This is a genomic window from Pseudomonas sp. TH43 (genome assembly GCF_016650635.1).
Lineage (GTDB): Bacteria > Pseudomonadota > Gammaproteobacteria > Pseudomonadales > Pseudomonadaceae > Aquipseudomonas.
In genome coordinates this window covers 339,396-454,738 of record NZ_JAEKFI010000004.1, presented here as the reverse complement: position 1 = coordinate 454,738, position 115,343 = coordinate 339,396, and the positions used below count along the sequence as shown (strand labels likewise).

Genomic DNA, 115,343 nt, shown 5'->3' with positions numbered 1-115,343 from the left:
AACCCTGAGTGGGTACCGTACCTGTACGTTGCCATGTTCGGTGCGGTGATGATTGCTGCCGGTATCGCCTGCCAACTGATTCAGCTGTACGTCAGTGTGCGTGACCGCAACAAGCCAGAGAACATCTGCGATCACGGTGACCCGTGGAATGCACACACTCTGGAATGGTCGACCTCGTCGCCACCTCCGTTCTACAACTTCGCTGTGCTGCCTAAGGCTGACTGCATCGACCCGTTCACCGAAGCCAAGGAAAACGGTACTGCGTACCAGCAACCGGCCAAGTACGAGCCGATCCACATGCCGAACAACACTGCCACTGGCGTAGTGATGGGCGCGCTGTTGACCGTCTTCGGTTTCGCCATGATCTGGCACATCTGGTGGCTGGCCATCGCGAGCCTGGTAGGCACTGTCGTCTACTTCGTGATCCACGCTGCACGTGATGACCAGGGCTATATGGTTCCGGTTGAAACGATCGAACGTATCGAAGCCGAGCAGCACAAGCGTCTGGTCGCGGCAGGGAAAATCCCGGCCAACGCCACCCGTGTTGAAACCTCGTTGGAACAGGCTTAAACCATGTCGAATTTAGTGACCAATGCTGGACACGCCCATGGTGAACATGGGCACGATGACCATCACCACGATTCGGGCGAGATGACCGTATACGGTTTCTGGCTCTACCTGATGACCGACTGCATTCTGTTTGCGTCGATCTTCGCGGTATACGCGGTACTGGTAAACAACGTCGCCGGTGGCCCTGCGGGCCACGACATCTTCGAACTGCCATACGTGCTGGGCGAAACCGCTCTGCTGTTGTTCAGTTCGATCACCTACGGCTTCGCCATGCTGGCGTTGTACAAAGGCAAGAAGCAGCAGGTTCTGGGCTGGTTGTTCATGACCTTCCTGCTGGGCGCAGGCTTTATCGCCATGGAGATCAACGAGTTCCACCTGCTGATCTCCGAGGGCTTCGGTCCTAGCCGTTCGGGCTTCCTGTCCGCGTTCTTCACCCTGGTCGGTACCCACGGTCTGCACGTATCTGCGGGTCTGATCTGGATGGGCATCATGATGTACCAGGTCAACAAGCACGGCCTGACGGCGACCAACAAGACCCGTCTGAGCTGCCTGAGCCTGTTCTGGCACTTCCTGGACGTGGTGTGGATCTGCGTATTCACCGTTGTTTACCTGATGGGGACCCTGTAATGGCTAACGCACACTCCCATGACAGCCACGACGCCAGCCACGGCAGCGTCAAGTCCTACGCGATCGGCTTCATCCTTTCGGTGATCCTGACCGCTATTCCGTTTGCACTGGTGATGTACCCGTCGTTGCCGAAATCGATCACGCTGATGATCGTTCTGGCTTTCGCCGTGATCCAGGTGGTTGTCCACCTGGTGTACTTCCTGCACCTGGACCGTTCGGCTGCGCAACGTAACAATGTGATCGCCTTCGTGTTCGCCGCGATTGTGATCGTGCTGCTGGTTGGCCTGTCGTTGTGGATCATGTTCAGCATCCACACGTACATGATGGCGAAGTGAGGTAGACCCGATGTCGCTCAAGCACTTTATCCAAATCACCAAACCGGGGATCATTTTCGGTAACGTGCTTTCTGTGGCAGGCGGGTTCTTCCTGGCCTCGAAAGGGCATGTCGATCTGGCGGTGTTTCTGGCAGCCATGATCGGCACGTCCCTGGTTGTCGCCTCCGGTTGCGTGTTCAACAACTGCATCGACCGCGACATCGACCTGAAGATGGAACGCACTAAAAACCGCGTGCTGGTGCAGGGCTTGATCTCCCTGAAACTGGCCCTGGTTTACGCGACCATCCTTGGTGTTCTCGGCGTTGCATTGTTGTACAAGGTGGCCAACCCGTTGGCTGCCCTGTTCGCGGTAATCGGCTTTGTTATCTACGTCGGCTTCTACAGCCTGTACCTCAAGCGCAAGTCGGTTCACGGCACGCTGGTGGGCAGTCTGTCCGGCGCCATGCCGCCAGTGATCGGTTACGTTGCTGTAACCAATAGCTTCGACATGGCCGCGCTGACGTTGCTGGTGATGTTCAGCCTGTGGCAGATGCCGCATTCCTACGCCATCGCGATCTTCCGCTTCAACGATTATCTGGCCGCATCGATTCCGGTGCTGCCAGTGAAGCGCGGGATTCAAGTGGCCAAGAAGCACATTCTGCTCTACATCCTGGCGTTCCTCGTGGCGACCTTGATGCTGACCTTCAGCGGCTACGCCGGCATGAGCTACCTCGCTGTAGCCGCGGCCATGGGCATGTACTGGTTGTACATGGCCTGGACCGGCTACAAAGCGGTGGATGACACCGTCTGGGCACGTAAGCTGTTCGTGTTCTCGATCTTCACCATCACCGCGTTGAGCGTCATGATGTCCCTGGACTTCAAGGTGCCGGCGGAGTTGCTGCTGACGTACGCGCCGTAAGGCTCAAAGGCTTGAAGAAAAACCCCGCACATTGAGAGATGTGCGGGGTTTTTTGTTGCTCGTCATAAATTCCCCTCACCCCAACCCTCTCCCGAGGGAGAGGGAGTCGACCGAGTTATCACGAGGCCTCTATTGACCTGAAACATCTTGGCGGTTATGGATTCGCTGAAGCGCTTTCAGGTCGGTGTAACTCGTCAATATTCCGCGATCAGTCCCCTCTACCTCTGGGAGAGGGTTAGGGTGAGGGGAAGGGTTGCGACTAAGGTTCAAAACCCCTAGATTTGGATCCAACCAATTCAGTGACAGCGCCAAGCCTTTTACAGGTGCTCAACTGTTCTTCACGCATCGATAAAGAGGCTGGGCGAAATGACTGAGAGGATGACCTGCGACGAACGCTTCATTGCCCTGGCCCAGGATCTGAACTATGACATCTATGGTGAGAACACGGCCGGCGGCAATTACGCGCCGCTGATCCGTCATCACGATGAGTTGTACATCAGCGGCATGGTGCCGCGTACTCACGGCAAGATTCAGTATCCCGGACGCGTCGGACTGGAGCTGACCCTGAGGGATGCCCAGGCCGCCGCGAGCATCAGTGCGATGCGTTGTCTGGCGCTGATCGTCGATGCAGTCGGTTCTCTGGACAAGATCAAGGCGTTGCTGCGGGTCACCGTGTATGTGAAGTCGACGCCGGACTTTGTTGACCTGAGTGAAGTGGCCAACGGCGCATCGGACGTGTTCAGCCATGTGCTCGGCGATGCTGGCCGGCACACGCGTACCACCGTCGGTGTGTATCAGTTACCGAAGAATGCGGCGATTGAAGTCGACATGATTGCGGCATTGCACTCCGACGCATAACCCCCAGGCCGGAAAGCAAAAAGCCCCGCCTGAATCTCAGTGCGGGGCTTTTTCGTCAGCGCTGAAAATTACTGCGCAGCGATGCTGTACCCATCAAACGCGGTCTGTTTTTGCAGGGCGGTGATGATGTTCTTGCGGTTAACGGCTTGCTCGGAGCCCTCGTTATCAACGAAGACTTCGCTTTCCAGTTCCGCTTCTTCGCCTTCACCGACGAAGGTAAAACCGAGGAATTCCAGCGCTTCACGGTCAACGCTCAGGCGCGAGCGCGGCGTGCGCATTGGCAGAGTTACGCTGATGCCGTCTTTACTGATGATGAAGATTTCGACTTCTTTCTTCTTGGCTGTTTTGCTCTTGCCGCCACTCGGGTTGCTGATCGCCTGATGAGTCTGGTTCAGCACTTTGAGAGCCAGGCCGTAAACGATTTCCTGGAACGCCGGATCGTCCTTGAAGCTGGACAGGATGCGGCCGATCGAGAACTTGCTGCTGAGGTCTTCAAGAGCGGCGAGATCGGCGGCTTCGGCGTCTTTCAGAGACTTGAGTTCGCCCATCAGCTCGTAGGCCTTGTCGTCATCGAAGCTGTCGTGAGCCTGACGGATTGCGGTGCGCAGTTCGCGGATCTGGTCGCTCTCGCGGGTCGACTGGAACGCGTCCAGGACCATCTCGCTGATGATTTTGGCTTGTGGCAGGTGTTGTGAAAGATTGATGGAGTTTTCGTATTCCGCTTTGGACGATTCGGTGACTACGGATTCAGCGGTGTTGAAATCGGACATTGAAATTTCACTACTTTTTAACTTGAGTGGAGATGAGCAAGCCCGTGGGCTTTTTCAGGCCGACTAATTTAGGGGAGCGCGGCGGCGTTGTCACGGAGCAACGGGCCGGCGGTCTCAACTATTTCCCCGGGGTGTTCAGATTCATCGAGCGCACCACCCATTGTTCGGCCGTTTGCTGATCTGTCGGCAGCGAGAAGCGGAACGTCGCACCGCGACCGCTGATGTCCAGCAACTGAATCTCGCGCCCGTGCAGTTGCAGAATGCGGTGCACAATGCGCAGCCCCAGGCCGCCGTCGCGTCGCGCGCCACCGATATTGAAGGGCCGCAGGAACAGACCTTCGCGCAACTCGGCAGCAATGCCCGGCCCGGTGTCACTGACCGTCACATCGACCAGACTGCCATGGGGTTTCAGATCCAGTTCGATTTCGCCGCCCTGGGGCGTATGGCGCAAAGCGTTATCAACGAGATTGGTCAGCACCCGTTCGATCAGCCCGAGGTCGGCGCAGACCGTTGGCAGGTTGGGTACGAAATGCGCCTTGAGTTCCACTTGTCGTGCTTCGGCCGTAAGTTCGAATTTCTGAAAGATGTCCTGCACCAGATCAATCAGGGAGAACCGCTCCAGCACCGGTTGCACAAAACCGTGCTCGAGGCGCACCAGCTCCAGCAGTGATTGCGCGAGGCCACCGACCTTGCGGCTTTGATCGAGAGCGATGCCCAGATAACGGCGGCGTTCCTCTGGGGACAGCGTGGCGTCTTTGAGTGACAGGGTTTCCAGATAACCGTGCAGCGAAGCCAAAGGCGTGCGCAGGTCGTGGGAAATATTCGCCACCAGTTCGCGGCGTTCCTGATCCTGACGGGTCAAGGAGCGCCACTGTTCGCCGAGGCGGTTCTGCATCTGCCGGAAAGCCGCGTCGAGGACCGCAATTTCATCCGGGTCAGCTGATTTCTCCACCGGTGCCGGTACGGGTTGCGGCGCGCCATCGATATCAAAACGGCTGACCGTTTCGGTCAGTCGCCGCAGCGGCCGCGTAATCAGATTGAACGCCGTAAGACCGGCAATCAGGCACAGCAACGCCACCAGCCCGATTGACAGCAGCGCGGTGTTAAGCGCCGCGCTGGTCGCCCCACGCTCGGCGAAACGGTCATGTTCTTCGCTGAGCAACACCACGTACAGATAACCGGCCGGTTTACCGTTGACCCGCAACGGCGCGGCGCTGAAAACCTTACGCCCGTCAATGCTGCGCGGGTCATCGCCGAGGATCGGCAGAGGCTGATCGTTGAGCAGTTGGCGGATCGGCGCCAGATCGACCTGCTGCCGACGAATCCGGCCCTCGGGAGCGGCATTGCCGACGATCCGCCCCTCGGTGTCGAGCAGATACACCTCGACACTCGGGTTGACCAGCATCAACTGACTGAACAGTTCGCGCACGGCACCCGGCATCAGGCCATTGCTGTCCATCAGCACCGTGTCGTGGGCGATGTGTTGCGCCAGATCCCTCGACAGCCCCTGCACCACCTCCAGTTCATGCATCTGACTGGAACGCACTTGCAGCCATGCCGAGGTGCCGCAGCACACCAGCAGCAACACGGCGAAAACGATGGACAGGCGCTGCGTCAGGGTCAATTTCATGGATGTTCTGCACCGAATTTATAGCCGCGGCCCCACACCGTGAGGATACGCGAGGGCTGGGCCGGATCTTTTTCGATCTTTGCCCGCAGGCGATTGATGTGGGTGTTCACCGTATGTTCGTAGCCCTCATGGCTGTAGCCCCAGACGGCGTTGAGCAGGTCCATCCGCGAGAAGACTTTGCCCGGTTGGCGCGCGAAGAAGTACAGCAGATCGAACTCCCGTGGCGTGAGATCGAGGCGCTGCCCGTCGAGACTGACATCGCGGGTGATCGGGTCGATGCTCAGGCCATCGAGGCTGAGGCTGCCGGCGTCCATCTTCAGATTGCGCGCCATCGCATCGACGCGGCGCAACAAGGCTTTGACCCGGGCCACCAGTTCGAGCATCGAAAACGGTTTGGCGAGGTAATCATCGGCGCCCAGTTCAAGGCCAAGAATGCGGTGCAATTCGCTGGAGCGGGCACTGGTGATGATGATCGGTGTGTAGCGGGCCATGGCCCGGGCGCGGCGGCAGATTTCCAGACCGTCGACCCCCGGCAGCATCAGGTCGAGGATCAATGCATCCCAATGACCTTGCTGCAGCAGGCGCATGCCTTCGTCGCCGTCGGCGCTGTGTGTCACCTCAAATTGTTCATCCCGCAGATGCAGGCAAATGAGGTCGGCGATGTGCAGGTCGTCCTCGACCACGAGAACGCGTTTGGTCTGTTCCATGAAACTCAATCCTTCGGCGCGATAGGCGCATTGTGCGGGTTTTCCTCCGGGCGAGTTATCACGAATTCGTTAACTTCCCGTGAGGATTTGGCGATCAAACCAAGCCTAGGCTGTGTTCCATGAAGGGCATCTGGAATTTTTGGAGACGGCCATGTTTTCACGGCGGCAGATTCTGTTAGCGGGCGGCGGGCTAGGGGTTGCAGCCCTGGTGGCGGGTGTATTGCCAAAATTGTCGACCAGCACCGCACTGGTCAGTGAAGCGCGAGCAGACGAGGCGTTCGAAGTGACTCACAGCGACAGTCAATGGCACTCGCTCCTGACCGACGAGCAGTACCAGATCCTGCGCGAAGAGGGCACTGAGCGGGCCTACACCAGCCCGCTCAACAACGAACATCGCACCGGCACCTTTGCCTGTGCCGGGTGTGATCTGGCGCTGTTTTCATCCGCGACCAAATTTGACAGCCGCACCGGTTGGCCGAGTTTCTGGGCACCGCTGGAACAGGCAGTGGCCACGCGCAAGGACCGCTCGTTCGGCATGTCTCGCGACGAGGTCCACTGTCGCCGCTGCGGCGGCCATCTGGGACATGTTTTCGATGATGGGCCCAAGCCTACCGGCCTGCGTTACTGCATGAACGGCCTGGCAATGACCTTCAAAGCCGTGGCGGCTTGAGTCATGACCCGTTCGCGATCTTCACTTCAAACAGGACGAATTTATGTGGCTCTTGGTTCTCGCTTATCTCGGTGGCGTGCTGACGATTGTCAGCCCGTGCATCCTGCCGGTTCTGCCTTTTGTCTTCGCTCGCACCGGGCAGCCGTTTATCAAGAGTGGCTTGCCGCTGCTGGCGGGGATGGCGGTGACCTTTGCGCTCGTCGCCTCGTTGGCGGCGGTGGGCGGCGGTTGGGTGGTGCAAGTCAATCAGTACGGGCGCTGGCTCGCGTTGCTGTTCGTTGCACTGTTCGGGCTGACCTTGCTGCTGCCGCGCGTGGCAGAACGGCTGACCCGGCCGCTGGTGTCGGCGGGCAGTCGTTTGTCGGAAGCCGCCGGGCAGGACAATCGCCCGCGGCCCGGCGCTTCGTTTCTGATCGGCGTCGCCACGGGCCTGCTCTGGGCTCCGTGTGCCGGGCCGATTCTGGGGTTGATTCTGACCGGCGCAGCACTGCAAGGGGCAAGCATCGCCACCACGCTGTTGTTGCTCGCTTACGCGGCGGGCGCCGCTACATCGCTGGCGGCGGCATTGCTGCTGGGCGGTAAGGTCTTTGCGCTGATGAAGCGTTCGATCGGCACCGGTGAGTGGATTCGTCGTGGCCTCGGCGCATTGATGTTGGCCGGTGTCGCGGCGATTGCGCTGGGGCTTGATACCGGGGTTCTCGCACGGTTATCGACGGCGTCTACCGGTGGTCTGGAACAGTCTCTGGTCGGCAGGCTTTCGGGTAAAACCGCCAACGCGAACGGCGCGATGATGGCGCAGATTCCGCCGGCAGATGACACGGCCAACGGCAACATGATGGCCGCTGGCGGTGCAATGAAAATGGCGGCCAAAGCTGCGGGCACATTACCGGTCGAGGGTCAGTTGCCGCCGCTGGATGGCGCTGTGCAATGGCTCAACTCGCCAGCGCTTGATGCCCAAGCGTTGAAGGGCAAAGTCGTGCTGGTGGATTTCTGGACTTACTCCTGCATCAACTGCCTGCGCACGCTGCCGTACGTCAAAGCCTGGGCCGAGAAGTATCGCGATCAGGGCTTGGTGGTGATCGGCGTACACGCCCCGGAATTCGCTTTCGAGCGTGACGTCGGCAACGTCACCAAAGCCATGAAAGAGCTTGGCATCAACTACCCGGTGGCCATCGATAACGACTACAAGATCTGGCGTGCCTTCAACAACGAATATTGGCCGGCGCATTACTTTGCCGACGCTCAGGGGCGTATCCGTTACCACCATTTTGGCGAAGGGGACTACGCCGAATCGGAGCGCGTCATACAGCAATTGTTGCGTGAAGCCGGTGCGAAAAGCGTCGCGGACGGTTTGATCAATGCCGACGCCAAGGGCGTGCAACTGGCGCCGGACATGAACGAAGCGCAATCGCCGGAGACCTATGTCGGCTACCAGCGTGCGGAACATTTCGTAGCGCAAATCAACCTTGAGCCTGACAAGGTCGCGACCTACAACCCTCCCGCCAATCTCGCCCTGAATGACTGGAGCCTCGGCGGCCAATGGACCGTCGGTGCCGAGCGCGCCACTGCCAGTGCCAGTGCCAGCCGTATCGTTTATCGCTTCCATGCCCGCGATCTGCATCTGGTGCTTGGGCCGGGAGCGGACGGTAAACCGGTGCGTTTCAAAGTGTTGATCGACGGCCAGGCGCCGGGTGCGGCGCATGGTGTCGACGTCGCCCCCGACGGTAGCGGTCATGTGACCGAGCAGCGCTTGTATCAACTGGTGCGACAAACCGATGGCGTGAAGGATCGGACCTTCAGCATCGAATTTCTTGACCCGGGCGTGTCGGCCTACGCCTTTACCTTCGGCTAATCAGGAATTATTGAGATGAAAATTACATGGCGTCGTATGTTGTTGGGAGTGGCGGTGGCAGGCGTGATAGGCCAGGTTTCAGCGTTCTCCCTGGGCGGTGAAGACGCGGTGGTCATTCCACCGCCAACCCTTGATGAAGTCACTCAGGCACACAGCGAAACGGCGGTGTTCGCCGGTGGCTGCTTCTGGGGTGTGCAGGGTGTTTTCCAACACGTCAAAGGCGTGCAGAAAGCCGTTTCGGGTTACGCCGGCGGCGCGGCCAATACGGCAGAGTATGAGCGGGTCAGCGAAGGCGATACCGGCCATGCCGAGTCGGTGCAAGTCACCTTCGATCCGGCTCAGGTCAGCTACGGCAGCCTGCTGCAGATCTACTTCTCGGTGGCCCACAACCCCACTGAACTCAACCGCCAAGGGCCGGACAGCGGCACGCAATATCGCTCTGCGCTGTTCCCGGTCAACGCCGATCAGCAGAAGGTTGCGCAGGCCTACATCACGCAACTCGAGGCGGCGCATGCCTTCAATAAACCCATCGTCACGAAACTGGAAAGCTACAACGGCTTCTACCCGGCGGAGGACTATCACCAGGATTTCCTGACGGAGCACCCGAGTTATCCCTACATCGTGATCAACGACATGCCGAAGGTGGCCAGCCTGAAGCAGGTGTTTGCTCAGCGCTATCAGGAGAAGCCGGTGTTGGTGAAAAGTGGCTCCTGACTCATTGGCTGCTCAATGGCGGGCGTTGAGCCTGAAGGCTGCGCAGCAAGCGGTAATATTTCAGTGAGCGAGCGCTGATCAGACCAGTGATAAAGCCCGATGCGACGGCTTTGAACAACACCATATCCGGGGCGGCAGCCCGCTCCGGGTGCACGTCATTCTGATAGCCGAAGTAGTAATTCACGGCAAAAAAAAGCAGGAGCAGTATCAGCGCCTTCCAGGTGCCCGGCACGATCAACCCGGTTTCCGGATCATCAAGATTGACCCCTTTGTTCGGGAAAATCAGCCATGCCGACAGGGTGCCCAGTAACAAAGCAATGAGCCAGCCGCCCAGGGTCAAGCCTGGATCATCCGTCAGGTTCAATGACATCAGCGACCAGACCAATAACACCAGCGGGGTCGATAACAGCGCAAATCGGCTTTCGTGTTGCGGTTTGCGGGCCTTGAGACCGAAATACAGCAGAACCAGAAAAACGACATAAACCCACAGGGGGGTATTTTGTAGAGTGACAAGCATCGCACAGCGTCCGTGCTGGAAAGAGGAACCGGATCATAGCGGTTGCCAGGGTGGACGCCGCTTATTTTAATCGCGGCCGTTCCATTGCAATCACCGATGTCTCAAACCCCAGGCTGGCAAAAAAGGCCTCGGCACCTTCCCGTCCGGCGCGCAGTACCCAGGTGATGTCGGGGTTGTCGCCCATCACATGCTCAACCAGCTGGCGGCCAATGCCTTCGCGCCGGTACTGGCCGTCGACCACGACCATCGACAGGTAGCCGTTGGACAAACCATCGCAGATACCCCGGGCGAAGCCGACGATCCGGGCGTGGCGCAGGGCAACCGCCGTGCGTTGAGAGTTGTTGATCAGTTGCGTGAAATGTTCGCTGGATCCGGTGCGGTGCCCCCAGCCATGTTGTCCGAGGAACAGCCGTACCGACTCCACCTCGTCAGGCAACAGGTTGCGTACGGTCAGGTTGTTTTTCATCAATGGTTCGACTCCTTGTCAGCAGTTTTTCGAGATTAGTCCAGCGCTCGACGTCAGGATCTACCCCACGTCTGCATCGCGAATTCGACGAAGCGGCGCAGCTTCGGCAAGCGATAGCGATCCGGAGCGTAGAGCAAGTGCAAGGGACGGCTGGGAGGTTGGTAGTCGGCAACGACGGTCACCAGTTTGCCGTCGCGCAGATCCTGTTCCACCAGGGCATCGGGCAGCATCACGATACCCATGCCGGTGCGGGCGGCCTGATGCAAACCGGCTGAAGTATTCATCAGCATCGGCCCGCTGACGTCGACGAGAATTTCTCCGTCCGGTCCGCTGAGGCGCCAGCGTTTTTCCACGGATTGCCAATCGTCGCCAGCGGGATAGGCGAACGACAGGCAGTCGTGTTGCTGCAAGTCTTCGGGTGTCTTCGGCATACCACGGCGGGCCACATATTCCGGGGCGGCGCACACGGTCAGTGTGTAATCGATCAAGGGACGGGCGATCAGGTTCGACTCCTCGAAATGGCCCAGTCGAAACGCTACGTCGAGGCCGCTTTCCAGCAGGTCCGGACGGCTGTTGGTCAGTACCACATCCATTTTGACCTGCGGATACTGCAGGGAAAAATCGCTGAGCGCCGGTGCCAAACGTTCTACACCAAAGGTCAGTGGCGCGGTAATGCGCAACAGGCCTCGCGGTTCATCGAGTGCCTGTTCGGCCAGACGTTCTGAGTCGGCCACCAGTCCCAGTACATCCAGGCAACGCTGGTAATAAACGCTGCCGAATTCAGTCAGGCGCTGACGTCGGGTGGTGCGTTGCAGCAGTTGCACGCCAAGGCGTTGCTCCAGCGCCCTCAGATGATTACCTACCATCGTCGTCGACATATCGCACTGCAACGCGGCCGCCGTCATGCTCCCGGCTTCGACGACTTTGACGTAGACGCTCATTGACTGGAATACGTCCATTATCAAGCCCTGCTTTTAAATGATCGAAGTTTTACTGAGTTTATCCAGTTCGAGTGGCTAACCATACTGCCAACACACTGACCTGCACTGGAGCTTGAAGTCATGACCGCCGCCCTGATGAACACCTACCAACCGCTGGCCTTGAGTTTCACCAGAGGCCTGGGCACCCGACTGTGGGATCAGGCCGGTCGCGAGTATCTGGATGCGGTTGCCGGCGTGGCGGTGACCAACGTCGGCCACTCGCATCCGAAGATTGTTTCGGCGATCAGCGAGCAGGCGGGGTTGCTGCTGCATACCTCCAATCTGTACAGCATCGACTGGCAGCAACAGCTGGCAAAACGGCTGACTGAACTGTCCGGGATGGCGCGTGCGTTTTTCAACAACTCCGGTGCCGAGGCCAATGAGACGGCGCTGAAGCTGGCGCGGTTGTACGGTTGGCGCAAAGGCATTGAACAGCCGTTGGTGGTGGTAATGGCCAACGCCTTTCATGGCCGCACATTGGGTACGTTGTCGGCCAGCGATGGCCCGGCGGTACGCTTGGGTTTCAACCAATTGCCGGGTGATTTCGTCAAAGTACCATTCGGTGATCTCGCTGCGCTGGAACAGGTGCAGCGCAAACATGGCGAGCGAATTGTGGCGATTCTGGTCGAGCCGATTCAGGGCGAAAGCGGCGTGCAGTTGGCGCCGCCCGGCTATTTGAAAGCGCTTCGTGCAATGTGCGATCGCCACGCCTGGATGCTGATGCTCGATGAGATTCAGACGGGCATCGGCCGCACCGGCCATTGGTTCGCGTTCCAGCACGAAGGCATCGTTCCCGACGTCATGACCCTGGCCAAAGGACTGGGCAATGGCGTGCCGATCGGCGCGTGCCTGGCGCGGGGCAGGGCGGCGGATCTGTTCACGCCCGGCAGCCATGGCAGCACGTTCGGCGGCAATCCGCTGGCCTGTCGAGTGGGTTGCACGGTGCTGGATATCATCGAAGAACAAGGATTGCTGGAAAATGCGCGGTTGCAGGGTGAGCGTCTGTTGGCGCGGTTACGCGCAGAACTGGCGGACAACCCCAATGTGCTGGCGATTCGCGGCCAGGGCTTGATGATCGGTATCGAGCTGAAACAGCCGGTGCGTGACCTGACGCTGATCGCCGCGCGCGATCATGGATTACTGATCAACGTCACGCGTGGCAAGACGATACGGCTGCTGCCACCGCTGACGATTGATGAGCGTGAGGTGGAGATGATTGCTCGAGGTGTGGGACGGGCGGTGTCTGCGGACTGACGCGCAGCCGAAACCCCCTGTAGGAGTGAGCCTGCTCGCGATAGCGGTGTATCAGGCGTTGTACGTTTTGAATGGCCTACCGTAATCGCGAGCAGGCTCGCTCTTACATTGGAAGGGTGCGCGTCAGTCCGGATAATCCGTCAGATCCGGCGCCCGCATCCGCGTTTTCTCCGCGCCATTCGAATTGTGCTGAATGATTTCCCGCGGCTGCCCCTGCTCATTGAAAAACACCTGGCCGATTCCCGCCGAATTCCACAACCGTTCACCCGCTTCCGCGTGTTCCGGCGTGTACGGCACGATGCGCATCAGCCTGCGTTTGGTAAACCAGTTCAGCGGTGAGCGCGGCGAGTAAAGCCAGCGGTTGAGGCGGTCGAACCATTCCAGCAGGGTTTTTGGAAACTCGTTCTTGATGCCGCTGCTGGTGATCTGCCAGATCCGTGGTCCGGCCTTGCGGTGTCGGATAAGTACTTCGTAGACGAAGGAATAATGCACATCGCCGGACAGCACCACGTAATTACCCGGTGTGCGCGAGTGGCGGAAAATGTTAAGGATTACCTGTGCCGCGCCGCGATGGGCCATCCAGTTTTCCGCGTCGACCAGCAGTGGATATCCGCACCAACTGAAGACTTTCTGCACGGTTTCAATCAGCTTCACGCCGAAGATCGGCGCTGGCGAAACGATGATCGCCGACGGGTGATCGAGCAGCTCCTGTTGCAGTTCGCTCAAGGCCTCCCAGTCGAGCAGGCCGGAAGGTTGCTTGAGCGCCATTTCACTGCGCCAGCGCCGGGTGCGGGTATCGATGATCACCAACGCCGGACTCGTCGGCAGTACGAAATGCCAATGTTGAAAGCGCAGCAGGTCGTCAATCAGATCGTCTTGCAGCGGGCTGTCGAGGTATTGGTCATCGCCGCTGGTGCTCAATCCCAGAGTTTTCTCCAGCAGCCCCTTGAAGGCGTCCGGGTTATTGCCCCAGCCCTGACACAACATGTAAGCGATCAACGCGTTGCCAATGATGCGTTTGGAGAACGGATGGCCGTAGGCCGTTTCCTCCCATTGCGCGGACAGGTTCCAGTCGTCGGTGATGTCGTGATCGTCGAAAATCATCAGGCTCGGCAGATGCGCCAGTGCTCGAGCGACGTTGCCCAGGCCAGCCTTGAAACCGTCGATCCGCGTCTGTTCGAGGGCATAGCGCTGACGTCGTTCGGGCGTCAGCGCAGGGGCTTGCGGATTGATCAGTGCCCAGGCAACCGGCGACCAAACCAGCAAGTACATCGCCATGACTTCGGCCAAAGTCACCAGGTGGTTATCGGCATTACTGCTGGTGAAAATCGGCTTACGCGCACCGCCGAAAAATCGCTCGCGCAATGTCTCGTTGCCTTCCAGCGCGGGTAACAAATCCGCACGGTGGTAGTAACTGGCAGGGTGTTCGTAGAGCTTGGCGCTGTCACTGACAACGGCACCTTCGAGGTGTTCGTCGAACAGGCCCAGACGCTCGATCAAGGCATGAATCGCCCTCAGCATCGGCCCGGCAACGTCGTCGGCGTACACCTGATCGCCGCTCATCATCAACAGGGCCGGGCGTTGTTGCGGATCGGTTTCGGTTGCCAACAGTTGATCGACGCAGAGCAAACCGTCCGCCGCCGGGTGATGCGGCTTGCGGCAGGAGCCATGTAGCAGTTGATCAATCCGCGAACGCAGAACGAAGTTCGGGCACTTCGCATCGCCATACAGCAGATGTGGTGCCCACTCAGCGATCCCACTGATGCCGTCAATCAGCAGGTCATAGTCGATACGCGTGTCGCAGGGCAGGGCGCTTTGCAGGGTGACCTCAATGAGGTGAATGAATGCCCGACGGCCTACAGGAATGACCGTACATTGCTCGGCACCGAGAGGAATATCTCCTACATCGTGCAGGCGCAAAGTCAGTGACAGTTGGCGTGTACCCACCAGCCACAACACCAGTCGCGTCGGTTCCAGCCGTCGCAACAGCGGACCGGCCAAAACGGCTGGCAGCGGGATCAGGTCATCAGGTGTTGGAGGCATTCGCAGGCAAAGCTCAAGGCGCACAGGCCGGCGATGATAGCGCAGCCGGCGCCTTTAACCCTTAAGCGAGACTTAAGATTGGCTCTTCTTCAACTTCAGATCGAGCAGTCGCCATTCGGCATTTTCGCCAGCGCTGCCCGGTACTGGTTGCACTGAGCAGGTGTAGCGATAACTCACATCGTCGCCAAGCATGTTGCGGGCAGTGACGGTGTTGCTGATCGTGTAGACCTGATCCTTGAAGCGCTGGCTTTTGTTGCTGACTTGCGGAGCAATCAGCGTCGCCGCCGGGAAGCGCATGGCACTGTGAATGAACGGCGCGCACATCACCGCCGCCATCAAGGATTTATCGGCATTCGGATCTTTGCCGAGGGTTGCGCGCAGGGCAGCGAAGTCCTGGCCGAGCGCGTCTGCAACCTGCTTCTCGGATACCGTGTTGGTCAGGCGATTGCTGTAGTTTGGCAGGAGCGCGGACTCGGGTGGCGAAGGCTCATTCTGTGGTTTACCGACAACGAAGGCCGGAAAATTGTCCGGTGCAGGTGCAGGTGCAGGTGCAGGTGCAGGTGCAGGTGCCGGTGCCGGCGGCGCGACGGCGACCGGGGCCGGCGCAGGAACAGTCTCGGGCTCGGATTCAGGCATCATCGCAGCAGGCGCGACCGCTTGAGTTGCCGTTTCCTGAACCTGCTTTTTTGCAGTTTTCAGATCCGGTGCAAACAGTGACAGCGTGATCGAAAACACCACCACGCCGACAATAAACCCCGCCCCGGCACCGAGAACGTTGCCGAAAAACAGATTCCAGTTGCCGCGGTTCTTCACCACCCAGCGCCACATTAAACCCCATGTCGCCAGAAATGCGAGTAGACACAGAAACGCCATTCGATCCTTTCCTTTACCTGCAAAAATCCTGAGACAGCGCGCATTGATGAGGCGCGCTGTAGACGGACGGCAAGATAACAAAATAGTAGCGTCGCGCCACTCACTTCATCGGTGTCAAACGGTGGAGAAGAGCGATGGGGGCGGGATTTTTCTTCAACCAGAGGATGGATAGATAAGGGCGCGCGGCGCGCTGAATTACAGAATGTCCTTCAGATAACCCTTGAGCGCGAGCAGCGGCTGATCAAGCTGCTCCAGCGACTGCGCCTGGCTGAAGTCCGCCGACAGCTTGTGCAACTCACGCCCGAGCGGTTTCTCGACACCGCCCAAGGCGTCCAGCGCCAGTCCCAGGCATTCATTCACTTTTAACTGAATGGTCTCCACATCACGCCGGCGCACCAACAACTCGAAAATGTCCCGCTGGTAGTCACCCATGACCATGTCATCGCGCAGGATCGGGCTCAGGCCTTCTTCCTCGTAGGCGAGCTTGAGGGAGAAAAGGGCGACTGTTTCCAGAGAGGTTTCCATGGTGTGCCTTTAGCGATGCCCTTCAGTATGCGTGTCGAAAACGTGGATGCAGTCAGCGTGAGAGCGAGACGTGTGGGACTGTTTTCAGGAGCGCGTGATTATACGGCGAGAGATTCACAAGTGCAGCCCAAAGGCGAGGCGGGGCAAGCTGAAGCCACCCCGCACAATGACTGAACGGCCAACACGAACTTCCAGCGCGTGTATACGTTGCCGAACCGCTGAAGGGGTAAATACTGGTCGCTGCATTTTCGAATGCTGGCGCCCCTGACGACGCTCAGAAACGCCTGCATCTGCTCTGCATCGAGCTCCATATCGGTGACTCTCATTAAGTATTTTTAATGGCAACTGAAACATACTTAATTCTGCTTCACTTAAAAACCTGTCTGATCAATCATTCGTCTGGTCAACATTGCGCCATGAAAATTAATTAACCAGCCAGAGATTATAAAACTTGATCGCGGATTGAGTGCAGCGAGATCAAGTGGCGTTATGTTGCGGGCTAACCAGAATCTCCTGTTGCCAAATGGGGGGCGTAACTTGCCAACGCCAAGCACGAATATGTCTGATACGAACCAAATAAAGTTTCTGATATATGACTGCGTCTATGCACGAACGGCAGAATATCTTTGCCGCTAGTTTGAATGGGGCAAGTTCTACCTCTTGGCTTTGCTGCTGCAACATAAAGTCGTCCAGACGTACTTGAATAAAAGATCCAGATATACCTCATGCAAGATGCCTAAACCTCGCAACGTTTAGCTGTGGGAGCGGGCCGTTCCGAAGATCGCAACATAGTGAGCGTCGATAAATGCTGACTTTTTGACTTTGCGAGCCAGCATGCTCCAACAAACACTTAATTAACTCAGGGCCACTCGGCTTTTACTTTTTTAAACACAGCGAAAACTACTTCATGAATAACTTAACAATGCTTGAGCCTTCTAAGACGGAGCGATTGGAGGATGTTCTGTACGGTCCGATTCAACCTGAACTGCTACGCGAGGAAGTGTTGGCCGACTTGCTTGAAGCCAGCGCCCGTCGGCATCCTGAGCAGATTGCTCTAATCTTCGGTGAGCGCCGGCTTACTTATCGGGAACTCGACCATCAAGCCGCTCAGGTGGCATCAAAACTGATTCGGGACGGCGTTCAGCCAGGGCAGATAGTTGGTCTGTGGCTGCCGCGCGGGATCGAGTTGCTGGTGATGCAGGCAGGCATCGCCAAGGCCGGTGCGGCATGGTTGCCGCTGGATCAGGATACGCCGGTGGAACGCCTGCAAGTCTGCATGGAAGACGCCAGCGCCGTGGGTGTGGTGTGTTGCGATGAACTGGCGCCAGCACTGGCCGAAACCGGCCTGACGCTGTGGACCGCCGAAACCCTGCTGATGCCATGCAACTCGCCACAGCTGCGACGCTGCGGTGCGCTGCCAGACCACGCCGCCTACGTGATCTACACCTCGGGCTCGACCGGCAAACCCAAGGGTATCCTGATTTCCCAACGCAGCATTTGCCACTTCTTGCGCAGCGAGAACGCGATCCTCGGCATCCGCGCCAGCGACCGGATCTACCAGGGTTTTTCGGTGGCGTTCGACATGTCGTTTGAGGAAATCTGGATCGCCTATCTGGTCGGCGCCACGCTGTGGATCGGCCCCAAAGAAGCCAGCGGCGACCCGGAAGTCCTGCCGCGCCTGCTCAACGAGCAACGCATCAGCGTGCTCCATGCCGTGCCGACCCTGCTGGCGCTGTTCAGTGAAGACGTGCCGGGCTTGCGTCTGATCAACCTCGGCGGCGAAATGTGCCCCGAGTCGCTGGTCGAGCGCTGGAGCAAACCCGGACGGCAAATCTTCAACACCTACGGCCCGACTGAAGCCACCGTGTCGGCGAGCCTCGCGCGGCTGACGCCCGGCCATCCGGTGACCATCGGCACGCCCCTGCCTAACTACGGTTTGCTGGTGATTGCCAATGAGGCCGAGGTCGGTGACGGTCGAGCGCCGACCCTGCTGCCACGCGGTGAAACCGGGGAGCTGTGCATCATCGGCCCCGGTTTGGCTGATGGCTATCTGGGCCGCCCGGACCTGACTGCGGAAAAATTCCTGCACAACCCCTGGGCCAGCGGTTACCACGATGCGCGTCTCTACCGCACTGGCGACCTGGCGCGGATCGACGTCGATGGCCAAGTTCAATGCCTCGGCCGTGCGGATGATCAGGTGAAGATTCGCGGCTTCCGCGTTGAACTGGGCGAGATCGAAGCCCTGCTCGCGCAGCAACCCGGCGTCGGCACCGTTGCGGTTTTACTGCGCAACGAGGATGGCCTCGATCAACTGATCGCCTATCTGGTGTGCGACGACGCCACGCCCGACACGTTTACCTGCCAATTGCGCAAAGCCCTGCAAGCCAAACTGCCGTCGTACATGGTGCCCGGCCGCTTTGAATTGCTCGACAGCATGCCGCGCCTGACCTCCGGCAAAATCGACCGCAAAGCCCTCAAGGCACGTCCGCTCAGCACCGATACCGGCGGCGCCGACGTAGAATCCGATGCCGCGGAAAACGAGGGTGAAACCGTGTTGTTCGCCGCGCTGGCGCAGCTATTCCCGGGCCAGCCGATTCGCCGTGACGCCGACTTTTTCAGCGACCTTGGCGGCCACTCGTTCTTCGCCGCACGCCTGGCCTCGGCGTTGCGCGCCGACCCGCGTTTTGCCCACATCACCGTGCGAGACATCTACCAACAGCGGCGTATCGGCGCCATCGCCGCCGTGTTGGCGCAAACCCCGGAAGCGGCAGAAGCGCCGGTGCAATGGACCCCGTCGTCGGCCTGGCGGCGCTGGCGCTGTGGCGTGGCGCAAGCGGTGGCGCTGCCGGTGATGGTCGGCCTGCGTATGACCCAATGGCTGGCGCCATTCTTCACCTATCACTTCCTTACCGGCGCACCCGGCGATTCGATAGCGCTCGCGACCCTCGCTTCCATCGCAGTTTTCCTACTCGCCACCGTGCTGCAATTCGGCATCGCTCTGGCCGGTAAATGGTTGATCGGAGGACGCCTGAAACCCGGCACCTACCCGCTGTGGGGCCTGACGTATTTCCGCTGGTGGGCGGCCGACCGCATGGTCGAGTCGGCACCGGTTTACCTGCTGAGTGGCTCGTCGCTTTACCCGTTGTGGTTGCGTGCCCTTGGCGCCAAAGTCGGCCAGGACGTGATCATCGGCGGTGTCGGTCTTCGTGCCCCGGATCTGTTGGAAATAGGCCATGGCGTTAGCATCGGCAACGGCGTCAGCTTCGAAAACGCCCGCGTCGAGCGCGGCCAGTTGCACCTCGGGCGCATTGCCCTGCAAGGCAATGCCTGCATCGGTTCCTACGTGATCATGGAAGGCAACACCAGCGTCGGTCACTTCGGTCATCTCGAAGGTCAATCGGCACTGGCGGACGGTCACCACGTACCGGCCGGGCGTATCTGGCAAGGCTCGCCGGCCCGCGACATCGGCAGCTTCGACATTCAGGATCAGGCACCGCGCCCGGCCGTGACGGCCACGCGATTATTCGCTGAGCGCGTGTTCTTTGTCTTCGGCATCCTGTTGATCGCCACACTGTTTTTCCTTCCGGTGTTCCCGACCTTCTTCCTGCTTGACTGGTTTGACGAACAACAAATTCTGCCAGCGCTGCAAGGCGACAGCGTGTTCCTGCAACTGGCGCGTTACTTCGCCCTCGCGCTGCCGGCCAGCGCCGTGTTGATCGTCGCCACCGCACTGGCGTCCGCTGCGCTGCGCTGGATTGCTTTACCCCGGCTCAAGCCCGGCAACTACCCGGTGCACAGCAACACCTACTGCGCCAAGTGGCTGGTCAGCCATATCCAGGAGGCGAGCCTCAACGTCCTGTCCGGCATTTACGCCACGGTGTACGCGCCGTTCTGGTATCGCCTGCTGGGCGCCAAGGTCGGGCGCGACGCCGAGATATCCACCGCCCAGGGCGTGATCCCGGACATGCTGACCCTCGGTGATGAAACCTTCATCGCTGACGCCGTGATGCTCGGCGACGAGCGCATCGATGGCGGCTGGATGAGCCTGCAACCGACCGTCATCTCGAACCGCAGTTTTGTTGGTAATGGCAGCTACATCCCGGACGGCACCGTGCTGCCCGAGAACGTACTGATCGGCGTGCACTCCGCCGCGCCGGACAACGTCGCATTGTCCAACGGCGACACCTGGCTTGGCTCGCCGCCAATCAACCTGCCGGCCCGCGAGCAAGTCAGTGGCTACCCGGAATCCCTGACCTTCCGTCCTTCGCCGCTACGGCGCCTGACCCGTGGCCTGATCGAAGCATTCCGCATCGTCACCCCGCATGCGGCCGTGATCGCCGTCGGCTATACGGTCATGCTCGACCTGATGCCACTGGCCGCCGAAGAACGCTGGGGCGCGGTGCTCGGTTACCTCGGGCTGATCGGCCTGGCTTACGGCGTCGGCAACTTCCTGTTCGTGGTCGCGCTGAAATGGCTGATCATAGGCCGCTACCGCAAACGCGCCGACCCGATGTGGACGCGGTTCGTGTGGCTGTCCGAAGGCATCACCAGCCTCTACGAAGGCATGGCCGCGCCGAACTTCCTCCGCTACCTGCGCGGCACCCCGTGGCTGCCACTGGCATTCAACATGCTCGGCTGCAAAATCGCCCGCGGCGTGTACATGGACACCACCGACATCACCGAATTTGACTGCGTGACCATCGGTGCCGACAGCGAACTCAACGCCGGCGCCTGCCCGCAAACTCACCTGTTCGAAGACCGCGTGATGAAAATTGACCAGGTCGCCATCGGCGAACGCGTCTACATGGGCCCGCGCAGTTCGGTGCTGTACAGCGCCGTGGTCGGCAACGACGCGCATCTCGGCCCACTGACTCTGGTCATGAAAGGCGAACATATCCCCGCCACTAGTCGTTGGGCCGGCTGCCCCGCCGCGCCGGGTCGTGCACAAAATGCTTGAACGGTTGGCAGACGGTGTTTGGCTGATCAGTACCGGTCACCCTCCCGGTACACGACGCGAAGACGCCCGCCGGCGGATTCGTGACCATGTGCGGGAGGTGTTGGGGAAGGAACTCGGGTTGCCGGCGCAGGCGATCAGCGTGGTTAGCCAGCCAGGGTCTGCGCCTCGGTTGTTGCTGGGCAAAATGCGCGAACCGGGGTTTTCGATCAGCCATGACAACGGTATGTCGGTCGCAGCGATCAATTTGCACGGCAAGGTCGGCATTGATCTGATGCACGTTCAGGAAGTTCCAGACTGGCAAGCGGTAGCACTGGATTTTCTGGGTCCGAGAATTACTACGCTGTTGCAGCACCTACCCGAGGATCAGCGGCCGGAGGCTTTTGCTACCGCTTGGTGCCAACAGGAAGCTCGGTTGAAATGCCATGGGTACAAACTGGTTGAATGGGCTTGGGCACCAGTGATGTCGGAGCGGACGATTGAGTTAAATCTCCCTTACCCACTGGTTGGCGCAATAGCCACTGTTTAATCGAAAGCATCTTCAATATGGCTTCTCCAGTGATTTTTTGCTGAAGCAAACTCGTTCTTTGTCGAGAAGGGATACAGCGGATAAGGGGATAAGGGGACACAACGTTAAACAGACAGGCACAAAAAAACCGGCTCAAGTGGCCGGTTTCTCTGGGTCTGAGAGTCTGGTAGAGACTTTCAGATACTGCTATGTGGTGCCCCGAGGGAGACTCGAACTCCCACTCCTTTCGAAAACGGATTTTGAATCCGCCGCGTCTACCAATTCCGCCATCAGGGCTCAATGGCGGCGAAGTATAGAGATGAGATTACCGTTGGTCAATCACGTTTCATGGTCAATTTTCGATATTTCCGCTAGACTTTCGGGCCCTGCTAGACGAACCCCATCATGCGCGTTGCTGACTTTACCTTCGAACTCCCTGATTCGCTGATCGCCCGCCACCCTTTGGCCGAGCGTCGCGGCAGTCGCCTGTTGACCCTGGATGGGGTCAGCGGTGCCCTTGCACACCGTCAATTCACTGATTTGCTTGAGCATTTACGCCCGGGCGATTTGATGGTGTTCAACAATACCCGGGTGATTCCGGCGCGGCTGTTCGGGCAGAAAGCGTCCGGCGGCAAGCTGGAAATCCTCATTGAGCGAGTGCTCGATACGCATCGCGTGCTGGCCCATGTGCGTTCCAGCAAGTCGCCGAAGCCGGGTTCGAAGATCCTCATCGACGGCGGTGGCGAAGCCGAAATGCTTGCGCGTCACGATGCGTTGTTCGAGCTGGCCTTCGCTGAAGAAGTGCTGCCGCTACTCGATCGCGTCGGGCACATGCCGTTGCCTCCTTATATAGACCGTCCGGATGAAGGCTCGGATCGCGAGCGTTATCAGACCGTGTATGCCGAGCGCCTGGGCGCGGTGGCGGCGCCGACAGCGGGGCTGCATTTCGATCAGTCGCTGATAGAAGCGATTGCCGCGAAGGGCGTCGAGACTACATTCGTCACGCTGCACGTTGGCGCGGGGACGTTCCAGCCGGTGCGCGTCGAAAAGCTTGAAGATCACCACATGCACACTGAGTGGCTCGAAGTCGGCCAGGACGTGGTCGATGCGGTGGCTGCGTGCCGTGCGCGCGGCGGTCGAGTGATTGCTGTGGGCACCACCAGCGTGCGTTCGCTGGAAAGTGCCGCGCGCGATGGCGTGCTCAAGCCGTTCAGTGGCGACACCGATATCTTTATCTTCCCGGGCCGGCCGTTTCATGTGGTCGATGCCCTGGTGACCAATTTCCATTTGCCGGAATCGACGCTGTTGATGCTGGTTTCGGCATTTGCCGGTTATCCCGAAACCATGGCCGCCTACAAGGCCGCCGTCGACAACGGTTACCGCTTTTTCAGCTACGGTGATGCGATGTTCATCACCCGTAATCCCGCACCTACAGCCCCTAAAGAAACCGGCGCAGAGGAAACAGAATGAGTCGCGAATGTCGCATGTCCTTTGAGCTCCTGGCCACCGATGGCAAGGCCCGTCGTGGTCGTCTGACCTTCCCGCGTGGCACCGTCGAGACCCCGGCCTTCATGCCGGTGGGTACTTACGGCACGGTCAAGGGCATGTTGCCGCGTGACATCGTTGCCACTGGCGCAGAAATCATTCTGGGCAACACCTTCCACCTGTGGCTGCGTCCTGGCACCCAAGTGATCAAAGAGCACGGCGACCTGCACGACTTCATGCAGTGGAAAGGCCCGATCCTGACCGACTCCGGTGGTTTCCAGGTGTTCAGCCTGGGCGCGATGCGCAAGATCAAGGAGGAGGGCGTGACCTTTGCCTCCCCGGTCGACGGTGCCAAAGTGTTCATGGGCCCGGAAGAGTCGATGCAGGTGCAGCGCGATCTCGGTTCGGACATCGTGATGATCTTCGACGAATGCACGCCGTACCCGGCCGATGAAGACGTCGCTCGTATTTCCATGGAATTGTCGCTGCGCTGGGCTCAGCGCTCGAAAAATGCCCACGGTGACAACACCGCAGCATTGTTCGGCATCGTGCAGGGCGGCATGCACCAGGACTTGCGCATGCGCTCGCTGGAAGGCCTCGACAAGATCGGCTTCGATGGCCTGGCCATCGGCGGTCTGTCGGTGGGCGAACCGAAGCACGAGATGATCAAGGTGCTCGATTATCTGCCGGGCATGATGCCGGCTGACAAACCTCGTTACCTTATGGGCGTTGGCAAACCGGAAGATCTGGTTGAGGGTGTGCGCCGCGGTGTGGACATGTTCGATTGCGTGATGCCAACCCGTAATGCCCGCAACGGGCATCTGTTTATTGATACCGGCGTGCTGAAGATCCGTAACGCGTTCCATCGCCATGATGAATCGCCACTGGATCCGACCTGCGATTGCTATACCTGCCAGAACTTCTCTCGCGCTTATCTGCATCACCTGGACAAGTGCGGCGAAATGCTGGGAAGCATGCTCAATACCATCCATAACTTGCGCCATTATCAGGTGCTGATGGCTGGTTTGCGCGAGGCTATTCAACAGGGTACATTGGCCGCCTTTGTCGATGCCTTCTACGCCAAACGCGGGCTCCCCGTTCCGCCTTTGGACTGAGTTTTCTGACCCCAAGATTCAACATTTGCAACTGGAGTGCTAAATGAGCTTTTTTATCTCTAACGCCATGGCTGACGCGGCTGCACCGGCTGCTGCCGGCCCAATGGGCGGCGGCTTCGAGTGGATTTTCCTGGTCGGCTTCCTGGTCATCTTCTACCTGATGATCTGGCGTCCACAGGCCAAGCGCGCCAAAGAGCAGAAGAACCTGCTGAGCAGCCTTGCGAAGGGCGACGAAGTGGTCACCACCGGCGGCATCGCCGGCAAGATCACCAAAGTGGCCGATGACTTCGTGGTTCTGGAAGTTTCCGACACCGTGGAAATGAAGTTCCAGAAAGGCGCCATCGCTGCCACGCTGCCAAAAGGCACGCTGAAAGCGATCTAAGAGCAACAACTTCTACTCAATCGACGGGGCGCGCAAGGCGCCCCGCGTCATAACGGGCGGCGTGATGCTGAACAAATATCCTCTGTGGAAATACATTCTGATCCTGGCGGTGCTGGCGATCGGTCTGATTTATTCCGCTCCGAATCTATACCCCGATGACCCGGCTATCCAGATCAGCGGCGCCAGCACGGCACTGCAGGTCAATCAAGCCGATCTTGATCGCGTAAGTACCGCGCTCAAAGAGTCCGGGATCAACGTCAAGGCAGCCACGCTGGCGGCAAACGGCAAGGGCGGCCTGATCCGTCTGAGCAAGGCAGAAGATCAACTGCCAGCCAAGGACGTTGTGCGCAAGGCATTGGGTGATGACTACGTCGTCGCGCTGAACCTGGCACAGACCACCCCGCAATGGCTGCGCAATCTTGGCGCGCACCCGATGAAGCTGGGTCTGGACTTGTCCGGTGGTGTGCACTTCCTGCTGGAAGTGGACATGGATAAAGCCCTCGATGCACGCCTGAAAGTCTACGAAGGCGACGTCAAGAGCCTGCTGCGTAAAGAGAAGCTGCGCTATCGCAGCCTGCCGCAACTGGGCGGTGCCATTCAGCTGGGCTTCAGTGATGAAGATTCCCGCGAACAGGCCCGTGCGCTGATCCGCAAGAACTTCAACGATTTCGACATTGTTCCGGCCGACCTCAACGGTCAACCGGTGCTGCGTCTGGCGATGACCCCGGCCAAGCTGGCGGAAATCCGTGAATACTCCATCAAGCAGAACTTGACCACGGTACGTAACCGCGTCAACGAGCTGGGTGTTGCCGAACCGATCGTTCAGCGTCAAGGTGCCAACCGCATCGTGGTTGAGCTGCCGGGCGTGCAGGACACTGCCGAAGCCAAGCGTATTCTCGGCAAGACGGCCAACCTTGAGTTCCGTCTGGCTGCAGAGCCAGGTGCTTCGAAAGCCACTTCCGAAACCTTCGAGTTCCGTGAAGGCAAGCGTCCACCAGCTCAGATCGAACGTGGCCTGATCATCACCGGTGACCAGGTGACTGACGCCAAGGCTGGTTTCGGCGAGCACGGCACACCTGAAGTGAACATCCGTCTGGATGGTCATGGTGGCGAGCTGATGAGCCGCGCCACCCGTTCGAACGTCGGTCGCAGCATGGCGGTGATCTTCATCGAGCAGCGTCCGGTGACCACTTACGTCAAGCAAGTGGTTGATGGCGTCGAGAAGGACGTTGCAGTTCAAACGTTCAAAGAAGAGAAGAAGATCATCAGCCTGGCGACCATTCAGTCGCCGCTGGGTGCTCAGTTCCGTATCACTGGCCTCAACGGTCAGGGCGAATCGTCCGAGCTGGCGCTGCTGTTGCGTGCCGGTGGTCTGGCGGCACCGATGTACTTCGCTGAAGAGCGCACAATCGGCCCGAGCCTGGGTGCTGACAACATCACCAAAGGTATCGATGCGTCGCTGTGGGGCATGTTGTTCGTGTCGCTGTTCATCATCGCCATCTACCGCTTCTTCGGCATCATCGCCACCGTTGCACTGGCGGTGAACATGGTGCTGCTGCTGGCCTTGATGTCGCTGCTGGGCGCAACGCTGACCCTGCCGGGTATCGCCGGTATCGTCTTGACCATGGGTATGGCGGTCGACGCCAACGTGCTGATCTTCTCGCGGATCCGTGAAGAGATCGCCGCCGGCATGACCGTGCAGCGTGCAATCAACGAAGGCTTCGGCCGGGCATTCACCGCGATTCTCGACGCCAACCTGACCACATTGTTGGTCGGCGGCATTCTCTTTGCCATGGGCACCGGCCCGGTCAAAGGTTTCGCAGTGACCATGTCCCTCGGGATCTTTACCTCGATGTTCACGGCCATCATGGTGACCCGCGCAATGGTCAACCTGATCTTTGGCGGACGTGACTTCAAGAAGTTGTGGATTTAAGGGGCTGCCATGTTACGTACAATCAACTTCATGGGCGTTCGCAACTTCGCGTTCGGCGTCACAGTGTTTCTTACGGTGCTGGCTATTTTCAGCGTCTTCCACAAGGGCATGAACTGGGGTCTGGACTTCACCGGCGGTACGCTCATCGAGCTGACCTACGAGCGTCCGGCCGACGTCACCAAGGTGCGCGAGCAGTTGGTGAGTTCGGGTTATCACGAAGCGATCGTGCAGAGCTTCGGTGCGACTACCGATCTGCTGGTGCGGATGCCGGGTGAAGACCCGCAGTTGGGTCATCAGGTGGCCGAAGCGCTGCTGAAGGTCGGTGGCGACAACCCGGCGACGGTCAAGCGAGTCGAGTTCGTCGGCCCACAGGTCGGTGAAGAGCTGCGCGACCAGGGCGGCCTCGGCATGCTGCTGGCGCTCGGCGGCATCCTGATCTACCTGGCTTTCCGCTTTCAGTGGAAATTCGCGGTCGGCGCCATCGTTTCGCTGATCCACGACGTGATCGTGACCATCGGTATCCTGTCGTTCTTCCAGATCACCTTCGACCTGACGGTGTTGGCGGCGGTGCTGGCGATCATCGGTTACTCGCTGAACGACACCATTGTGGTATTCGACCGGGTGCGTGAGAACTTCCGGGTGCTGCGCAAGGCTTCGCTGATCGAGAACATCAATATCTCGACCACGCAAACCCTGCTGCGCACCATGGCGACGTCGATCTCCACGTTGCTGGCGATTGCGGCGCTGCTGTTCTTTGGTGGCGACAACCTGTTCGGCTTCTCCATCGCCCTGTTCATCGGTGTTCTGGCGGGTACTTACTCGTCGATCTACATCGCGAACGTGGTACTGATCTGGCTGAACCTGAGCACTGAAGACCTGATTCCACCGGCGAACACCGAGAAGGAAGTCGACGACCGTCCGTAACGGCCATCGCTTTTCCAGCTGTCTGCCAAAAAAGGCGCGAGTTGAACTCGCGCCTTTTTTTATGCTCCAAGGCTGGGAGAAGCGCGGGCGATGTCCCGCATGTGATGGTCAGGAGGTTCATGTGAACAAGTCGTTGCTGGTTGGTGCGGTATTGGGTGCTGTCGGTGTGACTGCCGGGGGTGCTGTTGCCACCTACAGCCTGGTAAAAAGCGGCCCTGAGTATGCGCAAGTGCTGGCCGTTGAGCCGGTCAAAACACAGATCAAGACTCCACGTGAAGTGTGCAAGGACGTCGCCGTGACTCGCCAGGCGCCGGTCAAGGATCAACACCAGATCCTCGGTACGGTAATCGGTGCGGTCGGCGGTGGTTTGCTCGGTAACCAGATCGGCGGCGGCACCGGCAAGAAGATTGCCACGGTCGCTGGCGCGGTCGGTGGCGGTTATGCCGGTAACAAGGTGCAGGAAGGCATGCAAAACCGTGACACCTACACCACCACCCAGACTCGCTGTAACACCGTGAATGACATCAGCGACAAAGTCGTCGGTTACGACGTGCGTTACTCGCTGGACGGCAAGGAAGGCAAAGTGCGGATGGATCGTGATCCGGGCAACCAGATTCCGGTCGACAAGGAAGGTAAATTGATTTTGTCGCAGAACGAGCCGGGCCAGTAACAGGCCGATCGTTTAGAAAAAAGCACCCTGCGGGGTGCTTTTTTGTGCCCGCAAAAAAACCGATTCCCGTGTAGGAGCTACCGAAGGCTGCGATCTATTGATCTTTGTTTTTCAAAAACCAACATCAAAAGATCGCAGCCTTCGGCAGCTCCTACAGGGAGGTTTTGTAAATTTCAGGCATAAAAAAAGCACCCCGAAGGGTGCTTTTTTCGTTTCGCGGGAAGCTTAGCGCTTCAGCGAAGCCGGCAGGTGCGGCTGGATCGCCGTCAGTACTGCCTTGAAGCATTTGGTGTTGCCGGCAACGATGTGGCCTTTTTCAAGGAAGTCGTGACCGCCGGTGAAGTCGCTCACCAGGCCGCCGGCTTCTTGAATCAGCAGGGCGCCTGCAGCCATGTCCCACTCGGACAGGCCCGACTCCCAGAATGCATCGAAACGACCGGCTGCCACGTAAGCCAGATCCAGGCTCGCCGAGCCCGCGCGGCGGATGCCGGCAGTCTGGCCAACCAGGGCGCGGAACATGCCCAGGTAGTTTTCCAGGTTGTCCATCTGGTCGTCACGGAACGGGAAGCCGGTACCCAGCAGGGCGCCGTCAAGGCTGGTGCGACCGCTGACGCGCAGGCGACGACCGTTCAGTTGAGCGCCGCGACCCCGGCTGGCGGTGAATTCTTCCTGGCGAACCGGGTCCAGAACAACAGCGTGCTCCAGGCGACCGCGGTATTTGCAGGCGATGCTGACGGCGAAGTGAGGAATGCCGCGCAGGAAGTTGGTGGTGCCGTCCAGCGGATCGATGATCCACAGGTACTCTTCGCCTTCGATGCCGGTACCGGCGTGCAGGCCGGTCTCTTCACCGCGGATCGAGTGGTTCGGGTAAGCCTTGCGCAGCGCGTCGATGATTTTCTGTTCAGCGGCGCGATCGACCTCGGATACATAATCCTTGGCGTCTTTTTCGTCGACCTTGATGGTATCCAGGCGCTCGATGGAGCGGAAGATCAGTTCACTGGCGCTGCGGGCGGCGCGCAGCGCGATATTCAGCATGGGCTGCATGGATGTGTCACCTAAGGTTGTTAAAGAAAGCCGCGCATTCTATCAGAACTTTTCTTCAGGTGAAGGACGCTGTTCGCTTTCATAGCTTAACGGTAGGCTGTTCTGTAAGATTTGCACCCCTTTCCTGTGTCCGAGAGCGCCTCCCTTGCTGCAGAACATTCGTGTCGTCCTGGTCAATACCAGCCACCCCGGCAACATCGGCGGGGCCGCGCGCGCCATGAAAAACATGGGTCTGTCGCGATTGGTGCTGGTCGAACCGCGCCTGTTTCCGCATCACGAGGCCGATGCTCGCGCCTCCGGTGCGGGTGACATCCTTGAAAATGCACAAGTCGTCGCCACTCTGGAAGACGCCTTGGTCGGCTGCAATCTGGTGCTCGGCACCAGCGCCCGTGATCGTCGTATCCCTTGGCCGCTGCTGGATCCGCGCGAGTGCGGCACCAAAGTGGTCGAAGAGGCCGGGCAGGGCGCCGAAATCGCCCTGGTGTTCGGCCGTGAAGATTCCGGCCTGACCAATGACGAGCTGCAGCGATGTCACTTTCACGTGCACATCCCCTCCGATCCTGAGTTCAGCTCGCTGAATCTCGGGGCGGCGGTGCAGGTATTGAGCTACGAAGTGCGCATGGCCTGGCTGGCCGCACAAGGTCAGCCAAGCAAGATCGAGAAAGAAGAAGTGGCCTCGGTGAAAAGCGCCGAGCTCGCGACCATGGATGAGCTGGAGCGATTCTATGAGCATCTGGAGCAGACGCTGGTCGCCATCGAATTCCTCGATCCGGAAAAACCACGGCACTTGATGGCGCGCCTGCGCCGGTTGTACGGACGCAGCTCGGTCAGCCGGGCGGAAATGAATATTTTGCGAGGCATCCTCACGGAAACCCAAAAAGCGGCCCGTGGTGAGCTTCTGAAGCGGAAGGACTGAATGATGTTTGAGCGTTTGCGTGAAGATATCCAGAGCGTATTCCATCGAGACCCGGCGGCGCGTAACGCTTTTGAAGTCCTGACCTGCTACCCCGGCATGCATGCCATCTGGATTCATCGCTTGGCGGGCATGCTCTGGCGCAACGAACTGAAATGGCTGGCACGGTTGGTGTCGAACTTCGGTCGCTGGATGACCGGGATCGAGATTCATCCGGGCGCCAAGGTTGGTCGACGTTTCTTTATCGATCATGGCATGGGCATCGTTATCGGTGAAACCGCCGAGATCGGCGATGACGTGACTATCTATCAGGGCGTGACACTGGGTGGCACCAGCTGGAACAAGGGCAAGCGCCATCCAACGCTGGGTGACGGTGTTGTCGTGGGGGCGGGCGCCAAAGTGCTCGGCCCGTTCACCGTGGGTGCGGGTGCCAAGGTCGGCTCCAATGCCGTCGTGACCAAAGAAGTGCCGCCGGGCGCGACTGTTGTGGGTATTCCGGGGCGGATCATCGTCAAGTCCGATGAGGAGCAGGACGCCAAGCGCAAGGCTATGGCCGAGAAGATCGGTTTTGATGCCTACGGCGTCAGCGAGGACATGCCTGACCCTGTGGCGCGCGCCATCGGCCAGTTGCTCGATCACCTGCAAGCGGTGGACGGTCGGCTGGAGGGGATGTGTGGCGCGCTGAAGGATCTGGGCAGTAATTACTGCGCCAAAGATCTGCCTCAGTTGCGTGAAGAGGATTTCGCCTGCGTCAAAGGCAAAGACGAGTCCAAAGCCAGCTAAACCGCAGCGCTGCCTTCGCGAGCAGGCTCGTTCCCACATTGGAATGCATATCCCTCGTGGGAGCGAGCCTGCTCGCGAAGAACGATAACGCGGTACCGCTGGCTGCATGCCGCCAGCCTTTGCTATGATGCGCGCGCTCTTTTGCGGGTAAACCCGACTAAAGCACTAGGTCTTATAGTTGACTTAAATGCTCGGGAATTGCATACTCCCGCCCATTCTGAACTCCGTGGTAACTGTCCATGCGACTGACTACAAAAGGCCGATACGCCGTGACCGCCATGCTTGACCTGGCGTTGCACGCGCAGCACGGGCCCGTGTCCCTGGCCGATATCTCCGAGCGCCAAGGCATCTCCCTGTCCTACCTCGAACAGCTTTTCGCCAAGCTGCGCCGCAGCAACCTGGTTTCCAGTGTTCGCGGTCCTGGTGGCGGCTACCAGCTGTCCCGCGACATGCAGGGCATCCAGGTCGCCCAGGTGATCGATGCGGTGAACGAATCGGTCGATGCGACCAAGTGCCAGGGCCAGGGCGATTGCCATTCCGGCGACACCTGCCTGACCCATCATCTGTGGTGCGACTTGAGCCTGCAGATTCACGAATTTCTAAGCGGTATCAGCTTGGCTGATCTTGTGACTCGCCGTGAGGTGCAAGAAGTAGCCCAGCGTCAGGACCAGCGCCGTTGCAACAGCAAGGCGCCACGCCTGGACAAGATTGAAGCGTCCGCCGTCGAATGACAGCCGAAGAGCTAGCGGCACGCCAGCCCTGATTTAGGAGATAGTCCATGAAATTGCCGATTTACCTTGATTACTCTGCAACCACACCGGTTGATCCGCGCGTTGCGCAAAAAATGAGTGAATGCCTGCTGGTCGACGGAAACTTCGGTAACCCGGCGTCCCGTTCCCACGTGTTCGGATGGAAAGCTGAAGAGTCCGTCGAAAACGCCCGTCGTCAGGTGGCCGATCTGGTCAACGCCGATCCGCGTGAAATCGTCTGGACATCCGGCGCTACCGAGTCCGACAACCTGGCAATCAAGGGTGCGGCACATTTCTACGCCTCCAAGGGCAAGCACCTGATCACCTCCAAGATCGAGCACAAGGCTGTCCTCGACACCATGCGCCAACTGGAGCGTGAAGGTTTCGAGGTGACTTACCTCGATCCTCAGACCGACGGTCTGATCACCCCGGCGATGATTGAAGCTGCACTGCGCGAAGACACCATCCTGGTCTCCGTGATGCACGTGAACAACGAAATCGGCACCGTCAACGACATCGCCGCTATCGGCGAACTGCTCCGCTCCAAGGGCATTCTGTTCCACGTCGACGCCGCTCAGTCTACTGGCAAGGTCGAGATCGACCTGCAGAAGCTGAAAGTCGACATGATGTCGTTCTCTGCACACAAAACCTACGGCCCTAAAGGCATCGGCGCGCTGTACGTCAGCCGCAAGCCGCGTGTGCGCATCGAAGCGACCATGCACGGCGGCGGTCACGAGCGTGGCATGCGTTCCGGTACCCTGGCGACCCACCAGATCGTCGGCATGGGTGAAGCGTTCCGCGTAGCCAAAGAAGACATGGCTGCTGAAAACGTCCGTATCAAAGCGTTGAGCGACCGCTTCTACAAGCAGGTCGAGCACCTCGAAGAGCTGTACGTCAACGGCAGCCTGACCGCCCGCGTTCCGCACAACCTGAACCTGAGCTTCAACTACGTTGAAGGCGAGTCGCTGATCATGGCGCTCAAGGATCTGGCGGTATCGTCCGGTTCGGCGTGCACCTCGGCGTCGCTGGAGCCTTCGTACGTACTGCGCGCCCTGGGCCGCAACGACGAACTGGCACACAGCTCGATCCGCTTCACCTTCGGCCGTTTCACCACCGAAGAAGAAATCGACTACGCCGCGCAGAAAGTCTGCGAGGCCGTTACCAAGCTGCGCGCTCTGTCGCCGCTGTGGGACATGTACAAAGACGGTGTCGACATTTCGAAAATCGAGTGGGCGGCACACTGATTTCAAGTCGCCGCGAACCGGCCCTGTAAACCAAGGTTGCAGGGCTTTAAGAGCGACTCTCTGATGAGTGAGGATTAAGAATCATGGCTTACAGCGAAAAGGTCATCGACCACTACGAAAACCCGCGCAACGTCGGCAAGATGAACGCGGAAGATCCTGATGTCGGCACCGGCATGGTCGGCGCTCCGGCATGCGGCGACGTAATGCGTCTGCAAATCAAGGTCAACGAAGCCGGCATCATCGAAGATGCCAAATTCAAGACCTACGGCTGCGGTTCGGCTATCGCTTCCAGCTCCCTCGCCACTGAGTGGATGAAGGGCAAGACCCTGGACGAAGCAGAAACCATCAAGAACACTCAGTTGGCCGAAGAATTGGCCCTGCCACCAGTGAAAATTCACTGCTCGGTACTGGCTGAAGACGCTATCAAAGCGGCTGTTCGCGATTACAAGCAGAAGAAAGGCTTGATCTGACTTTCTGGATTTGGCGACGAGTAAGGAGTCACCGATGGCTATCAGCATGACACAAGCGGCTGCTCAACACGTGCGACGCTCCCTCAACGGGCGCGGCAAAGGTGAAGGGATTCGTCTGGGTGTTCGCACCACAGGCTGTTCCGGCCTTGCCTACGTGCTGGAGTTTGTCGACGAGGTGGTTGCAGAGGATCAGGTGTTCGAAAGTCACGGCGAAAAAGTGATTATCGACCCGAAAAGCCTGGCCTACCTGGACGGCACCGAGCTCGATTTCGTCAAGGAAGGGTTGAACGAAGGCTTCAAGTTCAACAACCCCAACGTACGCGGTGAATGTGGCTGCGGCGAAAGCTTCAATATCTGAGGCTTGTCGTGGGTATTCCTTGTCATTTCGCTTTATTCGAGCTGCAACCGAGCTTCCGTCTGGATCTCGAGCAGTTGGCCACGCGCTATCGTGAGTTGGCGCGCGGCGTTCATCCTGACCGTTTTGCTGACGCTTCCGAGCGCGAGCAGCGGTCGGCGCTTGAGCAGTCTGCCCGGCTGAACGACGCCTACCAGACGCTCAAGAGCCCGCCCCAGCGTGCACGCTACCTGCTGAATATCAGCGGGCATGAAGTGCCGATGGAGGTCACGGTCCATGACCCCGAGTTTCTTTTGCAGCAGATGCAATGGCGCGAAGAGCTCGAAGACCTCCAGGACAGCGCCGATCTCGACGGTGTCGCGTTATTCAAGCGGCGCCTGAAAGTGGCCCAGGAAGAACTCAACGAAAGCTTCGCAGCCTGTTGGGATGATGCAGCGCAACGCGAACAGGCCGAACGCCTGATGCGGCGCATGCAGTTCCTCGACAAGCTCACCTACGAAGTGCGCCAGTTAGAAGAGCGCCTCGACGATTAACCCAGTGCCGCTCCGGTCGCACGCCTGATATACAGATAAGTCCTGATCACGATGGCCCTACTGCAGATCGCCGAACCCGGCCAAAGTCCTCAACCGCACCAGCGTCGTCTGGCTGTGGGGATCGACTTGGGCACTACCAATTCGCTGGTCGCTGCGTTGCGCAGTGGTCTTTCCGAGCCGCTGGCCGACGCTGACGGGCAGGTTATCCTGCCGTCCGCCGTGCGTTACCACGCCGATCGCGTCGAAGTCGGCGAATCGGCCAAGCTGGCCGCCGCCTCCGATCCTTTGAACACTGTGCTGTCGGTCAAGCGCTTGATGGGTCGTGGTCTGTCCGACGTCAAGCAATTGGGCGAGCAACTGCCATACCGCTTTGTCGGTGGCGAATCGCACATGCCGTTCATCGACACTGTGCAGGGCCCGAAGAGCCCGGTCGAGGTCTCCGCCGATATCCTCAAAGTGCTGCGTCAGCGCGCTGAAGCGACCCTCGGTGGCGAATTGGTTGGCGCGGTAATCACCGTTCCGGCGTATTTCGATGATGCTCAGCGTCAGGCCACCAAGGATGCGGCGAAGCTCGCCGGTCTGAATGTGCTGCGCTTGCTCAATGAGCCGACTGCTGCCGCTGTGGCATATGGTCTGGATCAACATGCTGAAGGCTTGGTCGCGATTTATGACCTGGGCGGCGGCACCTTCGATATTTCCATTCTGCGTCTGACTGGCGGCGTTTTCGAAGTCTTGGCTACTGGCGGCGACAGCGCGCTGGGCGGCGACGACTTCGATCACGCGATTGCCGGCTGGATCATCGAGAGCGCGGGCCTGTCCGCCGATCTCGATCCGGGCGCACAACGCAATCTGCTGCAAACCGCTTGCGCGGCCAAAGAAGCCCTGACCGACGCGGCCAGTGTTGAAGTGGCTTACGGCGACTGGAAAGCGCCGCTGACGCGTGAAGCCTTCGATGCGCTGATCGAGCCAATGGTTGCCCGCAGCCTGAAAGCCTGCCGCCGCGCCGTGCGCGATTCCGGCATTGAGCTGGACGACGTGCACGCTGTGGTCATGGTCGGTGGTTCGACCCGTGTGCCGCGTGTTCGCGAAGCTGTTGCTGAAGCCTTCGGTCGTCAGCCTTTGACCGAAATCGATCCGGATCAAGTGGTGGCCATCGGCGCTGCGATCCAGGCCGATACGCTGGCTGGCAACAAGCGCGATGGCGGCGAATTGCTGTTGCTCGACGTCATTCCGCTGTCTTTGGGGCTGGAAACCATGGGCGGCCTGATGGAGAAGGTGATTCCACGCAACACCACCATCCCCGTCGCTCGTGCACAAGATTTCACTACGTATAAAGACGGCCAGTCGGCCATGGCGATTCACGTGCTGCAAGGCGAGCGTGAATTGATCAGTGACTGCCGCTCGCTGGCACGCTTCGAATTGCGCGGCATCCCGGCGATGGTGGCGGGCGCGGCGAAAATTCGCGTGACCTTCCAGGTCGATGCCGACGGTCTGCTCAGCGTTTCCGCCCGTGAACTGGGCTCGGGCGTTGAAGCGAGCATTCAGGTCAAGCCGTCCTACGGTTTGACCGACGGCGAAATCGCCAAGATGCTGAAAGATTCGTTCCAGCACGCCAACGACGACAAGGTTGCCCGCGTTCTGCGCGAGCAGCAAGTCGATGCGCAGCGCCTGATCGAGGCGGTGCAGGGCGCTCTGGAGGTTGATGGCGAGCGTTTGCTCGACGCCGAAGAGCGCATGGTCATCGACCTGCAATTGCAGGAACTGGCCGAACTGATGAAAGGTACTGATGGTTACGCCATCGAGCAGCAGACCAAGCGTCTGTCGCAAGTGACCGATGCTTTTGCTGCCCGCCGCATGGATCTGACGGTGAAAGCCGCTCTGTCGGGGCGCAATCTGAATGAAATCGAGGATATCTGATGCCGCAGGTCATTTTTCTGCCCCACGAGAAGTTCTGCCCTGAAGGCATGGTGGTCGAGGCTGCGCCCGGCACATCGATTCTCGAACTGGCCCACGAACACCACATCGAGATGGAAAGCGCCTGTGGCGGCGTGTGTGCTTGCACCACCTGCCACTGCATCATCCGCGAGGGTTTCGACTCGATGGAAGAGGCCGACGAGCTGGAAGAAGACTTCCTCGATCGTGCCTGGGGTCTGGAGGCGCAATCGCGTCTGGCTTGCCAGGCCATCGTTGGCGAAGAAGACATCACCGTCGAAATTCCGAAATATTCGCTTAACCATGCGGCTGAAGCGCCGCACTGACTGGTAAGACTGTCATGAGCTACGGTTGGAATGATGTTCAACGTATTGCAGAAGAACTGGCCGAGGCCCATGCCGGTGTCGACCCGTATTCTGTAGGTTTTGTCCGTCTGAAAGAGATGATCCAGGATCTGCCCGAGTTTGATAGCACTTCTGGCCGTGTCGGCGAGAAGGTGCTGGAAGCGGTTCAGGAGCTTTGGGCCAAAGAATTGGACTGATCGTCTCGCAGGTTAGGCAATACCCAAGAACCCGCGTATAATTCGCGGGTTTAATTTTTCGCAAATTACCGTTTCTGGAGTTACACCATGGCTGTTCAACGTACTTTCTCCATCATCAAGCCTGACGCTGTTGCAAAAAACGTCATCGGCGAGATCACCACTCGTTTCGAAAAAGCAGGCCTGCGCGTTGTAGCTTCGAAACTGAAGCAACTGTCCAAAGCTGAAGCTGAAGGCTTCTACGCTGAGCACAGCGCTCGTGGTTTCTTCGGCGACCTGGTTGCTTTCATGATCTCCGGTCCTGTTGTTGTTCAGGTTCTGGAAGGCGAAAACGCTATCGCTCTGAACCGTGAGCTGATGGGCGCTACCAACCCTAAAGAAGCTGCTGCCGGCACCATCCGCGCTGACTTCGCTGATTCCATCGACGCCAACGCTGTTCACGGTTCGGACTCCGAAGCCGCAGCTGCTCGTGAAATCTCGTACTTCTTCGCAGCTACTGAAGTAACCACTCGCTAAGCATTGGCTTAAGAGTGAAGGTGAATCCATGACTACATCGACTGTAAAAACCAACCTGCTGGGTCTGACTCAACAGGAAATGGAAAAATTCTTCGACTCAATCGGGGAGAAGCGTTTCCGTGCCGGTCAGGTAATGAAATGGATTCACCACTTTGGTGTCGATGATTTCGACGCCATGACGAACGTCAGCAAGGCCTTGCGCGACAAGCTCAAGGTTATTGCTGAAGTCCGTGGTCCGGAAGTGGTCAGCGAGGACATCTCCACCGACGGCACCCGTAAGTGGGTGGTGCGCGTGGCGTCCGGCAGCTGCGTCGAGACCGTGTACATTCCCCAGGGCAAACGCGGCACTCTGTGCGTTTCGTCCCAGGCAGGCTGTGCCCTGGATTGCAGTTTCTGCTCCACCGGCAAGCAAGGCTTCAATAGCAACCTCACCGCCGCCGAAGTCATCGGCCAGGTGTGGATTGCCAACAAATCTTTCGGCAGCGTCCCGGCAACCGTCGACCGTGCCATCACCAACGTGGTGATGATGGGCATGGGTGAGCCGCTGCTGAACTTCGACAACGTCGTCGCCGCCATGCATCTGATGATGGATGACCTCGGCTACGGGATCTCCAAGCGCCGCGTGACCCTGTCCACTTCGGGCGTGGTGCCGATGATCGATGAGCTGGCCAAGCACATCGACGTTTCCCTGGCGTTGTCGCTGCACGCACCGAATGACGCATTGCGTAACCAATTGGTGCCGATCAACAAGAAATATCCGCTTAAGATGCTGCTCGAGTCGTGCCAGCGCTACATGTCGTCCCTGGGCGAAAAGCGTGTGCTGACCATCGAGTACACCTTGCTCAAAGACATCAACGACAAGGTTGAACACGCCGTCGAGATGGTCGAGCTGCTGAAGAACATTCCGTGCAAGATCAACCTGATTCCGTTCAACCCGTTCCCGCACTCCGGGTACGAGCGTCCGAGCAACAACGCGATCCGTCGTTTCCAGGATCAGTTGCATCAGGCCGGTTTCAACGTCACTGTCCGCACCACCCGTGGTGAAGACATCGACGCCGCATGTGGTCAATTGGTAGGGCAGGTGCTGGATCGCACCCGTCGCAGCGAACGTTACATCGCCGTGCGTGAGTTGAGCGCCGATAGCGATCTGGCACAGAACGCCGCGAACACTAACTAAGAGAGGATCTCTATGTCCCTGCGCTTTGCGCTGCTGTTGCTGTTGGCCAGCCTGTGTGCTGGTTGTGTCCTGTCGGGTGACTACAACCCGATGAAGACCAGCAAGGGCCGCGATGAAGCGCGGGCTGCCTACGTGCAGCTGGGGCTGGGGTACTTGCAGCAGGGCATGACCGAGCGGGCCAAGGTGCCGCTGAAGAAAGCGCTGGAGCTGGACAGCTCGGATCCTGACGCCAACGCTGCGCTCGGGCTGGTGTTTCAGGCCGAAATGGAGCCTGCACTGGCTGACGAGCATTTCCGCAAGGCTTTGTCCTCCCGTCCCGGCGATGCCCGCACGCTCAACAATTACGGCAGTTTTCTCTACGAAGAACAGCGTTACAAGGAAGCCTACGAGCGTTTTGAACAGGCCGCGGCCGATACCCTGTATCCTGAGCGTTCGCGTGTGTTCGAGAACCTTGGCATGACGGCGGCGAAGCTTGGTCAGCGTGATCTGGCGCAGCAGCAGCTGGAAAAAGCACTGCGTTTGAACCGTCAACAACCGCGCGCGTTGCTGGAAATGGCTGAGTTGTCCTTCGAAGACAGGCATTATGTGCCCGCACGTGACTATTACGACCGATTCAGCCTGCTGACCGAACAAAATGCACGTAGTCTATTGCTCGGCGTTCGGCTGGCAAAAGTGTTTGAAGATCGCGACAAGGCCGCCAGTTATGGCCTGCAATTAAAACGACTCTATCCCGGTACGCCGGAATATCAGCAATACCTGTCGGAGCAATGATGAAAGCGGCGCATCCCGAAGTTGTAGCAGCGAATCGCGTTAACCCCGGTGAGACCTTGCGCCAGGCCCGCGAAAGCAATGGCTGGTCGCTGGCCGAAGTGGCCCTCAAGCTCAACCTCACCGTGACTTCCCTGAGCAATCTTGAAGCCGGCGCTTTCGACAAGCTGCCGGGGCATACCTTCGCTCGCGGTTACATTCGCGCCTATGCCAAATTGCTCGGCATGGACCAGACGGTTCTGGTTCAGCAATTCGACCAGTCCACCGGCACCGATTCCCAGGGCAGCAACGTTCACGCCTTGGGTCGTATCGAAGAGCCTGTGCGGGTTTCCCATACCATTTTGCGTATTGTCAGCCTGCTGTTGCTGATCGCGGTCATCGGCGGCGGTTTCGTCTGGTGGCAGGATCAGACGTCGCTGCGGACCAAGGATCTGGCTTCTTTGGCACCTGAGCACGTTGAAGTCGAAGGCGCTGACGGTACCACTCAGATTCACCCGATTGATGAGCCTGAAGATCAGGCGGTCGCCGAAGGTCAGACCCAGGGTTCGACTGCACTGGCATTGCCTCAGTCCGAAACCAGCGCTGAATCGACCGGTGCCGAGGGCGCTGCTCCGGCCACCGAGCCAGCAGCACCTGTCGCTCCGGCAGCCACTGCGGTTGCGCCGGTTCATACGCCTGCGTCCGTGGTTGCCACACCAGCTACTCCGGCCCCGACCGTTCCGAGCACACCGGCAGCGACGGTCACGGCGCCAGTGGCACCGGCTGTTTCCGCAGCGGCTGCTGCACCGGTTGCGCCGGTCGCCGGTCAAGGTCAGGTGTCGGTGCAGTTCGTTGCCGATTGCTGGACACAAGTCAGCGACGGCAGCGGTAAAGTGTTGTTCAGTGGCCTCAAGCGCAAGGGCGACAGCCTGTCTGTTGCCGGCAAGCCACCATTTGCCGTGCGTCTGGGCTACGCCCGTGGCGCGCAGGTCAGCTACAACGGCCAACCGGTCGATGTCGCTCCGTTCACCAGTGGCGAGACTGCTCGCCTGAAGTTGGGTCAATAAGTCATGCACGGCGAATCTCCAATCAAACGTCGCGTTTCGCGCAAGATCTGGGTCGGCAACGTACCGGTGGGCGGCGATGCGCCGATCGCTGTGCAGAGCATGACCAACAGCGACACCAATGACGTTGCCGCCACTGTTGCGCAAATCAATCGTCTGGAAGCCGCTGGCGTCGACATCGTCCGCGTTTCTGTACCGGACATGGACGCCGCCGAGGCGTTTGGCAAGATCAAGCAACTGGTCAAGGTGCCTTTGGTTGCCGACATCCATTTCGACTACAAGATCGCTTTGCGCGTGGCCGAACTGGGCGTGGACTGCCTGCGCATCAACCCGGGCAACATCGGTCGTGAAGACCGCGTGCGCGCCGTGGTCGATGCTGCCCGTGACCGCGGGATCCCGATCCGCATCGGCGTCAACGCCGGCTCGCTGGAAAAAGACCTGCAAAAGAAATACGGCGAGCCGACCCCGGCCGCACTGGTCGAATCCGCTTTGCGTCACGTTGAGCATCTTGAACGCCTGAATTTTCAGGACTTCAAGGTCAGCGTGAAAGCCTCCGACGTGTTCATGGCCGTCGAAGCCTACCGCTTGCTGGCGAAAGAAATCGTCCAGCCGCTGCACCTGGGCATCACCGAAGCGGGTGGATTGCGTTCGGGCACGGTGAAATCCGCCGTGGGCCTAGGTATGCTGCTCGCCGAAGGGATTGGCGATACTATCCGCATCTCGCTGGCGGCCGACCCGGTCGAGGAAGTGAAGGTCGGTTACGACATTCTCAAGTCTTTGCATCTGCGTTCCCGTGGCATCAACTTCATCGCCTGCCCGAGCTGCTCGCGGCAGAACTTCGATGTGGTGAAAACCATGAACGAGCTGGAAGGGCGCCTTGAAGACCTGCTGGTGCCGCTGGATGTCGCGGTGATCGGTTGTGTGGTCAACGGCCCCGGCGAAGCCAAGGAAGCCCATATCGGCTTGACCGGCGGTACGCCAAACCTGATTTACATCGACGGCAAGCCGTCGCAGAAACTGACGAATGACAATCTGGTGGACGAGCTCGAAAGGCTGATCCGCCAGAAAGCGGCCGAAAAGGTCGAAGCTGACGCTGCCGTAATTGCGCGCGGCTGAGCCTGACTGAAGCGCCGAACGAATTTAAGGATTTAAAGTGAGCAAGTCTCTGCAAGCCATTCGTGGCATGAATGACATCCTGCCCGAACAGACCCCGCTGTGGCGTTATTTCGAGAGCACTGTGGCGCGTCTGCTGGATAACTACGGTTACAAGCAGATCCGTATGCCGATCGTCGAGTTCACCGAGCTGTTCAAGCGCTCGATCGGCGAAGTGACCGACATCGTCGAAAAAGAAATGTACACCTTCGAGGACCGCAACGGCGACTCCCTGACCTTGCGTCCGGAAGGCACTGCGGCGTGTGTGCGTGCTGTGCTCGAACATGGCATCACCGGCGGTGGCCAGGTCCAGAAACTCTGGTACATCGGTCCGATGTTCCGTCACGAGCGTCCGCAGAAAGGTCGTTATCGCCAGTTCCACCAGATCGGTCTGGAGGTGTTCAACCTCGACGGTCCGGACATCGATGCCGAGCTGATCATCATGACCTGGCGTCTGTGGGGCGAGCTGGGTATTCGTGATGCGGTCAAACTCGAACTGAACAGCCTGGGTACCAGCGAGTCCCGTGGTCGTTATCGTGAAGCGCTGGTCGAGTATCTCTCGGCGCACCACGACAAACTCGACGAGGACAGCCAGCGCCGTCTGAAAACCAACCCGCTGCGCGTGCTCGACACCAAAAATGCCGACACTCAAGCGGTGCTGGTCGATGCGCCGAAGATGGCTGACTACCTCGATGACGAATCCCGCGCTCACTTTGAAGGTTTGAAATCGCGCCTGGATGCCGTTGGCATTCCTTACGTGCTCAACCCGAAGCTGGTGCGTGGTCTCGACTACTACAGCAAAACCGTTTTCGAATGGGTCACCGACAAACTCGGTGCTCAGGGCACTGTCTGCGCGGGCGGTCGTTACGACGGTCTGGTCGAGCAGATGGGCGGCAAGCCGACCAGCGGTGTCGGTTTCGCCATGGGCATCGAGCGTCTGGTCCTGATGCTCGAAACCCTCGAGCAGATCCCCGAAGAGATCTCCCGTCAGGTCGACGTCTACCTCTGCGCCTTCGGTGAAGAGGCCGAACTGGCCGGTCTGGCTCTGGCTGAGCGTGTTCGTGATCAACTTCCAAACCTGCGTCTGCAAGTCAATGCCGGCGCCGGCAGTTTCAAAAGCCAGTTCAAGAAAGCCGACAAGAGCGGTGCGTTGTACGCACTGATCCTGGGTGACGACGAAATGGCCCAGCAAGTGGTAGGTTTCAAACCCCTGCGTGGCCAGGGCGAACAACAAAGCATTGCCTGGGATGCGCTCGCCGCTCACCTGGCCACCTGCGTCGTGCAGGGTTGAAGCTGTCTTAACAGCCGATTTAGCGATTAAGGAGTATTGGGGTGTCGAGTACCGAAGACGAACAGTTGGCGGATTTGAAGGACTGGTGGACACGCAACGGCAAACCTCTGGTCACCGGCGGCCTGTTGGCACTGGTTATCGTGTTCGGCTGGCAGGCTTATCACAAATACCAGAGCAACCAGTCGCAAGGCGCCTCGGTGCTCTATCAGCAACTGCTGGAAACCACGCTGACGCCTGACGGCAAGCCTGATGCGGCGCGCGTTGCGGATCTGGCCGGCAAGCTCAACAGCGAATTCGGCGGTACTGCCTACGCGCAGTACGGCAGTCTGTTCGTGGCCAAGGTTGCTGTCGATAGCGGCAAGCTGGATGACGCCGCGACCGAGCTCAAAGCCATTGTCGACAAACCGGCCAACCCGGCGCTGGGCGAAATCGCCCGTCAGCGTCTGGCGCAGGTGCTCGGCGCGCAGAACAAGGCCGATGACGCCCTGAAACTGCTCGACGGCGACGCCGACAAAGCGTTCCTGGCCACTCGCGAAGAACTCAAGGGCGACCTGCTGGTACAGCTGGGCCGCACCGATGACGCGAACAAGGCGTATCAAAAAGCCAAGGCGGCACTGTCGGATGAAGCGGCGGTCGGTGGCCTTCAAATCAAGCTCGACGACCTGGCCAAAGGGGATGCGTGACGTGATCCGTTGGAAGCATGCAGCATTGCTGGCTCTGGCCCTTCTGGCCGCGGGTTGCAGCAGCAACAGCAAAAAAGAATTGCCACCGGCCGAACTGACCGACTTCAAAGAAGAAGTGGTTCTGCACAAGCAGTGGAGTCGTTCGATCGGTGACGGTCAGGGCGAAACCTACAACATGCTGGTACCGGCAGTTGACGGTGACACCATCTACGCTGCCGACGTCACGGGCATCGTGATGGCCATGGATCGCAGCAATGGCGACGTGAAGTGGAAAAAAGATCTTGAACTGCCTGTCTCCGGCGCCGTTGGCGTAGGTTACGGTCTGGTTCTGGTTGGCACGCTGCAAGGCGAAGTCGTTGCTCTGGACACCGTCAACGGTGAAGAGAAGTGGCGTGCTCGCGTGACCAGCGAAGTCCTCGCGCCGCCGGCCAACAACGGCGACGTGGTGGTGGTGCAGACTCAGGACGATCGTCTGATCGGTCTGGATGCCTCCACCGGTAGCCAGCGCTGGGTGTATGACAGCACCCCGGCCGTTCTGACCCTGCGTGGCACCAGTGCTCCGCTGGTCACCAACCGCCTTGCGGTGGCTGGCCTGTCGACCGGTAAAGTAGTCGCTCTGGACATTTCCAACGGCGTGCCGGTTTGGGAACAACGCATTGCGATTCCACAGGGTCGTTCGGAACTGGAGCGCGTTGTCGACATCGACGGCGGTCTGCTGCTGTCCGGCGGTACGCTGTACGTTGCCAGCTATCAGGGTCGCGTAGCGGCACTCGATCTGGAAAGCGGTCGTCAACTCTGGCAGCGCGATGCGTCGAGCTATGCCGGTATTGCCCAGGGTTTTGGCAGCGTTTATGTGAGCCTGTCTTCGGGCACCGTTGAAGGCGTCGACGAACGTTCCACCACAGCCTTGTGGAGCAACGATTCGCTGGCTCGCCGTCAACTGTCGGCTCCGGAAGTGTTCTCCAGCTATGTTGCAGTGGGTGACCTGGAAGGTTATCTGCACCTGCTGAGTCAGGTTGACGGTCGTTTCGTCGGCCGTGAGCGCATCGACAGCGACGGCCTGCGTGCCCGTCCGCTGGTGGTGGGTGACACGATTTATGTATATGGCAACAGTGGCAAACTGGAAGCCCTGACCATCAAGTAACAACTATGCTTGGGGATAACACCCCAGGCAGCTTCACTTGTGGAAGTGAACCTGTTCACTCCCACAGTGTTGCCCCGAGCACCAGCCGCTGCCTCGCAGCGGCTTTTGTATTTTCTGAAATAACGAAGTGGAGAGCCGCATGGTTCCCGTAATCGCCCTGGTGGGCCGACCGAACGTCGGCAAGTCCACCTTGTTCAACCGCCTGACCAGGACTCGCGACGCCATCGTCGGCGACTTGTCCGGTCTGACCCGTGATCGCCAGTACGGTGAGGCCAAGTGGCAAGGGCGTTCCTACATTCTGGTCGACACCGGTGGTATCTCCGGTGACGAGCACGGTATGGACGAAAAAATGGCCGAGCAGTCGCTGCTGGCCATTGAAGAAGCAGATGTTGTGCTGTTCCTGGTAGATGCCAAGGCCGGTTTCACCGCCGCCGACCAGATGATCGCCGAACACCTGCGCAAACGTAACAAGTGCTCCTACGTGGTGGCCAACAAGGTCGACAATATCGACCCGGAAATGGCCCGCGCTGAATTCGCTCCGCTGGGCATGGGCCACGCGATTCCGATCGCCGGTGCTCACGGCCGTGGCATCACACAGATGCTGGAAATCGCTCTGGGTGAATTCCCGCGAGACGAAGAAGAGCCGGAAGACGGCGAAGAAGAGATCGTTGCTGAAGGCGAGGAAGCCAAGCGCATTCCTGGCCCAAGCGAAAAAGACGGGATCAAGATTGCCATCATCGGCCGTCCGAACGTCGGCAAGTCGACTCTGGTCAACCGTATGCTCGGTGAAGACCGGGTTATCGTCTATGACCAGCCGGGCACCACGCGCGACAGTATCTACATCCCGTTCGAACGGAATGAAGAGAAGTACACGCTGATCGACACCGCCGGTGTGCGCAAGCGCGGCAAGATCCACGAAGAAGTCGAAAAGTTCTCCGTGGTCAAAACCCTGCAGGCGATCAAAGACGCCAACGTGGTGATCTTCGTGATGGACGCCCGCGAAGGCGTGGTCGATCACGACCTCAACCTGCTGGGCTTCGCCATCGAGTCGGGCCGTGCGCTGGTCATCGCGATCAACAAGTGGGACGGCATGACGCCGAGCGAGCGCGACTTCGTGAAGGTCGAGCTGCAGCGTCGTCTGTTCTTCGTTGATTACGCCGACATCCACTTCATCTCGGCACTGCACGGTACTGGCGTGGGCAACCTCTACGCCTCGGTACAGAACTCGTTCAAGTCGGCGGTCACCCGCTGGCCGACCAACCGTCTGACCCAGATTCTCGAAGACGCCGTTGGCGAGCACGCGCCTCCGATGGTCAACAACCGCCGGATCAAGCTGCGTTACGCCCACTTGGGTGGTGCGAACCCGCCGATCATCGTGATCCACGGTAACCAGATCGAGAAAGTGCCGAAGTCGTATGTGCGCTATCTGGAGAACACTTACCGCCGTGTGCTGAAGCTGGTCGGTACGCCGATCCGCATCGAGTTCAAGGGCGGCGACAACCCGTTCGAAGGCAAAAAAACCACGCTGACAGACCGCCAGGTCAACAAGAAGCGTCGTTTGATGTCGCACCACAAGAAAGCCGACAAGAAGCGCCGCGACAAGAAGTGATTCTTCGCGCTTTTTGTGGCGAGGGGATTTATCCCCGTTGGGTCGCGTAGCGGCCCCAAAACCCGTGGCGAAGGTGCAGCAGGCAAACCGCATTCATAGGGTTCGCGACTGCTTCGCAGCAGAACGGGGATCAATCCCCTCGCCACAGGGTCTGGTGTTGTACAAATGAGAGAAGGGTGCCAGTGGGCGCCCTTTTTTTATGGGCGCCGTATGGGCTATTCTCGGTCTCTCCCGAGCCGTCGTCAGAGCCGGGTGTTGAGCAGGGAACCCCCGATGATCACCAGTAAGCTGCCGAATGTCGGCATCACTATTTTCACGCAGATGTCTCAGCTCGCGGCGCAGACCGGAGCCATCAACCTGTCCCAGGGTTTTCCTGATTTCGACGGCCCGCAATCGCTGCGCGACGCGGTAGGTCGGCATATTGCCAGCGGCCATAACCAATATTCGCCAATGACCGGTTTGCCGGCGCTACGTCAGCAGATTGCCGCGAAGATCGCCCGCAGCTACGGCGTCAACGTCGATGCTGTTAACGAAGTGACGGTCACGCCGGGCGCGACTCAGGCGATCTTCTGTGCGATTCAGGCGGTTATCCACAGCGGCGACGAAGTCATCGTGTTCGATCCGTGCTACGACAGCTACGAACCGGCGACGGAGTTGGCGGGCGGTCGTTGTGTGCATGTGCAGTTGAATCCGGACGACTTTTCCATCGATTTCGAGCAGCTCGCCGCGGCGCTGAGCCCGCGCACGAAAATGATCGTCATCAATACCCCGCACAACCCGAGCGGCGCACTGATCAGTCGTGCGGAACTCGATCAACTGGCAGCGCTTATCCGCGATCGTGATATTTACCTGATCAGTGACGAAGTCTACGAACACCTGGTGTTCGACGGCGTGCCCCACGTCAGCGTGCTCGCCCACGAAGAGCTGTATCAACGTGCGTTCGTGGTCAGCTCGTTCGGCAAGACCTACCACGTCACTGGCTGGAAGACCGGCTACGTCGTCGCACCACCGGCGCTGACTGCCGAGTTGCGCAAAGTCCATCAGTACGTGAGTTTCTGCGGCGTCACCCCGCTGCAATACGCTTTGGCTGATTACATGGCCGAGCATCCCGAACACGTTGAAGAGCTGCCGGGTTTCTATCAGGCCAAGCGCGATCTGTTCTGCGATCTGCTGACGCCGTCGCGATTCACCTTCAGTCGAGTCACCGGCACCTATTTCCAATTGGTCGACTACTCGCAGATTCGTCCTGACTTGAATGACGTCGAGATGGCCATGTGGATGACCCGCGAGCACGGCGTGGCGAGCATTCCCGTGTCTGTCTTCTATCAGAACCCACCCGAAGGCCAGCGCCTGGTGCGTCTGTGCTTCGCCAAACGCGAGGAAACGCTGCGAGAAGCGGCGGCAAAACTATGCGTGATTTGAGTGCGTTACCCGATCTCAACCTGGCGCTGATCCAGACCAGTCTGGCCTGGCATGACCGCCAGGCTAACTTCGAGCATTTTGAAATGCTGTTGGAGCAGGCACGCGGCGCGGATCTGATCATCCTGCCGGAGATGTTCACCACCGGTTTCTCCATGGAGTCGGAAACGCTTGCTGAGGCCGAAAACGGCCCCACCAGCAAATGGCTGCGTGTTCAGGCGGCGAAACTCAATGCGGTGATCACCGGCAGCGTGATCATCCAGGCCGCCGACGGCAGCCACCGCAATCGCTTGCTGTGGGCGCGGCCGGACGGTGAAGTGTTGCATTACGACAAGCGCCACTTGTTTCGCATGGCCGGGGAACACAATCATTACACCCCCGGCGAACGTCAGGTGCAGTTCGAGCTCAAGGGTTGGCGCATTCGTCCACTGATCTGCTACGACCTGCGCTTCCCGGTGTGGAGTCGCGATGCGCAGGACACCGATCTGTTGCTGTACACCGCCAACTGGCCCGGCGCCCGCCGTTTGCACTGGAACCGGCTGTTGCCGGCGCGCGCCATCGAAAACCTTTGCTACGTGGCGGCGGTGAATCGTGTCGGCACCGACGGCAAAGGTTTTGCCTACACAGGCGACAGCCAGGTGCTGGATTTTCAGGGTGAAACCTTGCTCGCGGCGGGGGAGGCGGACGGCGTGTTCAAGGCTGTTCTGGAGGCTGCACCGCTGGCGGCCTATCGCGAGCGTTTCCCGGCAAACCTCGACGCGGATAATTTCGAGTTCACCTGATATTGATGGGATGGCGGGCAGGCCGCTTTCGCGAGCAGGCTCGCTCCCACATTTGGAACGCGATCTCCTGTGGGAGCGAGCCTGCTCGCGAAGGGGGCTTTGAAATCGGTAAAAAACCATGAGGCAAAAAAAGGCCCCGAAGTTCGCACTTCGGGGCCTTTCGCGTTTCAGCGAACGCTTAAGCCGCTTTCGCCTCAGGCTGGCTCAACGATCGGTTCAGCGCGCTGAACAGCGCCTTGAAGCTGGCCGTGGTGATGTTTTCGTCGATGCCCACGCCGTGCACTGCACGCTCGCCGTTCACACGCAGCTCGATGTAGGCCGCCGCTTTGGCGTTGGTGCCCGCGCCGATCGCGTGTTCGTTGTAGTCCATGATTTCCACCGGAACCGGCAGACCGGCCACCAGTGCTTCCAGCGCACCGTTGCCCTTGCCGCGCCAGTGCAGGTTGGTTTCGCCCTGACCCTGGCTCGCCACTTCCACTTCGACGTTGCTGTTGCCGTTTTCTTCCTGCAGGCGATGGCTGACCAGCGCGTACGGAGTGTTGGCTTGCAGGTATTCGCTGATCAACAGCGAGTGAATCTGCTTGGCGGTCATCTCCAGGCCCAGGCGGTCGGTTTCACGCTGCACGACCTGGCTGAACTCGATCTGCATGCGACGTGGCAGGCTGATGCCGTATTCCTGCTCCAGCAAGTAAGCGATGCCGCCCTTGCCCGACTGGCTGTTGACGCGGATCACCGCCTCGTAGCTGCGGCCGATATCGGCCGGGTCGATCGGCAAGTACGGCACTTCCCAAAGAGCGTCCGGTTTCTGCTGAGAGAAGCCTTTGCGGATGGCATCCTGGTGCGAGCCGGAGAACGCGGTGTGCACCAGGTCGCCAACGTACGGGTGACGTGGGTGAACCTGAATCTGGTTGCACTCTTCGACGACTTTGCGCACGCCGTCGATGTCGGAGAAGTCCAGTTGAGGGTCGAGACCCTGGGTGTACATGTTCAGGGCAACAGTGACGAGGTCGACGTTGCCGGTCCGCTCGCCGTTGCCGAACAGGCAGCCTTCGACGCGATCGGCACCAGCCATCAGGCCCAGCTCGGTGGCAGCGACGCCAGTGCCACGGTCGTTGTGCGTGTGCAGGCTGATGATCACGCTGTCACGACGATTGATGTTGCGGCCGAACCACTCGATCTGGTCGGCGTAGATGTTCGGCGTTGCGCATTCAACGGTGGCCGGCAGGTTGAGGATCATCTTGTGCTCAGGCGTCGGGTTCCACACCTCGATTACCGCGTCACAGACTTCCTTGGCGAACTCCAGCTCAGTGGCGCTGAAGGTTTCCGGCGAGTATTCGAAGGTCCACTCGGTGTCCGGCTGCATCGCGGCGTATTTGACGAACAGCTTGGCCGCGTTGACGGCGATGGCCTTGATGCCGTCCTTGTCTTGGTTGAAGACGATGCGACGGAAAGACGGTGAGGTAGCGTTGTACAAGTGCACGATGGCTTTCTTCGCGCCGCGCAGGGATTCGAAGGTGCGCTCGATCAGGTCTTCACGGCCCTGGGTCAGCACCTGAATGGTGGTGTCGTCCGGGATGTGGCCTTCCTCGATGAGGGTACGCACGAAGTCGAAGTCGGTTTGCGAAGCAGCCGGGAACGACGCTTCGATTTCCTTCACGCCGACCTGCACCAGCGTTTTCCAGAAGCGCAGCTTCTTGACCGCGTCCATCGGCTCGATCAGCGACTGGTTGCCGTCACGCAGGTCGGAGCTGCACCAGATCGGCGCGGCGTCGATGGTTTTCGACGGCCAGGTACGATCCGGCAGGTTGATGACGGGGAACGCGCGGTATTTCGAAGACGGATCTTTGAGCATGCTCATCGGGAAATTCCTTATTGTCTGGGCCGAAAAGAGGCGGCCTGCCGGTGTGACGAATGTTCTTGGAAAAGCGTAGGACGAGGCGTAGCGATTCAGCCTGGCAGTCGTGCGCTGACGAGGCACAGGCTGCGGTGCTGGCGAAGCTGAATGAGGGTGTGAGAGGTTTTCATGCCCTCAACCCTAACCGCGAGGGGAAAGGATGGCAAGCAGTCGAAAAAAATTGAGAGGAATACTCGAAAAGCAGGTTTTTTCGCGATTTTATTGTGCCTAAGCCGGCGGATCTTTTTGATTTTTGCGTGAGCGTCGATTAGGGCGCAATTGAGGTTTGCGGGAATTCAGTGAGTATTGGTGTGTTGCGTAAGCCGCTTTCGCGAGCAGGCTCGCTCCCACAGGGGATCTGGGTTGTGAATAAGATCCAGAGTGGGAGCGAGCCTGCTCGCGAAGAGGCCGGTCGCCTCACTACATATTCAAGGCTGAAACGCACCAATGAAAATCGCCGGATCCACCCGCGCATCGTTCAGGCTGATGTTCCAGTGCATGTGCGGCCCGGTAGCCCGGCCAGTCGCCCCGACTTTGCCCACCACCGCACCACGCGCCAATTGATCGCCGACCTTTACGTCGATTTTCGACATGTGGCAGAACATGCTGATAAAGCCCTGACCATGGTCGACAAACACGGTGTTGCCGTTAAAGAAATAGTTGCCGGTAAGAATCACCTTGCCCGCTGCCGGCGTCTTGATCGGCGTGCCCGCCGGCACCGCAAAATCGAGACCCGCATGCGGATTGCGCTCTTCACCATTAAAGAAGCGACGCACACCAAACTTGCTCGACAGCGGCCCGTTCACCGGTTTGTCCAAGAGTAGATTGCTCGGCGTGTTCGGGCTGAAGCTGCGGTAAGCCTTGATCTGCTCGGCCAGTTCACCTTCGATGCGCTTAAGGTTTGACTGATCCGGATTGACCTGCTGTTTGTTCTTCAGGGTGATGCGCTGCTCCGGGTACTTCTTGCTGCCCACGGTGAACGGCAAATTGCGCCCGCCACTGCTGATCTGCTGCGCGCCAGGCTTGACCGTCAGCGGCACACCGACAATCGCCAGCCAGTTGTTCTGTTCTTTCACCACCAGTACCGGTTTGCCCTGATACGTGGCTTTCGGCGCTTGTGCAGCAGCGCCGAGGTCAACCACGGCGACGCCGCCCGGCACCGGTTTGTTCAGCAGCCGGGTGATGTAACTGTCGGCGTGGGCGTTGAAGGTCAGACACAGTAAAAACAATGAAGCCAGAAAACGCGGCATGGATCAGTCCAGTAAAGAAAGAGTGACAGGCGTCAGGTGGTTGTCCTCGACGCGCACTTGCAGTTCGCCTTCGCCGAGTCTGGCTTTCAGGCGCTGGCCAGTGTGGGTCTGCGCGGCGTTGCGAATCGCGTTGCCGCGTTCATCCAGCAGAATGCTGTAGCCACGGCCGAGCGTTGCCAGCGGGCTGACCACGTGCAGCGTCTGCATCTGACTGTGCAATTGCAGGCGACGACTTTTCAGGCCTTCGCGCATCGCGCGTGGCAGGCGTTCGGCGAGGCTGTCGAGACGTTGGCGCAACATCGCCAATTGCCGTCCCGGATGTTGCCCGGCGAGACGGGTCTCCAAGCGGATCAAGCGTTCGCGACGAGTATTGAGGCTGCGCTCGAACGCCCTGCGCATGCGCATGTCCAGATCATCCAGGCGCTGAGCCTGTTGGCGCAGACGTTCGCCGGGATGACGCAGGCGACGCGCCATGCCTTCCAGGCGCAGGCGATCACGCATCAAACGGTCGCGCATGCGCATCACCAACCGCCGATGCAGGCTTTCGACCTGACGGATCAGGTGGCTGGAATCTGGCGCGAGCAGTTCGGCGGCAGCGGAAGGCGTTGGCGCGCGCACGTCGGCAACAAAGTCGCTGATCGACACATCGGTTTCGTGGCCGACGGCGCTGACAATCGGCGTCACGCAGGCATCAACGGCGCGGGCCACGGCCTCTTCGTTAAAGCACCAGAGGTCTTCCAGCGAGCCACCGCCACGGGCAAGGATCAGTGCGTCAAAGCCACGGGCATCGGCCATTTTCAAAGCTCGAACGATCTGCGCAGTCGCTTCGCGACCCTGCACAGCGGTGGGAATCAACGTAAGTTGCACCTGCGGCGCCCGGCGGCGGAACACACTGATGATGTCGCGAATCACCGCGCCGGTTGGCGAGCTGATAATGCCGATGCGCTGCGGATGTGCCGGCAACGGCACTTTGCGTTCGGCACTGAACAGGCCTTCGGCGCTGAGTTTTTCCTTCAGCGCATCGAAAGCCAGCCGCAGTGCGCCGTCACCGGCAGGCTCCACGGTGTCGAGAATCAACTGATAGTCGCCACGGCCTTCAAACAGCGAGACCTTGCCGCGGACCTTGATCGCCAGACCGTCCTTCAGCGCCTGTCGAACGCGCGCGGCGTTCTGCCGGAACAGTGCGCAACGCACCTGCGCGCCGCTGTCCTTGAGGGTGAAGTAGATGTGGCCGGACGCTGGGCGAGCGAGGTTGGAGATTTCGCCTTCGACCCAGATGTTGCTGAACACGTCTTCGAGCAACACCCGCGCGCGGCCGTTGAGCTGGCTGACGGTCAGGACTTCACGGTCCAGGCCAAGTCTTGCAAAGGGATCTTTAATCATGGGGCGCAGTTTAAAGGCATTCTCGCCGTCATTGCACGATCCCTGTAGGAGCTGCCGAAGGCTGCGATCTTTTGATCTTGTTTTTTAGAATCAAAAGATCGCAGCCTTCGGCAGCTCCTACACGGGATTGGTGAAAGTCTGGATGAAGTGTTGGATAAGTGGTGGCGGGTTTTGACGGTAGGCGAGGGCGACGGTGCTGTGGCAGTCGGCGTCGGCCAGCGGCAGGAATCGTACGCCGGGCGGGGCGAGGTCCTGCATCGATTCCGGCAGCAGGGCGATGCCGAATCCGGCCTGAATCAACTGCAATTGCGTGGTCTTGCGCGACATCACCCGTGCCGCTTTCGGGAAAAAGCCCTGACGCATGCACAGGTCGGCGCATAAATAACTGAGGCCGCCGCGCTGTGGATGCGGGATGGAAATGAACGCCTCGTCCTTGAGTTGTGCAAGATCGACCGAGTGCGCTGATGCAAATTGATGATCGGCCGGAACCGCCAGCAGTAAGCGCTCAGTAAACAGCGGCACAATCTGAATACCTTCGCGCTGACGCAGTACGGGCAGGCGCAGCAAGCCAATATCGAGGCGCCCCTCGGCCAGATCCTCAAGCTGCGCCTCCGAAGACAGTTTGCCGATGTCCAGCGACACGCCTTGTTGCTGATCGAGGTAGCGACTGATGTCACGCAGCAGACGCCCACTGATCGGTACGGTGCTCGAATGACTCAGGCGCAATGTTCCGAGTTGGCCGTTGCCGACCTCAGTGGCCATGGCGCTGGCCTTGCTCAGCTCGTTGAGCAGATTCCTCGCGCGCGGCAAAAATGCTTCGCCCGCCGCAGTGAGTCGAGGCTGGCGCGCGGTGCGTTCGAACAGCGGGGTTTGCAGTCGCGTTTCCATGTCTTTGACCTGTCGGCTCAATGCCGATTGAGCGATGAACAGGCGCTCGGCAGCGGCACTGAAACTGCCGCACTCAGCGATTTCCACGAAGTAACGCAGTTGGCGGGTTGAAAGCACGAGGTATGCCTTTTCGAGATGGGTCGTCGGCTTTGAAGATATTAGTCGCAACCCTCGGCGCTGGCTAAAGTCATCTCAGGTCAATAAAGGATGCGTGGCGATGAGTGTGCTGGGGCTGTTGAGTGAATGGGCGTGGGGCGTCGAGGGCTGGGCGGTTATCGGCCTGGCCATCGCACTGGCCTATATCGTGTTCGGCATCGCCGGATTTGGCACGGCGCTGGTAGCGGGACCGATTCTGATTGTGTTTATGCCGTTGTCGAAAATCGTGCCGTTGCTGGTGTTGCTGGATTTCGTTGCGGCGTTCGGCAATCTGCTGCCGTCGCGCAAAGACGTGGCCAAACCCGAATTGCTGCGGCTGCTGCCGTGCATGGCGGTGGGTTGTACGTTGGGGGTGATCTTCCTGCTCAACCTCAAATCCGATCTGTTGTTGCTGCTGATGGGGCTGTTCATCAGCGCTTATGCGGTTTACAGCCTGTGGGTCAAAGCGCGGCCGGCACAATTGTCAGCGGCGTGGGCGGTGCCAATGGGCACGGTCGGCGGCTTGTTCGGGGCACTGTTCGGCAGCGGCGGCTTTTTATATGCGATCTATCTCAACAGTCGTCTGCCGAAAGAAGCGGCGCGCGCGACGCAAAGTGCGCTGATCAGTTGCAGCACGGTGGTGCGGCTGAGCCTTTTCGCCATCGCCGGTGTGTATGCCGAGCTACCCTTGTTGATGTTGGCGCTGTGCCTGTTACCGGCCATGGCGCTGGGGCTGTGGATTGGGCGGCGGTTGACCATGCGCTTGTCGCGCGAGGCGTTTGTGCGGCTGGTGACGTGGCTGGTGCTGGCGAGCGGAATTGCCCTGATCCTGCGCTATTTCAGCACTTGACCGGATTTTGTCAGGGATTAAGCTGCCGGCCGCACTGACGCCATCGCTGGCAAGCCAGCTCCCACAGGTTTTTCTGGTGTACACAATATTTGTGAGCGACCGAACACTTTGTGGGAGCTGGCTTGCCAGCGATGGCGTCGGAGAGAGCACCGCAGAACTTCCAATTGACGTCGCAGGCTGTACCCATGAATTCGCAAAGCATCATCGTGCCGAAAATTTCCACGCTGCCGGTCCACGAACCCCGGGCCCGGGCGATCGTGCGCTGGCTGGTGCGCAAGAACATCATCAAAGAAGAGCTGACGACCTGTGGCCGTACTGGCAACCGCATGGCTTACGCGATTGCCGATGGTGCGCGTGCCGTGGTGCTGCATCCACAGGCGTTGCCATTCGGTGAGCCAATCAATGGGCTAGAAATCGTCACCAAACGCTGCATCTACACCCCGGCCAAGGGCTTTCTCGAAGAAGCCGGTTGCGCCGAGTGTCGGCGGGAAGTCGGTGAAGCGCTATTCGACAGCCTCGAAGACTGGATGCCAGGGCGCACCGACAATTTCACCTGCCCCGAATGCGGGCATGAAGACGACATCAACGGTTTTCTGTATTTGCAGGAATGCGCATTCTCCAACCTTGGTTTCATCTTCAATAACTGGCTGGAGGCTGGCTTCAAGCAAAGCTTTATCGATGAGTTTGCTGATTGGCTCGATCAACCTGTCTCTTGGGTCAAGGTGGAGCTGTAGGGCCGGGGATCCCCGTACATCAGCAACATTGATATTAAGCTGAGTTTTACATTGAACAGCAGGGGGTGTCTGACTATAATGGCGCGCTTCCATTTTCCCGCTCGGGAGCCCCCGCGATGCTGCGTATCAGCCAAGAAGCTTTGACCTTCGACGACATTCTCCTAGTGCCCGGTTATTCCGAGGTGCTTCCTAACGAAGTCAGTCTGAAAACCCGCCTTACCCGTGGCATCGAGCTGAACATTCCTCTGGTTTCTGCCGCCATGGACACCGTTACTGAAGCCCGTCTGGCAATCGCCATGGCTCAGGAAGGTGGCATCGGCATTATCCACAAGAACATGACCATCGAGCAGCAAGCTGCCGAAGTTCGCAAGGTCAAGAAGTTCGAAGCCGGCGTCGTCAAGGATCCGATCACCATCGAAGCCGATGCTACCGTGCGTGATCTGTTCGAACTGACCCGCATGCACAACATTTCCGGCGTACCGGTACTGCACGATGGCGACCTGGTCGGCATCGTCACTTCCCGTGACGTGCGTTTCGAAACCCGTCTGGACGCCACCGTACGTGAAGTGATGACGCCTAAAGAGCGTCTGGTCACCGTACGCGAAGGCGCCAACAAGAACGAAGTCCGCGAACTGCTGCACAAGCACCGTCTGGAAAAAGTTCTGATCGTCGACGACAAGTTTGCCCTCAAAGGCATGATGACCGTCAAAGACATCGAAAAAGCCAAAGCTTACCCGCTGGCCAGCAAGGATGACCAAGGTCGTCTGCGCGTTGGCGCTGCTGTCGGCACCGGTAAAGACACCGGTGATCGTGTAGCTGCGTTGGTCAATGCCGGTGTGGATGTGGTGGTGGTCGACACCGCTCACGGTCACTCCAAAGGCGTGATCGACCGCGTTCGCTGGGTCAAGCAGAACTTCCCTGATGTGCAGGTGATCGGCGGCAACATCGCCACCGGCGCCGCCGCCAAGGCTCTGGCCGAAGCGGGCGCTGACGCAGTCAAGGTCGGTATCGGCCCTGGCTCGATCTGCACCACGCGTATCGTCGCCGGTGTCGGCGTTCCGCAAATCAGTGCCATCGCCAACGTTGCTGCTGCCCTTGAAGGCACCGGCGTACCGTTGATCGCCGACGGCGGCATCCGTTTCTCCGGTGACCTGTCCAAGGCCATCGTAGCCGGTGCTTCCTGCGTGATGATGGGCTCGATGTTCGCCGGTACTGAAGAAGCGCCAGGCGAAATCGAACTGTTCCAGGGCCGTTCGTACAAGGCTTATCGCGGCATGGGTTCGCTGGGCGCCATGTCCCAGGCTCAAGGTTCTTCCGATCGTTACTTCCAGGACTCCTCGGCCGGCGCCGAGAAACTCGTTCCGGAAGGCATCGAAGGCCGTGTGCCTTACAAAGGCACCCTGAGCGCGATCATTCACCAACTGATGGGCGGTCTGCGTTCCTCGATGGGTTACACCGGCAGCGCCGACATCGAAGAAATGCGCACCAAGCCTGAGTTCGTGCGGATCACCGGTGCTGGCATGGCCGAATCCCACGTTCACGACGTGCAGATCACCAAAGAAGCGCCGAACTACCGCGTAGGTTGATGCTTCAAGCAAATCGTTAAGCAACCGGGGCTGTTTTATTCAGCCCCGAGTTGTTTCTGTATCACGACTGTTTCTGAATGACTTAGACGAGACTGAATCATGGCCCTCGATATTCACGCTCACCGCATCCTGATCCTCGACTTCGGTTCGCAATACACCCAACTGATTGCCCGCCGCGTGCGCGAAATCGGTGTGTACTGCGAACTGCATCCGTTCGACATGGACGAAGATGCGATCCGCGAATTCGCTCCCAAAGGCGTCATCCTCGCCGGTGGCCCCGAGTCCGTGCACGTCGCCGACAGCCCGCGCTGCCCACAGGCAGTGTTCGATCTGGGCGTACCGGTCTTCGGTATCTGCTATGGCATGCAGACCATGGCCGAGCAACTGGGCGGCAAGGTTGAAGGTTCCGAACTGCGTGAGTTCGGTTACGCCCGCGTTGACGTGGTTGGCAAGAGCCGTCTGCTTGACGGTATCGAAGACCATATCGACGCCGATGGCCTGTTCGGCCTCGACGTGTGGATGAGCCACGGTGACAAGGTCACCAAGATGCCGGAAGACTTCCACATCCTCGCCAGCACCCCGAGCTGCCCGATCGCCGGCATGTTCAACGACGCCCGTGGCTACTACGGCGTGCAGTTCCACCCGGAAGTGACTCACACCAAGCAGGGCGGTCGCATCCTGTCGCGCTTCGTCCTCGACATCTGCGGCTGTGAAGCCCTGTGGACACCGTCGAAGATCGCTGAAGACGCCATCGCCAACATCCGCGCACAAGTCGGCACCGACAACGTGCTGCTGGGTCTGTCCGGCGGTGTTGATTCCTCGGTGGTTGCTGCGCTGCTGCACAAAGCCATTGGCGATCAACTGACTTGCGTCTTCGTCGACAACGGCCTGCTGCGTCTGCACGAAGGCGAGCAAGTGATGGCCATGTTCGCCGAGAACATGGGCGTCAAGGTGATCCGCGCCAACGCTGAAGAGCAGTTCCTGAACAACCTGGCCGGCGAAGCCGACCCAGAGAAGAAGCGCAAGATCATCGGCCGCACCTTCATCGACGTATTCGATGCCCAGTCGAACAAACTGGACAACATCAAGTACCTCGCTCAGGGCACCATCTACCCGGACGTAATCGAGTCGGCTGGCGCGAAAAGCGGCAAGGCTCACGTGATCAAGTCGCACCACAACGTGGGCGGCCTGCCGGAAGAGATGAACCTGAAACTGGTCGAGCCACTGCGCGAACTGTTCAAGGACGAAGTCCGCCGTCTGGGCCTGGAACTCGGCCTGCCGTACGACATGGTCTACCGTCACCCGTTCCCGGGCCCGGGCCTGGGCGTGCGCATCCTCGGTGAAGTGAAAAAGGAATACGCCGACCTGCTGCGTCGTGCCGACCACATCTTCATCGAAGAACTGCGCAAAGCCGACTGGTACCACAAAGTCAGCCAGGCTTTCGTAGTGTTCCAGCCAGTGAAATCGGTTGGCGTGGTAGGCGATGGCCGTCGTTACGCCTGGGTCGTTGCCCTGCGTGCCGTAGAAACCATCGACTTCATGACCGCACGTTGGGCTCACCTGCCTTACGAACTGCTGGAAACCGTCTCCGGCCGCATCATCAATGAAATCGAAGGCATTTCGCGCGTTACTTACGACGTGTCGAGCAAACCGCCTGCGACGATTGAGTGGGAGTGATCCTGCTGGTTGTTTCGTGGTGAACAAAAAAGGCGCTTAGGCGCCTTTTTTGTTGGGTGTGTCTCGTCCTGAATAAGGTTTACACCTTCTGACTTATCTTCAGGAGGAATCAATGGATACGGGAAAAAGGCGCAGCCAGCGTGATTACACGCTGGGCTTTAAATTGGCAGTCGTTGATCAGGTTGAAAAAGGCGAGTTGAGTTATAAAGAGGCTCAACGGCGCTATGGAATTCAGGGTCGGTCGACTGTGTTGGTGTGGCTACGCAAGCATGGGCGGCAGGACTGGAGCCAGGGCGCCTCTATTCGCGCCCAGAGGAGCCGACCGATGGACGAACAAAGTTTGCCGCTGACGCCTGAACAGCGAATCAAGGAGCTTGAAGAAAAGCTCGCCCTTGCCAATCAGAAGGCCCAGTTCTTCGAGGCGGTCGTTGACGTGTTGAAGAATGATTACGGTGTTTCTGTCGTAAAAAAGCGATCCGGCAAGTCCTCACCCAAGGGCAAATCCAAGGCCTGAGTATTCGCAGGGCTTGCCAGTTTCTGGGTATTTCCCCGCAGGCGTACTACAAGCGAAACCGGGCTTATGACGCGCAAATCAGCCATGCCCGAAAAGTGCTGGGGTTTGTCTTGGAAACACGCCTTCAGATGCCTCGACTGGGCACTCGCAAGTTGCATGGCCTTATGCAGTCCGAGCCGGAGCTATCGCGCACAGTCGGTCGCGACCGGCTGTTCGATATCCTGCGAGATAGTCGCCAATTGGTGCCACGCAAGCGCGCCTATCACAAGACCACTGACAGTCATCATCGCTTCCGCCGACATCCCAACCGGTTGAAACCTGGCCCCGATCAAGTGACCGCCACTGGTCCCGAACAGGTCTGGGTCGCGGACATAACGTATTTACCCACCGAGCAAAGCGTTGCGTACGTGAGCTTGGTTACAGATGCCTACTCTCGCAAGATCGTTGGTCATCACGTGCATGAAACCTTGCACGCCGAATCAGTCATTCAAGCGATGAACAAGGCTTTACGGGGCAGAAGAACCGATCAGGCGCTGGTGCATCACTCGGATCGTGGCTCGCAATATTGCTCTGACCTCTACCAGAAGCTGCATGCCAAGCATGGAATCCTGTGCTCGATGACCGATGGGTATGACTGTTATCAGAACGCCTTGGCAGAGCGGGTTAACGGAATCTTGAAGACAGAGTTTCTGCTTCACCGACCCAAGGATCTGGCTGAGGCGGTTCAAATGGTCAACGAGTCAGTAAACATCTACAACAGCAAGCGACCGCATCTATCGTTGAAATGCAAAACGCCCGATGCGGTGCATCGGGCGTTTTGAGAGCGAAATAGGTGTAAACCTATTTCAGGACTAGACAGTGTGCTATTCGATTAAGTGATGCTCAGATCCGAGTCGGCCGGGCTAGCACGGCAAGTTGAAATGATTGCTCTTCTTGCGGCAGTCAATCGTATAAGTACCCTTTTGCGCCATAACTCGCGAGGGCGCTCGTAGCGTGAGATAAGTTCGTCCTCCAGTTGGCGCAAGACTGTTTCCAAATGACGGAATTCGATGCTGCGTGCGCGAAGATGGAAAGTGACAGACCGTTTGTCTGAGTCCACAGAGTCGGAACCTGACTCCAGCTGCTTGCGCACACTATTGATCGCCTGAAGAACCTCATTGAACTCGATCTCTTGATCGATATTTGCTGCACTGCGAGTGCCAGTGGCAACGACATTCGCGATGGTTTCCTCAAGGTTGTACAGCGCATCAAGAGGAAGGGGCGAATCAACGACTTTATTGGTTAGCGCCGCCTGCGCCAGATGGCGGGTGTGCCAGTTCAAGAGAACATAGATAACGGCAGTACCCCATACTATGAGTGCGAAGAGTTGCCACCACGTATTGTTGTCTTTTGTGGGTTCGATTGTCCGCGCAATCTGATTCAATTGAGATGATAGCTGGCTCTGCGATTGAGCAATTTCGGCTTGCGCCGCAGTCAACTGCTGGCTGAATGCACTCCAGGATGGCGAAGGTTCTATGACCGGCGCTGTTTCTACGGTCACCAGATCGTTGAATGCTCTATCGATGATTGAACGCTGTACTTCTATTGGTACTGGGTTGCGGAGCAGTAAGTAAAATACACCCGCAGCCAAAACGATGGAAAGAATCAAAGCTATCCTTGCGGCGTTAGACGGGTTTGAGCGCCTCAATGCTGCACGCGTGTTCAATATAGCTATGACGATAAGACCGATGAGGATGACGATAAAAACCCACATGAGTGCTGTGCTGTGAGTTCTGAGCTCGGCATCCATAAAGCCTTTGATCCTTAATTTTATGGTCTCAGGAGCCAGCGTTTGTTGCTGTGTCTCTACAGTGTTTGCCGGTGATTTTACGGCCAGTTCGGGATCTGGTTCATGATCTACGAATGCACTTTTTGAATGTAGACCCATCGTGCCCGAAGGCGCTTTTATGTTGATGACTGGGGAGCATACGTTCGTAATGCTAAGTACATCAGGTTTCACGACGGTTGCTGATTTTGGGGCGGGCGCGGGCTTTGACTTCGTTTTCTGAGGTGGAGCAGGGCAAGTGGTTTTTTTATCGGGTGACGCGATCACATCAGTTGTGACAAATACGCCGTCGCCGCCAAACGAGTCAGTATTTGAATAGCCTTGCGCCGTCAACGGGGCAGCGGTGCTCAACTTGAAATCAAAGTCGTCAGCCGCTGATGCGGCCGCGAACAGGCACTGTGAACCAAGGATCGACAGTGCGGCGATCACAATCAATTTACTGACCTTCAAGACGTCCCTCTCTTTTCGTTCGAAGATCGCGTTAGTGACGCGATCAATATCCATGAGCCCACTGTGACTTGGTGCTGCAGCCAGTCTCGACATGCGGGCGCGCAGTCTAACCCTGTTACATTCGTTTTTCATTGGGGGAGTGGCACGATAGTGGCCCCTTCGAAGTGCCACGGTGCGATGCCAACCCTGCGACAACACTCCACTTAATCTTTCTCAGTTGCAGGTGTATCGTATTCGCCTTTTGCGGGCCAAGCGCCCGCCGCTGATACGTGAGGTAGTTGAGTTCATGTCCTTTACCCGTCGCCAAATCCTCGGTGGCCTGGCCGGTCTTGTTGTCGTTGGCGTGGGAGCGGGGGGCGCGTCGCGTTATTGGCTGGGCAAGATGGCCGATGCTGAAGCCGGTCACGACTACGAACTGATCGCCGCGCCACTGGACGTTGAGCTGGTGCCGGGGCACAAGACCGAAGCCTGGGCGTTTGGCCCATCGGCGCCGGGTACCGAATTGCGCGTGCGTCAGGGTGAATGGCTGCGGGTGCGGTTCATCAACCATCTGCCGGTGGCGACTACGATTCACTGGCACGGCATTCGTCTGCCGCTGGAAATGGATGGCGTGCCGTACGTTTCGCAACTGCCGGTGTTGCCGGGTGAATACTTTGATTACAAGTTCCGCGTGCCGGATGCCGGCAGCTATTGGTATCACCCACACGTCAGCAGCAGCGAAGAACTGGGTCGCGGGCTGGTCGGGCCGTTGATTGTCGAAGAGCGCGAGCCTACCGGTTTCGTGTACGAAAAGACGTTGAGCCTGAAGAACTGGCACATCGATGATGAAGGCAATTTCGTCGAGTTCAGCATTCCGCGTGAAGCGGCGCGTGGCGGCACGGCCGGGCGGCTGTCGACCATCAATGGTGTACCAACGCCGGTCATCGAGTTGCCGGCAGGGCAGATCACTCGGGTGCGGTTGCTCAACCTCGATAACACCCTGACCTATCGCATCAATATTCCGGGCGTCGAAGCGAAAATTTATGCGCTGGACGGCAATCCGGTCGAGCCGCGCCCGTTGGGCAAGGAATACTGGCTGGGCCCGGGCATGCGTATCTGTCTGGCGATCAAGGCTCCGGCCGCCGGTGAGGAACTGTCGCTGCGCAATGGCCCGGTGCGTCTGGGCACTCTGCGTTCGGTAGCCAATGCCGATGCGCCGACTGACTGGCCGAAAACTCTGCCCGCCAACCCAGTGGCCGAGCCTGATCTGGCGAACGCCGAGAAACTCAACTTCAATTTCGAATGGGTCGGTTCGGTGTCGGTCGATGTCGACAATGGGCGCCCGCCGAGCCTGTGGCAGATCAACGGCAAGGCCTGGGACATCACCGACAAGACGTGCGCCGATCGGCCGATCGCCAGCCTGAAACTGGGTCAGAGCTATATTTTCGAGTTGAAAAACATGACCCAGTATCAGCACCCGATTCACCTGCACGGCATGAGTTTCAAGGTGCTGTCGTCGAACCGGCACAAGATCATCCCGTATTTCACTGACACGTATCTGCTGGGCAAGAACGAGCGCGCGCAAGTGGCGCTGGTGGCGGATAACCCCGGTGTGTGGATGTTTCACTGCCACGTGATCGACCATATGGAAACCGGCCTGATGGCCGCCATCGAGGTGAAGTGATGCGCCAGATTCGCCCTGCAGCGATCATCGACCGCAGCCGTGACCGCGATTTCATGCGCGAAGCCCTGACCCTCGCAGCGCAAGGCGCGGCGTTGGGCGAAGTGCCGGTGGGCGCGGTGCTGGTGCAGAACGGTGAGATTATCGGTCGCGGCTTCAATTGCCCGATCAGTGCCAGCGACCCGAGTGCTCATGCCGAAATGGTCGCGATCCGTGCGGCGGCGCAGGCGGTGGATAACTATCGTCTGCCGGGCAGCACGCTGTACGTGACGCTGGAGCCGTGCAGCATGTGCGCCGGGCTGATCGTGCATTCACGGGTGGCGCGGGTGGTGTATGGGGCGCTGGAGCCGAAGGCGGGGATTGTGCAGAGCCAAGGGCAGTTTTTTACCCAGGGCTTTTTGAATCACCGGGTGTTGTATGAAGGTGGGGTGTTGGCCGAAGAGTGTGGCGCAGTGCTAACCGAATTCTTCCGCGCCCGCCGCACCAAATCATCTGAATAAACACAATCCCTTGTAGGAGTGAGCCTGCTCGCGATAGCGGTCTGACAGCCACCATTTATCTGACTGTCAGACCGCTATCGCGAGCAGGCTCACTCCTACAGGGTTATTCCTTTACTTCCTGGCGACGATAACGGCCCGCATCGGCGCTGGCAGGCCTTCGATGGTTTTGCTGTGGTCTTCGGGATCAAGGAAGTCGCTCAGCGACTGATACTTCATCCATTCGGTGCCGCGCTGTTCCTCGACCGTTGTCGTGCTGACATCGACGCATTTCACATCAGTGAAGCCTGCGCGACGCAGCCACAATTCCAGCGCCGGCACTGACGGCAGGAACCACACGTTACGCATCTGCGCGTATCGATCTTCCGGCACCAAGACCTGTTGCTGATCGCCTTCGATCACCAACGTCTCCAGCACCAGTTCGCCACCTTTGACCAGGCAATCCTTCAGCGCCAGCAAGTGCTCGATCGGCGAGCGACGGTGGTAGAACACGCCCATCGAAAACACGGTGTCGAAGCCTTCCAGATTCGGCGGCAGGTCTTCAAACGGGAACGGCAAGTGCCAGGCGTTCGGCTCTGACAGATAGCGCTGCACGGCCTGGAACTGGCAGAAGAACAGCCAGTTCGGATCAACACCAATCACACTGTTCGCGCCCGCGCCGAGCATGCGCCACATGTAATAGCCGTTGCCGCAACCGACATCGAGAATGCGTTTGCCCTTCAGATCCAGATGCGGGGCGACGCGCGACCATTTCCAGTCCGAGCGCCATTCGGTGTCGACGTGCACACCAAACAAATCAAACGGCCCCTTGCGCCATGGCGACAGGCCCATCAACGCCGTGCGCATCTGCGCGCGGGTTTCATCGTCGCAATCGGTATCGAGTTTCAAACCGTTGAGCAGATCAATCTCGCTCGGCTGAATCTTCGGCAAGGCGTCCAACGCACTTTGCCAGCGCTCCAGGTCGCCGTGGCCTTTCTCCATCTTTTTGTCGAGTTGCGCTTGCAGGGTGTTGGCCCATTCGGCCAGCGGTGTACCGGCCAGGCGGCGGGCGAGGGGGGACAGATCAATCATGGCAAGGCAATCAACGAGGCAAAGTTAAGACACTGGAACCACGGCACGACTTTCGAGAACCCGGCGGCCAACAGGCGTTCGCGGTGTTCTTCGAGGCTGTCGGGCTTCATGACGTTTTCGATGGCGCTGCGCTTCTGGGCAATTTCCAGTTCGCTATAGCCGTTGGCACGTTTGAAAGCGACGTGCAGATCGGTGAGCAGCGCATGCTCTTCGGCATCGTTGAAACGCAGCTTCTCCGAGAGAATCAGCGCGCCGCCCGGCAGCAGCGACTGGCGAATGCGCGAGAGCAACGCGGTGCGCTGATCCGGGGCGATAAATTGCAGAGTGAAGTTCAGCGCCACCACCGAAGCAGGCAGGAAGTCGAGGGCGAGAATGTCGCCTTCGATCACCTCGACCGGCAGCAACTCCTGGAACATCGAGTCCTGACCGTTGAGGTACTCGCGGCAGCGTTCGACCATCGCCGCCGAGTTATCCACAGCGATTACCCGGCAACCGTCAGTGCGGACATGTCGGCGTAGCGCTTGAGTCACCGCGCCGAGGGATGAACCGAGGTCGTAGAGCACGCTGTTCGGCTGTGCGAACTGCGCCGCGAGCACGCCGAGGTTTTCGACGATGGTCGGGTAACCCGGCACCGAGCGCTTGATCATGTCCGGGAACACCCGCACCACGTCCTCGTTGAAGGCGAAGTCAGGCACTTGGGCCAAAGGCTGGGCGAAAATGCGATCGGGTTCTTTGCTCACGGCGGTTCCGGCGGTGTAAATGGAAAGGCCGGCATTTTAGCCAAAAGGGCGCGGGGATGCTTGGGTTGTCCGACGTGGCGAGGGGATTTATCCCCGTTGGGCTGAGAAGCAGCCCCAAAATTGCCCGACAGGGTGTGTCAGGCAAAGTGTATGCATTGTTTTTACGACTGCTGCGCAGCCGAACGGGGATAAATCCCCTCACCACAAAGGTCAGGGTTGTTTCTGGGAGAACGCGGAGGCGGCGATGCCCCATTGGCCCAGCCAGTAGCTGAGGATGATGACGTACGGCGCGGCGTGGAATGGCGATACAAAGCGATCGATACCAATCACGCTGTCCGAGAACACAAACGCCAGCGCACCGCCCGCCGCCAGTAGCGCCGAACGCTTGGGCACATCGGTTCCGAGACGAGCGAGGGCGCGCCAGAGCATCGCGCTGATTGCCGTGCCGTAGACGATCACTGGCACCAGCAACGGTCCCAAACCACTGGAAATCAGCAGACCAAGCAACACCGCGCCAACACCGAGCGCGAGCACCAGTGGCAACACCGCCAGACGCTTGCAGTCACTCAGATAAGCCTTCAGATAAGCCAGATGCGCGACCAGAAATGCGCCGAGCCCGAATACAAAAAGATCCCCCGGCCATGCCAGCAACACATCACCCAGCAGCGAGAAAATCAGACCGAGGCTGATCCAGCGCCGATAGTCGCTGGGGGGCGCATCGTGCAGCCAGCCGAGCAACGCCAGCACCGGCAGGGGTTTGACCAGCAGACACAGCAACGCCGCATGGGTGCTGACACCGTAGAGAAAGGTCACCGCGCCCATCAGCGCCAGAATCAGCCAGCCCACGATCAGTTCACCGAAATGGCGCAGTCAAAGGTTTCCACCGGCAGCACTTCCGGGGCCCACGGCTGTTGCGAGGTCAGGCGCAGACGCCCGGTGCCGGGGGCGAACGCTTGAAAGCGCCAGGTGGAAAGTCCGGCCGCGCCGACCACACCGGCATCTTCCGGATTGCTGTAAACCTCGGGGCTGAGTGCGCGCAATACACCACCAGCCGAGTCCTGAATGGCCCAGCGATAGCCGGTGGTTGGGTTGCTTGGCAGCATGATGATGAGGTTTTGGCCGTTGGTGAGCCGCACCGGGCATTCGCTTTGTTTTTCCACGGTCACGTTCTGTTTCGGTTGGGTGGCGCAAGCGGCCAGCAACGAAAGGGCGAGGGGGACAAACAGGCGAGTGGGGGACATAAGTTCAGCAGCTCCGAGCGTTCACGACGAACGGCGAGCATAACTGAAGATGAGACAAAGTGTGACAGTCAGGGCGGGTTGGTGTCCGGGCTGACGCCATCGCGAGCAGGCTCACTCCTACAGGGGTTTGTGGTGAACACAGGATTTGTGAACACCACCTCTCACTGTAGGAGTGAGCCTGCTCGCGATAACGGTAGTCATGCCACCAAAGAACTATCAGAAGAGCACCTTCGCTACATCCGCAAACCGCTTGGCGAAGTGCACGGTAATCCCTTCCTTCAGATAATCCGGCAGTTCCTCGAAGTTACCCCGGTTCGGTTCCGGCAATATCAGCTCGAAAATCTTCTGTCTTCTTGCCGCAATCACCTTCTCGCGCACGCCGCCAATCGGCAGTACATGCCCGGTCAGCGTCAGTTCGCCGGTCATGGCCACGCCTTTCTTCGGCGGTTGATTACGCGCGAGCGAGAGCAGGGCGCTGGCCATCGTCACGCCGGCGCTTGGGCCGTCCTTCGGTGTGGCGCCTTCCGGAACGTGCAGGTGGACGAAGGCTTCGTCGAAGAACTTCGCATCGCCGCCGAATTGCTTGAGGTGCGAGCTGACGTAGCTGTAGGCGATCTCTGCCGATTCCTTCATCACATCACCCAACTGCCCGGTGAGTTTGAAACCGCGATTGAGCGTGTGAATCCGCGTCGCTTCGATCGGCAAGGTGGCGCCGCCCATGCTGGTCCAGGCCAGTCCGGTGATGACGCCGGTGCCGGACAACACTTGCTCGTTGCGAAACACCGGATGTCCCAGTGACGCTTCGAGGTCTTTCGGCCCGAGCTTGATCACCGCTTTCGGATCGTCGATCAGCTTCATCACCGCTTTACGCACCAGTTTGCCCAGTTGTTTTTCCAACTGACGCACCCCGGCTTCACGGGCGTAACCGTCGATCAAGGCCTTGAGCGCGCTGTCGTTGATGCTCAGGCTGCCCTTCGACACGCCAGCCTTCTCCAGCAGTTTCGGCCACAGGTGACGCTTGGCGATGGCGACTTTTTCTTCAGTGATGTAGCCCGACAGGCGAATCACTTCCATGCGGTCGAGCAACGGACCGGGGATCGAATCGAGGGTGTTGGCGGTGCAGACGAAGAGGACTTTCGACAAGTCCATGCGCAAGTCCAGATAGTGGTCGAGGAATTCGACGTTCTGTTCCGGGTCAAGGGTTTCCAGCAGCGCCGAGGCCGGGTCGCCCTGGTAGCTTTGGCCCATCTTGTCGATCTCGTCGAGCATGATCACCGGGTTCATCACTTCGACGTCTTTCAACGCCTGCACGAGTTTGCCCGGCTGCGCGCCGATGTAGGTGCGACGATGGCCCTTGATCTCGGCCTCGTCACGCATGCCGCCGAGGCTGAAGCGATAGAACGGCCGGCCAAGGGATTCGGCGATGGATTTGCCAACGCTGGTTTTACCCACGCCCGGTGGGCCGACCAGCAGCACGATGGAACCGCTGATTTCGCCTTTATAGGCACCGACAGCGAGGAATTCGAGGATGCGATCCTTGATGTCATCGAGGCCGGCGTGGTGTTTGTCGAGGATTTTGCGAGCGTGCTTGAGGTCGAGTTTGTCCTCGCCGTAGACGCCCCACGGCACCGAGGTTGCCCAGTCGAGATAGTTACGAGTGACCGCGTACTCCGGCGAGCCGGTCTCGAGGATCGACAGTTTGTTCATTTCTTCTTCAAGGCGCTTTTGCACCTGCGCCGGCAGGACTTTGCCTTCCAGACGCTGTTCGAACTGTTCGAGGTCGGCGCTGCGGTCGTCCTTGGTCAGGCCAAGTTCCTGCTGGATGACTTTGAGTTGCTCTTTGAGGAAGAACTCACGCTGATGCTCGCCGATCTTGCGGTTAACTTCTGCCGAGATCTCTTTTTGCAGGCGCGCGACTTCGACTTCCTTGCGCAGCATCGGCAGGACTTTTTCCATGCGCTTGAGCATCGGCACGCAGTCGAGCACTTCTTGCAGTTCGGGGCCGGTGGCCGAGGTCAGCGCGGCGGCGAAGTCGGTCAGCGGTGACGGATCGTTGGGGCTGAAGCGGTTGAGGTAGTTCTTCAGTTCTTCGCTATACAGCGGGTTGAGCGGCAGCAGTTCCTTGATCGCGTTGATCAGCGCCATGCCGTAGGCCTTGACCTCGTCGGTCGGCTCGGTCGGCTGGTGCGGGTATTCGACTTCCACCAGATACGGTGGCCGGTGGTGTTTCAGCCAAGTCTTGATACGGACGCGGCTCAGGCCTTGGGCGACGAACTGGAGTTTGCCGTTTTCGCGGCTGGCGTGATGGACTTTGACCAGCGTGCCGTATTCGGGGAGTGCGCCGGTATTGAAGTGGCGCGGGTCTTCCTGGGGCGTGTCCATGAAGAACAGGGCCAGGGAGTGGTGGTCGGATTTGCTCACCAGATCGAGGGTTTCGGCCCAGGGTTCTTCGTTGACGATGACCGGCAGGACTTGAGCCGGGAAGAACGGGCGGTTGTGGATCGGGATGATGTAGACCTTGTCCGGCAGGTTCTGGCCGGGCAGGGCGAGGCCTTTGCCTGAAGAGGTGTGTTCGATGTGTTCGGCTTCGGTGTAGTCGTCTGGGTTGTCCGGGAATTCTTGCTGGTCGCTCATGGGGCACCTGCGCAATGGAGTATGGATCTTAGATGGGGCAGGCTTTGGGTGGTTTCAATGGGAGGGGATGTTTCTGCTTGTATGTTCAGGGTTTTGACAGGGGTCACGCTTTTGACTTGGCGGCCTTTGGGCCGACCATGCTCTTGGGGTTTTGGGTGTATATCGGTTTTTTTGGTGATGGCGGATTAAGGTTTCGCCCTTACGGCGAGTCACCTTTTCCAAACGCCGAAAAGGTAACCGAAAAGGCTTTGCTCCTGCGTGCGGCCCGCTCGCTGGGGCTCGGGGTTCCTTCGCTGCGGGATTGATCCGGGGGGCATCGCCTACGGTTTGCTGCGCTGCACCTCCTCTCGATGTGTTTGGCTGCGCCAAACGGTCGCTGCGCTCCCACCCCCGGATCATTCCCTCCACTCAGCCTTCCGACGTCGCCCTTGGATCTAGATCAAGGGCTGCTGCCGAGCTAACGCTCATCCTGCGAGTGGTGCGGCTGCGCCGCGAGTTTCATGTAGGAGCTGCCGCAGGCTGCGATCTTTTGGTCTCGCTCTTGATCTTGTAGGAGCAAAGCTTGCTCGCGAAGGCGGCCTGACAGCCGACTCTTCTGCTTCAGGTGGACATCAATCCTGTGGGAGCTGGCTTGCCAGCGATGGCGGTCTTAAAGCTCACCAATTTCTAACTGGCTGTAATCAACTCCAATGTGCAATTGAGTCTGCTCGCGATCATTGCGCTGAGACGCTTGTCGGTGGGCGTTGCTATCTAAGCTATATCCCGTCGCCGTCACTGGCTTATTGGATCTAAAAACCTGTCAGATCTGTCAGGTGTTTCTCTTGCGATTCACCCGCACGATCTGCGCTCCACTTTGCAATTCAACGGAGCTGAATATGACTGATGCCAATGTTGTGACCTCAAGTACCTCGGGAGTTTTTACGGCGAAGGTTCAGGGGCAGGAGTTTATAGCGAATGAGGTCAGTGTCTTTTTTGATGGCGAGTATTGGCATTGCTACGGTGCAGAGAAAACCGCCAGTTTCGGGGATCACAGAACGATCTACATTCATGTGAAACAACTGCAACCAGACGACCTGCCCACTTTCCATAAGCTCACGTATCGCTCCCTGTTAGGCAATGTCCTGGAGCGTGCCAGTGCGGATGCAGGTACGGTTACCATTGATTTCAGCCCGACGGCTGGCCGATACCGGATGTCTTTCGATGTAAAGGCCAAAGATCTGTCAAATCTCGATATCGATATTCTGGGTGAATTTGATCTGGTTACGCAGTAACGACCCTGGTTCTACAGGGCTGCACGCGTGGGCGGCTGCGATCGAATGTCAGTCCACTCCGCACGCGCGCAGTGGAGCATCAGCCTTGTGCAGGTAGTTCCACGTTATCCAGCACGCGATTCACCGCCAGCTCTGCCAGCATGATGATTTGCTGGATCGCCAGAATCGTATGCCGCTGCGGCGTATCCACATAAGCGGCAATATCGCTGGTCATGATGCTGGCCGAGGCCAGTGATTCGCAGGCGTGGGCCAGCAGGCTCTCGTTATCCATGTCGCTGACGACCTGGAACATGGTGCTGGGTTTGTGAAAGCGCAGGGTTAAGGCGTTGGGTTTGAGATAGTGGTCGAGGGCGCGTTCGGCGGCTTCGTGGAATCTTTTTGAACCGGGGAATTCGTAGGGGGTAGTGTCGTCCGCTGCGGGCGGGTTGGGTGTTGGTTTGATCACTTTTGACTCCTTGGGAAATGTTGGAGCCATCCCTTTGGTTGCCGCGACGCAACTCGAGGGTGGCAGCTATACGCGGGTTCGCGGACCGACTCCCAAGGCACTTCGGCATACCCGTAGGTATCCCGCGCACAGCCGCCATAAAACAAACCGACAGACACTTATGTCCTGCAGTCAGCGGGCGATTATGCCTTAAGAGGTCGGGCCGCGACGCCCGTTCGCTGAATATGCAGCGACCCCCCGAGCCTATCCAGCCAATTTCCGAGGCACAACCGACGCGACTTGTCGGAAAACTCCGCGCAATTTTCAGCGTCTGTAGGACAAGCACATTTCCCACAGGCCAATGCGGATCAAACTTGTGGGAGCGAGCCTGCTCGCGAAAGCGGTGTGTCAGGCACCGTAGATGTTGAATGTGCTGACGCCTTCGCGAGCAGGCTCGCTCCCACAGGGTCCTCAGGTGTATGCAGAAATGGTGTGCACAAAAAAGGCGATGACCCTTGCGGGACATCGCCTTCTTCTTTACCGCCGCTAACGCTTATTCCGGCAGTTTGTAGGCAATCACATAGTCACCCATTTTGGTGCCCAGCGAACCGTGACCACCCACAACCAACAGGACGTATTGCTTGCCGTCCTTGCCGGTATAAGTCATCGGAGTCGCTTGGCCGCCCGCAGGCAGACGCGATTTCCACAGCTCTTTACCGCTGTTCACGTCGTAGGCGCGCAGGTACTGGTCGAGGGTGCCGCTGAGGAAGCCGACGCCGCCGGCAGTCACCATCGAGCCGCCCATGCTCGGTACGCCGAGGGTGAAGCCGATCGGGATTGGCGAGCTGTCGCGGCTGGTGCCGTTTTTGCGTTTCCACACGACTTTGCCAGTGGTCAGGTCGATACCGGCAACGTAGCCCCAGGCCGGGGCCTGGCACGGTACGCCGAGTGGCGACATGAACGGGTGCATGATCACCGCGTATGGCGCGCCGGTGTTCGGTTGCACGCCAGCGGTTTCGCTTTCGCGTTTGCTGTCGGCGGCGACTTGCTCGCGCGGCACCATTTTCGACACGAAGGCCATGTAGTTCGGGCTGGTGAACAGGATCTGACGCACCGGATCGACCGACACGCCGCCCCAGTTGAACACACCGACGTTACCCGGGTAGATCAGGCTGCCCTGTTCCGACGGCGGGGTGTATTGGCCTTCGTAACGCAGTTCCTTGAACTGGATGCGGCACAGCATCTGGTCGAACGGGCTCGCGCCCCACATGGCTTTTTCGGTCAGTTCCGGGGCCAGCAGGTTGAGGTCCGAACGGGCCTGGGTCGGTGCGGTGTGGTCGCCTTTCACGGCGCCTTGCGGAACCGGAATTTCCTTGATCGGGATGATCGGCGTACCGTCACGACGGTCGAGGACGTACAGGCTGCCCTGTTTGGTCGGGGCGATCAGCGCAGGTTTCACGCCGTCGGCGGTTTTCATGTCGAGCAGGGTTGGCTGGCTGCCAACGTCCATGTCCCACAGGTCGTGGTGAGTGAACTGGTAGTTCCAGCGCACTTTACCGGTGGCCAGGTCCAGCGCGACAACGCCGGCGCTGAATTTCTCGGCGCCAGGAGTGCGGTCAGCGCCCCACTGGTCAGGAGTCTGGTTGCCCAGAGGCAGGTAAACCATGCCGAGTTTTTCGTCGACACTGGCCAGCGACCACATGTTGGCCGAGTTACGGCTGTAGATTTCGCCCGGTGCCAAAGGCTCGGTGGCGTCTGGCTTGTCGCTGTCCCAGTTCCATACGAGGTGACCGTCGTGCACGTCGAAAGCGCGGATCACGCCCGATGGCTCGTTGGTCGATTCGTTGTCGGTAACGTGACCGCCCATGATCACCAGATCACGGGTAATCGCGGCCGGCGAGGTGGAGTAGTAGCCACCCGCGGTGAACGGGCCGATGCCTTGGGTCAGGTCAACCACACCGTTTTTGCCGAAGCCTTCGCAGATCTTGCCGGTGTCGGCGTTCAGAGCGATCAGGCGGGCATCAGCGGTGGGCAGGTACAGACGACGCGGGCAGGCCTGAGCAACGGCTTTGCCAGCTTCGGAGATAACGGCGGACGCAGCATTTTCAGTCTTGGCGTAAGCGGCTTCGTCGTAGTACGACACGCCACGGCAAGTCATGTGCGCGAAGCCTTTGAAGCCGACCGGGCTCTTGATCTGCGGGTCGAAGCGCCACAGTTCCTTGCCGGTGTCCGGGTCCAGCGCGAGCACTTTGCTGTGCGCGGTGCAGGCATAGATCATGCCGTTGGCTTTCAGCGGGGTGTTTTCGTTGGTCAGCTCAACCGGGTCATCAGCGGTCGGCAGATCGCCGGTCTGGATGCGCCAGGCTTCTTGCAGCTTGCCGACGTTGGCCGGGGTGATCTGCTTCAGCGGCGAGTAACGGTCACCGAATTCGGTGCGGCCATAGGCCTGCCAGTCGCCATCCGGCATCGCTGGTGCGGTGCTGGTGGTGTCGGCGGTGTCGCGACCCAGTTCGCCGAAGGTTTCGCCCGGGTGGGTGAACAGGCTGATCAGCGCGGTGAGGCCGGCCAGCACCACAGCCACGGTCAAGCCGCGAGTGCCCATTGGCGCCGGGCCGTCGAGCAGCAGTGGACGACGGAACCATGGCAGCAACATCACGAAGCCGAGAACGAACCACAGGGCCAGACGTGGCACCAGTTGCCACCAGTCCAGGCCGACTTCCCACAGCGCCCAAACAGTGCTGGCAAACAGCACGATGGCGTACAGGCCCAGCGCGGCGCGACGGCGCAGCAGCAACAGAATACCGGTCAGCGCAATGCCGATACCGGCCAGCAGGTAGTACAGCGAGCCGCCGAGCATGCTCAGCTTGACCCCTCCGGCCAGCATGGCCAGGCCCATCAGTAGAAGCAGAATGCCGAGCAGGCTGGGTAGCAGACGGCCCCGACTCGAAGCACTTTCGGTGCTCATAGTGTGATTCTCCGTGACGTTTATGTAGTCCCGCGCTGTAGTCACTGTAGATGACGATTGGGCGCGGGTATGGTTCAGATAAAAACTTGTCTAGCTAACGAATTTCATGTGGGAGCGAGCCTGCTCGCGAAAGCGGTGTGTCAGTCGACTTCTTTGGTGAAGTTGAAATTGCTTTCGCGAGCAGGCTCGCTCCTACATTTGATCCGTGGTGTTGTTTAGAACGAGGACTGGATCTTGATCCCGCCGATCAGCGCGTCGTCGACGTTGTTCACGCCACCGGGGTGGCGGATGTATTGCAGGTTCGGGCGCACGGTCAGCCAGTTCGTCACGTGCACGCCGTAATACAGTTCGGCGCTGTATTCGGTGTCTTGCGGCGGCAGGAACGACGGATCGTCGTAGTCGTAAACGGCGTGGGCCTGATTGCTCGCTTCGGCGTTTTTGCGGTAGGCCGGGTTGACGTGCACGCGGGCGAGGGCGAAACCGATGTCGTCTTTCGCACGAGCATCGAACGGGCCTTTGTAGGTAATGCCGGCCTGCACATAGTTGTCGATGGCGTTGGTTTTCTTGTCGTGCATCGTGCCGTTGGCGAACACGCTCAAACCGCGCGAGTTGTCGCTGGCGACGCTGGTGACTTGCTGCTGAATGCCCAGCCACACGCCGTGTTTGCTCGATGCGCTGCGGTAGGCTTCGCCGCTGAGGGCGGCCGGTTGGCCATTCTGATCTTTATAAGCATCGGTGGCCTTGGCGTTGCTGTAGTAGTAACCAGCGCGGTATTCGCCCGGCAAACCATTGAGCTTCGGCGTCCACACCAACTCGATCGGCAGGATCGCGCCCTGGGTGCCGCTGCCGCTGAGTTTGAAACCGTTGCCGCGATCGAGGTTCGACGGGTTCTGCTCATAGGCGCCGACCTGCGCGTACAGCTCTGGGGTCAGGTGATATTTGACGCGCATCGCCCATTGGCTGACCGGCCAGTTGTACCAGATGCCGCCGACCCAGTTGCCGACCTGCGAGCCGCAGAACGCCAGGTTCTGGAAGTCGCACGGGAAGCTGTTGAAGTCTTCGCCTTCGCCGAAGCGGCCGACCTTGATGTCGAGTTTCTGATCGAAGAATTTCTGCTGATACCACATCTGCGTCAGGCGCGTGGTCTGGCCACGGCCCCAGACTTCCTGGGCGGAAGTGAAGCCGCCGACGCGCGGATCGTTGATCCGGTCGTTGCTGATGTTGTTGCCGCTGCGCTTGGTGATGGTCAGTTGGAATTCTGCATCGTCCCAGCCGAGGATTTTTTGCAGGTCCAGGTGAGTGCCCAGGCCAAACTGATCGCTGTAACGCGCGGTGCGGTCGTGATCGTAGCCACCGTGCAGATTGCTGCCCATTTCGCCGGTGTAATCGAGTTTGAAGTCGTAGCCTTTTTCCGAGAGTTCGGTGCGCGTGCCGTTCCAGTCACCGAGCATCCACGGTGAGTCACTGTCGAACGCGGGCGCCGCTTGAGCGCAGGTGGCGAGGCCCAGCGCGGTGCAGCCGCCAAGGGTGCGCAGTACTGAGGTAGCGCTGTCTCGGGAGAAGGAAAAATCGGGCATGGATAAGTCTTTTTTTGGTGTTTTCGGGATGCAATTCGAGCGCTTCAATATGTCGCAGGCAGTGAAGCGTTTCATCGGAAGGGCGGCAGGATAATGATCTGTAACAAAAAGACAAAGGGCTTTTGCAGACATGCAGCATTTCGCAATCGGTAACAGTGCGGCAAACGGGCGCATTGTGGGCCGTGTGCTGGCCTGCGATCTTTCCGGGTTGGCCTACATTTGAAGGTAGGCCTTCCACCCGATCACCCCCTCGGCTAAGGTGCGCGGCTTCTGCATTTTCACTTCGCTCAAAGGCCTGGCATGAACGAACAAACCCCCGATCCGCTGCACGGCGTGACGCTTGAACAGATCCTCAACGCTTTGGTGAGCCATTACGAATGGTCGGGGCTGGCCGAGCGCATCGATATTCGCTGCTTCAAGAGCGACCCGAGCATCAAGTCGAGCCTGACGTTCCTGCGCAAAACCCCGTGGGCGCGCGAAAAGGTCGAGCGTCTGTATGTGAAGTTGATGCGCACCAAGCGACCGCTCTGAGATGGACGCCGTCTGGCGGCGACGCCTGATCACTTGCGCTGCCGTATTGGGTTGGGCGGGATTGGCTATTCAGTTGTACCTGATTTTCTTCGCGCGTTTGAGCGTCAACGCCAGTCTGTTGGGCGGGCTGGTGAGCTTTTTCAGTTACTTCACGATTTGGACGAACACGCTGGTGGCGACGGTGTTGACCTGCGCTGTAACTGATCGCGAATCCGCCGCACGCCGCTGGTTTTTAAAGCCGTGGGTGAGTAGCGGGATTGCCGTGAGTATTGTCGTGGTCGGTCTGGCCTACAGTATTTTGCTACGGCATTTGTGGCATCCGGAGGGTTGGCAGTTTGTTGCTGATGAATTGCTGCACGACGTAATGCCGCTGCTGTTTCTCGGTTATTGGTGGTTGTGCGTGCCCAAGGGCACGTTGCGCCTTTGGCATCTGCCGGTGTGGCTGATTTATCCGCTGGTGTATTTCATCTACGCCTTGCTGCGCGGGCATTTGCTGGGCGCGTATGCGTATCCGTTCATTGATGTGGCGGTGTTGGGTTATCCACAGGTGTTTATTAATGCCGGGGGGATATTGGTGGGGTTTGTGGTGATCGGGTTGCTGGTAATCGGCCTCGACCGCTGGCGTGCAACCCGATCTTCACATCAGTGAGGAACATGTGCTGGATGAGAACTTGTTGTGAATGAGAACCTGTGGTGAGGGGATTTATCCCCGTTGGGCTGCGAAGCGGCCCCAAAACATTCAATGAGTTGTGTCAGGTAATCCGCAGTATCCGCGCTCAGGGCTGCTTCGCAGCCCAACGGGGATAAATCCCCTCGCCACAAGTCATCATTGACCACAGGTGATCACCAGCCACAGGTCATCATTGACCACAGGTCATCACTGACCACAGGTCATATTGACCACAGGTCATCATTGACCACAGGTCATCAGTAACCACAGGTCATCAGTAACCATAGGTGATCACTGACCATAGGTGATCACTGACCACAGGTGACCACAGGTGATCACTGACCACAGTTCATCACTGACCACAGTTCATCACTGACCACAGGTCATCACTAACCACAGGTAATCATCAACCACAGGTGATCACCAGAAACAGCGGATTTGTGTCACTCCTCTTCAGGAGTGCCTTCAGCGCGCCAGTAGCCGACGGCTTTGATGAGTTGCTCATCCAGCCCGTGCTCATCGATCAGCACCCGGCGAATCTGCCGTGAGACTTTGGTTTCCGTCGCCACCCATACGTACAGATTGCCTTGGGGCACCTGCAACTGTTTGACGGTGGTCAGCAGGTTGTCCTTGCCGCCTTCACGCAATACCCAGATCACATTGACCTGCGCTGCGCTTTCCAGCACTTGTTGCTCGCGGCCGTTTTCCACTTCGATCACCACCAGCGCCTTGCGATTCGCCGCCAGACCTTCGAGGCGACGGGCGATGGCGGGCAGGGCGGTTTCGTCACCGATCAACAGATAGCTGTCGAAGATGTCCGGCACGATCATCGAGCCACGCGGCCCGCCGATGTGCAGGAATTGCCCCGGTTTGGCTTGCTCAGCCCAGGTCGAGGCAGGGCCATCGCCGTGCAGGACGAAATCGATGTCCAGTTCCAGTTTGTCCAGGTCGTAGCGACGCGGTGTGTAGTCGCGCATTTCGGGCATTGGTCCGTTGTCCTTGCCGGCGCCAAGTACCATCGTCTCCAGTGCCGCCGTCTGTTCGGCGTTCTGCGGGAACAGCAGTTTGACGTGATCATCCGTGCCCAGGCTGATGAAACCGGCCAGTTCCGGCCCACCGAGGGTGATGCGGCGCATGCGCGGCGTCAGGTCGACCACACGCAGCACTTCAAGCTTGCGGCGTTTGATTTCGTGCATCACGCGGTGAATGGTTTGGGTATCGACTGCAGTCATTCGGCTTTCTCCGAGGCAGGTTGAACGGCAGGGCCGTCGACGATGGCTTTGGCGGTGTCGTTGAGCAGGTCACGCACGCGCAGGATTTCTTCCGGGCTCCAGCGCCCGTGGTGCATTTGCAGGGCATGGCGCAAGTTGTGCACCGCTTCGTGGATTTCGGCGGGGCGGTCATGGCCGCGCAGCGAGCGTTTGCTGACGTCGATACGCATGCGCACGCCATCAAGCGCCACGGCCTGTTCGCCTAGCGACAAACGCCCGGCCTCGGTAACGCTGTAGCGTTTTTTGCCGCCCTCTGCGTCGCCGGCAATCAGGTCGCTTTCTTCCAGGAAGGTCAGGGTCGGGTAGATCACGCCGGGGCTTGGGCTGTACGCGCCGTCGAACATGCCTTCGATCTGGCGGATCAGGTCGTAGCCGTGGCACGGCTGTTCGGCGATCAATGCCAGCAACAGCAGTTTCAGATCGCCGGGTGCGAACACCCGTGGGCCACGGCCGCCGCGTTCGCGACCGGGACGCTTCTCGAAGCCGTCACGGCCGTCGCCATGTTCGCGGTGGGGGGAATGATGGTCTCTCATTTCTGTCTTCTCTCGTCGTGTTTAGATACAACTTAAGATATATCTTACGGATCAGGCAAGCACAAATGACCAACGGTCGTCACCGCCACCACGAGCGCGACGCGCCCGCAAGGGGGGCACCGGTTAAGCGTTTTTCGCCGCGATGGAAACAATAAAGCCCTATACAGCGTTAATTAAGTTTGGTTAATTACTCTAAAGCATCAACACTTTCCTTGTTTTATGGGCGCTGTAGTTTGTGTCTTACAGAAGTAGCGCGGCGCTTAGTTTTTAAAGTCTGTCGTGATGTAGTACGGGTCTTACAGTCAGCTTGTTATTTTTCCTGAAAGTCGCAATTTTTCTTTCAAGTTTGATAGCACTTTGGCTACGCGTTCGCCGGAAACAGCCTGCTTATTTCATGGTGGGAATAGGGGAGTATTCCTCGGCGCTGAAGGTTCACTTTCTTACATGGCTAAAGCAGGGTTTATTGACTCTTCCGATCCTGTAAGCAGCGCTGGACTTCAGCCAATTCCCACAAAGAAAATGACAGGAAGTTAATCATGCTCAAGCAACTTGCAATCGCTACTCCTCTGGTCTTGCTGACACTGAGTGCTTCGGTGGCCTTTGCGGCCGAAGAATCGCGAACTTCGATCAATATCGTCGCGGACATTCCGAGCAAGGTGTTCCACGCCCAGCCGGTCGATCCGAACTTCGGTAAAAACGAAGAAATGCGCTACGTCATTGGTGCCGGCACGCTGTCTCCGGTTCGTGGCACTTATGACATTCAACACAGCCAGGGCGCCGTCGGCGCTTATGTCGAAGGCGGGCCACAGCCACTGTTCAACGGTTCCAATACCATTGCGCTGACTTATACCTTCAACGGTAAAACCCTCACCGGCGCGTCTGAAGAAGTTGTAGGCGATACCGAATCCAACGGCGGCATGCGTGCCGACCTGGTGATCACGGCCGCCAAACCTGCCGATGGCCAGTTCGGTCTTTACACCGCCACACCGGTGGTGATGTTCGACGCGATTCCACGCGTAAAGCCATAAGGCACGTTTCACTATTGCCTGTCATGGGTGATGGGTTCGCCCGGCCGGTCGCTATCAGTTAGCGCCCGGTCGGTGTTCGGCCGGTCAAACAAAAAGAGTAATCAGTTCATGTTCCCGATGACACCCATCGCGGCAGCGCTTGCACTTTTTTTATGTGCCAACGCCTTGGCTGCGTCCACCGATGCCCGTCATACGCCGCGTAACTTGCTGGCGCAGGCGAAAGGGTTGCCGAGCGAATTCGAAGAGCACTTCTTTGATGTACCACTGGCGGTGCGTGTTGAGTTGGACCAACAGTTTCTGGGCGAGGCGATGATTGTGTTGTCACGCGATGATCGCATCACCCTGCTCGAATTTACCGAAAACATCGACAGCAACTTCAGCGCCACCGAGCGCGATGTCTGGGCCGACTATCTCGGTCGCGGTGTTGCCTTGGGCGCCTGCCAGGGCAGTTGCCCGGAGCAGATGCTCGCCGTGCACTACAACCTGGAAAATTCGCTGGTGTCGATCGTCACCGAAAATGCCGAGCGCGACAGCCAGGCCCCGCGCTATTACCTGCAACCACAAGCCGGCAGCACCGGATTGATCGTACGCAACCAACTCAATCTCAACGGTGGCCAGGATCAGGATCTCGGTGGCCGCTACGGGCTGGTCACCAGCAGCAGCCTGGGCAACTGGACGCAAAGTCTGAACGTGCAAATGGCCCGTCTGGGCGGTTCGGACGAGCAGATGTATCACGCCGTGCAAGAGCTCTACAGCCAGAAGGAACTGCAGGGCAGCTTCCTGCGGCTTGGCTATTTCATGCCCGACTCTGAAGGTCTGACTCGCCAGCCGCGTTCGTTCGGCGCCAGCCCGGACACCGCAGTGGGCGCCATGTACGGCAGTTCCGACAGCCTCGCCATCGACAACCCGAAACCCAGCGTTTATCCGCTCTATGTCACCGCTAACCGCCAAGCTTCGGTGGAGATTTATCGCAACGGCATGTTGATCAACACACAACCGGTCGATGCCGGTTTGCAAACGCTGGATACCCGACCGCTACCCGGCGGCATCTATGAAGTTGAGGTGCGCCTGATCGAAGACGGCCAGATCACCTCCACCACGTCCGAACTGATCTACAAACCGAACAATTGGCGCAATCACGACGAACGCTGGCGTTACAACGTTTTCGCCGGGCGCGAGAGCAAGTTGTGGAGCAACTGGGACGACCAGGCGTCCGGCGGCATGACGGCTGGCGCTGCGTTCAACTACTTGCTGCATCCGCGAGCCATCGTCGGATTCTCCGGGCGGCAGATCAGCGAAAAATTGCAGTACGGCACTTCGATCGACTGGACGCTGGCCAACAACACCAGCGTGTTCGGTAACCTTTATCAGACCGAAGACCACGGCACCGGTCTCGATCTGCAAGGCATGTACAGCTACGGATCGGGCAGTATTTTTCTCACCCACAACCGCAGTTGGCTCGACACCACCAACACCTACGAAACCTTGCCGGACGGCACCCGCGTGCGTCAGCGCAACGTATTCATCGGCCAGACCAGCAACTCGGCGCTGTCGGTCAATCACCGGGTCAGCAACAAAAGCTCGATCAATGCACGGGTGTCGCACAGTGACGGCAACGTCGAGGGCGTTGCTGTTGATCTGGGCTGGACCCAGCGCGGCGAATTGTTTGGCAACGATGCCAACTGGCGGTTTTCGGTGTTCGACCGCCCCGGCAGTTTCAGCAGCGGCGATGCCCGCAATCGTGGGGTCGATCTGAGTCTCAGCCTCGCGTTGGGCGCTCCGGGCGAGCAGATTTCCGGCAGCCTCGGCTCGCGCACTTCGCGCGATGGCGGGCGTGACAACAACGCCTCCCTGACGTACCGCAAGGATTTGCAAGACCACCTGCTGCAAAGCGTCTCGGCCACGGCGATCGCCGACACCTATGGTTTGGGACTTTCCGGTACTGGCAGCTTCCAGAGCGACGCGGTCAACGGTGACGGCTTTGTGCAGCGCTCATCGTTCAACGGCAACCTCACCGGCGGCCTCAACCTGGACAGCACCGTTGCCCTGAGCGGCCAACACCTGACCATGACCAGTCAACACGACCGAGGGGGCGCCGGAATGATTGTCGACGTCGAGTCCGACCTGGACGACATCGCCCTGCGCGCCGACGACTTCAGCGGCGGCAGCGCCAATCTGCGGCCGGGGCGCAATTTCATCCCGATCACCGCGTACAAAAACGGCACGGTGAGCTTCGATTTCGAAGGCAACGACGTGCCCGCCGCCGCGATTCAACCGGCGCGCATGAGTTATCACTTGAACAAGGGCGGCGTCGATTATCGAAAGATCCGCGTGATGAAAACCCTGACCGTTCTCGGTCGCTTGATCGACCCCTCAGGCCAACCGCTCAAGGGCCACCACATCATCAACCACGCCAGCCGTGGCGTGAGCGAAGTGGACGGGTTCTTCTCGATGGAAATGAACGCCGGTGCGCCGACGCTGGAAGTGCGCCAGGGCGATCAATTGCTCTGCCGGTTCCGTTTGAACACGGACGCGGCGCGCGTGGAAAACAATGTGTTGATGATCGGTGATCTGCGTTGTACGCCGGATACCTTGGCGGACGCGGCCATTGCTGCTGAAACCGCAGGTTGATGCTGCCTTTAACCCGCTCACTCGCTGTTGCAGCCCGATGTGGCTGTGTTGCAAATACAGAGGCAAATCAAATATGAAACGTTTGTTGGCAGTTGGTTTTTACCTGTGCGCGCAAGTTGCTGTGGCCGCCCCGCAAATCAATGTCGGGGTGGTTTATGACTATCTGGACGGCGATAAAAGTACGTACCTCAAACGCGTGTACAACGGTGGCGACAGCACGGCTTTTATCAGGATCAACATTCTCGAAATGATCTTCGATGAGCAAGGCGCCGCCCGAGAAATCCCCCTGCAAACTCCCGCCGGCGCCAGCGCTCGTGACGGTTTGATGGCCAGCCCGGCACGCCTGATCGTCCCGGCCAACGGCACCCAAGGCACGCGTTTGCTGTACATGGGCGAGCGGGAAAAAGAGCGCTATTTCCGCGTCCGGTTTGTTCCGGTGGTTCCCGAAAAAGCCGATGAGTTTGCACTCACTGACGAAGAACAGACGGACTACAAAAAGGACTTGGCGGCGGGCGTGACGGTGTTGGCGGGTTACGGCACGGTGTTCTTTGTCCGGCCGAAAAATACTCGGTTCGACAGCGTGATCGACGACGGCAGCGGCCAGTATCAAATCCGCAATAACGGCAACAGCGTCGTGGTCATCGACGAATTCAAGGACTGTGTTGCGGGCAATGAGCAGGACTGCCAGCCAACCACCAAACACCACATCCTGGCGGGGCGCACTTTTCGTTTCGACAAACAGGCCGGGCGTCATTACCGCTTCACCGTGATAGAAGGCGCGGCGAAAAAGAAGGTCGAAGTGAAGGGGTAGACGTCACGCCATTCGGAGGCAGAGGATCAATCATGAACAGGCGAAAAGTTGCACTGGTGGCGCTAACCGGGTTGGTGCTGGCCTGCACTTGCGCCCATGCGGCGCGTGAGGAACATGAGTTTGAAGTGTCGGTGAGCATTCCCACTTCCAGGTTTCATGTGTTGCCGGCCGACCCCGGCTGGATCAGCCGCGAACAGCGCTTGCAGTGGAGTTTGCTGAACTCGACGCTCGGCGGACTGCGCAAGGATTTTGATGTGAAGAACGAGGGCGGTGCGATTGAAGCGCGCCTGGAGGGTTTGGCTTATCTGTCCAATGGCGACGACCGCCACGATATCGGTCTGCAGGTGGTGTTCAACGGCAAAGCGCTGAAGGTTGGCGAAGCGGTCGAGGTGGTGTCTTCGGCCGATGGCCGGCAGGGAAAACGCGTGCTGTTGGAAATCACCCCACAGCCGCCGGACGATGGCGTTTACAAACCGGGAAAATATTTCGGCAACGTCAACATGATGTTCAACGCCGTTTTGCCGGGTGCCTGATAACCCCTAACGCCCGGATGGAGCAGGAAGCAATCATGATCAATTTGTCAGGACGCGTGATCGTCGCATGGCTGGCGAGTGTTGCCGTAACGTCGGCGTCGGCGGCCGAGAAAAATATCGAAGCGCTGTTTCGGCCGGACTCGGCCAACCCGCAAAACAACGAGTTCGTTAACCAGACGCGTTCGGAGGGTTTTTGCCTTCAACTTCCACATCAATGCACACCGGAGGGCCTGTTCAGTCTGATAGCGCCCATCACTTTCAGATCCAGCGGCCCGATTCAGGCTTTTCACACCGATCCGCGGCTAGGCGGGATGGCCAAAGTGCCTTCGCATTGGCAGAAGATTCAAGTCGAGCATGAATCCGGTGCTCAAGAAACGGTGGAAATCCGGATTGCGGGCATCGGTCATGAGTCAGGCCTTTCTGAGGCGGTGACGGTCATCGTGGAAGGCCAGGCCGGGGATGACTACAGGGCGGCGTGGAGTCTTTTGTGGACCGGAGGTGCGTGGCGAGAGGCACCCGCCCCGTGTTTGGGTGTTGGTAGCGCGACGGCGGGTTTTCATGGCTACAACAGCTTCTGGAAAGTACCAGTCAATGCCGGGACGTGTGCGAAGCAGGCACGGTTCACCATTCCGATTTTCCACTATCAGTATTTTGTTTATGGCTACGAGTTGCGCACGCCTAAGCCGCTGACGATGAAGTCGGGTCGATATTACGGGAGCATTGACTACACGGTTGGACCAGGCATGGACTTCGACATGGGCGATCTGATGATCCCCAATGACAATCTGCTCCGGTTGAACTTCACCCTGATCGTCGAGCACATGCTCAAAGTCGAAATTCCACCCGGTGGCACCACGATTGAATTGACCCCGCAGGGCGGATGGCAGGCATGGCTTGACCAGGCTCGCAAGCCGACGCGATTGTTCCGCGATCAAACCTTCAATCTCTGGACCAGTTCGCGCTTCAAGATGCAGATGCGATGTCAGTACGACGCAGGTGACACTTGCGCGGTGCAAGACCCTGCGGGTAATCAGGCACCACTTCAAGTCGCGGTAACGCTGCCCGCAGGCCTGACAACCGAAGGCGGACGCGCCGTGATCCGCCAGCCGCTGCGCGTCAGCGGCGTGGGCACCGAAATGTTCCAGCCCGGCATTTACGTCGATCGCAAACCGGGAACGCTGCACTTCGACATCGAACAGGGTGATGTGGCCAACATGCTGTCTCGCGAGGCCGCTACGTATAAGGGCAACGTCACCGTGATCTGGGATTCCGAGGTCGGATAAACAAGCAAAGACAATCATTGATCCAAGCGCTGTTCGGCGGTTCCCAAGAGGTTTAATGCATGAAGGTTTTACGCGTTTTCCAGCGATGGGCAGGCTCGCTGATTCTGCTGTTTGTGGGGCTGTCATCGGCCAATGCCGAGCAGGTCTTGATCAATGCTTCGTTCAAACCGGACTCGGCTCATCCGCTGCGCAATAAATTTACCAACGACACGCCGGCCAGTGGATATTGCGCGCAGGCCCCCCAGCAATGTAAAGACAATGAAATGTTCAGTTTGCAGGTGCCCATCCAGTTCAATTCGCAAGCACCGATTTTGGCCAATCACGGCTCAATCCGTCAGGGCGCCATGTTCGAGGTCCCGACTCAGTGGCGAGATCTGACGGTGACTCATCTGGGAACGGGGGAAACCAAGACCCTGAAAGTTCGCATCGCAGGCCTGGGCTCAACGTATGTGACCGAAGACATCATGAAACTGGTGGGGCCCCAACCTGATTACCGGGAGGCACACTGGAAGTTGTGGGACGGAACATGGGTAAACACTCCGCTACCTTGTACCTACAGTGGTGTGGCGTTTTATTGGAATCACGCCTACAAGTTTTTCTGGAAGACGCCCAACCAAGGTGTGTGCTCTCGGCAGGCGAGGTTTGATATTCCTTGGCTGCGTTATGACTACCTGGACTTCGCTTACGAACTGGAAACCCCGAAACCGTTGGAAATGTCCTCGGGAGTGTATGTTGGCCATCTGACCTACACGTTGGGTCCCAGAGCTGATTTCGACTTTGGCGACATCATGCTGCCGTCCAGTTCCGCGCTGACGTTGAACTTTGAGCTGGAGGTTCAGCACACGCTCAAGGTGGATATTCCTCCCGGAGGCACTCGTGTGGAGTTGGTGCCACAAGGTGGCTGGCAGGCCTGGTTAAGTCAGGGGCGCAAGCCTACTCGGCTGCTGCGCGATCAGACTTTCAATATTTCGACCAGCTCTCGCTTCAAGATGCAGATGCAATGTCAGTACACGTACCCCGCAGGCGACACCTGCGCGGTGCAAGATCCCGCGGGCAATCAGGCCCCTCTGCAAGTTGCCGTAACACTGCCCTCGGGCCTGACAACCGAGGGCGGGCGCGCAGTGATCCGCCAACCGCTGCGGGTCAGCGGCGTGGGCACCGAACTGTTCCAGCCCGGTATTTACGTTGATCGCAAACCAGGGACGCTGCACTTCGGCATCGAGCAAGGCGACGTGGCCGACATGCTCTCTCGCGAGGCGGCAACGTATAAAGGCAATGTCACCGTGATCTGGGATTCCGAGGTCGGGTGATCGGGTGAAACCACAGCAGTGGTGGTCTGCGGATTCACCCGGTCAGGGTCGTTTCAAAGACCGATTTTTTTCAGGGCATCGCGGGTCTGCTGGCGGCTGAGTTGTTGTTCCTGGTCACCCAGATCGCTAAACAGCCGCTCGTACAGCGAGTCCGGCATCGGCTGCCCGGTCAGCACTTGCTCTTTGGGCACGGCGAGCAATCTCGCCAGATCCTTGATCTTGTCGCGTAACGCCGTTTTTTGCAGATAGGGCTCCGTGGAGCCCGCCCATTCAGCCTGCGCGGTACGCAAGTCGTCGAGCTGCGAGGCTTTTTCCTCAAAGCGGGTTTTATTGGCGTAATACTGATCGGGGTAGGCCTCGCGCAGGAAGTCAGCCCAGAACGGTTGCTCCAGCATGCTGTTGATCAAGCCGTCACCCACCTCCATCGCTTTCACGGTTTCAAAGGCTTGATCGATTTTCGCCTCACTTACGCCGGCGGTCAGGCGAAACAGCATGTTCTGCGATTGCCACGGCAACTGCAGACGGGCGGCCAAACCGGTTTGATAAGCCAGATAGACCTCGACCACGTCCGGGTCGCCCCCACGGCTGCTGATGTCGGCCTGAGCGATATCGTTGACATGATCCAGTCGGGTCGCGCCTCTGGCCAATGTCACCAGTTTTGGCTCAAGCATCTCTCGCGAAGTTGACGAGAGCCGTGCCTCTGTCGCCAGCACTTTGATGCCCATCTGGTTGAACACTTGTGCACCGGCATCCCGACAGTTGACCGGCGACGTGGCCATGTCGAACAACTCCTGACGCAGGTCTTTGTCGACATCAATGGCATGGATCATCCGCCAGACACGGTCACTCAGCTGTTCCCGTGCAGACCCGCCCATGCGGTAGTCGGCCGACCGGGGCAGGTCATTGATAATCCTGAAGAAGCCCACCGAGTTAGGCTCTGAAGCGAGGTCAGGCCAAGCCTCCGGGCGGTAGATACCGCGCCCGGGTGTTTGATGGAACAGCACCTCGTCATTCGCCGGCCAGCGCTTCAGCATGTCGGTTGTGGTCGCAGAGGCAACATGCTCGGGAATCAGTCCCACCGACTTACGATAATTCTCGTAGACGGTGCGCTGAACATCCGGGAGCTGCTCAGTGAGCAGACGGGTACGGGCAACGATGAAGGCGTTGTCGGAGCCCGACACAACATGGGGGATTTCGTTGATCGGATTACCCAGCATGTCGAGAAAAAATTGCCGTGGCCGGCGCTTTTCAAACAACCCTTTGGGCCAGGTCGTCAGGCCGGTGTCGTTCAGCGACAAGATACTCAAGCGCGGCATCCGACTGACATCCGGCGTCAACCCCAAGGGATTTTCGTCCAGACGCAAAGTCTGCAGGCGAGTGAGGTTTTTCAGTTGTTCGAGCGTGTCCGGCGTCAACTGAATGCGGTTACCCGACAGGCGCAGGGTTTCCAGTTGGCGCATCCGGCCAATGCTGTCTGGCAGAGTCTTGAGCTCGCACTTTCTGGCGCTCAATTGACGCACGTGCCGGAAGTCGTCGAGCAATCCAGTGGGCCCCTCATTGAGTGGGACGTTGTCGAGCGTGAGGCTGGTGATCTGTTCGAGCCAGGGCTTCAGATCGGGCAGTTTTTGCCACCAGTGCTCAAGGTTATAGCGGCGCAGTTCCGAGGACAGGTCCAGCGCGTAACCGGTTTGCGGGGTGATACTGGCTTCGCCCGGCGCCGTGAATTTACGCTCGAAACAGGCCATCAGCCTTTCCGACAAATGCAGTCCACCGTCGACCATGAACGACAGATTATGCGTACCGCCATCTCCGGCATCCCAATCGACAACCTGCTCGAAGCGCCACGTATTGAGGGTCACGCGCAGTGTGTCGAGTTCCTCTTCAATACGCCGGATGCCAGCCTCGGCGTCGCCTTGCGCGGTCAATGCCTGAGCGAACCCTTGCACCTGGTTTTCATTGAGGTGCGGGTAGATATCCTGAACGCGTTCGTGCAGGGTTTGCGCGGATCTGGAGTAACCGGGGCCGCCGAGCAATTTGATGGTTTCCGTCGTTGCGGTGCTTCTCAGCGGTGGCTCGGCCAGCAAGGTTCGGCGTACGCTCGGGTGTTCGGTTTTGGCCAAAATCCATTGCTTGAACCCTGCGGCGTCATCGAGGCGATAACCCAGCGCCTGGCGCTGTTCGCTCGGCAGGGCAGCGAGAATTGATTGAAAAAGATCGCTGGCGTGTTCTTGCAGGGGTTGCCCCTCAGCGTCGTAGGCCGTGTATCGGGAGTCCTGATCCTTGATCAGCGTACGCACGGTGGCAGCATCTTCGGCCCCTACGCTGCTGTTCAGCAGGCCATCAAGCGATTGCTGGCGAATGTCGATACGCAGTTGCGCCAGCGTATCGCTATGAATTCGCAAGGCGTTGAGCGCCAGTCGCTCGGTGTCGGCAGTGGCCAGCCAGTCATGATGGAAGCCTTGCCAGGCGTGGGTTGCACGGGCTTCCAGTTGCAGCTCATTGCCCAGTTGTTTCAGGCGCAACGGCAGGTGTTGATGCTGGCTCATCAAGTCGAGTTCGCCCGGCGTTGCGTTGCCCAACAAGGTGTCGGTGATCGTCACCGGCAAGTTCGGCAGAGCCTGTTTCAGCAGTTGTCTGGCTGGACTGGCGGGTGTTTCATCATTTTCGTAACGCTGATTAAACAGCTCGTTGCGCAAGGATTTCGCGCTGCTGGCGATGCGTGCTTGCAGTTGCTCTTCGTTGTCGATGAGCATCGGTGTGCCGTTGGCCTCCAGTGTTTGCAGGATGCTGGACAAACCCTGCCCCTGAACAATTTGCTGGTCACTCAACTCAACCACCAGTTTCTTGCCTTGAGCGGATTTCGCCGCAGTCGATTGCCAAAGCGTCTGGCCGCGGCTGTCTTTGAGTCGCAGCGACACATCGGCGGGCCAAAGCCCCTGCGCCTCGATGACTTGTAACTGGCTGGCCGTATCGCGTTTGCCCAGCGCCTGCATCCACGGGTTTTTACTCGTGACCTGATTTACAAAGCCGCTGACGTCGTGCTCGAGAGTGAAGCGCTGCAACGTGTCAGCCAGCAGGGGCGGCACGCCGGCGTTGTCGCGGTACATGCGGCGCAACACGTCGGGGGAGGTGGCGCTGGTCTTGCGGATCAGTTCGAGTCGTTGCGGATCAGTGAAGGGATCTATCGGATGGCCAATACGGCGCATCAACGTAGCGTTATCCCAGTCTCGCGGTGTTTCGCCTTCAATGACATAGCTCCCCGCGCCGTTGTGCCGAACGGGCAATTCAAGCGCATTCGTGCGGGTCGGGTGTCGGACGCGGAGTTCGCCCGTCGCCGGGTGTTTCGCAACCTCGTAATGATGCTGCTCCACGCGTAACAGGGTTTTGCCCCTGTGCTCATACAAGACCTGGTTGTCTTGCGGGATATCCTGCGAGAAAGGGCCGGTGAAGCGATAAGGCTTGAGGTCTGGTTTCCATAGTCGCGTCGCACCATTGGGCAACCGGACGGCTTTCAGGTTCTCGATAAAGGGTGACACGGTGTAGTGAAAGACTGGCGCCAGTGCCGCGGCGGTAGCGAGGTTTTCGATCACATCGGTCAGGTGGGCCCAGCCTGCCTGTCGGTCACCTTCGCTCAGCTCCACTGCGCCTTCGAGCACTTCATCGAGCAATTGCCCGGCGGTGATGACCAGCATCAATTCGCCCAGCCCCGGTACTACCAGCGCCAAAGCCCCGAAAGTGATAAAGCCGATATTGAGGTAATTGGCCCAGCGCTCCGAACGTGCCTTGGCATCTTCATCGGCGTTGGGCACAGCGATGACCCTGGCATCGCTGAGCAGTCGATCGAGGGCTGCCTCGTGCAACACCGGCCACAGCTCGAAATTCTCCCAGAGCCCTTTGCCCGGAAGGTTGCAGTCAATGATGTGGAAGTTCGGCGCCTCTATCGGTTCCTGGCGTACACCCACGTCACGTGGCGGTGGAATGTCGATGTGCGCAATCAGCCGCTCACCCAGTTGCACCCATTCATGATGGCGCCATTTTTCCACGAACGACTGCGATGGGCCGTCATTGACCGTTTTGATGAACCGTCGGAAGTAGTAGGGCCGATCTTTTTGTGCAACGAAGCGGCTGAAAAACATTTGGTAGGCGGTCGGTTTGCCTGCATCGACGCCTTTATCGCTGCCAATGGCACGGGCGGTCAGTTGGCGGGTCAGTACCTGTTGGAACGCCTGGTAGCTGGGGTAGCGTTTGAGCGGATGTTCGGGGTCGCCAGGAATCCACGCAAACAGCGCGCCGTTGCTGTAGCGCTGAAACTCGCACGGCATGAACAACATGCACTCGCTCAGGCGTAATCCCATGATGCTCAGGCCACGCAAACGCAGTTGTTTGTCGCCATCCATGATGACGCTGTCGCCGCTGACGACTTTCATCAGCAGATCGTAGTCGGCTTGCCGAATGTCTTTTTTCACCAGCGCCAGACAGGCTGCAGTCTGCAAGGACTGCTTGTGATAGGCGCTGTTGATTTGTCGCAACAGGTTTTCCACCAGGCGATTATCCGGTGGGCGCAGGAAGTGCTTCAAATAGCTTTGGTATTGCTCGCCGATGTTCAGGCGCCGACATAAACGGGCGAAAGTGTCGACCTGCACCTGGGTGACTATCGGTTCGAAGTGACCGTTGTTATCCGGGCGGCTGATGAAACACGAACTCTCCTCATAAAAGCCCGGCCGGGTTTCGTCGTATTCAAAGTTGTGCAAGGCCGCTTGCAGCAGTGACAAGGTCTTGACCGTCAGCGCTTCGCTCTTGAGCCCGAAAATACCGAGGCTTTTCGGCGCGTACAGGCGCAACCAGGTGTTGTCGGCATCGAAACTCGCGTCGAGTTTGTGCAGCTCAGGTTCCAGCAGATTTTTTGCAAAGGTTTCGATGCTCTGGATCTTGTCGAACAAGGCGTCCCGTGCGTTTTGTCGCCTGTGAAGGGTTTCGGTGGCGTGTTGTAGCGCTTGTTGTTGATCGGACGAAGCCCTGGTGAACCAGCCCGGGAGCACCGGTCTGGTCTCGCGCAGCTCGGCGCGGCGTTTCGCCGAAGCCTTCAGGAGCACCGGTGGGATGGCCTTTTTCAAGGTCTCGAAGTGAATGCCCCGTGCACGGGAGTCAGACATGCGCAAAATCCTTTTGGCGTTGAAAGGATTTTCAGTGTGCGCGGCTGTTCAGCGGTGCATGCGATACATAGTTATCGTTTGTGTATCGGGGTGTTTGCGGGTTTTACCGCCTGTTTCAGTTGCGCTGGGCGACGACGGGCGCCTCGCACTGGGTATGTGAATCCGGTTGCAGGTATGGCGACAGGATCGGCGCCATGCCTTTGAGCACCTGCACTGGCAGTGCCGAGGTGAACTTGAAGTTCTCTGCCGAGCGGCCCGGCACGAACGCCGTCAGTGTGCCGAAGTGGTGATCGCCGATATAGAACACGAAAGTCGCGGTGCGGTTGATCGACTTCGAACTGAGAATCCGCCCGCCCGAGCCGATGGCTTCGATGCGGTTATCCCCTGTGCCCGTCTTGCCGCCCATGATCAGCGGAGTGCCGTCGGCGGTCTTGAAACTGCCGGAGACGCGCTTGGCCGTGCCGGAATCGACCACTTGCGAAAGCGCCTCGCGCATGGCCGTGGCTACTTCGGACGGCATCACCCGTTTGCCGACATGCGGGTCATTGGTCACGCGGGTTTCGTACGGTGTGCCGGCAGCAAAGTGCAGGCTGTCGATGCGCAGGGTCGGCATGCGCACGCCGTCGTTGAGGATGGTGCCGATCAGCTCGGCGAGCGCCGCCGGACGATCACCGGAGCTGCCGATCGCGGTCGCCAGCGATGGCACCAGGTGGTCGAACGGATAACCGACTTTCTGCCAGCGTTGATGAATCTCAAGGAACGCTTCGATTTCGAGCATGGTGCGAATGCGGCTGTCACGGGCGCCTTTGTGCTTGCTCTTGAACAGCCAGCTATACACCTCCTGACGCTCGAACTGGCTGGCTTTGACGATCTGGCTGAAAGTCGCGTCAGGGTTGTGCAGCAAGTAGCCCATCAGCCACAGATCGAGCGGGTGAACCTTGGCGATGAAGCCCTGATCGGGCAGGTCGTAGCTGCCGGGGCCATAGGAGTCGTAGAGGCGGATCAGCCGATCATCGGTGAGTTTTTCAGTGAGCTTGGCGCCTTTGAGGTGTGCGCGCACGAAAGTGTTGAAGTCTTCCTGAGTGGCATCCGGCAACAGATAACGGTGCACGGCGGCCATGCGGATCGGGGTCGGGCGCATGCTGTCGAGGAAGGTTTCCAGGCGCGCCTGGGTGTCCTTGTTTTTGTACTTTTTCCAGAACTTGAGCAGGAACGAGGTGCCTTCGCGATCCGCGAAATTGGCCAGGTATTCCTGACGGCGTGGATCGCGATCGTCCTTGAGCAGTTCGGCGCTGCTGTTGGGGCCGGAATAGGTGACGTAGCGCACCACGTCGCGCATCAGGCGAATGAACGGCAGGTTGATCGACTCACGCAAAGCATCGCGCAGGCTCGGCATGCGGCCGTTGTCTTCCTTGCGGAAGTTGTGGAACACGTGCAGCCCGCCGCCGGTGAAAAACGCTTCGCCGGGGCTGGCCGAGTATTTACGGTCGAGCGCGGCGCCGAGCATTTTCGACAGATCGCGATCCTTGTTCTGCACCAGATAATCAATGACCCACTGGCTCAGGCGATCCTGATCCGGCACGTCGACTTTCTTCAGTTCCGGCACGCTCATGCCGGCGTATTTATCGTGCAGCTCGGAGATGATTTGCAGGTAGGTGGTCAGCACGCGCATTTTCGCCGTGGAGCCGAGTTCGAGTTTGCTGCCTTCATTGATGTCGAACGGCTGGTCGGTGCTGTCGGTCTGAATGCGCACGCGCGAGCCGTCCGGGGTCAGCTCGAACAGGGTGAAGCTGTAGCGCACTTGAGTGGTGCTGGTCGGGGTCAGCAGACGTTCGCCCATCAAACCGATCTGCGCGGCAAAGGCCGGGTCGGCAAGTTTTTTCAGGTACTCGGTGGCCTGCATTTGCAGGTCGCCTTGCAGGGTGCTGGTGGCGGACAGGTCGAGGCGGTCGAGGTCGTACAGCGGGCGGTTGAGCATCGTTGCCAAGCGGCTGCGGGCGACGCTGATGCCTTTATTGGTTTCGATTGGCTGAATGGTTGGTTGAGTTTGCCAGTCGCGATAAGTGACCTTGCTGGCCAGCGCGGCATCGGCCAGTGCGCTGTCGATGACGCCGTTCTGCTTGAGCAGGCGCAAGTGGCTGTCGGTGAGGTCGGCGAGTTCTTCGCGACCCTTGGTCAGGTAATGCGAAGGGCGGCGCTGGGCGATCATCAGCGAGAGCATTTCGCGCAGCGCGAGGCCTTTGTCGGCCATGGTTTTCGGGTCGGTGGCCGGACTGTTCAGCTGTTCGTTGGCCTTGTTGAAATCGCTGCCGTACCAGACGCGCAAACCTTCGGCCATGCCGTGCACTTCGCCATGCCCCGGCACTGCGGACAGCGGCACACTGTTGAGGTAATCGCGGACGATGTTCTGCCGCGCGCCGAGGGTGTCCGGGCCGTCCTGGTATGCACGCACGCTGGCGGAAATCATCTGGCGGATCTTCTCGGCGCCGGAAACCGTCAGGCCATCCGGTGAGTGGCGATACTTCTCCAGTTGTGTCGCCAGCGTGCTGCCGCCCGCCGACTGGCCGGGCAAATGCAGCAACTTCGCCACTTGCGACCAGGCCGCCATGCCGAAGCGTGGCCAGTCCACCGCAGGGTTGGCGCGAGGCTGTTTGGGATCCAGCAGAAAGCGGTTTTCAATGAATAACAGGCTGTTGACCACCACGGGCGGGATTGCCGCGAAGCTGGAATACAGTTGTTGCGGATAGTTGTATTTGTACAGCGGCGCGGCGCGGCAGTCGGTGATGGTCAGGCCGGCCTGAATTTTTTCCGAATAGGGTACGAACAGGCCTTTGTCGGTGTAGCTGAGCAGGGCAGGGGAAAAGCGTGTCTGCTCGGTAATCACATAATTGCGCTTGAGCAGACGCGGCAGAAATTCATCGAGGGAGCTGTAACCCAGGCGCAAATCGAACGGGCCGTTGCCGGGGTAGTGAATCGCTTCACTGGGGCCAGGTTCCAGTTTGTAGGTCAGTGAGGCGGCGTATTTGCTGACTTCAGCGGACTGAAAACGCGAGGTGCGCATTTCTTTGGCCGCGCCCATACCGATCACGATCGCGATAATCAGCAGCAACAACCAGAAAGCCTTCCAGCCATGCCGATTACGACGTGGTTTTTTGGGGACAGGCGCTTGATCCACACGTTCAGTTGGAACCACAGATTTACTCGAATCGGTTTGCCACAAAGCGCCCATAGTCGATTGATCCATTCACGCAGATTGATCGGACTTGTCTGAAGCTTAGACGGTGGTTGGCGCTGGTGAAAAAATTGTGAAGGGTTGGGGCTGGGGAAGTACTGAATAAATCTGGAAGCAGAGCAGATGGCTTTGAGCTTCGGAGATTTTGTGGCGAGGGGATTTATCCCCGTTGGGCTGCGAAGCGGCCCCAAAACCAGTCACTGCAGTTTGTCTGACACACCGCGGTGACTGGTTTTGCGACTGCTGCGCAGCCGAACGGGGATAAATCCCCTCGCCACAGGGTATCTAAACCATTGAAATCGGGGTTAGAGCCAGCAGGCATCCCAGAGCGGGTAGTCGCCGATGTTTTCAACCAGACCAGCCCGTAATGGGTTGGCCACGATATACCGGGTGAAAGGGAGCAGATCTTCATCATCACGAATCGCACGGTCGTAAAAGCCGCTCTGCCACAACGGCCCTTCGCGTCCGGTCTTATGATTAACGGCCTGAGTGCAGCGCGCTTTTATTGCACCAATGACCTCGGCAAGCGTGCCGCTTTGCAACTGCATCAACCAATGGAAATGATCAGGCATCACCACCCATGCGATGGACTCTACGCAGCCTTGGTCATGCGCCTTGCGAAGCTCTGTCACCAGAAGTCGGCCTGTTTGCCAGTCTGCAAAAACGGGTTGGCGGTCGTGAATGACTGAGGTGATGAAGTAGGCGCGGCCAGTTTCGGAGAACCGGCCTTGGCGCAGACGGTGGGAGTTGGGTTGGACGGTCATGTTGCTTCCTTGCATTGATTGATCACACAACAAGACTAGTGCCAGGTCATCCCACTCGGATCTGCAATGCCTGAAGGAAATTTCTGAAGTGAATGAAGGACCTGTGGCGAGGGGATTTATCCCCGTTGGGCTGCGAAGCGGCCCCAAAACCAGTCACCGCAGTTTGTCTGACACACCGCGGTGACTGGTTTTGCGACTGCTGCGCAGCCGCACGGGGATAAATCCCCTCGCCACTGGAGTTCATCTGCATAGCGAGTGAGTTAAGGCTGGAAGTGGCCGGGATAGAGCTTTCCAACGGTCAATGCTTGCAAAGCAGGGACATGACGGTGCACCAATGCTGTGCAATACTCGGCGCCTTTTTCGGCGGCGAATATTCCTACGAAACGCAGGTAATGCCTCTCCGTAAACCGGGCTTTTGCCGAGAGTTGTCGCTGAATGTTGTGGTTTATAGAGTGAAAAGCCCTGCCCAAGGCTTTTTATACTGCACGCCCCGCTGATCTTGCAGGTTTTGTCCTACAAGACGCGTTCGCCCACGAGGCCGGCGCGGTTTCACGGCAGCCAAGGCTTATCCGCCACCGCTGCGACACTCGGTGGTCATATCCAATAACAAGACGAGGTTGCACCCCCATGCCAGTCGGCAATCACCTGCCTCACGGCGACACCGCTCAGGGCGGTCCGCTTAAACGCGAACTCGGCGAACGGCATATTCGCCTGATGGCGCTCGGTGCCTGTATCGGCGTCGGTCTGTTCTTAGGTTCGGCCAAAGCCATTGAAATGGCCGGCCCGGCGATCATGATTTCCTACATTCTGGGTGGCCTGGCGATCCTGGTGATCATGCGCGCCCTCGGCGAAATGGCCGTGCACAACCCGGTGGCCGGTTCGTTCGGCCGCTACGCGCAAGACTACCTTGGCCCATTGGCGGGTTTTCTCACTGGCTGGAACTACTGGTTCCTGTGGCTGGTGACCTGCGTCGCGGAAATCACCGCGGTGGCCGTGTACATGGGCATCTGGTTCCCCGATGTACCGCGCTGGATCTGGGCCCTCGCGGCGCTGGTCAGCATGGGCTCGATCAACCTGATCGCGGTGAAAGCCTTTGGTGAGTTCGAGTTCTGGTTCGCGCTGATCAAGATCGTCACCATCATTGCCATGGTCATTGGCGGCGTCGGCATCATCGCTTTCGGTTTCGGCAACGATGGCGTCGCGCTGGGCATTTCCAACCTGTGGGCCCACGGCGGCTTTATGCCCAACGGTGTGACCGGTGTGCTGATGTCGCTGCAAATGGTCATGTTCGCCTACCTCGGTGTCGAGATGATCGGCCTGACTGCCGGCGAAGCGAAGAACCCGCAGAAAACCATTCCCAATGCGATCGGCTCGGTGTTCTGGCGGATTCTGCTGTTCTACGTCGGCGCACTGTTCGTGATTCTGTCGATCTACCCGTGGAACGAGATCGGTACGCAGGGCAGCCCGTTCGTGATGACCTTTGAGCGTCTGGGCATCAAGACCGCTGCCGGCATCATCAACTTCGTAGTGATCACGGCGGCGCTGTCGTCGTGCAACGGCGGCATCTTCAGCACCGGGCGCATGCTCTACAGCCTGGCGCAGAACGGTCAGGCGCCAGCCGGTTTCGCCAAGACCTCGAACAACGGTGTGCCACGTCGTGCGCTGTTGCTGTCGATCGCCGCGCTGCTGCTGGGCGTGCTGCTGAATTATCTGGTGCCGGAAAAAGTCTTTGTCTGGGTGACCTCGATTGCCACTTTCGGCGCGATCTGGACCTGGGTAATGATCCTGCTGGCCCAACTGAAATTCCGCAAAGGCCTGAGCGTCAGCGAGCGTGCGGCACTCAAGTACAAGATGTGGCTGTACCCGGTCAGTTCGTACTTTGCGCTGGCATTCCTGGTGCTGGTGGTCGGCCTGATGGCGTACTTCCCGGACACGCGCGTGGCGCTGTATGTCGGGCCCGCGTTCCTGGTGCTGCTGACGGTGTTGTTCTACGTGTTCAAGCTGCAACCGACCCAAGTGACGCAAGGCACGGCGCGTTCGGTTTAGTAAGTTTTAAGCGCTGAAACGACAAAGCCCCGGTCGAAAGATCGGGGCTTTTTTGTGGCTCTCAGGATGTGTGTAAAACCTGTGGTGAGGGGATTTATCCCCGTTGGGTTGCGCAGCAACCCTAAAACCATCCACCGCGGTTTAACTGAAAAACCGCACGCACAGGTTTTACGACTGCTGCGCAGCCGAGCGGGGATAAATCCCCTCGCCACAGGTAACGCATTCACAACAGGTAAAGCATTCGCAACGTTCGGCTTCTTAAGTGGTAGGCGCTGTAACGACAAAGCCCCGGTCGAGAGATCGGGGCTTTTTTGTGGCTCTCAGGATGTGTGTAAAACCTGTGGTGAGGGGATTTATCCCCGTTGGGTTGCGCAGCAGCCCTGAAACCATCCACCGCGATTTAACTGAAAAACCGCACGCACAGGCTTTACGACTGCTGCGCAGCCGAGCGGGGATAAATCCCCTCGCCACAGGTAACGCATTCACAACAGGTAACGCATTCACAACGTTCGGCTTCTTAATTGGTAGGCGCTGTAACGACAAAGCCCCGGTCGAGAGATCAGGATTGTGTAAACCTGTGGCGAGGGGATTTATCCCCGTTGGGTTGCGCAGCAGCCCTAAAACCATCCACCGCGGTTTAACTGGAAAACCGCACGCACAGATTTTACGACTGCTGCGCAGCCGAGCGGGGATAAATCCCCTCGCCACAGGTAAAGCAGTCACCACAGGTAAAGCAGTCACCACAGGCCAAGCAGTCACAACAGGTAAAGCATTCACAACAGGTAAAGCAGTCACCACAGGCCAAGCATTCACAACAGGCCAAGCATTCACAACAGGTAAAGCAATCACCACGGGTATGCCTCTCTAACGACTGCTGGGACCCGAGTAACCACCGGTCTGATAGGCCGATACAAAACCGCGAAGCAGGTTCAAAGCTTTATATCCACCCCGAGGCGCGGCCATGAGAATCAGCGATTTTCTCGTGCGAGAACTTGGCCGCCGTCAGGTCGTGCTGTTTTTTCTGCTCGCGACTTCGCTGTACGTTCTGCCGCTGATCCTCGCCGACTTCCCCTACATCGACGACAACTGGCGCGCACTGGCCGCCGGTAATGCGTGGGCCGGGCAGGGGCGGCTGTTCAGCGATTGGTTGTATCAACTGCTGACTTTTACGGGCGCCGCGCCGGACATCTTTCCGCTGCCGCTGTTGATCGCCACTGTGGCCATGAGCCTGGCCCTGACGCGACTGACCTTTCACTACTTCGCCGAACCGACACTGGCCTGTTGCCTGGTGCCGTTGCCGCTCTGGTACAACCCGTTCCTGCTGCAGAATCTGTCCTACCAATACGACGGCCCGAGCATGGCGCTCAGCCTCGTCGCGGTGGTTTACGCCATTACGTTTCAAGGCTCATCCCGAGTGCAGCGTTGGCTGGTCCCGGCGACATTGCTGGCGCTGGCGATCGGTCTTTATCAGATCAGCCTCAACGTGTTTATCGGGCTGTGCGCAGTAGAGTTGATTCGGGCGATTGACCGTCGAACCGATGTGCTGGAAATGCTCGGCTGCAAACTCGCGCAGCTGATTCTGGGTGTGCTGATTTATGCCGTCACCGCTTACCCGTTCATGGAATCCGGGCGCGGCGAGTTGCTCAACGGGAGCGCCAATCCGTTGCTGCAGTTCGGCATCAATATCGGGCGGGTTTCAGAAAAGGTCGCATTGCTGTTTCAGGGTGGCTACGCATGGATATTCGCTGGGTTGGTGCTCTGTGCATTGGTGGGTGGGTGGCGAATCGGCAGGCAAATCTACAAGCACCCGAAGCAGCGTTTATGGTTTAGCTCGATCGGCTTGCTGACCCTGCCAGTACTCATCCTGCTGGTACCCGGAATCACCCTGCTATTTCGTGATTTCAACGAAGGCGCACGCACGCTGATGGGCTTCGGTGTACTGCTGATTTTTCTGTTCTACCTCGCCCTTCATGGCCTGGCACCGTTCCACCCTCGATTGCCCTTGCTGCTGATGATCCCGCTGCTGGCAACGCTGTCGCTGTCCTTCGCCTACGGTCGCGTGATGACGATGCAGAAAGCCTTCGCCAGCCATGCGCTTTACAGCCTCAGCCACGACATCGCCGCGCACCGGGAACTGCGCGACGCCAAGCGAATTTATCTGTCGGTGAGTTATTCCGATCACTGGTTGATCGGTGCGCAGGCGACTTTCAAACAGCAGCCGGTGCTGCGTTATTTGCTCAATATCGACTATTACCTGCTTGCGGAAAACTTGCCGCGCGCAGGCATCACCAACGTGGTTGCCGAGCGAGAAAGACGCAATGCCACGCACGTCGGTTACCTGGGTTATCCGACGTTTGTGGAGAGCCAGTATTACCGGATTTATCTGATTGGCGATTACGGATTCATTGTGATGAAGGAGCCGCCGCGCCTTCACTCTCTGCATTGGTAGCGCTCACGACCATTCGTCGGAAGAGGGCCTGCGCCTGTAATTTCTGACAGTAGACCGCACCTGCCTCCTGCCTTAGTTTCAAAGCCTGACAACTGGGTGGTGGCAAGGAGTGGCGATGAAAGGATTCTCTGCGCTGATGATCGTTGGCCTTGCCGATGGCCTGATCCATTGGCAAGTGTTTTTCGTACTGTGCAGCGCTGTCGGGTTGACGCAAGCGGCGAGCAACTTTGCGGCATTTTGTGTGGCCGCAGCGTTTTCGTTTTATGTGAATGCGCTTTACACCTTTGAGCCTGGAACCTGTGTTTTCACCTACCTGCTGTTTATCGCGATGATGGGCGGGGTGAGTTTTGCTACGGGTTTATTAGCGGATACGTTCAACTGGCCAGGACTGGTGACGGTTGCTTCCTTTACCGGACTGAATCTGTTGTTGGGATACGTCTTTTTCAGATTCGTGGTGTTTCGCGGGCAGCGCGTGTGAAGCGCTTGCCCGCTGGTTTATTGCGTAATGAATACCCACTGACAGTCATGCTGGATCGCTTCGCACTGGCGGGTGTGATTGTTCTTGCGTTGTGGGTGCGCCTCTATGCAATCGAGCAGCCAGGAATCTGGTACGACGAGGCTTATAGCTTGCTGTTGGCGCGGGAAGCGCCCGCTCGAATCTGGCAACTGACGGCTCTGGATGTACATCCGCCGCTTTACTACGTGCTGCTGCATTATTGGTTAATGATTTGGGGCGAAGGGGCATTGCCGATGAGGCTGACAACTCTTCAGGGATCAGGCTACCGCCAGCTCATTCGGCTCAAAACTGTCCGCCCGCGCCATCTGCCACATCCGCGAATAGAACTCGCCGTTCACTTCTCCGGTGAGCAGTTCCCCCGGTTTGAGGAACACATGCAATTGCGAGAACAGCTTGATCTCAGTCGCCGACATACGCCGTACCAGATGTTTTGCCGACAACTGCGACGGATGCTCAAGCCCGGCAGCGGCAAGCATTTCCGCCAGCGCTTTTAGCGTATTGCGGTGGAAGTTGAACACGCGCTGAGCCTTGTCCGGCACGACCAGTGCACGTTGGCGCAACGCGTCCTGAGTAGCGACGCCAGTCGGGCATTTGTTGGTGTGGCAGCTCTGCGACTGAATGCAGCCGATGGCAAACATGAAGCCGCGCGCAGAGTTGGCCCAGTCGGCGCCGATGGCCAGCACGCTGGCGATGTCGAAGGCGCTGACGATCTTGCCGCTGGCGCCGAGTTTGATCTTGTCGCGCAGGTTCAGGCCGACCAGGGTGTTGTGCACAAACAACAGGCCCTCGCGCATTGGCACACCGATGTGGTCGGTGAACTCCACCGGTGCGGCACCGGTGCCACCTTCCTTGCCGTCGACAACGATGAAGTCCGGGAGGATGCCGGTTTCCAGCATGGCTTTGGCGATGCCCATGAACTCCCACGGATGGCCGAGGCAGAACTTGAAGCCCACCGGTTTACCGCCGGACAGTTCACGCAGTTGCTGGATGAACTGCATCATTTCGATCGGCGTGGAAAACGCGCTGTGGCGCGATGGTGACACGCAGTCTTCGCCCATCATGATCCCACGGGTTTCAGCGATTTCCTTGGTGACTTTGTGTTTGGGCAGGATGCCGCCGTGGCCGGGTTTGGCGCCTTGGCTCATCTTGATTTCGATCATCCGCACTTGCGGGTTCTGCGCCTGCGTAGCGAAGCGCTCCGGGTCAAAACGGCCGTCGCTGGTGCGGCAGCCGAAGTAGCCGCTGCCGAGTTCCCAGGTCAGGTCGCCGCCGTTTTCACGGTGATACGGGCTGATGCTGCCTTCGCCGGTGTCATGAGCGAAGTTGCCGAGTTTCGCGCCTTGGTTGAGTGCGCGAATGGCGTTGGCGCTGAGCGAGCCGAAGCTCATCGCCGAGATGTTGAACACCGACGCCGAGTACGGCTGCGAGCACTGCGGGCCGCCAACGGTGACGCGGAAACTGTTCGGGTCGCTCAATGGCGCCGGGCGCATCGAGTGGCCGATGAATTCGAAACCGGATTGATAGACATCGATCAGGGTGCCAAAAGGTTTGTCGGCGCTTTCGTTTTTCGCTCGCGAATAGACCAGCGAGCGCTGGGCACGGGAGAAGGGCAGGGCGTCGCTGTCGGACTCGAGCAGGTACTGGCGGATCTCCGGGCGAATGCCTTCGACCAGGTAGCGAATGTTGCCGAGGATCGGGTAGTTGCGGCGTACCGCGTGCGGGCTCTGCAGCAGGTCGAACAGACCGATCAGGCTCAGCACGCCGGTGACGGCAGTGATCGGCCACAGCCAGTCGTGGTCGAGAAAAGGCAGGCTGGAGAGGGTGAAAATCACGCAGACGGCAAAGAAGGCGTAGCGGCTCAGGAGTGACAGGCTCATACGGTTTCCCTGGTTCGGACTCAGTGGATTGCAAACCTGTTGGATGGGCCTTTGTGGCGAGGGGATTTATCCCCGTTGGGTTGCGAAGCAGCCCCAAAACCAGTCACTGCGGTTTAACTGAAAGACCGCATGCACAGGTTTTACGACTGCTGCGCAGTCGGACGGGGATAAATCCCCTCGCCACAGGGGATCTATCGACACAGGAAAGCTGTTTCAGGCGTTTTGCGCCTGAAGAAAAATCGAAAACAGCTCGGACTGGGATTTGATCCCCAGCTTGCTGTACATGTGTTTCTTATGGACTTTCACGGTTTCTACGGAGATTTCCAGCTTACGGGCGATTTCTTTACTGGAGCAACCGCTGAGCATCAAACGCCCGACATCCAGCTCGCGGGCGGTCAGTTGCGCGCCCTTGAGTTGTTGCACCGAGGTTTCCAGTTGCAGCCGCCAATCGGCGGAGGCCGGCGCCACACTCTCGTTGAGTTCATAGGGCAGACGCTGGCGCAACAGCGCGAGCAGCCACGGCTGGATCAACGATAACAAGGCGATCTGCTCGCTGCTGAAGCGCTGTTTGCTGCCCAGCGACAGGCACAACGTACGATCGCCCTCAAGCTGACAATTGAACTGGATTTCGTCGGCGACGACATTCAGACGAAAGTATCGCTGGTAATACTCGGTCAGCTCGAAATGCTCGGGCGCCACTTCCCACAGGCGAAACAAACCCGAACGTGATTGCTCGCGACTGGCGATATAGAACGGGTCGAGCAAGTACAGCCCGCGCAGATAGTCCTCGAACAACGGATCGGGAATGCCATCCTCGCCAGGGCTGGCGGCGAAAACCTGCGGGTGCTGCCCGGCGCTGAACAGCAGCGCCACCCAGCTATCGAACGGCATGTACTGGTCGAGCAGACGCACCAGTTGTGCCCAGAAATTCGGCTTGTCCAGCGCCTCGATCAATTGCCCGACGGCGCGATGCCAGGTGATATCACTGAAGGAAAGTGTCATCGGTTTACCTTGAATGGCCGGCCGGTTGCTGCTGCGCATACTGGCCCACAGAAGGCTGGCCGGCAAACTTGTCGTCCGGGCCAACGCCTTCGCGAGCCGGCTCGCTCCCACAAGGGAATGCATTCACCTGTGGGAGTGAGCCTGCTCGCGAAGGCGTCAGATTTGCCGCAGAAGTCATCTTGAAAGTGGCGAGCATTAGCCCGGCGTGGGATCCTGACGACTTTTCGCCCAAGGCTATTTACACCCCATGACACTGACATCCGCCGGTTCGTCCCGCATCATCCGCATCGCCGCTGCTCTGCTGCTTAACGCGAACGGCCAAACCCTGCTGGTTCGCAAACGCGGCACCACTGCATTCATGCAACCGGGCGGCAAAATTGAAGCGCATGAATTACCGGTGCATGCCTTGGCCCGAGAGCTGGAAGAAGAACTGGATCTGCAGATCGATCCAGCGCAAGCAATCTTCCTTGGCCAGTTTTCTGCACCTGCCGCCAACGAGCCGGGATTTGTCGTACAGGCCGAGATCTTTCAGCTGACAATCAACGCCGACGTTTTCCCGGCAGCGGAAATCGAAGAAGTCATCTGGATCGACCCGTTCACCGAAGGCGATGTCGTTTTGGCGCCATTGACACAGGATGTGATCCTGCCGTTTTATCGAGCCTCGCTGACCGCCATCGCCTGATCATCCATGCAAAGGACGTTGCCATGATCCCGCTTCAAGACTTGCTGATATTCGCCGCCGCGGCGTTGCTGATGGTGCTGACGCCGGGGCCGAACATGATCTACCTGATCTCGCGTTCGATCTGTCAGGGGCGCAAGGCCGGGGTGACCTCGTTGCTTGGCGTGGTCGCGGGGTTTTTTGTGCACATGTTCGCGGCGGCAGCGGGTTTGACCGCGGTATTCATCGCCGTGCCGATGGCGTATGAAGTGTTGAAGTGGGCCGGCGCGCTGTACCTGTTGTGGCTGGCCTGGCAAGCGGTGAAACCCGGTGCGCGCTCGCCGTTCGAGGCGCAGCAATTACCGCCGGATTCCTCGCGCAAACTGATCACCATGGGCTTTCTCACCAGCGCGCTGAACCCGAAGATCGCGGTGTTTTATCTCTCGGTGTTTCCGCAGTTCATCACGCCGGAACACGGCTCGGTGTTCACCCAAAGCGTCATTCTCGGGCTGACGCAGATCAGCGTCAGTTTCACCGTCAATCTGTTGATCGCGTTGTTCGCCGCGGGGATCGCTTCATGGTTCGTGCGTAATCCGACGTGGTTGGCGATGCAGCGTTACTTCATGGGGTTTGTCCTCGGCGGCCTCGCTGTACGGCTGATGCTTGAGCAACGCAGGACGGCTTGACCATGTGGATCGAACGGCTGGACGCCAGTCATGCCCTGGCTTATCGGGAGTTGATGCTCGAAGCGTATGACCGCCATCCGCAGGCATTCACCTCCAGCGTGCGTGAGCGCGCGGTGATGCCGTTGAGCTGGTGGGAAGCGCGGCTGACCAGCAAACTGGATGTGGTGCTCGGTGCATTCGAGGGCGGCACGCTGGCCGGGATTGTCGGGCTGGCGCTCGAGCCTCGGGAAAAGGCTCGGCATAAAGCCACGTTGTTCGGGATGTATGTGTCGGCGGATTTTCGCCAGCACGGTCTCGGTCACGAGTTGGTGCAAGCGGTCATTGCCGAGGCGCGAAACCGTCCGGCGCTGCAATTGCTTCAACTGACGGTCACCGCTGGCAACGACGCGGCATTCAACCTCTACCAACGCTGCGGATTTATCCAGTTCGGCCTCGAACCACTGGCCGTGCGTGTCGGTGAAGACTACTTCGACAAAATCCATATGTGGCGGCAGGTTTCTTTCTCGTCTTGAGTTCGAACCCGGTGCGGCAATGCTTCAACGTTTTTTCGGCAGCGGCAGCTTGATTGCGGGTAATGGCTGGTTGACGGACGACAGTTCATTGAAGGTTTGCGGTGTCGACATGATGCCACCACGGCTACCTGATAGCCGTTTGACGTTGATCTCGAAGATCACGTAATCGTTGCCGTTGCTGCTGCGTTGGTGATTGACCACGTATAGCCTGCGCCATTGGGGCGCGGTAACGGTGAACCTCAGGACCAGATCGTAGCGCACACCGTCCTTGGGCAGTTCACGGTCGTATGGGCGCAAATCAACGCTGTCGACGATACCGATAATCGGGTTGGCCAAACCGGGGAAGTAGCTTTCGATGATATGGCTGGCGATCAGGCTGAACTGGTAGTCACCGGGAATGAACCACACATCACGGTAGAAAATGCACCCTGCTGCATCGTCCGGCACACCGCAGTCGGTAAAGTTGCAGAACCTTGGCGCGCCCTGCCATTGACGGATCGAGCCACAGCGTGCAGCGACGTGCTGCTGCCAGCCGTCGTAAGAAAAATCGGCGAAATCGGTGTTGATGTCCGTCCATTGCGAAAGGACGGTGACTACCCATTCGTTGGAGTCTGGCCGGTTGGCCGGCACTGGCCGGGCGATGAATCGGTGGGTGTACTCGGCAAGCGGCTCAAGGGTGTAGACAAAGCTGCCGTGTGGATCGACGTCAACGGTCTCACGCACCTTGCCATTGAGCAAAATCTGTACCTGCTCACCCGGAGTGGCTGAACCCTTGAGCGTCACTTTCGTGCTGGTGGTGCTACCGCCATTACCGATGCTGACGTTGTTCCCGTCGATCAGTGCGCTGATTTCCACGGGGTGTTCTGCCAGACGTGTGATCGTCCAGGCGGCGGACGCTTTTAACGAGCCGGGTGTGTGGGCAATAAAACGATGCTCACCGACAGGGATCGCCAGCGCCGGCGTGTTCCAGGTGTCTTGCGCGCTTGCCGGTATGGTCGTCCATTTCACGCCGTTATCGTCGATCTGCACCGCCGAATTGACCCCGCGTGCACCGCTCAACGTCACCACCGGGCTGTAAGTGCGGGTGTGGTCAGGCACCAGCGCGTTGTTGCGATCCCTCACCGCCAGAATATCGGGAACCGGAATCGGCGATGCAACGGTCAACGTCAGCCGTCTGGAGATGCGCCGAAGTCGTGGTGCTATACCGGTGACGGTGTAGACGAGTTCGACTTTTTCGCCAAGAAAGTCCTCGATCAGCGCGCCGGGCAGCGGGATGACCACATTGATGCCCACCGACTCGATGGCCAAGGTCACTTCGAAGTGTCGGTTGCGTGCCGGGTCGGCGGCCACCCAATCGAGCTCGATGTGGTCCAGGGCGCGCATGTTCGGATACGGGGCAATCACTGCATCGGCGTCAATGGCGGGCACAGCGGGAATCAACAGGTCATTGGGAGCTGCCGGCACGCGGGGTGGCAGCAGCTCGGTCACGGCATCATCGATGAACAGCGACTGGACTTCGGAAGTCCCGAGTAATGAACCGTTGCGATAGAGCTCGTAGTAAACCTTGAGCAGCCCGTGCTGCAAAGGCGCGATGTAGGCACCTTCGACGGTGAACGGAATGTCCTGGCCCACCATCTCGGTGTTGAGCGTGCGTTGCGTGATGTAGTCGAGGACAGGCTTGCCGTTGCGATCCGTACCGATCCAGTACAAGCGCACGCTGTCGCGCAGTTGAGCGGTGTCAATGCGCCGTACCGTAACCACGGTGGCCGGGGTGTCCGAGGGCAAGGCGCCACCCGCCGCATCGCGTACGTGAGGAGCTGGCAGTTGCAGGTCCGGTCCGCTGATGCTGACACAGACACGGCGTGATTCGCGCGTCTGTTGATTGAGGGTCGACGTACACCAGACCAGCGCCCTGCCTTGCGAAATCAAATGTACGAAGGCGTAGGGCACCGTGAAATAGTGCGAGCGGGCGCTGCTTTTGAACTGAAAGGACTGAGTGTGGTTGACCGGACTCTGGTTGGCACTTGAACCGTGCCAGTCCAAGGTCAGCGTGCTGTTGATCGCAAAGGGTGCCGAACCCGATGTGGAGAGCACCTGGACGTCTTCACCCAGCAGACCCTTGAGGTCGATAACGCCATTGGCATCCGCCTGTTCGACGAGGGGCGCGGGCAGTAGATTGAGCGTGGTCCGCACGTTGAGGCTTAGCGGGAAGGACAGCTGAGAGGCATTCTGCACCACATCCCAAATACGGTAGTCGGTGATCATCGCCGCAGCGTCACCGGCCTTTTCAATGAACTCCCGGGTGATGGTGAGGATGACCGGTTGGCCGACCTGTTGCGCCGTGACGGTATGCGAGGCTGCCACGATGCCCCCCCAATACACCACGATGAAATCTCCGCGACGCATGTGGGTGTAGGCGGGAACTTTGACATCCAGGCCGATGACACCTTCGCTGTCGTTATCGAAGAAATCCTTGGTGACGCCGTTTTTCTGCAGGTCAGCACTCACCACCAGGGCGGGCAGCCGTACATTGCCACCAGGGAATGTGGTTTTGATCAGCACCGGCAGGCGTGGCGATTGTTCTTCGTCTTCTTCATCGACAGGTGCGCCCGCGCTCAGGCGGAACACTCCGATATAAAGCTCGCAGACGCCGTCGATCAAGCCGGCCAGCCAAGTGATGATGCGTTGATTGACGGCAGTCACCTCACCTTCAGCGACGATGATGCTGCGGGTACTGTCCAGGTAACGGGCGCGAACCCGGTACTGGTCTTCCTCTTGCTGTGCCTGCCACGGATCGATATAGGCGCGCAGGCCCTCGGGCCCGATGGGTTGCGACGGTGCGCCTGCAAGCATGGCCTGGTTGATACCGCCCAGCACGTTTTCATCGTCCGGCACAGGGATGAGCTGAGGGATCAATAGCGGGGCTATCGCATTGGCTCTGATAGCGCCGGGTTGGGGCGTTGGAAAAAGGTCGACCTGTCGTGTATCGATGTCGTCATCCGAGACGTTCTGAACGATGCTCATGGCAGAGACCTTGCGGGCAAGAAACGTGAACTGGATTGAATGCCGGTAACGGTCTATTGCCAACTGTCATAACTGACAGGTGCGGGGTGTTCTGCGATGAGCGGTAGGTCTTGGGACAGGTTGGGACGTTCGGGGGAAAGATCAAATGATCGCAGCCTTCGGCAACTCCTACGGGGGTCTGTGTAGGAGTTGCCGAAGGCTGCGATCTTTTGATTTGGGTTTTAGCGAACTGCGCTGACACCATCGAGTGTCGAGAACGAAGTGTCCTTCGCTGTCAGCAGGAAATCGCGCATGTACGGCGCATCGAGCATGTCCGCGCGAATGCCGGCATACAGCGTGGCGAACAGACCTTTTTCCCCTAGCCGCTTGCCCTTCACGTACCCGCGCGAGCTGTATTCGTGCAGCGCCCAGTGCGGCATGCCACACACGCCACGACCGCTGGCGACCAGTTGCATCATCATTACCGTCAGCTCGGATGTACGCACCTGCGCCGGTTCGATATCTGCCGGTTCGAGAAAACGCGTGAAGATGTCCAGCCGGTCGCGTTCCACCGGATAGGTGATCAGCGTTTCCGTGAGCAAGTCTTCCGGCACGATGTACGGCTTGCTCGCCAACGCATGTTGGTTCGCCACCGCCAGCATCGCCTCGTAGGTAAACAGCGGCACATAGGTGATGCCGGCAATTTCCAGCGGATCGGAGGTCACCACCAGATCCAGATCGCCCCGCGCCAATGCCGGCAGCGGTGCAAAGGAAAAACCCGAGGCCAGATCGAGTTCAACCTCAGGCCAGGCATCGCGGAACTGGTCGATGGTCGGCATCAGCCACTGAAAGCAACTGTGGCATTCGATCGCCATGTGCAGACGCCCGGCCGTGCCACCGGCCAGACGACTGATGTCACGCTCGGCGGCGCGCAGCAGCGGCAGGGTCGCATCGGCCAGTTGCAGCAGACGCAAACCGGCGCTGGTGAAACGCACCGGTTTGGTCTTGCGCACGAACAGTTGCATGCCCATGCGCTCTTCCAGTTCCTTGAACTGGTGGGACAGCGCCGATTGCGTCAGGTGCAGGCGATCAGCCGCGTCGACGAGGCTGTCGGCTTCACGCAGGGCATGAAGGGTTTTCAAGTGGCGGATCTCAAGCACCGATGGCTCCATGAAAAAAATTTGCTGATTCAGCGATGGTGGTGAGTTTGTCTCATGTTGGCGGGGCTGTCGACAGGGGCTGCTCGCGGCCGCGCAATGACCGCTCGGCACTCTTCATCAAACTGTCACGCAACTGTGGCAGCGCGCTTGAACAAACTTCATCAGACTCGCGCTCTACTGGGGTTCTGCGTTTCGGTGTTTTTCATGCACAAGGTGTTTTTATCAGTCGCGGCCATGTTGGCCGCGCTTTTGTTCGGTGCGCCGTCGATGGCGGCAGCGCGTTGCGATGTCAACGTGCCGACCGAGCACGTCGATCTGCAACAAGTCAGCATCGCTTATCAGAGTATTGGTCGCGCGTCAGATCCGGCGTTGCTGCTGGTGATGGGCCTGGGCGGGCAATTGATTCACTGGCCGGATGAGGTGGTAGTCGCGCTGTGTCAGCAGGGCTTTCGGGTGATCCGTTATGACAACCGCGATGTCGGTCTGTCGACCTGGCGCCAGGCCCCGCTTGAGGCCAATCTGACCTTTGAAGTGCTGCGCTACAAACTTGGGCTGCCGGTGGCGGCACCGTACAGCCTGACTGACATGGCCGACGACGCGCTGGGCCTGATGTCGGCGCTGCACGTCGAGCAGTTTCATGTCCTCGGCGCGAGCATGGGCGGGATGATCGCCCAGCACATGGCGGCGATGGCGCCGCAGCGGGTCGAGAGCCTGACGCTGATCATGACCACCTCCGGCGCTGAAGGCCTGCCGGCACCGAGTGCCGCGCTGGTGCAACTACTATCCCGTCGCGGCGCGCCGAATCGCGAAGTTGCGCTGGAGCAGCAGGCTGATCTGTTGGCGGCGCTGGGTAGCCCGACGGTGACGGATGACCGCCAGGCATTGCTGCATCAAGCGGCATTGTCGTATGACCGCGCGTTCAATCCGGAAGGCGTGAAGCGGCAGATCATGGCGATCCTCGCTGAACCGAGCCGCGTGGCGTTGCTTAACCAGTTGCGCGTGCCGACGCTGGTGGTGCACGGCACGGCGGATCCGTTGCTGCCGGTGATGCACGGTGTGCACCTGGCAGCGCATATCCGCGGCAGTCAATTGAAGCTGATTCCGGGGCTGGCGCATCGTTTTCAAGAGGCGTTCAAGGAACCGTTATTGGCGGCGGTGTTGCCGTATTTGCAGCAGCACCGAGAAGACACTTCGCATTGGGCGCAGATTGAGCCGGTGGTGGGCGGGAATCTGCTGTAGCCGATCGATTTGTGGTGTCTGCTCCGGCCTCTTCGCGAGCAGGCTCGCTCCCACATTGGAGCGCATTCCTTTGTGGGAGCGAGCCTGCTCGAGAAGACACTTCGCATTGGGCGCAGATTGAGCCGGTGGTGGGTGGGAATCTGCTGTAGCCGATCGATTTGTGGCGTCTGCTCCGGCTTCTTCGCGAGCAGGCTCGCTCCCACATTGGAGCGCATTCCTTTGTGGGAGCGAGCCTGCTCGAGAAGACACTTCGCATTGGGCGCAGATTGAGCCGGTGGTGGATGGGAATCTGCTGTAGCCGATCGATTTGTGGCGTCTACTCCGGCCTCTTCGCGAGCAGGCTCGCTCCCACATTGAAGCGCATTCCTTTGTGGGAGCGAGCCTGCTCGAGAAGACACTTCGCATTGGGCGCAGATTGAGCCTGTGGTGGGTGGGAATCTGCTGTAGCCGATCGATTTGTGGCGTCTGCTCCGGCCTCTTCGCGAGCAGGCTCGCTCCCACATTGGAGCGCATTCCTTTGTGGGAGCGAGCCTGCTCGAGAAGACACTTCGCATTGGGCGCAGATTGAGCCGGTGGTGGGCGGGAATCTGCTGTAGCCGATCGATTTGTGGCGTCTGCTCCGGCCTCTTCGCGAGCAGGCTCGCTCCCACATTGGAGCGCATTCCTTTGTGGGAGCGAGCCTGCTCGCGAAGGGGGGCACCACAAACTCCGGGCCAGGTGTATCGTGCAAACTTTCCCGCACGATTTCCCCTCGCGAGGTGTTTGATGAATTCCGCTTTGAAAATCGATTTTGTCAGCGACGTCTCCTGCCCGTGGTGCGTCGTCGGTCTGTATGGCTTGCTCCAGGCGCTGGAGATCTTGCGCAACGAAGTACAAGCCGAGATCCGTTTTCAGCCGTTCGAGCTGAATCCAAAGATGGGCGCCGATGGGCAGAACATCGCTGAACATATTCATGAGAAGTACGGTTCGACGCCGGAGCAATCGCAAAAGAATCGCGAAGCCATCCGCGCGCGAGGCGCCGAACTTGGCTTTGCCTTTCGCACCGATGGCAATAGCCGCATTTACAACACCTTCGATGCGCATCGACTGCTGTATTGGGCGGGGCTTGAAGGCGTGCAATTGCCGTTGAAAGAGGCGTTGTTCAAGGCGTATTTCAGCGATGGCGGCAATCCTTCCGATCACGGCCAGCTGGTGCAGATCGCGGAAAGTGTCGGGCTGGATCGTCAGCGTGCCGAGTCGATTCTGGCGTCAGACGAGTTTGCCGATGAGGTGCGCGAAGAGGAACAGCTGTGGCTGCAACGCGGCGTGAGCTCGGTGCCGACGGTGGTATTCAACGGCCAGTACGCGGTGACGGGTGGGCAACCGGTAGACACATTTGTCGGCGCGATCCGCCAGATCATGGCCGAATCCAAGGGCGGCACCGTTAACGGCTAGCAATGTAGCCCTGTAGGAGCTGCCGAAGGCTGCGATCTTTTTATTTTGTCTTTTTTAAAATCAAGATCAAAAGATCGCAGCCTTCGGCAGCTCCTACCGGGTATGGGGGGTTTTCAGCTGTGCAGGCGGACCCAAACGGTGACGAGCACAGTGGCGGCCATCAACCACGCGACGGCCGCGACGGCCAACGAAGCTTCCAGCCGCATCCGATCCACCATCACGTACAACGTCGCCAGATACACAAAATACGGAATGATCGACCACATCCCGAACACGATCGTGGTCTTCAAATCCTCAATCGAACGTCCCTTGCCGACGATGTAATGCGCAATCAGCGCAAACGTCGGAAACAACGGCACCAATCCCGCGATGTAATAGTTTTTGGTCTTCGACAGCGCCGCGATGATCAGTACCACCGCTGCACCCAGCAAGGCTTTGAAAAACAGATCCACGTGGTTCTCGCTTAATGGCTCAGGCCGTATTTTTTGACTTTGTCGAACAGCGTGGTCTTGGCCATGCCCAACTCAAGACTCGCCTGGGTCAGGTTGCCGCCGCTGCGTTGCAGGGCGTCGCTGAGCAGGTTGCGCTCGAACGCTTCCACCGCTTCGGCAAAGCCCAGGCCTTGTCCGCCGCTGTTGGCACCGGACTTTTTGAACGCCGGCAGGCCAAGGGCAAAGCGTTCGGCGACGTTGCGCAGTTCTCGCACGTTGCCCGGCCAGTCGTGGCTCATCAGGTTGGATAGCGTCTGGTTGTCCAGGTCCGGCAAGGCGCGGTCAAAACGCAGCGCCGATTGCTGGGTGAAGTGTTCGAACAGTTGCAGGATGTCTTCGCGGCGCTCGCGCAGTGGCGGCAATTCCAGCGTCACCACGTTGAGGCGGTAGTACAAGTCGCTGCGGAATTCGCCGGCCTTGCTCGATTCGTCGAGGTCGGACTTGGTCGCCGCAATCACCCGGCAATCGACCGCCACGCTCTGGTTCGAACCGAGGCGTTCGAGGGTACGCTCCTGTAACACGCGCAGCAGTTTGATCTGCAAAGGCAGCGGCATGCTTTCCACTTCGTCGAGGAACAGCGTGCCGCCGTCGGCGTGTTCAATCTTGCCGATCCGGCGTTTGCCAGCGCCGGTAAAGGCGTTGGCTTCGTGGCCGAAAATTTCACTTTCGAAAAGGTTTTCCGGCAGACCGCCGCAGTTCAGTGCGACGAACTGCTTGCTGTGGCGCCGACTGAAATCATGCAGACAACGCGCGACCAGTTCTTTGCCGGTGCCGGTTTCACCTTCTATCAACACGTTAGCCGAAGTGTCGGCGACGTTGGCGATCAGCTCGCGCAGGTTCTGCATCGCCGGCGAACGGCCGATGATGCGTCCTTCAAGGGAATCACGCTCGGCCAGTTGCCGACGCAACGACGACACTTCGCGAGCCAGGCTGCGTTGCTCCAGCGCGCGCCGTGCGACATCGACCAGACGTTCCGGTGAGAACGGTTTTTCCATGAAGTCGTAGGCGCCTTTCTGCATCGCGCCGACGGCCATGGAAATGTCGCCGTGACCGGTGATCAGCACCACCGGCAGGCTGCGATCGCGTTGTTTGAGACGCGTCAGCAGTTCCAGGCCATCGATGCCCGGCAGGCGAATGTCACTGATGACGATGCCGGCAAAGTTGTCGCCGACCTTCTCCAGCGCCTCCTCGGCACTGCCGACGCCGACGCAGGGAATGTCTTCAAGGGTCAGCGCCTGTTGGCAGCCGAGGAGCACATGGGGGTCGTCTTCGACGATCAGCACACTAAGGTCGGGGTTCATATTGGCTCGGCAGGAGTAGGGCTTACCAACGGTAAACTGAGGACGAAGGTGGTGCCACCGCTGGCCGGGTGTTCGACACCCAGATGCCCGCCGGTGGCGGCCGCGAGGCTGGCAGAAAGGGTCAGGCCAAGGCCCAGGCCTTGCTCACCGGGTTTTGTGGTGAAGAACGGCTCGAACAAGTGCTTGCGCGCTTCGGCATCGACGCCGTGGCCGTTGTCGCGCACGCGCAGGCGGTATTTGCCGTTGAACTCTTCGCCCTCCAGCCACAGTTCCGGGTGCGGCTGCGCCTGCATGGCGTCGAGGGCGTTGCCGATCAAATTGATCAAAATCTGTTCGAGGCGTGTCTGGTCGATCAGCAATTGCACATCGATAAATTGCCGGTGAATTTGCAGCGGCGAGTGCTCCAGCCGTGCGCCGAGCAGTTGCAGCGCGGCGTCCACGGCTTTGCCGAGGCTGGCCTGACCGTGATTGTCACCGCGCCGGGCAAACGAGCGCAGGCTGGCGGTGATTCGGCCCATGCGGTCGATCAGTTCGTTGATGGTCTTCAGGTTGGTACTGGCGATGTCGAGCTGGCCGCGCTCAAGAAAACGAATGGTGTTGCCAGACAAGGTGCGCATTGCCGCCAGTGGCTGGTTCAATTCGTGGGCGATGCTGGTCGACATCTGGCCGATGGCGGCGAGCTTGCCGGCCTGCACCAGCTCATCCTGAGCACGGCGCAAGGTCTCTTCGGCCTGGCGGCGTTCGCGGATCTGGCTCTTCAGCCGCTCGTTGCTGGCACGCAGGTCGGTGGTGCGTTCGGTAATCCGACGTTCCAGTTGATTGTTGGCTTCCTGCAAGGCTTCGCGGGCGGCGAGGCGGGTGGCGATGACCTTGCGCCGCTCGTTCCAGGCGATCAGCAGGAACGCCACCAGCGCAAAGGCGACGGCGACCAGAATGCCTTGGTTGATCGCCTCGCGGCGCAGATCCTGCAACGGCGTCAGCAGAGTGAAATTCCACGGTGTATCACTCAGCGGCCGGGTCTGCGCCAGATAGCTGATGTCGTCTTCGTCCGACTGCACTTCGCTGTTGGCCGGAAACGTCAGTTTCTCCACGCCTTCGGACAACGTTTCGCGGGCCAGCGGTTGCAGTTCGTTGAGCGGAAACCAGTAGTACTGCAGGCTGCGGGCGAGTTTTTCTTTGGTTTCTTCGCTCAGCGGAACCACTGACTTGAGTCGGCGGGCAGGGTCGCTGGAGAGAATGATGATGCCGTTTTCGTCGCTGACGAAGGCTTCAAGGCGCGCCCGCTGCCAGCGTTCTTCCATGGCTTCGAGGCGCACCTTGACCACGGCGACGCCGACGATCTTGCCGTGCTCTTCGAGGCCGTGGGCGAGGTAGTAGCCGGGCTCGCCGTTGGTGCTGCCGATGCCGTAGAAACGTCCGGGTTCGCCGCGTATGGCTTTTTGAAAGTAGGCACGGAAGGACAGGTCTTCACCGAGGTAACTGTCGACATCGCGCCAGTTGCTGGTGGCCATGACGCGGCCGGTGGTGTCCATCACGTAGATGGCCCG

The 115,343-nt window shown here is 58.9% G+C and carries 98 protein-coding genes, 1 tRNA gene and 1 pseudogene (2 of these 100 cut by a window edge); 63 read left to right on the top strand and 37 right to left on the bottom strand.

Annotation, left to right across the window (positions count from 1 at the left end; translation table 11 throughout):
- The 5 genes from cyoB to JFT81_RS18320 all read left to right on the top strand — a co-directional run.
- Positions 1-570, top strand: the 3' portion of a protein-coding gene (gene cyoB / locus JFT81_RS18340) for a cytochrome o ubiquinol oxidase subunit I (protein ID WP_158958288.1). The gene continues 1,461 nt to the left of window position 1, outside the view; 570 of the gene's 2,031 nt are visible here — the last part of the coding sequence; its start codon lies beyond the left edge, outside the window; the stop codon is at positions 568-570.
- Between the two features lie 3 nt (positions 571-573).
- Entirely contained in the window at positions 574-1,197 is a 624-nt protein-coding gene (gene cyoC, locus JFT81_RS18335) for a cytochrome o ubiquinol oxidase subunit III (RefSeq protein WP_129395410.1), read from the top strand.
- The gene (gene cyoD, locus JFT81_RS18330) at positions 1,197-1,532 is read left to right on the top strand and encodes a cytochrome o ubiquinol oxidase subunit IV (protein WP_201147669.1); all 336 of its coding nucleotides are present in this window, start codon (positions 1,197-1,199) and stop codon (positions 1,530-1,532) included. Before cyoC ends, cyoD begins: the two co-directional genes overlap by 1 nt.
- A 10-nt stretch (positions 1,533-1,542) precedes the next feature.
- Positions 1,543-2,430: a heme o synthase gene (gene cyoE / locus JFT81_RS18325; RefSeq protein ID WP_053123579.1), complete on the top strand. Its 888-nt coding sequence runs from the start codon at positions 1,543-1,545 to the stop codon at positions 2,428-2,430.
- 366 nt (positions 2,431-2,796) lie between these two features.
- On the top strand, positions 2,797-3,288 hold the full coding sequence (locus JFT81_RS18320; RefSeq protein WP_201206504.1) for a RidA family protein: 492 nt from the start codon (positions 2,797-2,799) through the stop codon (positions 3,286-3,288).
- Between the two features lie 68 nt (positions 3,289-3,356).
- Here the strand turns inward: JFT81_RS18320 and JFT81_RS18315 are convergent, their stop codons facing one another.
- The 3 genes from JFT81_RS18315 to JFT81_RS18305 all read right to left on the bottom strand — a co-directional run bounded on the left by JFT81_RS18315 (position 3,357) and on the right by JFT81_RS18305 (position 6,395).
- A complete protein-coding gene (locus JFT81_RS18315) occupies positions 3,357-4,058 on the bottom strand; it encodes a hypothetical protein (RefSeq protein WP_201228419.1) in 702 nt (233 codons plus the stop codon).
- A gap of 118 nt (positions 4,059-4,176) precedes the next feature.
- Positions 4,177-5,688: a HAMP domain-containing sensor histidine kinase gene (locus JFT81_RS18310; RefSeq protein ID WP_201228418.1), complete on the bottom strand. Its 1,512-nt coding sequence runs from the start codon at positions 5,686-5,688 to the stop codon at positions 4,177-4,179.
- The gene (locus JFT81_RS18305) at positions 5,685-6,395 is read right to left on the bottom strand and encodes a response regulator transcription factor (protein WP_201147677.1); all 711 of its coding nucleotides are present in this window, start codon (positions 6,393-6,395) and stop codon (positions 5,685-5,687) included. The genes JFT81_RS18310 and JFT81_RS18305 overlap by 4 nt, the downstream gene beginning before the upstream one ends.
- Before the next feature lie 151 nt (positions 6,396-6,546).
- Between JFT81_RS18305 and msrB the strand changes: the two genes are divergently transcribed.
- The 3 genes from msrB to msrA are packed head-to-tail and all read left to right on the top strand — an operon-like array spanning position 6,547 to position 9,631.
- Complete coding sequence (msrB, locus tag JFT81_RS18300; protein WP_201228417.1) at positions 6,547-7,065, top strand: peptide-methionine (R)-S-oxide reductase MsrB; 519 nt, start codon at positions 6,547-6,549, stop codon at positions 7,063-7,065.
- A 43-nt stretch (positions 7,066-7,108) separates the two neighbouring features.
- Complete coding sequence (locus JFT81_RS18295) at positions 7,109-8,917, top strand: cytochrome c biogenesis protein DipZ (protein WP_201228416.1); 1,809 nt, start codon at positions 7,109-7,111, stop codon at positions 8,915-8,917.
- A 15-nt stretch (positions 8,918-8,932) separates the two neighbouring features.
- On the top strand, positions 8,933-9,631 hold the full coding sequence (msrA, locus tag JFT81_RS18290; RefSeq protein ID WP_201228415.1) for a peptide-methionine (S)-S-oxide reductase MsrA: 699 nt from the start codon (positions 8,933-8,935) through the stop codon (positions 9,629-9,631).
- Between the two features lies 1 nt (position 9,632).
- Here msrA and JFT81_RS18285 read toward each other — a convergent pair whose 3' ends face one another.
- From JFT81_RS18285 to JFT81_RS18275, 3 genes are all read right to left on the bottom strand, one after another.
- Positions 9,633-10,148, bottom strand: a complete 516-nt coding sequence (locus tag JFT81_RS18285) for a DUF6622 family protein (protein ID WP_201228414.1) — start codon at positions 10,146-10,148, stop codon at positions 9,633-9,635.
- Between the two features lie 61 nt (positions 10,149-10,209).
- Positions 10,210-10,614 carry a GNAT family N-acetyltransferase gene (locus JFT81_RS18280; RefSeq protein ID WP_201228413.1) on the bottom strand — a complete coding sequence of 135 codons (405 nt, stop codon included), beginning with the start codon at positions 10,612-10,614 and terminating at the stop codon, positions 10,210-10,212.
- Positions 10,615-10,667: 53 nt separating this feature from the next.
- A complete protein-coding gene (locus JFT81_RS18275; RefSeq protein WP_201228412.1) occupies positions 10,668-11,573 on the bottom strand; it encodes a LysR family transcriptional regulator in 906 nt (301 codons plus the stop codon).
- A 102-nt stretch (positions 11,574-11,675) separates the two neighbouring features.
- Between JFT81_RS18275 and JFT81_RS18270 the strand changes: the two genes are divergently transcribed.
- Positions 11,676-12,848, top strand: a complete 1,173-nt coding sequence (locus JFT81_RS18270; RefSeq protein WP_201228411.1) for an aspartate aminotransferase family protein — start codon at positions 11,676-11,678, stop codon at positions 12,846-12,848.
- A gap of 123 nt (positions 12,849-12,971) precedes the next feature.
- Here the strand turns inward: JFT81_RS18270 and JFT81_RS18265 are convergent, their stop codons facing one another.
- The 3 genes from JFT81_RS18265 to JFT81_RS18255 all read right to left on the bottom strand — a co-directional run bounded on the left by JFT81_RS18265 (position 12,972) and on the right by JFT81_RS18255 (position 16,289).
- Positions 12,972-14,891 carry an alkaline phosphatase D family protein gene (locus JFT81_RS18265; protein ID WP_201228410.1) on the bottom strand — a complete coding sequence of 640 codons (1,920 nt, stop codon included), beginning with the start codon at positions 14,889-14,891 and terminating at the stop codon, positions 12,972-12,974.
- Between the two features lie 72 nt (positions 14,892-14,963).
- A complete protein-coding gene (locus tag JFT81_RS18260; protein WP_201228409.1) occupies positions 14,964-15,764 on the bottom strand; it encodes a hypothetical protein in 801 nt (266 codons plus the stop codon).
- 195 nt (positions 15,765-15,959) lie between these two features.
- Positions 15,960-16,289 carry a hypothetical protein gene (locus JFT81_RS18255; protein ID WP_201206483.1) on the bottom strand — a complete coding sequence of 110 codons (330 nt, stop codon included), beginning with the start codon at positions 16,287-16,289 and terminating at the stop codon, positions 15,960-15,962.
- A gap of 907 nt (positions 16,290-17,196) precedes the next feature.
- Here JFT81_RS18255 and JFT81_RS18250 point away from each other — a divergent pair.
- Together JFT81_RS18250 and JFT81_RS18245 are read left to right on the top strand one after the other, a co-directional pair.
- Positions 17,197-21,246, top strand: coding sequence for a Pls/PosA family non-ribosomal peptide synthetase (locus tag JFT81_RS18250; protein ID WP_201228408.1), 4,050 nt, complete (start codon positions 17,197-17,199; stop codon positions 21,244-21,246).
- Positions 21,239-21,772: a 4'-phosphopantetheinyl transferase superfamily protein gene (locus JFT81_RS18245; RefSeq protein WP_201228407.1), complete on the top strand. Its 534-nt coding sequence runs from the start codon at positions 21,239-21,241 to the stop codon at positions 21,770-21,772. Before JFT81_RS18250 ends, JFT81_RS18245 begins: the two co-directional genes overlap by 8 nt.
- A 191-nt stretch (positions 21,773-21,963) precedes the next feature.
- Here the strand turns inward: JFT81_RS18245 and JFT81_RS18240 are convergent.
- A tRNA-Leu gene (locus JFT81_RS18240) sits at positions 21,964-22,048 on the bottom strand.
- 108 nt (positions 22,049-22,156) lie between these two features.
- On the opposite strand from JFT81_RS18240, the gene queA reads away from it, so the two are divergent.
- The 6 genes from queA to JFT81_RS18210 all read left to right on the top strand — a co-directional run bounded on the left by queA (position 22,157) and on the right by JFT81_RS18210 (position 28,260).
- The gene (queA, locus tag JFT81_RS18235) at positions 22,157-23,221 is read left to right on the top strand and encodes a tRNA preQ1(34) S-adenosylmethionine ribosyltransferase-isomerase QueA (protein WP_201228406.1); all 1,065 of its coding nucleotides are present in this window, start codon (positions 22,157-22,159) and stop codon (positions 23,219-23,221) included.
- Positions 23,222-23,235: 14 nt separating this feature from the next.
- The gene (tgt, locus tag JFT81_RS18230; RefSeq protein ID WP_161986576.1) at positions 23,236-24,351 is read left to right on the top strand and encodes a tRNA guanosine(34) transglycosylase Tgt; all 1,116 of its coding nucleotides are present in this window, start codon (positions 23,236-23,238) and stop codon (positions 24,349-24,351) included.
- Between the two features lie 43 nt (positions 24,352-24,394).
- On the top strand, positions 24,395-24,733 hold the full coding sequence (gene yajC / locus JFT81_RS18225) for a preprotein translocase subunit YajC (protein ID WP_003227923.1): 339 nt from the start codon (positions 24,395-24,397) through the stop codon (positions 24,731-24,733).
- Between the two features lie 64 nt (positions 24,734-24,797).
- The gene (secD, locus tag JFT81_RS18220; protein WP_201228405.1) at positions 24,798-26,666 is read left to right on the top strand and encodes a protein translocase subunit SecD; all 1,869 of its coding nucleotides are present in this window, start codon (positions 24,798-24,800) and stop codon (positions 26,664-26,666) included.
- Positions 26,667-26,675: 9 nt separating this feature from the next.
- Positions 26,676-27,590, top strand: a complete 915-nt coding sequence (gene secF / locus JFT81_RS18215; protein ID WP_201228404.1) for a protein translocase subunit SecF — start codon at positions 26,676-26,678, stop codon at positions 27,588-27,590.
- Positions 27,591-27,711: 121 nt separating this feature from the next.
- Positions 27,712-28,260, top strand: coding sequence for a glycine zipper 2TM domain-containing protein (locus JFT81_RS18210; protein ID WP_201228403.1), 549 nt, complete (start codon positions 27,712-27,714; stop codon positions 28,258-28,260).
- 225 nt (positions 28,261-28,485) lie between these two features.
- Here JFT81_RS18210 and suhB read toward each other — a convergent pair whose 3' ends face one another.
- The gene (gene suhB / locus JFT81_RS18205) at positions 28,486-29,304 is read right to left on the bottom strand and encodes an inositol-phosphate phosphatase (protein WP_034156254.1); all 819 of its coding nucleotides are present in this window, start codon (positions 29,302-29,304) and stop codon (positions 28,486-28,488) included.
- 145 nt (positions 29,305-29,449) lie between these two features.
- Between suhB and trmJ the strand changes: the two genes are divergently transcribed.
- From trmJ to JFT81_RS18100, 21 genes are all read left to right on the top strand, one after another.
- Entirely contained in the window at positions 29,450-30,220 is a 771-nt protein-coding gene (trmJ, locus tag JFT81_RS18200) for a tRNA (cytosine(32)/uridine(32)-2'-O)-methyltransferase TrmJ (protein ID WP_008084663.1), read from the top strand.
- A 3-nt stretch (positions 30,221-30,223) separates the two neighbouring features.
- Complete coding sequence (cysE, locus tag JFT81_RS18195; RefSeq protein WP_201228402.1) at positions 30,224-31,000, top strand: serine O-acetyltransferase; 777 nt, start codon at positions 30,224-30,226, stop codon at positions 30,998-31,000.
- A gap of 239 nt (positions 31,001-31,239) precedes the next feature.
- Entirely contained in the window at positions 31,240-31,731 is a 492-nt protein-coding gene (gene iscR / locus JFT81_RS18190) for a Fe-S cluster assembly transcriptional regulator IscR (protein ID WP_003227911.1), read from the top strand.
- Positions 31,732-31,778: 47 nt separating this feature from the next.
- Complete coding sequence (locus JFT81_RS18185; protein WP_201148407.1) at positions 31,779-32,993, top strand: IscS subfamily cysteine desulfurase; 1,215 nt, start codon at positions 31,779-31,781, stop codon at positions 32,991-32,993.
- 83 nt (positions 32,994-33,076) lie between these two features.
- Entirely contained in the window at positions 33,077-33,463 is a 387-nt protein-coding gene (gene iscU, locus JFT81_RS18180) for a Fe-S cluster assembly scaffold IscU (protein WP_046820395.1), read from the top strand.
- Positions 33,464-33,497: 34 nt separating this feature from the next.
- Positions 33,498-33,821, top strand: a complete 324-nt coding sequence (gene iscA, locus JFT81_RS18175) for an iron-sulfur cluster assembly protein IscA (protein WP_201228401.1) — start codon at positions 33,498-33,500, stop codon at positions 33,819-33,821.
- An 8-nt stretch (positions 33,822-33,829) separates the two neighbouring features.
- Complete coding sequence (gene hscB / locus JFT81_RS18170) at positions 33,830-34,351, top strand: co-chaperone HscB (RefSeq protein WP_201148408.1); 522 nt, start codon at positions 33,830-33,832, stop codon at positions 34,349-34,351.
- Between the two features lie 51 nt (positions 34,352-34,402).
- Positions 34,403-36,268, top strand: a complete 1,866-nt coding sequence (hscA, locus tag JFT81_RS18165; RefSeq protein WP_201228400.1) for a Fe-S protein assembly chaperone HscA — start codon at positions 34,403-34,405, stop codon at positions 36,266-36,268.
- Positions 36,268-36,609: an ISC system 2Fe-2S type ferredoxin gene (gene fdx, locus JFT81_RS18160; protein WP_007916885.1), complete on the top strand. Its 342-nt coding sequence runs from the start codon at positions 36,268-36,270 to the stop codon at positions 36,607-36,609. Before hscA ends, fdx begins: the two co-directional genes overlap by 1 nt.
- 14 nt (positions 36,610-36,623) lie before the next feature.
- On the top strand, positions 36,624-36,824 hold the full coding sequence (iscX, locus tag JFT81_RS18155; protein ID WP_201228399.1) for a Fe-S cluster assembly protein IscX: 201 nt from the start codon (positions 36,624-36,626) through the stop codon (positions 36,822-36,824).
- Between the two features lie 87 nt (positions 36,825-36,911).
- On the top strand, positions 36,912-37,337 hold the full coding sequence (ndk, locus tag JFT81_RS18150; RefSeq protein WP_007916882.1) for a nucleoside-diphosphate kinase: 426 nt from the start codon (positions 36,912-36,914) through the stop codon (positions 37,335-37,337).
- Between the two features lie 28 nt (positions 37,338-37,365).
- Positions 37,366-38,514, top strand: a complete 1,149-nt coding sequence (rlmN, locus tag JFT81_RS18145; RefSeq protein ID WP_158835925.1) for a 23S rRNA (adenine(2503)-C(2))-methyltransferase RlmN — start codon at positions 37,366-37,368, stop codon at positions 38,512-38,514.
- 12 nt (positions 38,515-38,526) lie between these two features.
- On the top strand, positions 38,527-39,285 hold the full coding sequence (gene pilW / locus JFT81_RS18140) for a type IV pilus biogenesis/stability protein PilW (RefSeq protein WP_201148413.1): 759 nt from the start codon (positions 38,527-38,529) through the stop codon (positions 39,283-39,285).
- Positions 39,285-40,328 carry a RodZ family helix-turn-helix domain-containing protein gene (locus JFT81_RS18135; protein ID WP_201228398.1) on the top strand — a complete coding sequence of 348 codons (1,044 nt, stop codon included), beginning with the start codon at positions 39,285-39,287 and terminating at the stop codon, positions 40,326-40,328. Before pilW ends, JFT81_RS18135 begins: the two co-directional genes overlap by 1 nt.
- 3 nt (positions 40,329-40,331) lie before the next feature.
- A complete protein-coding gene (gene ispG / locus JFT81_RS18130) occupies positions 40,332-41,441 on the top strand; it encodes a flavodoxin-dependent (E)-4-hydroxy-3-methylbut-2-enyl-diphosphate synthase (RefSeq protein ID WP_201148415.1) in 1,110 nt (369 codons plus the stop codon).
- A gap of 37 nt (positions 41,442-41,478) precedes the next feature.
- Positions 41,479-42,768 (top strand): histidine--tRNA ligase, encoded by a 1,290-nt coding sequence (hisS, locus tag JFT81_RS18125; protein WP_201148416.1) that lies wholly within the window; start codon positions 41,479-41,481, stop codon positions 42,766-42,768.
- A 41-nt stretch (positions 42,769-42,809) separates the two neighbouring features.
- Positions 42,810-43,451 carry a tetratricopeptide repeat protein gene (locus JFT81_RS18120; RefSeq protein WP_201228397.1) on the top strand — a complete coding sequence of 214 codons (642 nt, stop codon included), beginning with the start codon at positions 42,810-42,812 and terminating at the stop codon, positions 43,449-43,451.
- Positions 43,444-44,595, top strand: a complete 1,152-nt coding sequence (bamB, locus tag JFT81_RS18115; RefSeq protein ID WP_201228396.1) for an outer membrane protein assembly factor BamB — start codon at positions 43,444-43,446, stop codon at positions 44,593-44,595. The genes JFT81_RS18120 and bamB overlap by 8 nt, the downstream gene beginning before the upstream one ends.
- 139 nt (positions 44,596-44,734) lie before the next feature.
- Entirely contained in the window at positions 44,735-46,204 is a 1,470-nt protein-coding gene (gene der, locus JFT81_RS18110) for a ribosome biogenesis GTPase Der (protein WP_201228395.1), read from the top strand.
- 273 nt (positions 46,205-46,477) lie between these two features.
- The gene (locus JFT81_RS18105) at positions 46,478-47,626 is read left to right on the top strand and encodes a pyridoxal phosphate-dependent aminotransferase (RefSeq protein ID WP_201228394.1); all 1,149 of its coding nucleotides are present in this window, start codon (positions 46,478-46,480) and stop codon (positions 47,624-47,626) included.
- A complete protein-coding gene (locus tag JFT81_RS18100; protein ID WP_201228393.1) occupies positions 47,614-48,405 on the top strand; it encodes an amidohydrolase in 792 nt (263 codons plus the stop codon). The genes JFT81_RS18105 and JFT81_RS18100 overlap by 13 nt, the downstream gene beginning before the upstream one ends.
- Before the next feature lie 178 nt (positions 48,406-48,583).
- Here JFT81_RS18100 and leuA read toward each other — a convergent pair whose 3' ends face one another.
- The 4 genes from leuA to JFT81_RS18080 form a co-directional block, all read right to left on the bottom strand.
- Positions 48,584-50,263 (bottom strand): 2-isopropylmalate synthase, encoded by a 1,680-nt coding sequence (leuA, locus tag JFT81_RS18095; RefSeq protein WP_201228392.1) that lies wholly within the window; start codon positions 50,261-50,263, stop codon positions 48,584-48,586.
- 464 nt (positions 50,264-50,727) lie between these two features.
- The gene (locus tag JFT81_RS18090; protein ID WP_201228391.1) at positions 50,728-51,549 is read right to left on the bottom strand and encodes a M23 family metallopeptidase; all 822 of its coding nucleotides are present in this window, start codon (positions 51,547-51,549) and stop codon (positions 50,728-50,730) included.
- 3 nt (positions 51,550-51,552) lie between these two features.
- Entirely contained in the window at positions 51,553-52,932 is a 1,380-nt protein-coding gene (gene xseA / locus JFT81_RS18085; RefSeq protein WP_201228390.1) for an exodeoxyribonuclease VII large subunit, read from the bottom strand.
- 117 nt (positions 52,933-53,049) lie between these two features.
- Positions 53,050-53,937, bottom strand: a complete 888-nt coding sequence (locus tag JFT81_RS18080) for a LysR family transcriptional regulator (protein WP_201228389.1) — start codon at positions 53,935-53,937, stop codon at positions 53,050-53,052.
- 100 nt (positions 53,938-54,037) lie between these two features.
- Here JFT81_RS18080 and JFT81_RS18075 point away from each other — a divergent pair, with 100 nt between their 5' ends.
- The 5 genes from JFT81_RS18075 (at position 54,038) to JFT81_RS18055 (ending at position 60,137) form a co-directional block, all read left to right on the top strand.
- Positions 54,038-54,805, top strand: a complete 768-nt coding sequence (locus JFT81_RS18075) for a sulfite exporter TauE/SafE family protein (protein WP_201228388.1) — start codon at positions 54,038-54,040, stop codon at positions 54,803-54,805.
- Positions 54,806-54,990: 185 nt separating this feature from the next.
- On the top strand, positions 54,991-55,539 hold the full coding sequence (locus JFT81_RS18070) for a sugar ABC transporter ATPase (RefSeq protein ID WP_201228387.1): 549 nt from the start codon (positions 54,991-54,993) through the stop codon (positions 55,537-55,539).
- 116 nt (positions 55,540-55,655) lie between these two features.
- Positions 55,656-57,125 carry an IMP dehydrogenase gene (gene guaB, locus JFT81_RS18065; protein ID WP_201228386.1) on the top strand — a complete coding sequence of 490 codons (1,470 nt, stop codon included), beginning with the start codon at positions 55,656-55,658 and terminating at the stop codon, positions 57,123-57,125.
- Between the two features lie 99 nt (positions 57,126-57,224).
- Positions 57,225-58,802 (top strand): glutamine-hydrolyzing GMP synthase, encoded by a 1,578-nt coding sequence (guaA, locus tag JFT81_RS18060; RefSeq protein ID WP_201228385.1) that lies wholly within the window; start codon positions 57,225-57,227, stop codon positions 58,800-58,802.
- Between the two features lie 112 nt (positions 58,803-58,914).
- Positions 58,915-60,137 (top strand): IS3 family transposase gene (locus JFT81_RS18055; protein ID WP_201228384.1). Its coding sequence is split into 2 segments (ribosomal slippage): positions 58,915-59,266 and positions 59,266-60,137, totalling 1,224 coding nucleotides; the frame shifts between segments, so codons are not numbered across the junction.
- Positions 60,138-60,187: 50 nt separating this feature from the next.
- On the opposite strand, the gene JFT81_RS18050 is transcribed toward JFT81_RS18055, so the two are convergent.
- Entirely contained in the window at positions 60,188-61,645 is a 1,458-nt protein-coding gene (locus tag JFT81_RS18050; RefSeq protein ID WP_201228383.1) for a hypothetical protein, read from the bottom strand.
- A 232-nt stretch (positions 61,646-61,877) separates the two neighbouring features.
- Between JFT81_RS18050 and JFT81_RS18045 the strand changes: the two genes are divergently transcribed.
- Together JFT81_RS18045 and tadA are read left to right on the top strand one after the other, a co-directional pair.
- Positions 61,878-63,254: a multicopper oxidase family protein gene (locus JFT81_RS18045; RefSeq protein WP_201228382.1), complete on the top strand. Its 1,377-nt coding sequence runs from the start codon at positions 61,878-61,880 to the stop codon at positions 63,252-63,254.
- Entirely contained in the window at positions 63,254-63,751 is a 498-nt protein-coding gene (gene tadA, locus JFT81_RS18040; RefSeq protein WP_201228381.1) for a tRNA adenosine(34) deaminase TadA, read from the top strand. Before JFT81_RS18045 ends, tadA begins: the two co-directional genes overlap by 1 nt.
- Positions 63,752-63,862: 111 nt before the next feature.
- Here tadA and cmoB read toward each other — a convergent pair whose 3' ends face one another.
- From cmoB to lon, 5 genes are all read right to left on the bottom strand, one after another.
- Positions 63,863-64,819: a tRNA 5-methoxyuridine(34)/uridine 5-oxyacetic acid(34) synthase CmoB gene (cmoB, locus tag JFT81_RS18035; RefSeq protein ID WP_201228380.1), complete on the bottom strand. Its 957-nt coding sequence runs from the start codon at positions 64,817-64,819 to the stop codon at positions 63,863-63,865.
- Positions 64,816-65,559: a carboxy-S-adenosyl-L-methionine synthase CmoA gene (gene cmoA, locus JFT81_RS18030; RefSeq protein WP_201228379.1), complete on the bottom strand. Its 744-nt coding sequence runs from the start codon at positions 65,557-65,559 to the stop codon at positions 64,816-64,818. Before cmoA ends, cmoB begins: the two co-directional genes overlap by 4 nt.
- Before the next feature lie 210 nt (positions 65,560-65,769).
- The gene (locus JFT81_RS18025) at positions 65,770-66,405 is read right to left on the bottom strand and encodes a lysoplasmalogenase (RefSeq protein WP_201228378.1); all 636 of its coding nucleotides are present in this window, start codon (positions 66,403-66,405) and stop codon (positions 65,770-65,772) included.
- Positions 66,406-66,407: 2 nt separating this feature from the next.
- Positions 66,408-66,800: a protease inhibitor I42 family protein gene (locus JFT81_RS18020; protein WP_201228377.1), complete on the bottom strand. Its 393-nt coding sequence runs from the start codon at positions 66,798-66,800 to the stop codon at positions 66,408-66,410.
- 216 nt (positions 66,801-67,016) lie between these two features.
- Positions 67,017-69,434 carry an endopeptidase La gene (gene lon / locus JFT81_RS18015; protein WP_201228376.1) on the bottom strand — a complete coding sequence of 806 codons (2,418 nt, stop codon included), beginning with the start codon at positions 69,432-69,434 and terminating at the stop codon, positions 67,017-67,019.
- An 875-nt stretch (positions 69,435-70,309) separates the two neighbouring features.
- On the opposite strand from lon, the gene JFT81_RS18010 reads away from it, so the two are divergent.
- A complete protein-coding gene (locus JFT81_RS18010; RefSeq protein WP_201228375.1) occupies positions 70,310-70,705 on the top strand; it encodes a hypothetical protein in 396 nt (131 codons plus the stop codon).
- Positions 70,706-70,784: 79 nt separating this feature from the next.
- On the opposite strand, the gene JFT81_RS18005 is transcribed toward JFT81_RS18010, so the two are convergent.
- The 4 genes and pseudogenes from JFT81_RS18005 to JFT81_RS17995 form a co-directional block, all read right to left on the bottom strand.
- A complete protein-coding gene (locus tag JFT81_RS18005; protein WP_201228374.1) occupies positions 70,785-71,150 on the bottom strand; it encodes a DUF6124 family protein in 366 nt (121 codons plus the stop codon).
- 350 nt (positions 71,151-71,500) lie between these two features.
- Positions 71,501-71,629 (bottom strand): annotated as a pseudogene (locus tag JFT81_RS29490) (metal ABC transporter ATP-binding protein); the annotation flags it as partial.
- 53 nt (positions 71,630-71,682) lie between these two features.
- On the bottom strand, positions 71,683-74,094 hold the full coding sequence (locus JFT81_RS18000) for a glucose/quinate/shikimate family membrane-bound PQQ-dependent dehydrogenase (RefSeq protein WP_201228373.1): 2,412 nt from the start codon (positions 74,092-74,094) through the stop codon (positions 71,683-71,685).
- A 215-nt stretch (positions 74,095-74,309) separates the two neighbouring features.
- Positions 74,310-75,671 (bottom strand): carbohydrate porin, encoded by a 1,362-nt coding sequence (locus JFT81_RS17995; protein ID WP_201228372.1) that lies wholly within the window; start codon positions 75,669-75,671, stop codon positions 74,310-74,312.
- Between the two features lie 300 nt (positions 75,672-75,971).
- Here JFT81_RS17995 and JFT81_RS17990 point away from each other — a divergent pair, with 300 nt between their 5' ends.
- Entirely contained in the window at positions 75,972-76,202 is a 231-nt protein-coding gene (locus JFT81_RS17990; protein WP_007916799.1) for a VF530 family protein, read from the top strand.
- Between the two features lies 1 nt (position 76,203).
- Positions 76,204-76,851 carry a Pr6Pr family membrane protein gene (locus tag JFT81_RS17985; protein ID WP_201228371.1) on the top strand — a complete coding sequence of 216 codons (648 nt, stop codon included), beginning with the start codon at positions 76,204-76,206 and terminating at the stop codon, positions 76,849-76,851.
- 464 nt (positions 76,852-77,315) lie between these two features.
- On the opposite strand, the gene JFT81_RS17980 is transcribed toward JFT81_RS17985, so the two are convergent.
- A complete protein-coding gene (locus tag JFT81_RS17980; protein ID WP_201228370.1) occupies positions 77,316-78,104 on the bottom strand; it encodes a siderophore-interacting protein in 789 nt (262 codons plus the stop codon).
- Positions 78,101-78,676 (bottom strand): PadR family transcriptional regulator, encoded by a 576-nt coding sequence (locus JFT81_RS17975; RefSeq protein WP_122589924.1) that lies wholly within the window; start codon positions 78,674-78,676, stop codon positions 78,101-78,103. Before JFT81_RS17975 ends, JFT81_RS17980 begins: the two co-directional genes overlap by 4 nt.
- 536 nt (positions 78,677-79,212) lie before the next feature.
- Here JFT81_RS17975 and JFT81_RS17970 point away from each other — a divergent pair.
- The 6 genes from JFT81_RS17970 (at position 79,213) to JFT81_RS17945 (ending at position 86,272) form a co-directional block, all read left to right on the top strand.
- Positions 79,213-79,704 (top strand): CS1 type fimbrial major subunit, encoded by a 492-nt coding sequence (locus JFT81_RS17970; RefSeq protein WP_201228369.1) that lies wholly within the window; start codon positions 79,213-79,215, stop codon positions 79,702-79,704.
- Positions 79,705-79,812: 108 nt separating this feature from the next.
- A complete protein-coding gene (locus JFT81_RS17965) occupies positions 79,813-82,335 on the top strand; it encodes a CS1-pili formation C-terminal domain-containing protein (RefSeq protein WP_201228368.1) in 2,523 nt (840 codons plus the stop codon).
- A gap of 73 nt (positions 82,336-82,408) precedes the next feature.
- Complete coding sequence (locus JFT81_RS17960; protein WP_201228367.1) at positions 82,409-83,146, top strand: molecular chaperone; 738 nt, start codon at positions 82,409-82,411, stop codon at positions 83,144-83,146.
- A 32-nt stretch (positions 83,147-83,178) separates the two neighbouring features.
- Positions 83,179-83,679 (top strand): CS1 type fimbrial major subunit, encoded by a 501-nt coding sequence (locus tag JFT81_RS17955; protein WP_201228366.1) that lies wholly within the window; start codon positions 83,179-83,181, stop codon positions 83,677-83,679.
- 35 nt (positions 83,680-83,714) lie between these two features.
- Positions 83,715-84,962 (top strand): hypothetical protein, encoded by a 1,248-nt coding sequence (locus tag JFT81_RS17950; protein WP_201228365.1) that lies wholly within the window; start codon positions 83,715-83,717, stop codon positions 84,960-84,962.
- A gap of 59 nt (positions 84,963-85,021) precedes the next feature.
- Positions 85,022-86,272 carry a hypothetical protein gene (locus JFT81_RS17945; RefSeq protein ID WP_201228364.1) on the top strand — a complete coding sequence of 417 codons (1,251 nt, stop codon included), beginning with the start codon at positions 85,022-85,024 and terminating at the stop codon, positions 86,270-86,272.
- 53 nt (positions 86,273-86,325) lie between these two features.
- Here the strand turns inward: JFT81_RS17945 and JFT81_RS17940 are convergent, their stop codons facing one another.
- From JFT81_RS17940 to JFT81_RS17930, 3 genes are all read right to left on the bottom strand, one after another.
- Complete coding sequence (locus JFT81_RS17940) at positions 86,326-91,425, bottom strand: NEL-type E3 ubiquitin ligase domain-containing protein (protein ID WP_201228363.1); 5,100 nt, start codon at positions 91,423-91,425, stop codon at positions 86,326-86,328.
- Positions 91,426-91,540: 115 nt separating this feature from the next.
- Positions 91,541-94,654, bottom strand: coding sequence for a transglycosylase domain-containing protein (locus tag JFT81_RS17935; protein WP_201228362.1), 3,114 nt, complete (start codon positions 94,652-94,654; stop codon positions 91,541-91,543).
- 308 nt (positions 94,655-94,962) lie between these two features.
- Complete coding sequence (locus JFT81_RS17930; RefSeq protein ID WP_201228361.1) at positions 94,963-95,421, bottom strand: transposase; 459 nt, start codon at positions 95,419-95,421, stop codon at positions 94,963-94,965.
- Positions 95,422-96,048: 627 nt separating this feature from the next.
- Here JFT81_RS17930 and JFT81_RS17925 point away from each other — a divergent pair.
- The 4 genes from JFT81_RS17925 (at position 96,049) to JFT81_RS17910 (ending at position 100,394) form a co-directional block, all read left to right on the top strand.
- Positions 96,049-97,467: an amino acid permease gene (locus JFT81_RS17925; protein WP_201228360.1), complete on the top strand. Its 1,419-nt coding sequence runs from the start codon at positions 96,049-96,051 to the stop codon at positions 97,465-97,467.
- 325 nt (positions 97,468-97,792) lie between these two features.
- Positions 97,793-98,335, top strand: a complete 543-nt coding sequence (locus JFT81_RS17920) for a hypothetical protein (protein ID WP_201228359.1) — start codon at positions 97,793-97,795, stop codon at positions 98,333-98,335.
- 93 nt (positions 98,336-98,428) lie between these two features.
- Positions 98,429-99,916: a glucosyltransferase domain-containing protein gene (locus JFT81_RS17915; protein ID WP_201228358.1), complete on the top strand. Its 1,488-nt coding sequence runs from the start codon at positions 98,429-98,431 to the stop codon at positions 99,914-99,916.
- A gap of 115 nt (positions 99,917-100,031) precedes the next feature.
- Entirely contained in the window at positions 100,032-100,394 is a 363-nt protein-coding gene (locus tag JFT81_RS17910) for a GtrA family protein (RefSeq protein WP_201228357.1), read from the top strand.
- Positions 100,395-100,690: 296 nt separating this feature from the next.
- Here the strand turns inward: JFT81_RS17910 and JFT81_RS17905 are convergent, their stop codons facing one another.
- On the bottom strand, positions 100,691-102,310 hold the full coding sequence (locus JFT81_RS17905; protein WP_201228356.1) for an FMN-binding glutamate synthase family protein: 1,620 nt from the start codon (positions 102,308-102,310) through the stop codon (positions 100,691-100,693).
- A 213-nt stretch (positions 102,311-102,523) separates the two neighbouring features.
- Positions 102,524-103,312 (bottom strand): LuxR C-terminal-related transcriptional regulator, encoded by a 789-nt coding sequence (locus JFT81_RS17900; protein ID WP_201228355.1) that lies wholly within the window; start codon positions 103,310-103,312, stop codon positions 102,524-102,526.
- A 247-nt stretch (positions 103,313-103,559) separates the two neighbouring features.
- Here JFT81_RS17900 and JFT81_RS17895 point away from each other — a divergent pair, with 247 nt between their 5' ends.
- From JFT81_RS17895 to JFT81_RS17885, 3 genes are read left to right on the top strand one after another with little or no spacing between them, the layout of a single operon-like run.
- Entirely contained in the window at positions 103,560-103,994 is a 435-nt protein-coding gene (locus JFT81_RS17895) for an NUDIX domain-containing protein (protein ID WP_201228354.1), read from the top strand.
- Positions 103,995-104,017: 23 nt separating this feature from the next.
- Complete coding sequence (locus JFT81_RS17890) at positions 104,018-104,656, top strand: LysE family translocator (RefSeq protein ID WP_201228353.1); 639 nt, start codon at positions 104,018-104,020, stop codon at positions 104,654-104,656.
- Between the two features lie 2 nt (positions 104,657-104,658).
- Entirely contained in the window at positions 104,659-105,168 is a 510-nt protein-coding gene (locus tag JFT81_RS17885; RefSeq protein ID WP_201228352.1) for a GNAT family N-acetyltransferase, read from the top strand.
- Between the two features lie 24 nt (positions 105,169-105,192).
- Here JFT81_RS17885 and JFT81_RS17880 read toward each other — a convergent pair whose 3' ends face one another.
- Both JFT81_RS17880 and metR read right to left on the bottom strand, forming a co-directional pair.
- Positions 105,193-108,192, bottom strand: a complete 3,000-nt coding sequence (locus tag JFT81_RS17880) for a hypothetical protein (protein ID WP_201228351.1) — start codon at positions 108,190-108,192, stop codon at positions 105,193-105,195.
- 221 nt (positions 108,193-108,413) lie between these two features.
- The gene (gene metR, locus JFT81_RS17875; RefSeq protein WP_201228350.1) at positions 108,414-109,331 is read right to left on the bottom strand and encodes a transcriptional regulator MetR; all 918 of its coding nucleotides are present in this window, start codon (positions 109,329-109,331) and stop codon (positions 108,414-108,416) included.
- Between the two features lie 204 nt (positions 109,332-109,535).
- Here metR and JFT81_RS17870 point away from each other — a divergent pair, with 204 nt between their 5' ends.
- Together JFT81_RS17870 and JFT81_RS17865 are read left to right on the top strand one after the other, a co-directional pair.
- Positions 109,536-110,570 (top strand): alpha/beta hydrolase, encoded by a 1,035-nt coding sequence (locus JFT81_RS17870; protein ID WP_201228349.1) that lies wholly within the window; start codon positions 109,536-109,538, stop codon positions 110,568-110,570.
- A 765-nt stretch (positions 110,571-111,335) separates the two neighbouring features.
- Positions 111,336-112,004 carry a DsbA family oxidoreductase gene (locus tag JFT81_RS17865; protein WP_201228348.1) on the top strand — a complete coding sequence of 223 codons (669 nt, stop codon included), beginning with the start codon at positions 111,336-111,338 and terminating at the stop codon, positions 112,002-112,004.
- 113 nt (positions 112,005-112,117) lie between these two features.
- Here JFT81_RS17865 and JFT81_RS17860 read toward each other — a convergent pair whose 3' ends face one another.
- The 3 genes in view from JFT81_RS17860 to JFT81_RS17850 are tightly spaced (at most 11 nt apart) and all read right to left on the bottom strand, a layout consistent with a single transcriptional unit that may run on beyond the window.
- Positions 112,118-112,456 (bottom strand): GlpM family protein, encoded by a 339-nt coding sequence (locus JFT81_RS17860; RefSeq protein WP_008079444.1) that lies wholly within the window; start codon positions 112,454-112,456, stop codon positions 112,118-112,120.
- 11 nt (positions 112,457-112,467) lie between these two features.
- Positions 112,468-113,796: a sigma-54 dependent transcriptional regulator gene (locus JFT81_RS17855; protein ID WP_201228347.1), complete on the bottom strand. Its 1,329-nt coding sequence runs from the start codon at positions 113,794-113,796 to the stop codon at positions 112,468-112,470.
- On the bottom strand, positions 113,793-115,343 hold the 3' portion of the coding sequence (locus JFT81_RS17850; protein ID WP_201228346.1) for an ATP-binding protein. 351 nt of this gene lie beyond the right edge of the window; the window shows 1,551 of its 1,902 coding nt (coding positions 352-1,902); the start codon falls outside the window, past its right edge; the stop codon is at positions 113,793-113,795. Before JFT81_RS17850 ends, JFT81_RS17855 begins: the two co-directional genes overlap by 4 nt.

Coding starts and splice junctions, on each gene's coding strand:
- JFT81_RS18105 (WP_201228394.1), top strand. CDS start 46,478: ATGATCACCAGTAAGCTGCCGAATGTCGGCATCACTATTTTCACGCAG.
- suhB (WP_034156254.1), bottom strand. CDS start 29,304: ATGCAGCCCATGCTGAATATCGCGCTGCGCGCCGCCCGCAGCGCCAGT.
- rlmN (WP_158835925.1), top strand. CDS start 37,366: ATGACTACATCGACTGTAAAAACCAACCTGCTGGGTCTGACTCAACAG.
- JFT81_RS18280 (WP_201228413.1), bottom strand. CDS start 10,614: ATGAAAAACAACCTGACCGTACGCAACCTGTTGCCTGACGAGGTGGAG.
- secD (WP_201228405.1), top strand. CDS start 24,798: ATGCTGAACAAATATCCTCTGTGGAAATACATTCTGATCCTGGCGGTG.
- cyoD (WP_201147669.1), top strand. CDS start 1,197: ATGGCTAACGCACACTCCCATGACAGCCACGACGCCAGCCACGGCAGC.
- JFT81_RS17940 (WP_201228363.1), bottom strand. CDS start 91,425: ATGTCTGACTCCCGTGCACGGGGCATTCACTTCGAGACCTTGAAAAAG.
- JFT81_RS18070 (WP_201228387.1), top strand. CDS start 54,991: ATGAATTCGCAAAGCATCATCGTGCCGAAAATTTCCACGCTGCCGGTC.
- JFT81_RS17890 (WP_201228353.1), top strand. CDS start 104,018: ATGATCCCGCTTCAAGACTTGCTGATATTCGCCGCCGCGGCGTTGCTG.
- iscX (WP_201228399.1), top strand. CDS start 36,624: ATGAGCTACGGTTGGAATGATGTTCAACGTATTGCAGAAGAACTGGCC.
- JFT81_RS18075 (WP_201228388.1), top strand. CDS start 54,038: ATGAGTGTGCTGGGGCTGTTGAGTGAATGGGCGTGGGGCGTCGAGGGC.
- iscU (WP_046820395.1), top strand. CDS start 33,077: ATGGCTTACAGCGAAAAGGTCATCGACCACTACGAAAACCCGCGCAAC.
- JFT81_RS17930 (WP_201228361.1), bottom strand. CDS start 95,421: ATGACCGTCCAACCCAACTCCCACCGTCTGCGCCAAGGCCGGTTCTCC.
- JFT81_RS17910 (WP_201228357.1), top strand. CDS start 100,032: ATGAAAGGATTCTCTGCGCTGATGATCGTTGGCCTTGCCGATGGCCTG.
- JFT81_RS17925 (WP_201228360.1), top strand. CDS start 96,049: ATGCCAGTCGGCAATCACCTGCCTCACGGCGACACCGCTCAGGGCGGT.
- JFT81_RS17945 (WP_201228364.1), top strand. CDS start 85,022: ATGAAGGTTTTACGCGTTTTCCAGCGATGGGCAGGCTCGCTGATTCTG.
- JFT81_RS17895 (WP_201228354.1), top strand. CDS start 103,560: ATGACACTGACATCCGCCGGTTCGTCCCGCATCATCCGCATCGCCGCT.
- cmoB (WP_201228380.1), bottom strand. CDS start 64,819: ATGATTGATCTGTCCCCCCTCGCCCGCCGCCTGGCCGGTACACCGCTG.
- JFT81_RS17920 (WP_201228359.1), top strand. CDS start 97,793: ATGTGTGTAAAACCTGTGGTGAGGGGATTTATCCCCGTTGGGTTGCGC.
- JFT81_RS17985 (WP_201228371.1), top strand. CDS start 76,204: ATGGACGCCGTCTGGCGGCGACGCCTGATCACTTGCGCTGCCGTATTG.
- JFT81_RS18135 (WP_201228398.1), top strand. CDS start 39,285: ATGAAAGCGGCGCATCCCGAAGTTGTAGCAGCGAATCGCGTTAACCCC.
- secF (WP_201228404.1), top strand. CDS start 26,676: ATGTTACGTACAATCAACTTCATGGGCGTTCGCAACTTCGCGTTCGGC.
- iscR (WP_003227911.1), top strand. CDS start 31,240: ATGCGACTGACTACAAAAGGCCGATACGCCGTGACCGCCATGCTTGAC.
- lon (WP_201228376.1), bottom strand. CDS start 69,434: ATGAGCGACCAGCAAGAATTCCCGGACAACCCAGACGACTACACCGAA.
- JFT81_RS18020 (WP_201228377.1), bottom strand. CDS start 66,800: ATGTCCCCCACTCGCCTGTTTGTCCCCCTCGCCCTTTCGTTGCTGGCC.
- JFT81_RS17950 (WP_201228365.1), top strand. CDS start 83,715: ATGATCAATTTGTCAGGACGCGTGATCGTCGCATGGCTGGCGAGTGTT.
- JFT81_RS18050 (WP_201228383.1), bottom strand. CDS start 61,645: ATGGATATTGATCGCGTCACTAACGCGATCTTCGAACGAAAAGAGAGG.
- JFT81_RS18045 (WP_201228382.1), top strand. CDS start 61,878: ATGTCCTTTACCCGTCGCCAAATCCTCGGTGGCCTGGCCGGTCTTGTT.
- JFT81_RS18000 (WP_201228373.1), bottom strand. CDS start 74,094: ATGAGCACCGAAAGTGCTTCGAGTCGGGGCCGTCTGCTACCCAGCCTG.
- JFT81_RS17955 (WP_201228366.1), top strand. CDS start 83,179: ATGAACAGGCGAAAAGTTGCACTGGTGGCGCTAACCGGGTTGGTGCTG.
- ispG (WP_201148415.1), top strand. CDS start 40,332: ATGCACGGCGAATCTCCAATCAAACGTCGCGTTTCGCGCAAGATCTGG.
- msrA (WP_201228415.1), top strand. CDS start 8,933: ATGAAAATTACATGGCGTCGTATGTTGTTGGGAGTGGCGGTGGCAGGC.
- JFT81_RS17980 (WP_201228370.1), bottom strand. CDS start 78,104: ATGACTGCAGTCGATACCCAAACCATTCACCGCGTGATGCACGAAATC.
- JFT81_RS17975 (WP_122589924.1), bottom strand. CDS start 78,676: ATGAGAGACCATCATTCCCCCCACCGCGAACATGGCGACGGCCGTGAC.
- guaA (WP_201228385.1), top strand. CDS start 57,225: ATGGCCCTCGATATTCACGCTCACCGCATCCTGATCCTCGACTTCGGT.
- bamB (WP_201228396.1), top strand. CDS start 43,444: ATGCGTGACGTGATCCGTTGGAAGCATGCAGCATTGCTGGCTCTGGCC.
- JFT81_RS17915 (WP_201228358.1), top strand. CDS start 98,429: ATGAGAATCAGCGATTTTCTCGTGCGAGAACTTGGCCGCCGTCAGGTC.
- JFT81_RS18250 (WP_201228408.1), top strand. CDS start 17,197: ATGAATAACTTAACAATGCTTGAGCCTTCTAAGACGGAGCGATTGGAG.
- JFT81_RS18090 (WP_201228391.1), bottom strand. CDS start 51,549: ATGCCGCGTTTTCTGGCTTCATTGTTTTTACTGTGTCTGACCTTCAAC.
- cyoE (WP_053123579.1), top strand. CDS start 1,543: ATGTCGCTCAAGCACTTTATCCAAATCACCAAACCGGGGATCATTTTC.
- JFT81_RS18260 (WP_201228409.1), bottom strand. CDS start 15,764: ATGGCGTTTCTGTGTCTACTCGCATTTCTGGCGACATGGGGTTTAATG.
- xseA (WP_201228390.1), bottom strand. CDS start 52,932: ATGATTAAAGATCCCTTTGCAAGACTTGGCCTGGACCGTGAAGTCCTG.
- JFT81_RS18305 (WP_201147677.1), bottom strand. CDS start 6,395: ATGGAACAGACCAAACGCGTTCTCGTGGTCGAGGACGACCTGCACATC.
- JFT81_RS17905 (WP_201228356.1), bottom strand. CDS start 102,310: ATGAGCCTGTCACTCCTGAGCCGCTACGCCTTCTTTGCCGTCTGCGTG.
- tgt (WP_161986576.1), top strand. CDS start 23,236: ATGTCCTTTGAGCTCCTGGCCACCGATGGCAAGGCCCGTCGTGGTCGT.
- JFT81_RS18245 (WP_201228407.1), top strand. CDS start 21,239: ATGCTTGAACGGTTGGCAGACGGTGTTTGGCTGATCAGTACCGGTCAC.
- pilW (WP_201148413.1), top strand. CDS start 38,527: ATGTCCCTGCGCTTTGCGCTGCTGTTGCTGTTGGCCAGCCTGTGTGCT.
- leuA (WP_201228392.1), bottom strand. CDS start 50,263: ATGAGCATGCTCAAAGATCCGTCTTCGAAATACCGCGCGTTCCCCGTC.
- JFT81_RS17935 (WP_201228362.1), bottom strand. CDS start 94,654: ATGGGCGCTTTGTGGCAAACCGATTCGAGTAAATCTGTGGTTCCAACT.
- fdx (WP_007916885.1), top strand. CDS start 36,268: ATGCCGCAGGTCATTTTTCTGCCCCACGAGAAGTTCTGCCCTGAAGGC.
- JFT81_RS18185 (WP_201148407.1), top strand. CDS start 31,779: ATGAAATTGCCGATTTACCTTGATTACTCTGCAACCACACCGGTTGAT.
- JFT81_RS17865 (WP_201228348.1), top strand. CDS start 111,336: ATGAATTCCGCTTTGAAAATCGATTTTGTCAGCGACGTCTCCTGCCCG.
- JFT81_RS17870 (WP_201228349.1), top strand. CDS start 109,536: ATGCACAAGGTGTTTTTATCAGTCGCGGCCATGTTGGCCGCGCTTTTG.
- der (WP_201228395.1), top strand. CDS start 44,735: ATGGTTCCCGTAATCGCCCTGGTGGGCCGACCGAACGTCGGCAAGTCC.
- JFT81_RS18265 (WP_201228410.1), bottom strand. CDS start 14,891: ATGCCTCCAACACCTGATGACCTGATCCCGCTGCCAGCCGTTTTGGCC.
- JFT81_RS17970 (WP_201228369.1), top strand. CDS start 79,213: ATGCTCAAGCAACTTGCAATCGCTACTCCTCTGGTCTTGCTGACACTG.
- tadA (WP_201228381.1), top strand. CDS start 63,254: ATGCGCCAGATTCGCCCTGCAGCGATCATCGACCGCAGCCGTGACCGC.
- JFT81_RS18320 (WP_201206504.1), top strand. CDS start 2,797: ATGACTGAGAGGATGACCTGCGACGAACGCTTCATTGCCCTGGCCCAG.
- JFT81_RS17995 (WP_201228372.1), bottom strand. CDS start 75,671: ATGCCCGATTTTTCCTTCTCCCGAGACAGCGCTACCTCAGTACTGCGC.
- hscA (WP_201228400.1), top strand. CDS start 34,403: ATGGCCCTACTGCAGATCGCCGAACCCGGCCAAAGTCCTCAACCGCAC.
- JFT81_RS18010 (WP_201228375.1), top strand. CDS start 70,310: ATGACTGATGCCAATGTTGTGACCTCAAGTACCTCGGGAGTTTTTACG.
- JFT81_RS18270 (WP_201228411.1), top strand. CDS start 11,676: ATGACCGCCGCCCTGATGAACACCTACCAACCGCTGGCCTTGAGTTTC.
- JFT81_RS18310 (WP_201228418.1), bottom strand. CDS start 5,688: ATGAAATTGACCCTGACGCAGCGCCTGTCCATCGTTTTCGCCGTGTTG.
- cyoC (WP_129395410.1), top strand. CDS start 574: ATGTCGAATTTAGTGACCAATGCTGGACACGCCCATGGTGAACATGGG.
- JFT81_RS18100 (WP_201228393.1), top strand. CDS start 47,614: ATGCGTGATTTGAGTGCGTTACCCGATCTCAACCTGGCGCTGATCCAG.
- JFT81_RS18315 (WP_201228419.1), bottom strand. CDS start 4,058: ATGTCCGATTTCAACACCGCTGAATCCGTAGTCACCGAATCGTCCAAA.
- JFT81_RS18255 (WP_201206483.1), bottom strand. CDS start 16,289: ATGGAAACCTCTCTGGAAACAGTCGCCCTTTTCTCCCTCAAGCTCGCC.
- JFT81_RS17900 (WP_201228355.1), bottom strand. CDS start 103,312: ATGACACTTTCCTTCAGTGATATCACCTGGCATCGCGCCGTCGGGCAA.
- JFT81_RS18285 (WP_201228414.1), bottom strand. CDS start 10,148: ATGCTTGTCACTCTACAAAATACCCCCCTGTGGGTTTATGTCGTTTTT.
- cysE (WP_201228402.1), top strand. CDS start 30,224: ATGTTTGAGCGTTTGCGTGAAGATATCCAGAGCGTATTCCATCGAGAC.
- msrB (WP_201228417.1), top strand. CDS start 6,547: ATGTTTTCACGGCGGCAGATTCTGTTAGCGGGCGGCGGGCTAGGGGTT.
- JFT81_RS17855 (WP_201228347.1), bottom strand. CDS start 113,796: ATGAACCCCGACCTTAGTGTGCTGATCGTCGAAGACGACCCCCATGTG.
- JFT81_RS17965 (WP_201228368.1), top strand. CDS start 79,813: ATGTTCCCGATGACACCCATCGCGGCAGCGCTTGCACTTTTTTTATGT.
- guaB (WP_201228386.1), top strand. CDS start 55,656: ATGCTGCGTATCAGCCAAGAAGCTTTGACCTTCGACGACATTCTCCTA.
- queA (WP_201228406.1), top strand. CDS start 22,157: ATGCGCGTTGCTGACTTTACCTTCGAACTCCCTGATTCGCTGATCGCC.
- yajC (WP_003227923.1), top strand. CDS start 24,395: ATGAGCTTTTTTATCTCTAACGCCATGGCTGACGCGGCTGCACCGGCT.
- JFT81_RS18295 (WP_201228416.1), top strand. CDS start 7,109: ATGTGGCTCTTGGTTCTCGCTTATCTCGGTGGCGTGCTGACGATTGTC.
- JFT81_RS17880 (WP_201228351.1), bottom strand. CDS start 108,192: ATGAGCATCGTTCAGAACGTCTCGGATGACGACATCGATACACGACAG.
- JFT81_RS17990 (WP_007916799.1), top strand. CDS start 75,972: ATGAACGAACAAACCCCCGATCCGCTGCACGGCGTGACGCTTGAACAG.
- iscA (WP_201228401.1), top strand. CDS start 33,498: ATGGCTATCAGCATGACACAAGCGGCTGCTCAACACGTGCGACGCTCC.
- JFT81_RS18275 (WP_201228412.1), bottom strand. CDS start 11,573: ATGGACGTATTCCAGTCAATGAGCGTCTACGTCAAAGTCGTCGAAGCC.
- ndk (WP_007916882.1), top strand. CDS start 36,912: ATGGCTGTTCAACGTACTTTCTCCATCATCAAGCCTGACGCTGTTGCA.
- JFT81_RS17960 (WP_201228367.1), top strand. CDS start 82,409: ATGAAACGTTTGTTGGCAGTTGGTTTTTACCTGTGCGCGCAAGTTGCT.
- JFT81_RS17885 (WP_201228352.1), top strand. CDS start 104,659: ATGTGGATCGAACGGCTGGACGCCAGTCATGCCCTGGCTTATCGGGAG.